This window comes from Francisella sp. LA112445 (assembly GCF_012224145.1).
In the GTDB taxonomy this organism is placed as follows: domain Bacteria; phylum Pseudomonadota; class Gammaproteobacteria; order Francisellales; family Francisellaceae; genus Francisella.
The window spans coordinates 1671789-1787131 of sequence record NZ_CP041030.1 but is presented as its reverse complement, the minus strand read 5'-3'; the positions used below and the strand labels follow the sequence as shown (position 1 = coordinate 1787131).

Below are 115343 nucleotides of genomic sequence, written 5' to 3'. Positions count from 1 at the left end.
TAGTTTGATAATAAAGGTTTTTATTTACGGTAAGTATGGCTTATCAAGTTCCTTTATATTCTTATCTGCGCAGATATTTGTGGCTATCTTTGCAGGAGTTATCTGGCTTAGAGAGCCTATATATGCTCCAGCAACAAAACAAAAAAAATTAGCAGCTATAGCAGTATCGTTAGTTGTTTTACTTATATGGGTAGGGATTATGTACAAGTATGTAAATCCATTTATACTTAACTACGATATATTGTTTGGGTTTGATTATTTATGCTATATGCTATTTGTCATAGGTTCTATTTTAATAGCTCTTAGGATGTCTATAGGCTTATTATTTATTGCTGTAGTATTTATAAGTTATGCGGTAAGTTATGGTAACTCGGCAGTTATTATGAAATCAGCGCCTACAAATTTCCAAGAGTTTATTCCTTATTATTGGGTTTCAGCTATTAGTCTATTTATTGCGGGTATCTTACTTGTAGCTTCTTATACAGATGTAAAGAGAAATAAGAGTCTATAAACTATAGATATCAAATCGATTTGTTTTTCCTTTAAGCTGAGAGGAAGGCTTTCTATTATAGAGAAAATCTGCATTTATAGGTCTTTTGACAATAACTTTCTTTGTTTTTTTTGTTTCGAGAATATTTTTTAGTAGTTGAGTATTATGACTCTCATCATTAAATGCAACCTCATGTAATACTTGCATACCCTGCTTAACTTTTGCACTTTTTCTACGTGGAGGAAACATTGGATCAACATATATACAATCATAGACTTTCTCTGTAGTTAGAATATATTGATTACTATCTAGATTCAGCAAGGTAATATTTTGGGCAATATGTGAGATTGATTGAGTTTTACAAGCTCTATGTAAGGCATCACAAAGAAGTAGATATATATAGATATCTTTTTCTATAGATGTAACTAGGTGTCCTCGCGCTGCTAAAGTAAAAGTATCTCTACCTAGTCCGGCTGTTGTATCTAGAACTTTTAGCTTTTCTTTAGAGCGTCCTTCTACAGCTTGAACAACACTGCATTTTTTTGATTTTGGATCAATTCTATTAGCAATTTCATTACTATTAAAATCAATAAAAAGCTCTTGGGTTTTATTTGAGAGTTTTAGTACGCCATTTTCATAATAAAGATATTTATCCTCTTTGGATTGGGAATATTCAAAGCTGTTTTCTATAAGTTCATTAATATGGTTTATTGTTGCTTGATCAAGAGTATTTATTATCATTACTTTTTCTTTGCTCGAGGGTGTGTACTATCAAAAACATCTGCTAATTGTTGAAAGTTTAGGTGTGTGTAGATCTGTGTACTAGATATATCTGAATGACCTAATAAATCTTTTACAGCAAGTAAGTCCTTAGATGAATCTAAGACATGGCTGGCAAAAGAGTGTCTAAGCATATGTGGATGTATGTGTTTAGTAGCATATTTTTGAGCGAAGATCTCTAATCTTTTTTGGATGGATCTATTTGTAAGGTGACTTCCATTTTGAGAGATGAAAAGATAATCAGATTGAGGGTTAAAACAATCTCTAATATCAAGCCACCTTTTTAGGTTTATCAGTGTTTTAGCACCAAAGTATACAACTCTCTCTTTGTTACCTTTTCCAGTAACTCGAATACTTTTGTTTGCTATATTGATATCTTTAATTTGTATTGAAGATAATTCGTTAAGCCGTATACCACAGCTATATAGAAGGTCAAAGCTAGCAATATCTCTAGCTTCGATGTCATTACATGGTGTTATATCAAGTAAATATGCTAGCTCATCTATATTTATTGCTTTAGGAAGTTTTTTCTCTCCTTTTGGAGCTTTTATACCTAGAGTAGGGTTTTTTGTTACTATCTCATTATTTAACAAGAAGCTATAAAAACTTCTGACAGAGCTAAGTTTACGTTGTATAGTCTTACTTGAGTTTCCTTGAGCATGGAGCTTTTTTATCCATATTGAAATATCATTGTAGCCTAGGTCTGTTAAACTTTTTTCTCCTAGAGATTTGTTTAGTTGGATTAGATCTCTTTTATAGTTGTTAATAGTTTCTTTGGAGTAGTTCTTAAGATATAACAGGTTATCGAGAAAGCTGTTGATATGTTCTAAATTCGACATTTTAAATTACAACGCATAATATAACTATTACACCAGATACAAAAGAAATTAGCCACAAGCTTTTATACCTAGATACTTTATAGTTAAAGTTTTCACCAAGATTATTGATTTTAAGAGCCATGAGTGACGGCATAATCATTAAAAGTACTGCGATTGATAAACCAACACATGTCATAGCATATATAAATATATCAGGATCAAGCTGGTTTATAATTAGTGGTACAGCAAATGTTAGAAGAGTAGCTATCGAATAGCCAATAACTTTTTTTGTTTTATATAGTTTATAAGTATCAAGGTTAAAGTGAAATAATGATAAGTTAACACTTAAAAAGGATGTCATAATCGCAACATATGTGAATATATGTAAAACAGCTGATGTCACTGGTGTTTTGACCTTATCTCCTAAAGCCATGAGGATATCACCAATGTTAGCTTTATCTACTGGGATATGATTAAATATTGAGCCCATAAAGCTTACAGAACCGTGTAATGGTAACACCCCTAGGATTGTTGAAACCCATATTATGTAGAGTATAAGTGGGATTATGCTGCCAATAATAATTACTTTTTTGATATCTTTAGTATTTTTACTAAGGTAGTCAGATAAGGCAGGTACAATAATATGAGATGTGAATGAGGTCGTAAAAACAGGTATCGCAATAACAAGAGATATTCCAAGATCAACTGGAGCAACAAATAAATTCTTTGCTTCAATATACTTATTAAAAACGACACATAATATAACTAAGACAAGTATCTTTAAGATTATGAAAAATCGATTAGCATAGTCAACAAATCTTGTCCCAAGGACAACGATACTTCCAAAAATGATTACAAATAGTAAAGATGATAGATTTTCATTTATATTTGGAAATGTTGTTGATAGTGATGATGCAGCAGCAGAGATATAAGCAGTACTTATAAAATACATCAATACAAGAAAAGCTATACTAGCAACAACGCCACCGGCTTTACCTAAATATTTCTCTGCTATTGTTTTAAAACTACTGCCATAAGGCATAGAGCAAGAAATATCTGCTATAACAACAGCTGTGTAAGTCATTATACTCCATACTAAAATTATTAGTATAGAACCAATTACAAATCCAAGTTTTGCTGTGATTATAGGCAAGGCTAAAATGCCACCACCAATCATGGTGCCAACAATAATCATTATAGATCCTAGAATCTTAATGAAACTGTTTTGTGAATTATTCATTTCGAAAGTATCTTAGTAATTATTACTCTAGTGAGTAGGTTGTTGTGTTTGTTGTGCTTTTTTCTGCATATAAATAGCATCAAAATTAATAGGTGCTAAGTTAAGAGGCAAGAAACCACCTTTCATAATTGAAGAGTCAAGAACTCTCTTAGCGTAAGGGAATAGTGTGTTGGCACAATAAGTGTTAAGCACTGACTCAATTTGGTCTTCTGGCATATTCGTTATTGTGAATATTCCTGCTTGAGTAACTTCAACAATATATACATTGGCATTATTGTTTTTTGTAGTTACTGTAATTGTTAAATCAAGCTCAAAGTTTTCTTCATCAAGCTTTTTAGTATTTATATCAATATTGAAGTCAGAGTTGGGGTTCCATTGATCTTTGAAACATTCTGGTGAATTAAGAGTTTCAAGAGATGTATCTTTTGTGTAAACTTTTTGAATTAAGAATGAAGGTTGATTTTCATTGTTTTGCATAGTTTTTCCTAGAAAATTTATAAGTTATAACTTGAGAATTATAACAAATTAGAAAAACTTATGTAATAAGTTAAGATTTTTTTAGTTCGAAAAGTATATTCAATGCTTCAACGGGAGTTATGTTATTGATATCGATATTATCAAGCTTTTCTCTTAATACATCTGGTTGATTTGGACTTTCAAGATTAAAAGATGTTTGAGGCTGGTCAGAGTCTATTATTATAGATTGTTTGTTTTCAAGTTTGTGTAGGTTTTGCTTAGCAGATTTTAGAACATCTGAAGGGATACCAGCTAATTTAGCAACCTGTATACCATAAGATTTTTTTGCAGCACCTTCTACAGCCTTGTGCATAAAGTAAATATTGTCTTTATATTCTTTAGCTTCAAAATGGATATTTTTTATATTCGAGTACTTGTTTACAAGTTCAGTAAGCTCAAAGTAATGAGTAGCAAAGAGTGTAAAAGCTCCTATTTTAGCGAATTTTTCAGCACAGGCTTCTGCTAATGATAAACCATCAAAGGTACTAGTTCCTCGACCTATCTCATCCATTATTACTAAGGAATTACTTGAGGCATTATTAAGGATATAAGCAGTCTCAGTCATTTCAACCATAAAAGTAGATCGACCACTTGAGATATCATCAGATGCTCCTATTCTTGTATATATCGTATCAATATCACAAATATCTGCATGGCCTGCAGGTACAAATGAACCAAGGTGTGCTAAAAATATTAGCTGAGCAACTTGGCGCATATATGTCGATTTACCACCCATATTAGGGCCTGTGATTATTTCTAAAGTATGAGTATCTTTTGTTAGGGATGTATTGTTTGGAATAAATGGCTCATCAATATTTTGTTCTATAGCAAGGTGACGGACTTCTTTAAGTTCTAATTTACCATGGTTGTTAAAACTTGGTTGCTTAAGGTTTAGTTTGATAGCTCTTTCAGCAAAGTTAGCTAGAACGTCTATTTGGGCAATATTCTCGGCAGTTTGTTGAATTTGGCTGTAGTACTCTAACACTTTTTTTAGTAGAGAGTCATAGATTAGTTTTTCTCTAGTTAGGGCTTTTTCTTTTGATGAAAGGATCTTATCTTCAAAGTCCTTTAGTTCTTCTGTTATGTAACGCTCACTAGCTTTTAATGTTTGCCTTCTAGTGTATTCAGCAGGGACTTGATCGGCATATTGTTTAGATAGTTCTATATAGTAGCCATGCACACGGTTATAGCCAACCTTAAGTGTACTTATACCTGTTTTTTGTCTTTGTTGTTGCTCAAATTTTAATAAGAAATCATAAGAGTTATCTTTTATGCTTTTAAGTTCATCAAGTTCTTTATCAAAACCTTCTTTAATAACTCCTCCATCGCGAATAGTTACCGGAGGATTATCTATAATTGCTTTATCTAAAAGATCAACTAACTCATCAAGTTGATATACACCATTATTTAGGCTTTGTATTTCATTAGCTTTTCTCTCGGATAAAAGTTCCTTAAGTTTTGGCAACTGTTTAAGGGAGTTTTGAAGAGATATTAAGTCTTTAGGTTTTACAGTCCCTAAGGCAACACGAGAGATTATTCTTTCGATATCGCTAATGTAACTAAGCACTTCTTGAAGCTTTAAGAAGTGGTGATTTTCTTTAAAATTATCAATAATGTTATGGCGTAGATGTATTTTATCTAAATCCTTTGTGGGATTTTTAAAATATCTTCGTAATAATCTACTGCCTAGACTTGTTTTACATTTATCAATAATGCTTAGTAAGCTGCTTTTTGAGTTGTTATCAAGTTCAAGATTTATTCTACTGTTAATATCTATATTTAGTATCTGTTCATCTTCATTAAAGCTAATGTCTGTAATATGTCTAGGTGTATCTTTTAGAGTGCTAGCAAGATATCCAAGTATTGAACCTACAGATATTATTTGCTCAGACTTATATTGTTTTAAAATATTGGTTGCTAAGCTTATATCAAGAGAGTCAGATATATGTTTTTTTGCTTCAAAGCCACTAAAGAACCATTCTTCTAGAACTTTAAGAGGCTTTTGGAATATATCTTGTTCCTTAAGTTCATGAGAGTTAGTGATAATCTCTTGAGGGGAGAGTTTTAAAACCTCGTTCTTTAACTCGATTAAATTGTTTATCTTATTTAACAAGTATATTTTGCCTTGAGTATAGCTGGTATAAGCTAGGTAATATTTATCATTTTTTGTATAAATACTTAGTAAGATACTATCTGTATTTGTATCTAAGAAAGCTTCTTCGGAAACTGTTGCTGGGGTTATTATCCTTACAACATCTCTCTCGACAGGGCCTTTGGAAGTATTAGGATCACCTATTTGTTCACATATTGCTATAGACAGTCCCTTTTTAACAATCTTTGCAATATAGCTCTCAGCTGCGTGATAGGGTACACCGGCCATCGGTATAGGATCACCGTTAGATTTACCGCGAGCTGTAAGAGTTATATCTAAAAGGTCAGCCGCTTTCTTAGCATCATCAAAGAATAACTCATAAAAATCTCCCATACGATAAAATAGCAGGATATCTTTATATTGTGCTTTGATTTTTAGATACTGTTGAATCATTGGTGTGTGCTGAGAAATATCTTGCATAAAATCAATTTAGAATATTTTGTATGTGAGTGATTATATTATATATGATTGGTATAACAAACTTTGAAAATCATTCATTGCTATCTTTTTTATTTTATCAAAATACTTTAGAATATCTGTAGCTATTTTTATGAATTGATTTGCATTTGAAAGGAGAAAATAGAAAATGAATTATTTAGACTTTGAGTCAAAAATTAAAGAAGTTGAAGATAAGATTACATCGTTGTCTCATGTCTTTGAAGATGAAAAAACAGAGAATGAACTTAAAAAATTAAATAAGAAAAGACTTGAGTTAATGGAGTCAACTTATTCTAAGCTTACAGATTGGCAAGTAGTTCAGTTATCTCGTCATCCGGATAGACCTTATTTTAAAGATCTTTTACCATTAGTTTTTACTGATTTTCAAGAGCTTCACGGTGATAGAGCATTTGGTGATGACTTGGCTGTTATCGGTGGTCTTGCAAAATTAAATAATGTTCCTGTAATGGTTATAGGACAAGAAAAAGGTCGTGATACTAAGAGTAAAATTAAGCACAACTTTGGTATGATGCATCCAGAAGGATACCGTAAGGCACTACGTTTAATGAAGTTGGCAGAGAAGTTTAATATGCCTGTTATAACTTTTATTGACACTCCGGGTGCTTATCCTGGTATTAAAGCAGAGGAGCGTGGTCAAAGTGAAGCTATCGCTAGGAACTTGTTTGAAATGAGTGCGTTAAAAGTTCCTGTAATTTGTACAGTTATTGGTGAAGGGTGTTCTGGCGGTGCGTTAGGTATAGGTGTTGGTGATAAATTACTTATGCTTCAATATAGCTATTTTGCAACAATTTCTCCAGAAGGATGTGCTTCAATCTTGCATAAAACAGCAGAAAAAGCTTCTGAAGTGACACAAATGATGAATATAACTTCCGATCGTTTAAAAGAGCTTGAGATCGTTGATGGTATTATACCAGAGCCTTTAGGTGGAGCTCACAGAGATTATGATTCTACAGCTGCTAATATCAGAAAAGCTTTAGCTGTTGAGTTAAAAGAATTATCAGCAATGTCCGTTGAGCAAAGAAACTCAAAAAGATATGATAAATTGATGTCTTTTGGCCGATTTAAGGAGGCTTAATTTATAAGCTAAAATGATTTATGAACTTACGAGTGGCAAAATCACAAGCAGGATTTGGTATAGTAGAATCTATGCTTGCTGCAATGATTTTGTTATTTGTACTTTCTTCTGGTTTTCTTCTTCTAAATAGTGTCTTAATTAATATAACTCTTGAGAATAAAAAAGATGAGATCGCATCAATTCTTGATGAAAGAGTAAATATCTATCGTCTTACTGGAGTCTTTGATGATTCTAAAACTAAAGATGGTATAGAATTCAAAAAAACAGTAGTCCTAAAAGTAGAAAAACAAGCAAAGCCTGTAGAAGAGAAAAAGTCTGTGGATAGATTTAATTCATACAGTATTGCAGATATCAAAAAAATGGCTGAAAAAGCTGATAAAAAACAGCAGAAACTGGCTTCTAAAAATGTCAAGGTGATTTATAAATTAGTCAATATAGCTGCTTTTGACGATACTATGGGTGTCGCTGATAGAGTCAAAATTATACAGCGAGAGGTAAAGCAAAGTGATAGTCAGAAAAAGCAATAAAGCATCTGGTTTTACCTTGCCAGAGCTAATGGTATCAATGGTTATAGCTGCTATAGTTATGTCGATGGCCTTGGGTATTTATATCAATATGAAGCAACAATATACAAAGCTTAATGAAAAACATAGGATAAATACCGATCAACTAATGGTTAAGCAAATCTTTTATAATGCTATAGGTCATGCTGGCTATATCACAAAATATGGAGATTTGCATCAACACCTTGTGGATAACTCAGGGGATAACCTTGGAGATATCTTCGGTAAAATGGGGATTATTACTATAGGTAAGGCTCCTATTGAGGAAGTTTCAGGTTTGCCAGAAGGTTTAACTTTACCTTTTGAATCTTGTCAGCAACGTAAGGCTGATCAGGGTGATTTAAAAAGTATGAACCTTAATAAAGAGATACATTGTGTTGAGCCAGATACTGATTATCTTGTAATCCAGAGAAGTAGTTTGGACTCTAGTTTAAAAACAAATTCTTCAAATAATATTTTTAAGGTAAATGATTTTCAAAAGAATATATCACCAGAAAGAAATATTTCTATCGATGATTATTTAGTTTTATGTAATGCTTTTGAGTGTGATCTAGTTAAGGCAGGGGCTATAACAGGAGATTTTGTTTCAACAACTAATCGTATTGAGAACAAATTTAAAGTAGGGGACTATGTTGGTAAGTATGTTCTAGAGATTTTCTTTGTTGCAGATACTGGTAAAAAAGATAAAGATGGAAAAGAGTTATATTCACTATATGAATATATAAAACAAAATTCAAATGACTCATCAATGTATGAGTTGATAAGTAATGTTAGTGACTTAAAAATTCAATATGTTTTAAACTCTGATATACATAGAGGTAGTGCAGAGCTAAATTGGCAAGAGATAGAAAAAGCTCCTATTAATGTAAGAAGCGATACGATTGCAGCATTGAGAGTCTCTTTTAAAGTTTCTGGTCAGCCAACTAGTAAAATATTTTTGGTAGGAGATGCATAGATGCAAAGGCTACATAAAAATCTTAATTCTAAAAGGTCAGGTTCAGCATTGTTAATGGCATTAATATTTTCATTTGTAGTTATGGTGTTATTAACCGGTCTTCTATATACCTTTAAGATGGGGTTGCTTACTACTAAAAGTATTATTAAAAACAGTAATGAAAAAGTGCTTGGTGAAACTTATATATTAAATGCTAAAGATGATATAGATTTCACAAAATCAAATGAGTTTGTAATAGGTGATAGCAAATTTGAGATAGTTGTTAATGATGATGATATTTCATCTTTTTTTCCTAAAGGGAATAATGCCGAGCTTTTCCAGTCACAACAATACAATAGTTATAATGCAATATATGAAGCATCTAATTTAGGCTCAGCTGTAGATCTAAAAGAGAGAATTATCTATAACGCATTAAGTGCTAATCTATACCAAAATTTTGGTGGAGAATTTATAGCAATAAATGTTCCAATGATAAATACAGCTGCTATTACTGACTATAGAGCAAGAACATATCGTTTGTCTAATGATGGAGGAATGAAAGATAAAGCTAAAGGCTTTATTGGTTTTATTCAAAAACAAAATAGACAGATAGATATATTTACTGAGAAAGCTAAAATTGGTGTTCCTATTCCAGATTCTATGGGTATTAACTATAAAGTAAAAGTCGGCTGGAATTTAGAAAAGGGACAGTGGAATTTATATTTACTTTTATATGATACTGATAAATTATTTACTACGCATTTTTTATTAGATGATATCTTGAATGAAGATGTTAAAGGATTAGCTGCAGCTAATGAAGAGTTAGGTAATGACATTGGCCAATGGCGAGCTGTTATCCAACGAGGTGGCAAAGGATCATCTGGAGGACAGTTTCTCAAAGATAATATCTTTGATGTTGTGTGGTATTTTGATGAAAATGATGAACCTCCACAACTTATGCTAGTAAGAAAAGCCGATAAAAAGAAAGGAAATAGAGAAGTCTTAGAGGTTTATTATTCACAGTATTCAAGAGTAAATGAGAACTATAGCCTTAAGTTGGCAGATACATTAGAGTTCAAAGCAAAATTAAGTGATAAGAATATTAAACTTTTAGTACCAGATACAGCAAATAATCTTAATGCAAATATGGTACTTATCTTTCATCCTAATAGCCAAAGTAAAACTCTTATGGGTGTAAGTGATTTTAACTATAATGGTGATCATAGAGTTGGAAAGAGCTTAGATACTTATATTGATGGTGAGACATTTGGAAATCCGGTCATAATTTCAAAAGATGAAGATTCTATGTATATTTTTACATTTGAGCCAAATAAGATTCATAGGTATGAGTATGTTAAAGGTTATGGAGGTTTTGAACCTTTTGATTATGGTTCAAATGGATTAGAGAAGGAGTTTGATTTTGGTGGTGTTGCAGGTGATATGGTGACAGGCTCAAGTGATCCACAAAATAAACAACAGTCAGGTGATATCATTCAGTTAATTGTGCCAAAATTTGGTTATTTATTTGTTTTTACAAACACTAAGGTGATTCAGTTAAACTCTAATTTAGAGGAGCTTCAAGAAGTCGCTCTTAGTAGTTATGAGGCACCACAGATTTTAGCTGATTTTGATTCTATAAAAAATACTGTAAATAAGGTTTATATTCAGCCGAATGCATTAATTTCAAAAGTACAAGAAATTAGAGATAATCTTGGAGATGAAGATAAGCCTAAAGATGAGAGTGAAATAAATGATCAATTTCAGACTCAGATGGATAATTCGAAAAATAATGAAAACAATGAGGATGAAGATATTGCAGGTGAACCTGTATATCTAGATAGTAAATATCTTTATCCATTAGGAATAGTTAAAAAGGTAATAATATGAGTATATTGGATAATGTAAATACTGAAAAAAGGAATCAAAGAAGCTTGAATCTTGATTCAATGTCTATTTCAGAGTCTATTAGTTTAATGATAGATGAGGAGTATAATGTTATAGAAGCTCTAAAAGAGCAACATGGCAATATCGTAAAAGTAATTACACAGACTTCACAAGCTCTCAAAAATGGCGGCAGAATAATATATGTTGGTGCTGGAACAAGTGGTCGACTAGGTATATTAGATGCTGTAGAGTGCCCACCGACTTTTAGTGTTGATTATAATACTGTTGTTGGCCTTATCGCAGGTGGTGAGAAGGCTTTTATTGAGGCTCAAGAAGGTGCTGAAGATGATCCTGAATTTGGCAAAGAAGATCTAAGACAGATAGGTTTAACAGACAAAGATATTGTTATTGGGATAGCAGCTAGTGGCAGAACTCCATATGTAATAGGAGCTTTAGAATATGCTAATGCTATTGGAGCTCAGACAGTAGCTATAAGTTGTACAAAGCAAGCAAAGATATCACAGTATGCTAAACTTCACATAGAAGCTGTACCTGGTCCAGAAGTTTTGACTGGTTCAACAAGATTAAAATCTGGAACTACGCAAAAACTTATCTTAAATATGATATCAACATTATCCATGGTATCTGTAGGAAAAGTTTATCAAAACTTAATGGTTGATGTTAAACCAACAAATGAAAAGCTTGTCGAGCGATCAAAAAGGATTATATGTGAAGCTACAGGTGTTGACTACAATACAGCTGAAGATTTTTATAAAAAAGCTAATAAATCAGTTAAATTAGCTATAGTTATGATACTAAATGATTGTGATTATAACCAAGCTTTGGCAATATTAAAGAATAACAATAACTTTATAAAAAGCTAAAATGAGAGTATTGATATTATTTATAGGTGTTTTGATTAGCTTAAATGCATATTGTGCTATTTATCAAACAGAGGAAAATGGTATTCCAGATTTTTCTAATGTTAAGTCAAAAGATTCTAAAAAGCTTAATATGCAAAATGATCCTGTATCTGTTGTAAATATGAATAGTGTCTCAAAAAATTTATATCAAGCACGCAGATATAGTCCGCAAGGTCCAGATTATTATATACCAAGAGGACAAGATACTCTTCAGTCATCTTTCCCAGAGCAGTATACAGATAACTATTATGATTTTTATGGTCGTAATCATCACTATGAGAGTTTGATGTCATCAACAGAGAGTTTCCAGAACTATGCTTGGGATGGCGCAAATAATTCAAGATTGCGAACTAATTATTAATCAAAATACTCTATCATATATAAGACTTTATGTCTTGTTAGTTTTTTTATAAAGGTTTTAGCATGTTGTTTAGAATCTTCTAAAAGAGGTTATATGAAAAAAACATTTCTATATATTATGATATCTTTATTTCTAGTGCTGCTGTTAGTTTTTATACTAATGTATTTTGAGATAGGAAATAGTCGTTATGAAAAGAAACAGTGTGAAGTTATAGCTAAAAATATGAATACTGTTTCAAAATATGAAGATGGTATTTGCTTTTTAAAAATGAATAATACTTATATCCCTAAAGGCATGATAAAAGAGATGTATTTATAGTAACATGCAGGTAATTCTTATATCAATTAGCTCAATGATTTAAAATATCTATTTTGTATTGCTCTAGTAGTTATTTTTTATACTGTCAAATCAGCTATATTAATAGATGCATTATGATCTTTACTAAGATATTCTAAATGTAAGTTTTATAAAAATTGGGTTTCTTAGGTAAGCCTTTTTCACATAAGGAAGTATGATTATGAAAAAAATATTTTTATACGCAGCCGGTTTTGCTTTAGCTGTTTCTAGTTTTGCAGATGAGTGTCATCCATCAATAAACTCTAATGAACAAAACTTTGTAGTTGGTTATGGTAGTTTGATGAATGATTCATCAAGAATGAGAACAAATCCAAAAGCAGAAAATGTTTATCCAGTAGAGGTTAAAAATTTTGAGAGAGTTTGGGGCTTAAGAGCAGGAGGATCATATAGAACAACAGCTCTTTTAGTTGTGCCAAAGCAAGGTGCGCATTTAAATGCAGTTTATTATCCTGTTAATTCAGATGGGATGAAATCAGCAGATAGTAGGGAAGTGCATTATTGTCGATATAAAATTCCAACAACAGATATACAATCATTAGGTCTAAAAAACCTGCAAAAAGGAACTTACTGGATATATGCTCAGCAACCAAACGCAATTAAAAAGCCTAATAAAGAGTATCCAATTATTCAGTCATATGTTGATTTATTTATAACAGGGTGTATGCAAATTCAAGATCGCTACTTAATAAAAGGTTTTGTTAAAGAATGTATACAGACAACAAAGGGATGGAATAATAATGCTTGGATTAATGATAGAGTTAATCCACGTAGGCCAACTGATTCAACACCTGGGGCAATTGAGGTTGATAACTATTTAGTGAAGTATCTTGGCAAAGCTTATTATAACCATAAGTATGAGTAGAGTAGCAAATTAAAATTCTTGATTTGTGGCTGTATTTGCTGGTTTCTTAGCAAGATTATGAGGGTAAATAGTATTTACAACTACTTTTAACGTTGATCCTTGAGCTAATATTGAAAGGATCACAACAGTATAGGTAATACTTACTATAACGTGACCTTCATCTGGTAAAGAAAGTGCTAAAGCAAGAGATATTCCTCCTCTTACACCAGACCATGCAACTAATAGATTATCTTTTGCTGAACCTTTAGTTAGTTTTTTATCAATAGCAGTTATTGGTATAGAGATGCTAATTAATCTTGCGAAAGTTACAATAAATATACCAGCAACACCGACCCAAAAAGCTCCCATGTTAAATGGAATACTAGTTAACTCTAGACCGATAAGTATAAATAAGAATGAGTTAAGCATATTATCAATAACCATCCAAAAGTTATCTACCTTATCAACTTGCTCAGGATAGTTCTTTTTACACTCAGATAAGTTGTTACCTATAAATAAACCTGCAACAACCATGGCAATAGGTCCTGACACATGTAAGCTATGTGCAATTACATATCCCATACTAGCTACAGCAAGTGTAACAAAAATAGATGTTTCGGAATCTCTATTTGTTTTTAGGAAAATAAGAGCTACTTGAGCAAAGATATAACCTAAAACAATACCACCACCAGCTTCAGTAGCAATTTGTTTAGTAATTAACCAAATATATGTATTAATGCTACTATGACTACTTAAAGCCTGACCAAATTCTCCACCACTACCAAAAAAGAAAATATTTGAAAGTACAACAAAAAGGACAATTCCTGTAGCGTCATTAAATAATGACTCTCCAACTACACGAGTTTTTATATGTTTAGGAATTGATTTATTACCAGCTAGTGTACTAATTACGGCTATTGGATCAGTTGGAGATATTAATGCTCCAAAAACTAAACAATAGCCAAAGCTAATATCAAAGTTTACTAGTAAACATAATCCATATATTAAGACTGCTGTAGTAACAGCTGATAATAGTAATCCTATACTTGCTAAGCCAAAAACTGCTTTTAGTTCTTTCTTTAGATCAATCATATTAAAGTGCAGAGCATTAGCAAATAATAAAAATGATAACATTCCATCTAAAACGGTAGTTTTAAAGTCAAAACTTGATAAGGCAACTACAAGAAAATTTGTATCACTTAGTAGCGATGCACACAATGCAGAGAAAGTTATTGAGAGAATTGTAAGACCAATAGCTTTAGGCAGTTTTAAAAACTTAGTATTAATATAGCTCATTAATGCTGCCACTACAGTTAATAAACTAAATAAAAAATATTCACTCATAAATATGTTCCTCTATAAGCCGCAGCTGTACTCCCAGCTACAGGCTTTTGATAGCTCTTCTAAAATACTATTTTGTATAAAAAAATCATCCTTTAGATCATTAAACTTATGCTTATTAAACATGAAACTATTTGTTTTAGTTTCTAGCTCAGTTACTTTATTTATATCTTGCTTAGATATATTTTTAAACTCGCTTTGGGTCATATGGATACAAGGTTGGCATTCTAAACTATGGTATGCAGGCTTAAATGGTAAGCTTTGAGTGAACTTCAAAATATCGTCATATTTCTTATCCAAAAGTGGATATCTTAAAGCTCTATAGTCATATCTTTCTTCTTCATCAAGGCTTTTTAACAATTGTGATACTTTTGATAGGTCTTTACGATGACTTAGTAATATATTAGCCTCACCATTAGGATCAAGTTCATCGATCTTATTAAGTAATGTTATACCTTTTAGAAAGCCTGCACACCAACTAAACTGCTGTGAAGGAAACTGTTTACGTGCCAAGACTAGCTCTTGAAAAGTATTTTCTGATTGTAGATGAAAATATCTAATATCCTCTTGATCAAGCCAGCTAAAAACTTCATTTAAATAATCATTCCAATTATCTGCTGCGAAACCAGTATCTACAGATAAAACACAGAAATTATTCCCTAAATTTTGTTTTGCCCAGCATATTAGTCCTAGAGAATGTATGCTGTAGTTAGCAATAATTATATTATCTAACTTCTGCATGCAACCTACATCCCTATAATATCTTTAATTTCTTTAAGTTTGTTAATAGCTGACGGGCGAACTTTGGCAGCTCCTTGAGAAAGTATCTCATCAACAACTTTAGGGTTGTTGATATAGTATTCGTACTTTTCACGTGCATCAGCTAAATATTCGTTTACTTTCTCAAATAATATTTGCTTTGCATCTCCCCAACCAAGACCGCCAGCTAAGTATTTATCTTTTAGAGAAGCAATTTCTGTTTCAGAGGCGATACTTTTATATATTGAAAATACTGTGCAATTATTAGGATCTTTTTTCTCTTCAGGTAACTGAGAATTAGTAATAATTTTCATTATTTGTTTTCTTAGTTTTTTCTCTGTTGAGAATATTTGTATAGTATTATCATAGCTCTTTGACATCTTACGACCATCTAGACCTAATATGGTCTGGCTATCTTCATTTGTAAAAGCTTGGGGTGCCTTAAGAGCTTGCTTTTTGTAGATATGGTTAAAGCGATTTGCTATATCTCTTGCAATCTCAATATGTTGGATTTGATCTTTACCTACAGGAACTAGATCAGCATCAAACATTAAGATATCTGCAGCCATAAGAACAGGATAGTTAAATAATCCCATAGTTATGCCTTTATCAGGATCGACATTTTCTTCTTGCATATTTTGATCTACTAGAGCTTTATATGCATGAGCACGGTTCAGTAGGCCTTTTGATGTGGTCGTGCTAATTATCCATGTTAATTCCATGATTTCAGGGATGTCAGATTGGCGATAGAAAGCAGCTTTTGCTGGATCTAGTCCAAGAGCAAGCCATGAAGATGCGATCTCGTATATATACTGTTGGCGTAATTTTTTATCCCATAACTTAATTAAGGAATGTTGATCAGCAATGAAGTATAAGCATCTATAATCTTCATTTTGTACCATTTCTATTGCAGGCTTAATCGCACCTATATAGTTCCCTAGATGAGGAGTTCCCGAAGGAGTAACTCCAGTTAAAATAATTTTTTGTGACATTTTAAGATTCCGTATTATAAAAAAGAAATATTAATAAAGCTTTTATTCAAAAGGAATTTTAGCATATTAAGATTTTTTTAATAAGGAATTTATGAAAAAAAGTGGAGCGGGAAACGAGGCTCGAACTCGCGACCCCAACCTTGGCAAGGTTGTGCTCTACCACTGAGCTATTCCCGCTTGAAACTATGGCACACCCAAAGGGATTCGAACCCCTAACCGCTCGGTTCGTAGCCGAGTACTCTATCCAGTTGAGCTATGGGTGCAAAAGTGAGATGTATTATAAATGCTTGTTTTTAATTAGTCAAGTTAGTTATGTCATTAATTGTTTCAATTAATTTATTTTCTAACTCTTGGTCGCTTAGATTTGTGTTATCGATTGTATAATCTGCGATTTTCTCTCTTTCATTATCTGAAATTTGAAGGTTTATAAAGGCAACAGCTTGTTGTCTATCTTTACCGTCACGCTCCATAAGTCTTCTGATTCTAGTTTCTAGATCTGCTTTGATAACGATTACTTTTTTTAGATAATCATAATGACGAATATTGTATGGTCCTAAAAGAGGAATATCTACAATTGTCATAGCAGTTTCAGATTCTCTAACTTGCTTTTTTATCTCTCTATTGATAACTGGGTGTAGATAATCTTCCAACCATTTTTTAGCCTCTTTTGATTCAGTAATAATAGCACGTAGCATAGCTCTATTTATTTGCTTATTTACTACTATGTCACTACCAAATTTCTCAGAAATGTTTTTAATCACAGATGCTTTTTTCGTGATTTCTCTACTTATAGTATCGGCACAAACTACGTTAAGATCCATTTTTTCTTTTAGAATCTTAGTAGCTGTTGATTTGCCGCTAGCTATACCACCTGTTATACCAATTGGAAAAGTTCTTATTATACTCATTATATTAATAACTTAAGTAAACAAATTATTTGAGGTCAAATTTTAATATTTTTTTTGTAAAAAGTCACATTTTTTTGATTAAAAAAGGTTTTAACTTTAAAATACAGCTAATTTCTTAGTTTATTTATAGAATGTTTTGACATTACAGAAGGTTATTTCAGACAAAATTAGTGCAGCTGGGCAGATCTCTTTTAGGGAGTTTATGCAGTTGGCTCTTTATTACCCAGAGATAGGGTATTACTCAGGGTCAAAGGATAAAATCTCGCCTCAGGGAGATTTTATAACAGCGACAACTCAAAGTTCACTTTTTGCCAGAACTTTTGCAAGACAATTTGCACTAGTGTTGTCCGAGCTCGGTAGAGATACTTATGTTATAGAGTTTGGGGCAGGTAATGGTAAATTTGCTACAGATTGTATGGATGAGTTGTTTAAGCTAGGACAATTGCCAGATAAATATATAATAATTGAACTGAGCAATGATCTTAAATTAAGGCAACAAGAATATATAAGAAAAAATATACCTGATTTATACGATAAGTTTCTTTGGTTAAATGAATTGCCTAAACAAAAATTAAAAGCTGTGGTTTTTGCTAATGAGGTTTTAGATGCAATGCCAGTTGATATCTTTACATCTAGAGAGGGGGCGATCTTTCAGCAAGGAGTTACATTTAAATGTGATGCTAGTTTTGAATTTGCTGATATGTCAGAGAATGATAATCGATTTACTTCAGAGATTAATAGGATATTGGGTGATGATATAACTTTTGCAGATGGTTATACAAGTGAAGTCAATACATGGATAAGGCCATGGATTAAGGCATTGAAAGATAGCTTATCTGAGGGGATTGTTTTTCTATGTGATTATGGTTATCACAGAGCAGAATATTATTCTAAGGAAAGAAATATGGGGACTTTGGCTTGTTACCATCATCATAAAGTTAATTTTGACCCATTTATTAATATTGGAGAGCAAGATATTACAGCACATGTTGATTTTACAACTGTTGCTGAAGCAGCAACTGAAGTTGGTTTTGAACTTGATGGCTATATGACTCAGGCAAACTTTTTAAAAAGATCAGGGATATCGGAAGTATTTACAGAACATTCTAAAAGCTTAAGTCAAAAAGATCAGCTAAGATATAATAATGATATAAAAGATCTTTTATTAAATGATAAGCTTGCAGAGGTGTTTAAGGTTATAGGTTTCTCTTTAAATTTCGATTTTATATTAGAGTCATTTGATAATGATGATAATATTGATTATTTATTATAGTTAATAGTAGTAGATTTTTTAGTCCTAAATTAGGTATTTTTAATTAATGAATTTTGTTAGTCTTACAATAAGACTTAGAAACTTGCTCTTAACTAGTTGATTGCAAGTGTTTATATCTTGTATTCTAGATATATAAACCCAAAAACACTCGAATATTGTACGCTAGAAGTTCTTTGTAGCTCAGTTCAGTCAAGAAAAACAAACGTAGGACTAATTAATAGGTTTCTAAAAACAAGAATCTTCGTTATAAGTAGGTTTAGTGTTTTTATTTGGCTCTAAATAAGCTTGTTTTGTTATTGTTGATATGAGTAGTGTTTGTATGTATGACTATAGAAATGCGTTATATAGTTGATGTTGCTTATCTATTGACTTATAATCAAACAAATAAGTTTTTTAATTTCGTTAATATTCGATTAATTCGGAGGACAAAGGATGTCGGATTTCACTAAAGATATTGATGCTTTGGAGACTCAAGAATGGCTTGAGGCTTTTGAAGATGTCGTTAAAAGAGAAGGCGTTGATAGAGCTAAGTTTTTATTTGAACAGCTTTTAACTAAAGGTTCAGAGTTAGGCATACAAAGTGCTTATTCTACAGCTAAGGTTAAGAGTTACATTAACTCTATCGATGTTAGTGAGCAACCTAGCTATCCAGGAGATATGGAGCTAGAAGAGCGAATTGAGGCCGTAAATAGATGGAACTCTGCTGTTATGGTTGCAGCAGCTAATAAAAAAGATGGCTCAATAGGTGGTCATATTGGTACTGGTGCTGGTGCTATGACTCTTTATGAGGTTGGTTTTAACCATTTCTGGAAAGCTCCAAATGATAATCATGCAGGTGATTTGATATTCTATCAAGGACATCTTTCTCCAATCGTGTATGCGCGTTCATTCTTAGAAGGTAGAATAACAGAGAAACAGTTAGAAAACTTTAGAAGACAAGCTTTTGATGGTGAGAATGCAGTATCTTCGTATCCGCATCCACATCTACAACCTACATATTGGCAGTTCCCAACAGTTTCTATGGGTCTAGGCCCTCTTCAAGCTATTTATCAAGCTAGATTTATGAAGTATTTAGAAGCTAGAGGATTAGCTGAAACTGCAGATCGTAAAGTTTGGGCTTTCTGTGGTGATGGTGAGATGGATGAACCAGAATCAATGGGTGCTATCACTAGAGCTGGTAGAGAAGGTTTAGATAATCTTATTTTCGTTATTAACTGTAACCTACAAAGATTAGATGGTCTTGTAAATGGTAATGGTAACATTGTTGAAGAGCTTGCTAATTCATTTATGGGTGCAGGATGGGATGTTATTAAAGTCCTCTGGAGTAGTGATTGGGATAAATTATTACAAGACCCAAAAGGCGGTAAGAAATTAGCACAAAGATTAAGTGAGCTTAATGATGGACAATTCCATACAATTAAAGCTCATGGTGGTGCTGAATGTCGTAGAGTTGTATTTAGTGGAGATGAAGATCTAGAAGCTTTAGCGAAAGATATGTCTGATGCTGATATTGCTTCTCTTCGTCGCGGAGGTCATGATCCATTAAAGATCTATGCTGCGTATAAGAAAGCTACTGAAACTAAAAATGGTCGTCCAATACTTATATTGCCAATGACTGTTAAAGGTTATGGTCTAGGTGAGTGGGGCGAGTCAAAAAATATTGCTCATAATGTTAAGAAGCTAGATACAGATGCACTTGAGCATATTAAAAATAGATTTAATGTTCCAGCAACAAAAGATGATGTTGAGAGCTATAGACTTATCAAGTTACCTGAAGATTCTCCAGAGATGAAATATCTTCATTCTAAGAGAAAAGATTTAGGTGGTTATATTCCTAAGAGATTAGAAAATAATCAAGCTTTAGAAGTTCCTAGTTACAAAGAATTTGCTAAAAGCCTATTAGATGATAGTGGTGATAGAGAGTTTTCTACAACAACTGCTTTCGTTAGAATATTGTCTCATTTAGCAAAAGACAAAAAGATTGGAAAACATATTGTACCAATAACAGTTGATGAGTCACGTACTTTTGGTATGGAAGGCTTATTTAGACAATTAGGTATATATAATCCACAAGGTCAACAGTATGTACCAGAAGATAAAAAGCAAGTTATGTTCTATAAAGAAAGTAAAGATGGACAAATTTTGCAAGAAGGTATTAACGAGCAGGGTGGATTAAGCTCTTGGTTAGCCGCAGCTACTTCTTATAGTGTGCACAAGGTACCTATGATTCCATTTATGATCTATTACTCAATGTTTGGTTTCCAAAGATTTGGAGATCTTGCTTGGGCTGCTGGAGACTCTATGGCAAAAGGTTTCTTGCTTGGAGGAACATCTGGTCGTACGACAATTAATGGTGAAGGCTTACAGCACGAAGATGGACATAGCCATATTCAAGCTGGACTTATTCCTAGCTGTATATCATATGACCCTACATATGCTTATGAATTAGCGGTGATCATGGGTGAAGGTCTTAAGAGAATGTATGTGGATGGTGAGCATGTTTTCTACTATATTACAGTAATGAATGAAAACTATTCTCATAGAGCAATGCCTGAAGGTGTTGAAGAAGGTATTCTTAAAGGTTTATATAAACTAGAAGATAACAAACCTGCTGATAAGCACGTTCAATTAATGGGTTCTGGTACTATCTTAAGAGAGGTTGAAGCAGCTTCTAAAATGCTGAAAGAAGAATATGGTATAACTTCTAATGTTTGGAGTATGACTTCTGCAAATGAGCTATATAGAGATGCTAAAAATGTAGCTAGAACAAACATGCTTCACCCAACAGATAAGAAAAAAGAAAGTTATATTGAGCAATGCTTTAAAAATGAGCAAGGCCCAGTTGTTGCATCTACTGATTATATTAAATTATATACTGATCAGCTTAGAGAGTTTATCCCAAGTACATTTGTAAGCTTAGGTACTGATGGATATGGTAGATCTGATAGTAGAGCAGCTTTACGTAGCTTCTTTGAAGTAGATAGATATCATGTGGTTGTTGCATCATTATATGCTTTACATTTAGATGGTAAAGTTGAGGCTAGTGAAGTTAAAGCGGCAATTGAAAAGTACAATATAGACCCAGAGCGTGTAGCTCCATTTTATAGCTAATCGGTAAGGAGATATAAATGTCTATAGAGATAGTTAAGGTTCCTGATATTGGGGATTATGATAGTGTTGATGTGATTGAAGTAAATGTTGCTGAAGGTGATGTTATCGCTGAAGAAGATTCTTTAATTACATTAGAAACTGATAAGGCTAGTATGGAGGTTCCATCTCCAGTAGCTGGTAAAGTTGTTAAACTAACTGTGAAAGTTGGTGATAAAGTTTCAGAAGGTTCAGCAATTATGGAAGTTGAAGTTGCTGGTGCTGAAACTGCAGAAGAGCCTAAACAAGAAGCTAGTCCAGCACCTGCTAGTCAGCAAGCTACACAAGTAGTAGATGTTGAAGTTCCTGATATTGGAGATTATGATAGTGTTGATGTTATTGAAGTATCTGTAGCTGTTGGCGATGAGGTTGCTGAAGAAGATTCTTTAATTACATTAGAAACTGATAAGGCTAGTATGGAGGTTCCATCTCCAGTAGCAGGTAAGGTTGTAGAACTTATTGCGAAAGTTGGTGATAAAGTTTCTCAAGGTAGTTTGATTCTTAAAGTTGAGACTGGGGCGACTGGATCTGCCTCAGTTGAACAGTCAACTACACAAGAAGCATCAGCGCCTACTCAAGCTTCTGAAGAAGTTGTTGATGTACAAGTTCCAGATATCGGTGATTATGATAGCGTTGATGTTATCGAGGTGTCTGTGGCTGTTGGTGATAAAATTGAAGAAGAAGATTCTTTAGTTACATTAGAGACTGATAAGGCTAGTATGGAAGTTCCATCTCCAGTAGCAGGAGAGGTGGTTGAAGTTATTACAAAAGTTGGTGATAAAGTTTCTCAAGGTAGCTTAATCTTAAAAGTTAAGACTCAAGGATCTGCTCCAGCAGTAGCACCTAGTCAGCCTGCCAAACAAGAAGCTCCTAAGCAAGACTCTAAGTCTACTCCTGCACCTGCACCAGCTCAAAGTAGTGTTAATGAGTATGCAGTAGATAACTCAAACGCTCATGCTTCTCCAGCTGTTAGAAAGCTAGCTAGAATTTTAAATGTTGATTTAAGCAAAGTAAAAGCTACAGGTCGTAAAGGTCGTGTAACAAAAGAAGATTGCTATAACTATATCAAACATGCTGTAACACAAGTTCAAACTGGTAAAGTTGCTGCAAGTGGTAGTGGTTTAGATCTTTTAGATGATCCTGTTGTTGATTTCTCTAAATTTGGTGAGATTGAAACACAGCCTTTAACTCGTATTAATAAAATTAGTGCGAAAAACCTACATAGAAACTGGGTGAAAATTCCTCATGTAACTTTCTATGATGATGCTGATGTTACGGATCTTGAAGAGTTTAGGAAAGCTAAAAAAGGATTTGCTGAGAAAATGGGTGTGAAAATCACTCCATTATCATTCTTAGTAAAAGCTGCAGCGGTAGCGCTACAAGAATTCCCAAGAATGAACAGTTCTCTTTCAAACGATGGAGAGAACTTAATTCTTAAGAAATATTATAATATTGGTTTTGCGGCGGATACTCCAGCAGGACTAATGGTTCCAGTTATCAAAGATGCTGACAAAAAAGGTATCATTGAAATATCAAAAGATATTATGGAATTGGCTGGTAAGGCTCGTGATGGTAAGCTAGGCTCTAAAGATATGTCTGGAGCTACATTTACTATCTCAAGTATTGGTGTGCTTGGAACTACAGCGTTTACACCTATTATTAATATGCCGGAAGTGGCTATTATGGGTGTATCTAAAACTGCAGTTAAGCCAGTTTGGAATGGTAAAGAATTTGAACCTAGAACTATGTTACCTTTATCTATGTCAGCTGATCATAGAGTTATTGATGGTGCATTAGCTGCTAAGTTCTTAACAAGATATAGTCAGATTCTTTCTGATTTGCGTGAAATCATAATGTAAATGTAAACACGGAGTTTTATAAAATGAGTGATATTAAAACACAAGTTGTAGTTTTAGGTAGTGGTCCTGGTGGATATAGTGCAGCATTTAGAGCGGCTGACTTAGGACTAGAAGTTGTTTTAGTAGAAAGATATGAAAATATCGGTGGTGTATGTCTAAATGTTGGTTGTATTCCATCAAAAGCACTTCTTCATATTGCTAAAGTTATTAATGAAGCTAGACATTTAGCAGCTGATGGTATCATCGAAATGGGTGATATGAAAATCAATAAAGACAAAGTTCTTAAGTATAAGAATGATGTTGTAAGCAAGCTTACTGGTGGTTTAAAGGGTATGGCTCAGATGAGAAAAGTAAAAATCGTACAAGGTTACGGTAAATTTACATCTGACAAAGAGCTTGCTGTAGAAGCTGCTGATGGTAAGGTTACAAAAATTACTTTTGATAATTGTATTATTGCTGCTGGTTCTAGTGTAATTAATTTACCATTTGTCCCTGAAGATGACAGAATCATTGATTCAACAGGTGCTCTTGAAATGAAAGAAATTCCTGAGACTATGCTTGTAGTTGGTGGTGGTATTATTGGTCTTGAGATGGCGCAGGTTTATTCTGAGCTTGGTACTAAGATTACAGTTGTTGAGTTTGCTGATCAGCTTATGAACGGTGTTGATAAAGACATGGTCAAAGCTTATGAGAAAATGAACAAAAAATATGAAGTTCGCCTAAAAACTGGTGTTACAGCTATGGAAGCTAAGAAAGATGGTATCTATGTAACAATGGAAGGTGAACATCCTGCTAAAGAAGAGCGTTATGATAGAGTTCTTATGGCTATTGGTCGTAAACCAAATGGTAAGCTTATCGATGCAGAAAAAGCGGGTGTTAAAGTTGATGAAAGAGGCTTTATCCCTGTGGATAAGCAACTTCGTACAAATGTGCCGCACATTTTTGCAATTGGTGATATTGTTGGTCAACCTATGCTTGCTCATAAAGCTGTACCGGAAGGAAGAACAGCTGCTGAAGTTATTTCTGGTTTAAATCATAGTTTTGATCCTTTAGTAATTCCTTCAGTTGCTTATACTGATCCAGAAGTTGCTTGGGTTGGTGAAACTGAAACTTCTGCAAAAGCTAAAGGTATTAAGTATGAGAAGGGTGTATTCCCGTGGGCTGCTAGTGGTAGATCACTAAGTATTGGTAGATCAGAAGGGATGACTAAGGTTCTATTTGATGAAAATCATAGAATCATTGGTACTTCTATTGTTGGTACGAATGCTGGTGAACTTATTTCTGAAGCAGCACTTGCTATTGAAATGGGTTGTGATGCTGAAGATATCGCTCTTACAGTTCATCCACACCCAACTCTTTCTGAGAGTTTGATGATGGCTACAGAAGTGTTTGAAGGTACTGCAACAGATCTGCCTCCTCAGAAAAAGAAAAAATAAACTCTAATTTTCTTCTCAAATTATTTAATTCTAGAAAATCTACCTTAAAATATATCAAAAAATAAATTTTACTATGTCTACAAATAGCTGGAAAAAAGCTCTGAAGGAGTCATTTTATTCTCCTTTGGAGCTATTGAATTTTTTAGAAATAAATAATGATATTGCAAAAGTTTCGTTTAAGGCAGTAAATCATTTTAAAATGATTGTTCCAAAATCTTTCGCTAATAGAATGGAGAAAGGCAATATTAATGATCCATTATTAAAACAAGTCTTGCCAACTGTAGATGAAGAAGTTATAGATAGTAATTATAGTAGTGATCCGCTAGATGAAAAAAAGTATAATAAAATCCCAGGATTGTTGCACAAGTATCATGGAAGAGTTTTATTAATTGCTCACACAAGCTGTGCTGTGCACTGTAGATATTGCTTTCGTAAAGAGTTTGACTATAAGGACAATATTCCTGGTAGAAAAGATTGGCTTAAAACTTTTGATTATATAAGAAATGATCCAAGTATTGAGGAAGTTATTTTAAGTGGAGGAGATCCTTTACTAAATAATGACGATGTTCTGGAGTTCTTTTTAAATGAGATACGAGGAATATCACATATTAAGAGAATAAGGATTCACTCAAGAATACCTATTGTCTTGCCAGAAAGAATAACTGAAACTTTGCTAGATATTTTTTCTAGGTGTGAGTTAGATATAGTTCTTGTAGCACATGCAAATCACCCTAATGAGATAGATACTAATATTAGTAAAGTATTAAGGAAAATACATAAGTCAGGAGTTATCGTTTTAAATCAAAGCACAATGCTTAGAGGTGTAAATGATGATCCAGATGTATTATATGCACTAAGTACAAAATTAATTAGGGCAAGAGTTATTCCTTATTATATACATTTGTTAGATCCGGTTTCTGGAACTAAGCACTTTAATATTGATAATGCTAAAGATATTATGAAAAAGCTTTCTGAGATTTCATCAGGCTATATGGTGCCTATATTAACTAAAGAAGATCCTGGATATCCATCTAAGAAATGGATCTCATTCCATAAATAATAGTATCTCATTAATTAGCATTAATTATTCATCAAAAAAAGATATTTAATCTTAGTTCTTCTATATTATTAAGTTAGATTATACTCTTACTTATATAGTGTAGTGATTAAGAGTAGATATTTTCGTTTATGAGAGTTTATAAATTTTTATATATAGCTGTTATGTTTTTCATGTTTAGTATAGTTTCTGCTAATAGTGAAAATAATCCTTCATCTGGCAAGACAGCAAAACAAATGCAACAATATATTAATACAAGTAAAGATTGTATGATTGTGCAAAATAAAAAACAGATAGTATTAAAGTGCGGTGATAATATGATATTTGTAACACCGCAAGGTGTAGGGATTAAAACTCCTAATGTTTCGAAATTTTGGAGTTAGAAAATATTTCTACAAATATATTAATATCTTAAATTAAATCATTTTTTATTAAATAGTATATAAATAATTTCATTTAATAGTTTTTTTGTACTTATTATTATTTTATAAATAATTTCATTTAATAGTTTTTTTGTACTTATTATTATTTTGCGTATTTGCTGCAAAAAGGAGGTATTTTTGGTGATTAAGTACTTGACAGAGGTGTTTTTAGGGTGTTTTTTTTGAGTAATTTGAGTGTAATAAATAAAAAGTGCAAAAACTTCAAAATTTTTCAAAAAAGTACTTGCGTTTTTGTTAGAGGATGCGTATTATATGTCTTCACCGGCTGACGAGTGATGTCAACGGTAGGAAGCTAAGGCTTTTGAGATATTTAATAGATATATTATATACAAACACTTTGTTAAAGAATTTGAGTATCAGTAGTTAGAGTCAGAATTTGAGAATTAAACTGAAGAGTTTGATCCTGGCTCAGATTGAACGCTGGTGGCATGCTTAACACATGCAAGTCGAACGGTAACAGGAGAAGCTTGCTTCTTGCTGACGAGTGGCGGACGGGTGAGTAACGCGTAGGAATCTGCCCATCTGTGGGGGATACCAGTTGGAAACGACTGTTAATACCGCATAATATCTGCGGATTAAAGGTGGCCTTTGTGCTGCCGCAGATGGATGAGCCTGCGTTAGATTAGCTTGTTGGTGGGGTAAGGGCCTACCAAGGCTACGATCTATAGCTGATTTGAGAGGATGATCAGCCACATTGGGACTGAGACACGGCCCAAACTCCTACGGGAGGCAGCAGTGGGGAATATTGGACAATGGGGGAAACCCTGATCCAGCAATGCCATGTGTGTGAAGAAGGCTCTAGGGTTGTAAAGCACTTTAGTTGGGGAGGAAAGCTTATAGGTTAATAGCTTATGAGAAGGACGTTACCCAAAGAATAAGGACCGGCTAACTCCGTGCCAGCAGCCGCGGTAATACGGGGGGTCCGAGCGTTAATCGGAATTACTGGGCGTAAAGGGTCTGTAGGTGGTTTGTTAAGTCAGATGTGAAAGCCCAGGGCTCAACCTTGGAACTGCATTTGATACTGGCAAACTAGAGTATGGTAGAGGAATGGGGAATTTCTGGTGTAGCGGTGAAATGCGTAGAGATCAGAAGGAACACCAATGGCGAAGGCAACATTCTGGACCAATACTGACACTGAGGGACGAAAGCGTGGGGATCAAACAGGATTAGATACCCTGGTAGTCCACGCTGTAAACGATGAGTACTAGCTGTTGGATTCGGTGTAAAGGATCTAGTGGCGCAGCTAACGCGTTAAGTACTCCGCCTGGGGACTACGGCCGCAAGGCTAAAACTCAAAGGAATTGACGGGGACCCGCACAAGCGGTGGAGCATGTGGTTTAATTCGATGCAACGCGAAGAACCTTACCTGGTCTTGACATCCTGCGAACTTTCTAGAGATAGATTGGTGCCTTCGGGAACGCAGTGACAGGTGCTGCACGGCTGTCGTCAGCTCGTGTTGTGAAATGTTGGGTTAAGTCCCGCAACGAGCGCAACCCCTATTGATAGTTACCATCATTAAGTTGGGTACTCTATTGAGACTGCCGCTGACAAGGCGGAGGAAGGTGGGGACGACGTCAAGTCATCATGGCCCTTACGACCAGGGCTACACACGTGCTACAATGGGTATTACAGAGGGCTGCGAAGGTGCGAGCTGGAGCGAAACTCAGAAAGGTACTCTTAGTCCGGATTGCAGTCTGCAACTCGACTGCATGAAGTCGGAATCGCTAGTAATCGCAGGTCAGAATACTGCGGTGAATACGTTCCCGGGTCTTGTACACACCGCCCGTCACACCATGGGAGTGGGTTGCTCCAGAAGTAGATAGCTTAACGAATGGGCGTTTACCACGGAGTGATTCATGACTGGGGTGAAGTCGTAACAAGGTAGCCGTAGGGGAACCTGCGGCTGGATCACCTCCTTAACGGAAATACGAAAAAATAGAAATAAGCTTTAACTCTGATTTGAATGATTTAGCTTAGTGTTTGTAGATAATATATTTTAGTGTAAATAGAATACGGGTCTGTAGCTCAGTTGGTTAGAGCGCACCCCTGATAAGGGTGAGGTCGGTAGTTCGAGTCTACTCAGACCCACCAGTTTTTTTGGGGCCATAGCTCAGCTGGGAGAGCACCTGCTTTGCACGCAGGGGGTCAGCGGTTCGATCCCGCTTGGCTCCACCATTATTTTATTTGCATGAAGATAGAGATATTTAACAATTTAGTATAGAAATAGACTTAAGAGAATAAGTGCAAGCGGTGGATGCCTTGGCATTCAGAGGCGATGAAGGACGTGATAATCTGCGATAAGCTTCGGGGAGATGGTAAATAATCTTTGATCCGGAGATTTCCGAATGGGGGAACCCACCTAGCACAAGCTAGGTACTCACTCGACATAGAGTGTAGAGCGAACGAGGGGAACTGAAACATCTAAGTACCCTTAGGAAGAGAAATCAATTGAGATTCCCATAGTAGCGGCGAGCGAAGTGGGAAGAGCCTGGTATGATTTAGCTGTAATTATAGTAGAACAAGTTGGGAAGCTTGACGATAGAGGGTGATAGTCCCGTATACGAAATAATCACAGTGGAACTAAGCATACGAACAAGTAGGACGGGGCACGTGGAACCTTGTCTGAATATGGGGGGACCATCCTCCAAGGCTAAATACTCCTGAATGACCGATAGTGAACTAGTACCGTGAGGGAAAGGTGAAAAGAACCCTTATAAAGGGAGTGAAATAGAATCTGAAACCGCTTGCATACAAGCAGTAGGAGCATTATTTAGTAATGTGACTGCGTACCTTTTGTATAATGGGTCAGCGAGTTACTTTTAGTGGCGAGGATAACTGAATAAGGGATCCGTAGCGAAAGCGAGTCTTAATAGGGCGAATAGTCGCTAGGAGTAGACCCGAAACCGGCGCGATCTATCCATGGCCAGGTTGAAGGTTGGGTAATACCAACTGGAGGACCGAACCCAATAATGTTGCAAAATTATGGGATGAGCTGTGGATCGGAGTGAAAGGCTAATCAAGCACGGAGATAGCTGGTTCTCCCCGAAAACTATTTAGGTAGTGCCTCGTGTATAACTCATTGGGGTAAAGCACTGTTTCGACGATGGGGGTTTTACGACCTTACTGACTCGATGCAAACTCAGAATACGATGAAGTTCAATCACGGGAGACACACTGCGGGTGCTAAGGTCCGTAGTGGAAAGGGAAACAGCCCAGACCGCCAACTAAGGTCCCCAAGTCATAGCTAAGTGGGAAACGAAGTGGGAAGGCCCAGACAGCCAGGAGGTTGGCTTAGAAGCAGCCACCCTTTAAAGAAAGCGTAATAGCTCACTGGTCGAGTCGGCCTGCACGTAAGATTTAACGGGGCTAAGCTATGCACCGAAGTTGCGGAATATATAGTATATATTGGTAGGGGAGCGTTCTGTAAGCCGATGAAGGTGAATTGAGAAGTTTGCTGGAGGTATCAGAAGTGCGAATGCTGACATGAGTAACGTAAAATAAGTGAGATTCTTATTGGCCGAAAACCCAAGGATTCCTACGCAATGTTAATCAACGTAGGGTAAGCCGGCCCCTAAGGCGTAGCTGAAGAGTGAAGTCGATGGGAAACAGGTTAATATTCCTGTGCCGCTTATATGAACGAAGGAGGGACGGAGAAGGTTAGGTAGGCCTGGCGAATGGTTGTCCAGGTGAAAGTATGTAGGTAGAGATGTTAGGCAAATCCGGCATCTTGTTGATCTGAGGTACGAGACGAAGTCAAACTTGTTTGACGAAGCTATTGATACCAAGCTTCCAGGAAAAGCTTCTAAGTATATTGTATAAGCGACCGTACTCTAAACCGACACTGGTGGGTAGGTAGAGAATACTAAGGCTATGAGATAACTCTGGTGAAGGAACTAGGCAAAATGACACCGTAACTTTGGAAGAAGGTGTGCCCTTGATGGTGATAAGACTTGCTCTTTGAGCTGTTGGGGGTTGCAGATACCAGGTGGCTGCGACTGTTTATCAAAAACACAGCACTCTGCTAAATCGTAAGATGAAGTATAGGGTGTGACGCCTGCCCGGTGCTGGAAGGTTAATTGAAGGGGTTAGCGCAAGCGAAGCTCTGGATCGAAGCCCCAGTAAACGGCGGCCGTAACTATAACGGTCCTAAGGTAGCGAAATTCCTTGTCGGGTAAGTTCCGACCTGCACGAATGGCGTAACGACGGCCACACTGTCTCCACCAGAGACTCAGTGAAATTGAAATCGCTGTGAAGATGCAGTGTACCCGCGGTTAGACGGAAAGACCCCGTGAACCTTTACTACAGCTTTGCACTGGACTTTGAATATTTATGTGTAGGATAGGTGGGAGACTTTGAAGCAGTCACGCTAGTGATTGTGGAGTCGTCCTTGAAATACCACCCTTGAATATTTAGAGTTCTAACTCAGGAGAGATTCGAGGACAGTGTATGGTGGGTAGTTTGACTGGGGCGGTCTCCTCCCAAAGAGTAACGGAGGAGTACGAAGGTGCACTCGGCATGGTCGGAAATCATGCCAAGAGTATAAAGGCAAAAGTGCGCTTGACTGCGAGAGTGACGGCTCGAGCAGGTACGAAAGTAGGTCTTAGTGATCCGGTGGTCCCGTATGGAAGGGCCATCGCTCAACGGATAAAAGGTACTCCGGGGATAACAGGCTGATTCCTCCCAAGAGTTCATATCGACGGAGGAGTTTGGCACCTCGATGTCGGCTCATCACATCCTGGGGCTGAAGCAGGTCCCAAGGGTATGGCTGTTCGCCATTTAAAGTGGTACGCGAGCTGGGTTCAGAACGTCGTGAGACAGTTCGGTCCCTATCTGCCGTGGGCGTTAGAGATTTGAGAAGAGTTGCTCCTAGTACGAGAGGACCGGAGTGAACGAACCACTGGTGTTCCGGTTGTTTCGCCAGAAGCATTGCCGGGTAGCTACGTTCGGAAGGGATAACCGCTGAAAGCATCTAAGCGGGAAGCCTCCTTCAAGATTAGATCTCTCTAGTTTTAAACTAGTAAGGAACGTTGGAGACTACGACGTTGATAGGCTGGGTGTGGAAGTACAGCAATGTATGAAGCTTACCAGTACTAATGATCCGAGAGACTTAAGTCTATTTCTATGCTGAATTGTTAAATATCTTTATAAGATATATAACCCAAAACACAGTTTTGGCGATGATAGCTTGTAGGAACCACCTGATCCCATTCCGAACTCAGAAGTGAAACTACAATACGCCGATGATAGTCTGGCATTGCCCAGGTGAAAGTAGGTAGTCGCCATCTTATTCCATATCAAAGACTTATCGTGATAAGCAATTAAAAGCCTCGCCTTAAAAAGCGGGGCTTTTTCGTTTCTGGACTCTAATTTTGTGATATTATTTAAATAGTTGGTTAATTAATATCTATTTATATAATAATGAAAAATTTCAATGATGTGTCGCTGTATTATGAACAGTTAAATTCTCAAAAAGATCTTAAAAAAAAGCATCATCAAATCCAAACTTATTATCTTAAAGCTTGGTGTAATTCAAATGACAAGTTGTTCTATATTACAGAAACAGGGAAGATTGCACAAAATAATGCTAAAAGTTTAGGAATGGTAATAGATGGATACAAAGCTAATCCTATAAATCAAGAGGATTATAAATATATTTCGTCAATTATTAATAATATTCAACCTAATGATAATATGAGGAAGTTATGTGTTATTTTTGAGTTTGTTTATCATAGTAGGAATAATGAAAAGCTTAATTCAAATGCTATTGAGAATGAGTATTGTCAAATAGAGGAAGCTATGAATCCTTTAATAAAAATAGCAAAAGCTAACTTTATAGATTATGAAATAATTTTGAAATTTAAAGAATCAATTGTAAGATATGTCGTGCATCAGTTTTATAGAACCGATCATGCTAAGAAAGTTTTTTTAGATAAATGGTGTAAAAATGATATAGAAAAAGAGATATATCAAAGGCATTACTGGTTTCTTGGAATTTTATTAGGTGAAAATTATCTTACTAACATAAAGTCGTCTCATATAGTTATTATGAATAATAATACTGATGAAAATTTTATTACTTCTACAAATCCAGTTATGATAAGAAATGGCTATAATAGATTCTTTATGCCGTTATCTCCAAAACAAGCTATTACTATTATTTTTGATGATAGTTCTTATAATTCTCAAAAAGTTGATGAATTAAGCAAGGAAATAGTAGACTATTGTAATAAAGAAATTTATGAAAATTCTAAAAGCTATGGTGGATGTCTTGTTTCTAAGGAAGAGAACGATTTAAAGTTATTCCAAAATTTAGTCTAAAAATTAGCTTTCCAAGAATTTTTATTGATGAGTCTGTATTTTAATTTATATATTGGTTTTCATTAGAGTTATGGTGAACAACAACATTATTGTACATTACAAAGGATGGTTGCTGTTTTTTATTATCTTGTTTACTAATTTTATCAGCTTCTATCTGAAGATTACTGACTTGTTCCTGAAGAGATTTAATAATTGAATCTACTGATTTTTGGGAGTTAATATTTTGATTATTAGCTGCATATACGGAGCTACACAAGATTAAAGTTGTTAAGATGATTTTCAAAGCTTTGCTTAATCTAGTCATATCTATAATAGCATTTTTAATGTATTATGTAATATTACTCCTTTGAGATCTTAACGCAAGTATACAAGGTAAAGAAAGATTATTAGGCCAATATAGGTCAGTGGAAATGCAGCTCTTGAAAAGATATCTACATTTCTTGCTAGAGACTGTTTATTTGTTTTAACAAGCCAATATACTATCAGACTCTCTAATACTGTAGAAAATAGTATTGAGAATGATAGTAATAAGAACCCATCAGTAAATGTTAGATAATCAATATCAGGCATTTCTCCTTCAACTAAAAACTGATAGGCAATGACCGAGAGTATTCCAATAAATGAAATATTTAACCTATCTGATAGAGCCTTTGTATCCATCCAAAAGACGGCCCACATAGCTAGTACTAATAGAGATAAAGGAACTAAAACTTTTAGTAAAATATTTACAGGTTTTCTTTCTAGAGATATATTAAATGTAAGCATAGATATTTTACTTGGCTTACCATAGTATTGCTTAACAGGTGTACTACTTTCGAGATTAAAATTTCTAAGCTGCCATTCTGCGATATTAACATTAGGGTGATCTTTAATATAGTCTTTAACTGTGACTTTATAATCAGGATCTACTTTTAATTGTACTTCATTGGCATTGTAGCCGAATGGTATAATATAGGCACTTAACTTTTGTTTATCAAATGGGAATTTTCTTAGTTGCATAGGAGTTTCTAGTGCTAAAGTTCTTTGCTCTGTGTATACCACATCACCATTTGGATAGATTCTCAACTGTCTTGATTTTATTTGAGGACTTCCAATTTCATTTATTATCGATATCTGAGGTCGCCATCCTTCAAAAATTTCATCATATTGAAAATTTCCTTGATAGTTCTTATATTCTTGTCCATCTTTTTTAGGATCAAATGCTAGTCTTGAATCATGCCATTTAAACTTAAATATAGCATCAATCTGAATCTGTTCATTTACCTCATCTAGGTTTTGAATATCTGTAATAAATGCTGTCACATAAACAATAGTTGGTTTTTTAGGCGGTGTGCTACCATAACAGTAAGCATTAATAGAGGTTATTAGTAAAAAAAATAATATTAGAAACTTAGTTCGCTTTAGCATGTGGTTTTTTATCCTAAGTCTATGCATGATTTTATTATACTTAATTTATTCTTTTAGTTCTAATGTATAGGATTATTAGATCTAAGATATACAAGATGTATGTTATTTGAAGTAAAAGATGAAAACTAAATTTTAACTTATATTTTAGAAAACTATAAATTGGACAATATGCGTAATTGCTATGATAAATGGTTTCATAATATAGAATAATAAGTTTGAACCATTAAATGGAATAATTATTAAAGCAAGTAGAATAAAGAAACCATATCTTTGTATACTGTTGTATTTAAATGCTAATGATGGTGATAAAAAAGCTATTATAATCTTACTTCCATCTAATGGAGGGATAGGTATTAGATTTAAAATCATTAGTACTATGTTTATCATGATGCCATAAAAAGCCATACCCTGTACATAAGGATGTAAAGTTATATACTTTGCCACTACAGCCCATAATATTGCCATTATATAGTTCGCTAGAGGTCCTGCTAAAGCAACTAACGCCATATCTAGTCTAGGTTTCTTTAAGTTGCTATAGTTTACAGGTACAGGCTTTGCCCATCCAAATATAAACGGAAATCCCGCAGCTATAGATGATAATAGCATTATCCCTGGTAATAATAGAGTACCAATCGGATCTATATGTGAAACTGGGTTTAAAGTAACTCTACCAAGGTTATATGCGGTATTATCGCCACGTAATTTTGCTATAAGCCCATGAGCAGCCTCATGCATTGTTATAGCAAATATCAATGGAATACCTGCCATTAATATAGTTATTAAAATATGATTTATATCCATGCTCTTAAGATTAATTAAATATGCTGTACATGATTATATTAGTTATAGAAGCTAATATGAAGAACTAATCAATATTTATATTTAAGCAAGCTTTCTAAATTATACTTATATTAGTATTAAATTAATTAAAATTTGATAAAAATTATTAATAAATTAAATTAATATTGATTATAAGTGAAAAATATGGAAAAATAATTATAATTCCTTATTTTAAAATTAATTTTTAATTATAAGAGAATGAAGTGTTATTTCAATTAAATAATATAATTAGATAATGTGACTGATAATACATAGTATTCGATAATGAATAACTAGTTTTTTAAAAAAATATTAATTTTTAATTTAATATTTTGCTGTATAAAGCTTGTTGTTATGGATAATAAAGAATACATTTTTTGTTGGGGGGAGTCATATACTTTTTAATTATAAATTAAAGGAGGCTCAATTTTATGGCAAATCAATATTCAGGAAACTTTGAACAGATAGTTGAAGATAAATTTAAGTGTTCAGCACGAGAAATGCTATTAAAGTGTCAAAGAGAAGGACTAAGTTATCAAGATGCTGAAAAAGTTTTAGGCTTTAAGCATGTGACAATTAGAAAATGGGCAAAAAGATTTGATATTAAATTGCCACCTAGATTTAGATTAAATGAAGATAGTGCTGATCTTAATAGAGAAGTAGCTTATGTTAATGAGTGTAAGTCTGATAATCTTACAAAAACAAATATATTTAGTCGTTGTTGGATAAATGTGAATCTTTATTCTACTATAAAAGCTAAATCTTGATTAACACTTATATTTGAATTATTTTCTTCAAAGTTAAAAGACACTTTATCCCCAGGTGTAAGGATAATAACTGTAGATCCATAGTTGAACCAACCAATCGTGTCGCCTTTCTTAAATTTAATATTATAATCATTACTATTATAATCCCAAGTTTGGATATTCCTATAGTAACTAGGGGCAACTTTACCGTGCCATACAGTTTCAATACCAGCAACCAAAAGAGCACCGACAAAAATTACAGCTACTTCACCAATTTGTGTATCAAAATAGCAAACTAATCGTTCATTTTTAGCAAATAAGTTATCTATTTTACTTGTAGTTAATTTATTAACAGAGTACAGCTTACCTGGGATATAAACCATTTTTGTTAATTTACCATCTATAGGCATATGAACCCTATGATAATCTTTAGGTGATAAGTAAACTGTTGCAAACTTTGTAAATTCTGTCTTAGAGCTATTTGCTATTAATGATTCTAAGGTGAAAGACTTTCCTTTTGCTTGGATAAGAGTGCCATTTTCTATACTTCCAAACTCACTTAAAACACCATCTGCAGGAGATGTAAAAACAGTTGAGTCTGTATTTAGAGGCCTTACGCCATCTTTTAATTCTCTTGTAAAGAAGTCATTAAATGATGAGTAATTATCAAGATTAGTTTCTTTTGCTTCATCAATATTTATTTTAAACTTCTTTATAGCTAAATTAATTAAGTAGTTTTTCACAGCTTTATTTTTTGATTCTGCAAGCCTACTTACTAATCGCGATGTTAAACCATGTGGTAATAAATATTGTAAAAATATAAATAAATTATCTTTCATTAGGTACACTCGTGTTTATTACTAAAAGCTTTTTATATATTAGTATATCACTGTGTTATAATATTTAGCTAACTTAATCATTCAAATCATATGAATTTAAAATAATGAAAAATATATCAAAAATACTTGTAATATTAGGCTTTGCTTTTCTATTGCAAGACTGTTCAACAAATAGTGTTGATAATGATTTTTCATATGAAAATCTATCAGAAACTGTAAGTGGTGCACCATTTAGAAATAGAAAGTATGATTATGCAAGAGTCCAAGTTAAAGAAGAGCAGCCTTTAAAAATACCATCAGGTTTAAATGGTAATGCAATAAAACCAGCACTTAAGCTTCCAGAAGGAAATAATAATTATGCTAAATCACAGGTAAGTGAAGCGCAGAAGGAAATGTTGCCTGCAAATTATTCTGATAAGTTTGATATGGCTAAAATTATTGATGATCAGATTGCACAAGTTTCAATAAGCGTCCTTTATGATAATACAGGAGCATTAAAGCTAGTATTTAGAGAGCCTATAGCAATAACTCTAAACTTACTTGAAGAATATTTCAAAAAAAGGCCAAAAGATTATAAGCTGCTATCAGTAAAAGATGAGATATTAGCAGGTAATTTAATAAGAGTTAAAGATATTAAAAAGAATTTAATATTTGTGATTAAAGCTCGTAAAGTTGATGATCTGTCTAGTTTAGTGAAAGTCGATGCTGTGTTTACAGGCGATGGTAAAACGCTAGCTCCAGATCATATAAACCAGAGTGTTAGGTTATTAAGTGAGATACGTAAAGCCTTGAATAAGACTAAGCTTGAAAGTGATGCTAATATCAAAATAGTTAAGCAGACAGAAGCAGAGTTAGGTTCATTAAAAGCAGACACAAAAACTAGTGGACATGGTTTAGGTGGTATTTCAGAGTCGTTCAAAAAAGGAACTTTCTTTAGTTCATATGACAGAACTATGGATAAAGCAAACTCACAGCAGAAAAAACCTCAATCAGGTCAGGACTATACTCAATTAACAGCACCTTCAGGTAGTACTGTTTATGATAGTAATACACAACCTCAAGTATTAAATACATAGGTAATAAAATGTATGATATTTCAGTATTTATAGGGAGGTTTCAACCTTTCCATAAAGGACATTTGCATAATATTTTAGTTGCTCTTTCAAAGAGTAAAAAAATAGTTATAAATGTTGGTAGCTCTTTTAATGCTCCTAATATTAAAAATCCTTTCTCATTCGATCAAAGAAAATTTATGATTGAAGCGGATTTAGAAGTCTCAGGAATTGATTTGTCTAGAGTTATGATTGAACCTTTAGCAGATTTCTTTTATGCAGAACAAAAATGGGAAGAAGCTCTACGTAGAAATGTTTCTAAACATACCAAGAGTGGTCAAACAGTTGCTATTGTTGGACATATGAAAGATGACTCTAGCTATTACCTTGAAAGTTTTCCTGAATGGGGATTTATTGCCGTTGATAATTATAAAAACTATAATGCGACAGATTTTAGGCTAGAATTCTATAAAGGTCTTATTCAGTCTGATTACATGTGTAGCGAAAATCCTAATGTAGCTACATACAAGTTTCTTAATGATTTTATGAAAACACAAAAATATTATGATTTAGTACTAGAAAATAATTATGTCATAGAATATAAGAAATCATGGAGGTCCGCACCATATAAACCAATTCTAGTAACTGTAGATGCTTTAGTAATAGTAAATGATCATATACTATTAGTACAGCGAAATGGTTTTCCAGGTAAAAATCTCTGGGCATTACCAGGAGGTTTCTTAGAGTATACAGAAACGGTATCACAAGCAATTGTTAGAGAGTTGTTTGAAGAAACAAATATTGACCTAACAGTTGAGCAATTAGCAATAGCAAAAAGATGCGAGAAGGTTTTTGATTACCCATCTCGATCAGTTCGGGGTAGAACAATTAGCCATGTAGGATTATTTGTACTTGAGGAATGGTCCGAATTACCTGATATTAAAGCAGCAGATGATGCAAAAAATGCTAAATGGATTCCTATAAGGTCAATTCTTAATGAGATGTGTGATAGAATGCTAGAAGATCACTATCAAATTATCACGGTTTTACTAGAAAACTATTATAAAAATAAATAGTAGGGAGATTTTTATATTATGAGTTTATCAGTTGTAATTTTAGCGGCAGGTAAAGGTTCTAGAATGAACTCAAACAAACCGAAAGTTTTACAAACACTTGCAGGTAAGCCACTTATAACACATGTGGTTGAATCTGTTGAAAAATTAAATCCAGATAATATTGTTGTTGTAACAGGGCATTTAAAAGAACAGGTTGAGAGTGTCTTAGATGGCAGAAATATAACATTTGTATATCAAGAAGAGCAATTAGGAACTGGCCATGCCGTACTACAAACACTGCCACATTTGAAAAGTCAGAAAGTCTTGATTTTATATGGAGATGTTCCTTTAATATCAGCAGAGGTTCTAGATAATCTTGTTTCAACAACTCATGATTATGATTTAGGTGTTTTAACTGCTTTTGTTGAAAATCCTAAAGGTCTAGGAAGAATTGTAAGAGATAGGTTTGGTGCTGTATCTGAGATTGTAGAAGAGAAAGATGCAAATGATGTACAGCGTCAAATAAAAGAGATAAATACAGGTATTTATTGTGCGCATAAAAATCTCCTAGAAAAATGGTTACCTAATTTGCAAGCAAATAATGCTCAAAAAGAATATTATTTAACAGATATTGTTACATTCGCTAAGAATGATCGTTTATCTATAAATGTAACTCATCCTATTCATGAATTTGAAATATTAGGTGTTAATGATAGGCAACAACTTGCAGATCTTGAAAGAACTTGGCAAAGAACTATAGCTGATAGAATTATGGCTAAGGGTGTTAGTATTGCGGATCCGAATAGATTTGATGTAAGAGGTCATTTAGATGTTGGTAAAGACTGTTGGCTTGATGTTAATGTTATTATTAAAGGTAATGTAAAACTTGGCGATAATGTTATTATCGGCGCAAATTGTATCTTAAAGAATTGTACTATTGAAGATAATGTGAAAATTAAAGCAAATAGCATGGTTGATGGTTCTATTATAAGAAAAGGAGCTATTGTTGGTCCATTTGCGAGAGTTAGACCAGAATGTGATATAAAAGAAGGTGCTGTTATCGGTAACTTTGTTGAGACAAAGAAAACGGTTCTTGGTAAAGGCTCAAAAGCATCACATTTAACTTATCTTGGTGATAGTGAAATAGGCTCAAATTGTAATATAGGCGCTGGAGTTATTACTTGTAATTACGATGGAGTAAATAAACATAAAACTATTATTGAAGACTATGCATTTATTGGTTCGGACTCTCAATTAGTGGCTCCCGTGAGTATAGGTCAAGGTGCTACTGTTGGAGCAGGATCAACAATCGCAAAAGATGTACCTGCGGATAATTTAGCAATATCACGAGCTAGACAACGTCATATTGATAGCTGGGAAAGACCTGTAAAGAAAACTGATAAATAATATAGTTAATAGGATTTTATTATGTGTGGAATAGTTGGCGCAAATTCGACAAGAAATGTTACAAACATTTTAATAGAAGGCTTAAAAAAGCTTGAGTATAGAGGCTATGATTCAGCGGGCTTAGCTGTAATTGATAGTCAAAAAAATATAGATATATGTAAAGAAGTTGGTAAGGTTGTAGAGCTTGAGAAATCAGTACACTCTTTAGCAGATTTCAAAGGAAACATAGGTATAGCACATACAAGATGGGCAACTCATGGTAAACCGTCAAAAGAGAACTCTCACCCTCATGCATCAGAGAACTTTTGTATAGTACATAATGGTGTTATAGAAAACTTTTCTGAACTTAAAAAATCATTAATAGCAGATGGCTATGGGTTTAAGTCAGATACTGATACAGAGGTTGTTGCTCACTTATTAGATAGAGAGTGGAGTGCCCAAGAATCTATAATAGGAAATATTAAGCGTATTATAGCTTTACTAAAAGGCGCTTATGCTTTAGCAATCATATCACAAAACTTTCCTGATAAGATTATAGCAGTACGTTCTGGATCACCTTTAGTAATAGGTGTTGGAATTGATGAGAATTTTGTATCATCAGATGCTTTATCTTTATTACCTGTAACAAATAAATTCTCTTATCTTGATGAAGGTGATATAGCGATAGTTTCTAAGGATGATGTCGATGTCTTTGATGCTCAAGGGGCTCCGAAAAATCTTGAAGTTGAAGAGTATAACTATTCATCATCGAGTGCATCAAAAGATGGTTATAAGCACTATATGCTTAAAGAGATATACGAGCAACCTGAGGCTATTTCAAATACGATTTTAGCATCATTAAAAGATGATAATGAAATCACATTAGAAAACTTTGATAATAGAGCAAAAGAGTTATTTGAGAAAACTAAGCATATTTGTATAGTTGCATGTGGTACAAGTTATAATGCTGGTATGACAGCTAAATACTGGATAGAAAAGTATGCAAAGATACCTTGTAGTGTTGAGATTGCAAGTGAGCTTAGATATCGAGATAACGTTGTTGTAGATGGTTCATTATTTGTCAGTATATCTCAGTCAGGTGAGACAGCGGATACTTTAGAATCACTTAGAAAAAGTAAAAAGCAAGGCTATGCTGGAAGCATGTGTATATGCAATGTACCAAATAGCTCACTAGTAAGAGAGTCTGATATTGCATTTATGACAAAAGCAGGTGTTGAGATAGGTGTCGCATCTACCAAAGCATTTACTACTCAGTTAATAGCATTAGCGATCTTTACATTAGCTATGGCTAAGCTTAGAAATAGTCTAACAGATATAGAGATTGCAAAATACACACAAGAGCTGAAAAATACTCGAGCTTTAGTGATGGGAGCTTTAAAACTTGACCCTGAAATAGATGAAATAAGCGAGTACTTCTCAGATAAAGAGCATACGATTTTCCTTGGAAGAGGCTTATATTTTCCTATAGCTGTAGAAGGGGCTTTAAAGCTTAAAGAGATCTCTTATATTCACGCAGAAGCCTATCCATCTGGGGAGCTAAAGCATGGCCCATTAGCTTTAGTTGATAAAAATATGCCAATAGTGGCAGTAGTACCTAATGATGATTTATTAGATAAAACTCTTTCAAATCTTCAAGAGGTTCATGCAAGAGGTGGTAAATTAATACTTTTTGTTGATAAAGCAATTAAGGATAGAGTTAATTTTGATAATAGTATTGTACTGGAGTTAGATGGTGGTCATGACTTTAGTGCGCCAATAGTATTTACAATACCTCTTCAGCTTCTTTCATATCATGTTGCAATAATTAAAGGTACAGATGTTGATCAACCTAGAAATTTAGCTAAATCTGTAACTGTTGAATAGCCTTTTACTATCTATTAAATATTTTAAAATTTAATTCTTTGAAAAATCCTTTGCTAAAGCTTACAAAAGTCTTTAGTAGTTTATTATTTAATAATAAAATATATAAAAAAGTATCTGATTATATGGACTTTAGTAAATTATTATCTTATGAAAATATTTGTCTTCGAGTAATGCAAAATGATGACTTTGATAAGTTATTTAAAGTAGCCAGTGATCCTAAAATTTGGTACCAGCATGATGATAGGTTAAGATATAAAAGGGAAGTATTTAAGAAGTTTTTTGATAGTGGAATAAATAATCCTCAAAATTGTTATTTGATCTACTATAAAGATGAGTTAGTCGGTTCTACAAGATATTATGAGTATGATTCTGTTACATTATCAATAAAGATAGGTTATACGTTTTATGCGAAAAAATATTGGGGAACTGAACTAAATAAGAATGTTAAAAAGTTAATGCTTAGCTATGCATTTAACTTTGTTGAAACTGTATTTTTTGATGTTTGGGTTGAGAATTTCCGTTCACAGAAAGCGGTTGAAAAATTAGGAGCTAGTCTTTATAAAAAAGATAGTTTACGTGAGAGATTGATTTTTAAGTTAACAAAAGAAGACTGTTTATTAGATTTTTGTCAAATCACCTAATTTATAGGATAAAAGATACAAAGTAACAGACATCTATTTTAAAAGATTATTTTTAATGTAAACTTTTAATAATGCTATTATTAAAATAATTACTTATGCAACGTGATTTACAAAGTTGGCTATATGAATACTCATTGAGTCACAAAAATCCTATAAATCAAAAGATTCATACTATTTGCGTTCCAGCAATTACTTTTTCAATTATTGGGATATTATATTCGATCAGTTTTTGGTTAGCTTTGATTTTGATAGTCTTAGCATTATGTTTTTATTTCTCATTATCTTTTAGATATGCTTGGATTATGTTAGTGGCAAGCTTAATTATGCTTGGCGTAGCAACTATTATTCCAGATATTTTATTGATTTCGCTACTTATATTTATAATTGGTTGGGCTTTACAATTCTATGGTCATCATTTAGAAGGTAAAAAACCGTCTTTCTTAAAAGATATCCAATTTTTACTAATAGGTCCTCTATGGGTTATACAGAAGTTTGATAAGTAAGGCCTGTATAAAACACTAAAAAAGCATTCAGCCTAATATGAATTATTTAATATTTTGAAATATAAATGAATGTTTAAGTAAAGAATTGAGTAAAAGATAAATTAAGCGAAAGCTCTTCTTTGAGCAATTCTAGCTCTTTTTACAGCTGCTCTCTTAGCAATTTTTCTTTTTTCAGTTGGCTTAACATAATGCTGTCTATCTCTAAGCTCTTGCTTGATTCCAGCTTTTTCGCAAGCACGTTTGAAGTTTCTTAAACTAATATCAAAAGGTTTACGTTCGTCTACTCTAATACTTGGCATTATAGTACCTCGATATTTATAGCTTCAGGGCCTTTTCTACCTTCTTGAGTTTCAAAAGTAACTTGTTGGCCTTCTAGGATTGTTTCGCCATTTAGTTTTGATATATGTACAAATACATCTTTACCACCATTTTCAGGAGTTATAAAACCAAATCCTTTTTGGTCATTGAAAAATTTTACTGTACCTTGTGATTTATTATCCATTTCTATTCTCTTTAATTTTTATTTGGTTATTTCTATATAGCCACTTAAGGCTATTAATTTATGTATGGACTATATGAAATGACAATTTATGAGATTAAGCAAAAACTGAAATTAATATAATGAAAATTAAACTTTTGAAAATTTTCTATCCTTACACTCCTAGTGTAGTACAAAAATATTATAAAAGATATAGCTAGATATAAAATAATAATACTTAAACTACAACAGTTATACTTAATCTAGCTTTTCCCTTTTAGATTTAAGCAGTTTACTAGCGCTTTGCCATTGCTTAACTCGTGGTTTTAGGTTTTGTATTTTCTTTTCAAACTCTAACTCAAGATCGATATTGTATAGATTTGCAATTTCAAAGACACAAACTAGTACATCAGTTAGTTCTAATTTGATCTTTTCATTATTAGAAGTTTCTTCATAGATTTCTTTTTGCATAATTTCATTAGCTAGTTCACCAACCTCCTCAGTCAGAGCAATAAAACTAGCTAATCTTGGATGAGAAATATTTTTAAAAAGCTTATCTATAGTGTGTTGAGCTTCTTTAATTTGCATGAGATTTTAAGAATTGATTTTTATACTAATGTTTATTCTACAACACTTATGTCCACAGAAGGGCGTAAAGTTGAACAAACTGCTAAAGCTTCATGAACTGGATGGTTAGCAAATTTCCCAAAAGGAGCGTCTGCACCTGCTTTAGTATTAATACATGGGATAGTTTGCTGCATTAAGTTGTAGTCAAATCTAGGCGCCCATTTACGTGAACCAAGTCTAGCAGTAGTTGAACAGTTATCAACCATATGAGCAACACCTTTGAAGTGCATGTATGGGTTTAGTGAATCTACAGCTTCAATAATAGACTCATTAACAATTTCAGAGTAAGCATGACCTTTTTGAACTAAAACATCAGTTTGAGCCATCATACAAGCGATATATACGCCAGCTGTAATCGGATCAATAGGAGTTTTATGCTGATCACGTTCAGCTCTTACCTTCTCACCAACTTTCCAAAGCTCGGTTTTATCGATTTTACCCATTGGTAGGCGATCATGACGTGCACCAGCCAATACAACTGAACGGATTTCATTACCACTTTCAACATCCTCGTAACACTCAATTAAGATGTCAAATAAAGGAGTATAAGCAGCATTATAAGCATTTTCGAATTTTTGCTTATCTTCAGCGGTTTCTAAGCTTTCATATACTTTTCTCAAACCTTGAGTTGAGATGATCTTAGATATTGGTCCTGTGATTGCTTCAGCAGTGCGACGGAAAGCCTCTTCTTTGTCCATACCATTGTCAGTGAAGTAACGATAAAGTACTTCGATGATACCGTGCACACCACCAAGTAAGACACCTCTTTCACCAAAAATATCTGAACGATACTCCATTTCCATAGTTGTTGGGAATACAAATGGAGCACCACAAGCGATAGCCCAAGCTAGAGCCTGCTCAGTCGCTTTACCATTAACATCTTGATAAACACCAATACTACTATTAATACCAGCGCCATTTACTGTTTTGCCTTGCTCATATAAGCGACGAACAGAAGGTCCCATACCTTTAGGACACATTGCGATGATATTTATGTCATCTCTGATTTTATAATTGATACCTTCAGCAAAGCCAATCAAGAAACCATGCGAGAAGCCTAAAGTTGCTCCAGGTTTTACAGCTTCAAAAATTTTATCATAAAGTTTAGCTTGAGCAGCATCAGATATTAATATAATAGCCATATCTGATTCTTTAATAACATCAAACATCTCACCTAAAGTACCATTTTCTTTAGTAAAACCAACCGCTTCTGCTTCTTTTTCTGAGCTTGAACCTGCACGTAAACCAACTTTAACTTTAATATCAGTTCCTTCTAAAGAGTCGCGTAAGTTTTGTGCTTGCGCTGGACCTTGAGATCCCCAGCCAATTACACCAATTTGTTTGATTCCTTCAAATGCCTGAGGTAATTTTTCAAATAAATGACGACCACCTGCAACAATAGTCTCATTGTGACCGCCTAAGTTGTATTCCTTAACTTCAAAAATGTTACTTTGAATTTTCATAATATTCTCCAGTATTTAGCTCTTTTATCGTAAATCTAATTATAAATCTACAGAAAGTATGTCTTGAAATAAAGTGAAAAATTTGCAATTATTTGTTGCATAAAGTGCAATAAAAAGTACATATGATTGATAAAAAAGAACTAAATGCCTTTAGAGTATTGGCTGAAACCTTACATTTTGGTAGAGCAAGTGAAAAATGCTTTCTGACACCATCAGCTTTAACTCGTCTTATTCAACGTATTGAACAAGAGATGGAGGTAATACTTTTTGAACGAGATAATAGGAATATTCGCCTAACTGATGCAGGTAGAATTTACTATCAGTTTGCTAAAGAAATGCTACAAAAATATGAGGACTTGAATTGTATCTTACACCCTAAAGAAGGACAGATAGTCGGTGATATCAGAATATCTTGTACAGTAACAGCATCATATGTAGTATTACCTGAGATTATTAAGAAACTACATATAAGCTATCCAGGTATCAAAATACAGCTAACTACTGGATCAATAAAAAATTGTACTAGTCAGCTTGAAGAAGATACTACAGATGTAATTATAGCAATTCTTTCAAAAGATATTCCTGATAACTTTCGCGTTAATGAAGTTTTAACCACTAGGATGGTTATGATCGCTCCAGCTATAAAAAATATCAAAAATTTGAGACAAGCTATTAAAAAGATACCATTTATAAGACCTGCTCACTATATCGGAGGTAGTAATTTAGATGAATGGTTTGATAAGCAAAATTTAAAACCAGAAATATATGGTGATGTTGATGGTAATGAGGCTATTCTATCATTAGTCGCTTCAGGGATAGGTACTTCAATTTTACCAGAGGTAATACTTAAGCATAGTCACTTGTCTAAATCTGTAAATATAATAGAAACAAGTGGTTTACCAGAAATATCTGTAGGAGTAGTAATGCGAAAAGAAGCATTAATCTCGCCTGTTAAAAAAATATTTTGGGAACTTGTTGAAAAAATGAATATTATCCAAGCTTAAAATCTAAGACTCTTGACAGGTTAAATAATTTTCAAACATACTTTTTTAGCATCTATATATTCATAATACGATAGTTTATAATAACGAATTAGGTTTTTGACAAGTTTAGTACTGAAATATGAGTGAAATAATTATAAAAACACCTGAAGAGATTGAGAAAATGCGTGTTGCTGGCAAGCTAGCAGCAGAAGTTTTAGAGATGATTACTCCATATGTGAAAGAAGGTATCACAACTGGAGAGCTAGATAAAATATGTCATGACTACATTGTCAATGAGCAAGATGCATATCCAGCACCTCTTAACTATCATGGTTTCCCTAAATCGATATGCACATCAATAAATCATGTTGTTTGTCATGGAATTCCTGCTGATAAAAAGCTAAAAAAAGGTGATATTCTAAACATTGATGTAACTGTTAAAAAAGATGGTTATCACGGTGATACAAGTAAGATGTTTATGATCGGTGAGCCGTCAGTAATGGCTAAAAAGCTAGTTGAAGTTACACATGAGTGCTTATGGAAAGGTATAGAGGTAGTAAAACCAGGTAACCATTTTGGTGATATTGGTGCAGTTATCGAGAAGCATGCCAAGAAATTTGGCTATTCAATAGTTGATGCTTTTTGTGGGCATGGTATAGGAGCAAGTTTTCATGAGCCTCCTCATGTTATGCATCATGGTCAAGCTGGTACTGGTGAGATGATCAAAGAAGGTATGATTTTTACTATTGAGCCGATGATAAATATTGGTAAAAGAGCAGTTTCAGTTTTAAAAGATGGTTGGACAGCAGTGACTAAAGATAGATCTCTTTCTGCTCAGTGGGAGCATACTATTTTAGTGACGAAAGATGGTTGTGAAGTTTTAACTTTAAGAGAAGAAGAAAAAGTATAAGATGTCGCAAAAGGTAACTCAAAAGCTTGTAAATCAAAAGTGTGAATTATTAAAGTCACAGAATGAAGATATTACTGTTAATAAGGTAAGAAAACTTATCGGTGGTAATATCTCAATTATTGATTTGGTAGAGAAAGTTACTTTATATAAACAAGACAAGAAAAAGGCTCTTATCGAAGCTCAAATAGAAGAAGAGCCTATACAAAATAAACCTTGTGATGAGTTATTAGTAATAATACAAAAGACATTAAAAGAGCACTCCGTTGAAGAAAATCAGATAGCTACTAGCTTACGTAATAATTTGAAAAAATATATTGATCAGCAAATAGCTGAAAAAACTAAAAAGCTCAAGCAAAAGCAAGTTGAAATATCTAACAAGAATGATAGTTTAGAAATATCAAATCTAACTTTAAATAGACGCTATAATGAACTTCTTGAAAAATATAATGAGTTAAAAGAAGAGTCATATAGTTTAAAACAAAACTATAACTCAAAATCTATGCGTTTTATTGAGAAAGAAGCTGTTGAAAAGACTCTTCTAGCATGGGAGGATTTTAAGGATATAAAAGAGCAGATTTCAAGTTTAGGAGCTTATGCAAAGGTAGCTGTATATGACAAAAGAGGATTTATCGCCATAAAATTCCCAGCGACAGATTTTTTAACTCAAGAGTGTCGTTCGGGCGTTAGTAGGTATCTAAAGGCTAAAACAACTTTTGATTATACCATTCAAGCTTGGATTCTTTCTGGGTTTACAGATATTATAAAAACATTAGATTTTCTCAAGAGAAATAAATTTGTTTTTTCAAAAGAGCTAGAAACGATAGCATATCACCGTAAGAAATCTTTAGATTAAGTTAGTTATAGCAAACTAGTATAGAAGCTATAGTTGATATATAATTTAGGGATAGATTATTAATATTTTTCATAGTAAATGGATTTATTCTCAAGTTTAGAAAACCAGCAGTCTGTAGGAGAGTTTTCAGAACAGGCATATCTAAACTATTCAATGTATGTAATATTAGATAGAGCATTACCTCATATATCTGATGGATTAAAGCCTGTACAAAGGCGTATTATTTACGCAATGAGTGAAATTGGTTTAAGCCATCTTTCGAAATATAAAAAATCTGCACGTACAGTAGGTGATGTATTAGGTAAATATCATCCTCATGGTGATAGTGCTTGTTATGAAGCAATGGTTTTGATGGCACAAGACTTCTCTTATCGTTATCCTTTTATCGATGGTCAGGGTAACTGGGGATCTATTGATGACCCAAAATCATTCGCAGCAATGCGTTATACTGAGTCACGCTTATCTAAATATGCAGTTTTGCTATTAGATGAACTCAAAAAAGGTACTGTTGATTGGGTTAAAAACTTTGATGGTACTATGGATGAGCCTAAACTTTTACCTGCTCAGGTGCCAAATATTTTACTAAATGGTGCTATGGGTATTGCAGTAGGGATGTCGACATATATTCCTCCACATAATATTACAGAGATTATTAATGCTTGCTTGCACTTGCTATCAAATCCTAAGTCTTCAATAGAGGATGTCTTAGAGATTGTTGAAGCTCCTGACTATCCAGGTGGCGCAAATATAATTAGTACTAGAGAAGAAATAGCAGAGGTATATAAATCTGGTACAGGGTCAATCAGACAGCAAGCAGTATATGACTATGATAATCATAGTAATGTTGTGATTACAAAGTTACCTCACCAAGTTTCAAGTGCTTCTGTTATGGAGCAAATAGCAAATCAGCTTAAGCAACAAAAAATTACTTGGATTAAAAATATTCAAGATGAATCTGATGATAAAGAACCAGTTAAGATAGTTTTATACTCAGGAACTACAAAGAAAAATATCAAGAAAATAATGGGTCATTTACTGGCGACGACTGATCTTGAGAAAAGTTTCCGTGTCAATATGAATATGATCGGTTTAGACTATAAACCTAAGGTTAAAAATTTATTAGATATCCTAAATGAATGGCTTGAATATCGCAGACAAACTTTACGTAGGAGGTTACAAACTAGTCTAGATAAAGTATTAGCAAGGTTACATATTTTGGAAGGCTTACTCATAGCATTTTTAAATATAGATGAAGTTATCGATATTATTAGAAACTATGATGATCCAAGTATTGAACTACAAAATAGATTTTCTCTTTCAGAAATTCAAGCGGAAGCCATTTTAAATATTAGGTTGCGTAAGTTAGCAAAAATTGAAGAAATTGAAATTAGGAAAGAGCAGAAAGAGCTAGCTAAAGAAAAAGAACTTTTAGAGGGGTATTTAAATAGCGAAGTTAAGTTTAGAAACTTAATGAAGAAAGAGTTTAAACAAATATTAGAAGACTTTGGTGATCAAAGACGCTCTAAACTTATACACGCAGAAAAAGCTCAAGCATTAGAGGAAAAAGATCTAATACCTAGTGAAAAGGTTACGGTGATTTTATCAAAAGCTGGTTGGGTCAGATGTGCTAAAGGCGATAATATTGACCCTAAAGGTTTAAATTATAAGCCTGAGGATAAGCCTTTTCTTGCTGTTTCAGGTAATAGTAATATAAAAGTAGTATTTTTCACAAAGCTCGGTAAAGCTTATTCAATGTATATTGATAAGTTTCCTTCAGCTAGAGGCTATGGTGAACATATAACTACATATATTCCATTAGATAAGAAAGATGAAATTATTAATATGGAATTTGTCAATACAGCTTCGCATTTCTTGGTCGCTAGTGTTAGTGGTAAAGGCTTTGTCATTGCTGCAGAGGATCTTATCGCAAATAAAGTTACTGGTAAAAATATCTTTGATGGCGATGATGTATTTAAATTTATACCGTTTGCTGAAGATTTAAAAATGCTAGGTGTAAGCTCTAATGGTAGAACAGTAATACGAGACTTCGCTAATTTTGCTATACTTAAGAAAGGTAAAGGTAAATCGATTATTAGACTTGATAAAAAAGATAAGCTTAAGTTTGTGGAGTTATTAAATTCGGAGCAAGAAGTTATTTTAAATGCAGGCAAAAGATTTATTCGTATAGATAGTAAAAATATAGAAACATATCTAACTGATAAGCCTTCTGGTGGAGGTGTACTTTTACCACAAGGGTTTAGAAAAGTAACAAAAATAGAGATAGAAGGTTAAAAGAATGAAGAAAATAGCAATTTTAGGTGCTATGGAGATAGAGATCCAACCAATATTAGAGAAGCTAGGTAGTTATGAAACAGTAGAATATGCAAATAATAAATACTATTTGGCGACATATAAAGATAAAGAGCTTATTATTGCTTATAGTAAGATTGGTAAAGTATTCTCAACTTTGACAGCAACGATAATGATAGAACATTTTGGCGCAGAGGCTTTATTGTTTACAGGTGTTGCAGGTGGTCTACAACAGTTAAAAGTAGGTGATATGATTGCTGCAACAGCAACTGTACAGCATGATGTGGATCTTACACCATTTGGTTATCCGCATGGTAAGATTCCTATGTCAGAAGTACAAATCAAAACTTCGGATATTATTCTTAGACATGCAAAAGATGTTGCGAAAGAACTAGATCTTGATCTACACACTGGAGTTATAGCAACAGGAGATCAGTTTATTAGCTCAGCAGAGAAGAAAGATTTTGTTGTTAATGAGTTTGATGCAAAAGCTATAGAAATGGAAGGTGGTAGTGTTAACCTTGTATGTAATGAGATGAAAGTCCCAAGCTTAATTTTAAGAAGTATCTCGGATACAGCAGATGGTGATGCTCCAGAAAATTTTGAAGAGTTTGCTAAAGCTGCTGCAAAAAAATCAGCAAACTTTGTTATAAATATAGTTGAGAGGATATAGAAAGGGGATTAGTTTGTGGTTTAGATGTCTTGTTATATGTAGTATTAGTTTTTTATCGGTTTTGTCATATGGTTTGACAGATAAGCAAATTAATAATCTAAAGCAGCAACTAAAGCAAATTCAACAAAAACAAAACTCCAATAACTCTCAGATTAGATCTAACCTAAAAAATATCAGTTTAGATAGTTACTTTAAATATAAAAGTATTTCTCAAAATCCAGAAGCATTTACACAAGAGCAGATCTCAAATTATATTAACACTCATCAAAGTGAGTATTGGGCATCTGCTTTGTGTGATGATTTAGCTATACATTATGCCAAAAATAAAAATTGGCAGATGTTTAAAAAGTTTTATGATGGCAATTTAGAAACTGATGGTAAGTGTTGGATAGCTCAAGATAGTAAAAATGAAAAATTTAGACAAAATGCTATTTTAGATTTTACTAGATTCCACCAAGATGAGACTCCGTCGGCTTTAGAATGTACAGATATTCAAACATATTGGAAGGGATATGCAAATAAAGGTAAAGATTGTGTTATAGATAAAGCTTATGTCTTGGCGTTTAATGATAGCTTTGATAGTGCGCTAACCTTACTTAATAAGCATGTCAAACAGCAATCATATACTAAGTATATAAATGCATGGAAAGAAGTTACAAATAACCCACAAGATTTGGATGAGTTTATTGCTAAATATCATGATTATCCTAAGTTTGCTGAAGTATTGGTAGAAGTATCAAATGATTTAACAAAAAGTAATCCTCAGAAGTATGCAAGAATATGGCAAGGATTAAAAAATACAAAATACTTAGATACTAAGCTGTATAGCCAGGCTACCTTGCCTATAGCTGTTAGCTTAGCTAAAAATCATGATAAAAGTTCAGAGCAATGGTTTTCAAAGGTTGATATTCATTACTATAGTGATAATGCTTGGCAATGGTTATTAAGAGCAGATCTATATAATTTAGATTTTAAAAATTATATTAAAACATATAAAAAGCTGCCAAAGCACTTACAAAAAGAGAATGTATGGAGATATTGGTTAGCTTATAGTTATGCTAGAGTTGGTGATAAATCAAGAGCTAATACCATTTTCCAAAAGCTTGCTGATAAGAAAGGTTTTGATTACTATGTGCTACTAGCTACAGATGCATTAGGACAACCATATAATCTTGGCTCTAAAAAAACAACGACAATATCTAAGTCGAAACATTCTGAGCTATTAAAAGATCATAATATTTATCAAGCAATAGCTTTATATAATTCTAAGCAATACCAAGACTCTACTAGGCTATGGCGCTGGATTATAAGACAGAAGTTCAATAGTGAAGATAAATTTCAAGTTTATGATTTAGCAGAGTTAGCGGCATATAATAAAATGCACTATCAAGCTATTTTTGCAATGGGAATGTTAGGCCTAAATAATCACTTAGAACTTCTATACCCTAGTCCTTTTATAGATCTTGTGAGTGAGCAGTCAGAAAAATATAATTTAGAAGAGTCACTAATATTTGCTATTATGCGTAGAGAGTCTTTGTTCTATCGTAAAGCTAAGTCATCAGTAGGAGCAAAGGGGTTGATGCAGATTACAAACTCGACTGGTGATTTTATTTCTAAAAGATATAAGCTAACTCAGTTTGATAAGCAACAAATATATAATTCTGCTATTAATATAAGAGTAGGAACCGCTAATTTAAATTTTCTGGCAGGCCTATTTAAGCATAATTTAGTTCTAATGATTGCAGCTTATAATGCAGGTCCAGGAAATGTCGCAAAATGGTTAACAAATAAAGAAATTCCGGCAACAATCTGGATAGAGAATATACCATTTGCTGAGACTAGAAACTATGTTAGGCATGTTTTGGTTAATATAGTAGTTTATAATGACCTAGAATTGAAAAATAATCATAAAAGATTAAGTGATTTTTTGCAGTCAAAACTTTCTAATAAGTCTAGTTTCAAGAAGTAGTTTAGTAATATTCTACTTTATAATTATCTTTTTTTCTTCTATCTAAGCCATATATAATCAGTGATCTTATTATCTCTATGATACAAACTATCAGTAGTATGGGATCGAGTAAATAGTTCCAGATATTATTTTGTAATATATGAGTGAGAAACATCGCAGATGATATAATAATTATTATATTAAATAATATAAATTTTTTAGATATAGATAATAATACTAATCCATATAGAAAGATAAAAGGACTAACTATATATGGATTAAAGCCAAGGTCATAAAGCTTATATGAAGATATAAAAAATAAGCTAGAAAAAATAATTAAGATTACTGAAAATGCTAGGCTAGTGTATGGAAAAGCAATAGTTTTATTACTAATAAATATAGAGGTAATAAGAACTATCAGAAATAGTGATGTTGAAAAGCTAAAATAGTTTGTAAATCCGACAGCGAAGTAATAAATTGTTTCATTATGAGTTATGCTTACAAAATTTAGAGATAGTAGAATAACAACTATTATTAAGAGAATTTTCTTTTGTAAAAAGCTAAATAGTCTAAGAAAAAAGTATATCATAAAAAGATTTGCTACTAGAAGGTTATAGTAATTAAGCATTAGTTTTCTCTCCTTTAATCTCTACAACTCTTATAGTTTCTTTTAACTTATCTGAAAATGATAAAATTATACTATTTTTGTAGTTTGTGAATGAAGGATAGGTAAGTTCATTCGCGGCTGTATCTGGGAAATTATATATTACGATGTTGCCATAGAACTCAAAAGCAGGGCAGAAAAAATCTTTATTCAATTTATTTTTAAAAGTATAGATATTTTGCCATAATTGAGAGTTATCCGGCCTATAGGCTAAACTAAGACTTGATTTGTCATCGTCAGAGTTATTATAAGCCAGAAGTATACCGTTTTTAGTTTTTATTGCTGCAATTCCAGAATTTGGGTTACTTAGGTCTGTTGGTTTTGCAGTAGTCCAATTTTGGCCACTATTATATGTTTGGTTTGTATAGATTTTCTTCATGGGACTATACATTTGTCTATAGAAGGCTAAGGCACGTGTCTTTGATAGAGGTACTACAGTTGGTTGTAAGTTTACGCCATTATTCGTCATTTCAGATATATTTACAAGCTCCCCTTTATTATTGAAAACAAACCATCTTCCATTAAGATCGTTAAACTCTTTGTATGCGGGAATTGCAAAATAGCCATTATCTAGTTTAATTGCCGAGCCTCTAGTAAGTGTACTAAAGTTTGCAATAGGGGATGATATTATTGTTTTAGGTTTACTCCATGTTTTACCTAGATCTGTGGAATATATAATATTTAAAGAAGATGTCGACCAGCCTCCAGTAGATGAGGTAAATATTAACCATATTCTCTTCCCATGAGCGTATATGATAGGGTTTCCTAAGTGATGAATGTGTTTTTTAAGTAGATGCTCAAATTTCTGTGGACTCATAATAGATCGTGTTTTAGAAAATTTCCAATGACCATCTGTTTTTGTAGCTGTTGCGAGCATTATATTTGTGTTAGGTGCAGTTTCCTTATCACCACTATACCAAGTCACAAATAGAGTATTTCCTGATGTTGTTACTGATGATGCGTGGTTATATTCAAAATAGCTTAGATTCGCAATAGTTTTTACATTTATGTTTTTTGATATTTTATAATTTGTTGGGGCAGAGATATAAAAGTAATAATTATTTTGATTTTTGAAATTATAAAAGGTAATAGATAAGATTAAATATAAAGTAGCGAATGGAATAATTAGTAGTAGTTTATTCTTCATATTTATCGATTAATTAAATACCTATTTTATTACTTTAGTTATTGAGAATGTCCAAAACCAAAATATAAGAGCATATACTCCCCACCACTCAACTATATTATGATTAACAGTAGTTTGGTTCATAAATATTGACCATATTGTAAATGCAGCTGTAACTAAAATAGCTATTCGACGTAATATTAATGGAACTCTATTGAGCTTATCCGAGTATTTGTATTCAATTATACTATACCAAACCTGACAGACACTCATTAGAACAAAGAAAACAGCTACACCTTTCAAATGAACTTGCATAGATGTGTTTTGCCCATCAATTACTGATGTACCAATAATTAAGCCTAAACATCCAACAGATGCTAAAAAAAGCATTATTTTACCTTGTTTGATAACCGAGTTACTATGATTACTTATTGTCACAAGTAGATTCTGGATAAAGAAAAATATCACAGCCATTAATGTAGCTGTAGGTATTAAAATAGCTTTTAGCATATATTTTTCATAAGATGTAAAGCCTGCATGAGTTATATCAGAACACCCCGATATAAAAGGGTTGCATAGTGTATTGTGGTTATCTAGTACTGATACGATATATGTAGCAAAAAATAAAATAGCTACGGAGATGGTAGTAAAAGCTATAAGTTTCCTTGGATCAAATTCTGCTTTCATTGTTTGTATTCATAATATTTCTATATTTAATATATCAATAATAACATTAGTTTACATAATTAGTACAATTTTAAATTTTTAATCATTAGTTTTTTTGACTTAATAATGTTAGTATTTTTAGCAAAATAAATTTCTAATAATTAAGTTATTGTGATTAATAAAAAGGTTATAACAGGTTGTTTATTATTTGTATCTGTAGGCGTTGGATATAGTCTTACAACAGAACAAGTTCAAGTTTCAAAACAAGCATTAAAAGACTTAGAAACTAAGGATTATAAGTCTTACTACTATCTTAAATCTAAGCTTGAAAATACGAGTATATATCCATACTTTCAATATAAAGAGATTAGTAGTGATCCAGGTATTTTTAAACAAGATACAATTGATGAGTATTTTAAGCAAAATGATAATAAATATTGGAAAGATAGGCTTTCTGATGATTTGGCAGAGTATTACGCACAAAAACAAGATTGGCAGCTTTTTAAAAAGTATTATAAAGGAGATCTTGGTATATCAGGTAAATGCTGGAGTATGCAGGCAGAATATGCTTCTGGAGATAAAACTCAAGCATTAAAAGAGTTTGGGGATTTATGGCAAAATCGCGTATATATGCCTTCTGCTTGTTCAGATATGCAAAAGTACTGGGATAAGTCAGACTATAAACCAAAAGCATACGTAACGAATAAGGCATATACTCTTGCATTTGCTAATAAGTTTGATGATAGTTTATGGTTGCTAAATACTTATGTGAAAAATAATAAAGACTATGTTAATTATATTACAGCATGGAAAGAGGCTACAAAAAATCCTGCTAAGTTAGATCAGTTTATAAATAGATTCCATAACTATAAGCATTTTGATGAAGTATTTTTTGATATATCAAAAGATCTTATTAGTAAAAACCCAACCCAATATGCAAAAATCTGGGATAATTTAAAAAACAAAAGGTATTTAAGTAAAAAAACTAAGCAAGAATGTATTTCGGTCATTGCTGTTAGTTTTGCAAGGTCACAGTCACCAGAAGCAAAACAGTGGTTAGCAAAAGTTGATAAGAGATATTTAGATACGATAGCGTGGGAATGGTTATTAAGGGTAGAGTTATACAATAATAATTTTGCAGGTTTTATAAAAACATATTATCAGTTACCGAAAAAATCTCAGCAGGATGAGGCTTGGAGATATTGGTTAGCCTATAGCTATGATAAAGAGGGGCAGACTACAAAAGCTAAAGAAATATATCAAGATCTAATCAAAGAGCCATTAAATTATTACTCATTCTTAGCTTCTGATAAATTAGGTAAGCCATATAACTTTGGTAATAATACTGCTGATAAACTAAGTAATGGTGAAACTAAGAAGTTACTATCTCAAGATGCTACTGAGCAAGCTATTGATTTATATCAGATGGGTCAATATAAAGACTCTACAAGTATATGGCGTTGGAGTATAAGAAATAAATTAAAAGTAAATCAGATCTCTGAGATTAAAGAGCTTGCACGTTTAGCAGAAGATAATCATATGTATTATGCAGCTATATTTAATATGGCAGTGATTGGCAAATATAATAATATTGATATGCTTTTCCCTAAGGCGTTTATAGATATTGTGGGTGAAAATACTAAGAAATTTGGTATTGATAGAGATTTAGTGCTTTCTATAATGCGTAAAGAATCTTTGTTTGATATACAGGCAGGATCTTGGGCTGGTGCGAAAGGTTTGATGCAAGTTACTGAGCCTACAGCTAAGTTTATTGCTAAAAAATATAAGCTTTCGTTAGTTGGAAGTAAGTCTGAAGATATGAATACTAAAATATTTGTTCCACAGAATAACATTAAGTTAGGTACAGCAAATTTATATTTCTTAGAGAAGTTATTTGATAAGAATACAGTCCTTGGAATAGCTGCATATAATGCAGGACCTGGTAATGTAGCTAAATGGCTAAATGAAAAAGAAGTTCCAGCACCAATTTGGATAGAGAATGTCCCATTTGGAGAGACCAGGCATTATATAAGAAAAGTACTAATGTATATGATAGTTTATAACAACTTTGTCTTTAAAGATAAGAAGAATCATATTAGTACATACTTAGATTATAAAATATCTGAAAAACAGAGTTTTAGAAAATAGTCTTAAAAAGAATACTGTAAACCTGAAGTTACAAAATTTTGTGAGTCTCCTGAAAAAGAAATTGTATATGTGTATGTGACCTTAAGACTTAGGTTATCAACATATTTGATAGGAAACATTAGACCTACTGGAAATACAGCAAAACCTCCCCAAGTGTTATTTGTTGCTAAATAATCTTTTGGAGCATTTTGTTGATTTTCTATTCCATTAATACTTGTATGACCAAGACCGAGCCCAGCAGCAGCGTAGGCTGTTATATAATTGTTTATCTTGTAATAATATTTAGCAGCACCAGCAAAGTAATTATTATTCTGAGTTGTATTATACTCACTAACTAAGAAGTTCTGGTAAACGAATTCTAGGGCAAAAGACTCTGTAAATCTATAGCCTAAGCTAGCTACTATAGTTGCTCCACCTTTAGCCATATTTGTTTGCTGTCCCCAACCACCATTAACACTAATATATGCCATAGGTTTAAATGTCTTTTTTGTAACATCATCAAGATCATTAATGTTGTAGTAGTTTTTAGGTAGCTTATAAAGACCTTTTGCATCTTTTTCAACATGTTTTGTATCACTATCTAATTTTTTGGCATGAGTGTCTATATGTGAGTCTATAGTTGCTACAGATTCATCAGCATTTGCAATTAGAGGTAATACTAAAAAAGATAATATTACTAGTGAAAGTTTTTTTGTACTCATTGTTTTAAAAGCTTGTAATCTTAGATAGAAAATTTGCATGCCAATTATTTAAAATACATTATGATAGCATAAGTTAGAAATTAATTAATAATGAATGATGAATTAGAGGGTATTCTTTATTTATTTTTATGAGTATCTTTGTCTAATTGAACTCTCTGTGAAGGAGCCAGTTTAATTCCCATTTTTTCAGCTATATCTAGCACATCTATTATGAATTGTTCACGTTGTTTTAGCTCCTCTCCCCAGTCTTGAGAGACAAAAAATACATATATTAATATTTCGATAGAAGCCGGTTTTAGATCATTTACTCTTATATAGTATCCATCTTTTCGCATATATGGAGTGTTTTGTACTAATTCATCTAAGGTATTTACATATGACTTAAGCTTATTTGTTGGGGTGGATTCATCAACTTCAAGCATAGTTGTGTATCTGCGATATTTTCTTTCTCCCATATTATTAATTTGTGATGTAACAAATGCAAAGTTTGGTATTATCAGAGCAGAATCTTCAAAAGTTCTGATAATAGTGCTTCTTAAACCTATCTTTTCTACTATTCCTTGCTGATCTTTAATTATTACCCAATCCCCAATTTTGATAGGTCTCTCTGCAGCTAGAATAATTGATCCAAAAAGGTTTTCAATTGTATCTTTGCCGGCTAACGCTATGGCAAGTCCACCAATACCAAGAGCAGCTAAAAAGTGGAACATATCAATACCAAGCTTCTCTATTATATATCCAGTGATAATAAGTATTATGATAAGGTTGATGATTTTGTTAGCAATAATTATAGCAAAGGAAAACCTTGCGGATTTGTCTGGGTCTTGAGATTTTTTATATGATGAAATAATAAATGAACATAGAACATTTACGATCTCAGAACATAAAAACATTATTATGATGCCATATGAAATTCTAAATATTAAATCAAAATAGTAACAAGCATTTTCAAAAACTATCATAGAGTTAAAGAAGAAGAAATATGCAAGATATATCGATATTATTAACGATGTTGCAATAGTGAGTTTTTTAATAGTTTTATAATCTTTATTTTCAAAAATATTTCCTAGAATTCTAAAAATAGGATTTAAGATTTTAAAAAATAATTTGTAGATTAAATATAAAATAGTTGCCGAGATTATAGATATGATTATTATATATACAGTTTGACCATATTTATTGAGAAGGCTTGGGATATTCTCCCAAAGTGAATGTTTTATATTGTTACCAATAGGTGTTCGTATATTATTGCTTAGGTCGTTTAAGAAAATTTCAACACCATTAATTTGAGAGTCTTTTGTAAAGACCCAATTATCAAAAACCTTATTTTTCTTAGTATTTTGTATATTTTCTAAATATATACTTTTTCCAGATAATGGAGAGGTGTATATCATTACTAGGTTGCTACCAGGTAAGACTTCACCAGGTATATTTCTAATTGTAACCTTTGCGCTTTCAAACACCTTATCCATACTAAAAGCGATAAAGGATGCATAATTCTTGCGTATATTTTGAGGAATCCATTCAAGGTTCATAATATCAAGAGCATCTTGGGTGTCGAATTTATATGTTTGATTGACCCCAAAAACAAACCTCATATATGATAGTATAGGCATAGAGATATTTCTTATGTTATCTTCTGTAGAGTTTTTCTCTTTTTTGTAAACAACAAATTTCTTAAGAGTTTCAGGGTTTGTGAAGTTTTCTTGAGTGAAGTACCAGTCGCCATTGACTTTTTTTGCTAAGTAAAAAGTTTGCTTATCGCTACCTTTTCCAAGAGTTAGGCTTAACTTATTTGCGTTTGTATTATTTGGAACATCTTTAAGCCTAAAGTCAGTTTTAAGTAGAGCTACTAGCATTTTATCAATATTGATATCTTGTTCACTAATTGTGTAATCATTTATTTTTACGGTTTGAGGTGAAATACAGTTGATTACATCATAGTAGTATTTATGAGATCCCATCCATAAGCTCAAAGATTTATAGTAGAAGTTAGCAAATAAGTCTCTAGGAGTCTTATTATGAAACCCTGAAACTTGATTTTTATTTAGGAATCCTAATGATTGATATTCAAAAGTTTTAAACTGCTTACTAGATAAATAGTTGGCTGTTGTAAAAGGTTTAATGTAAGCAAATAAACATATTATGAAAAGGACTAAAAATATTATCCTCGATACTCTTAAACTAAGAGTATATCTTTTGTTTGTCGACATGGTTTATATCTTAACTGTTATGTTTAGTGAGTTTAAAATAATTAATTGAGCTATTCAATTCTTTTTAAATTATCAAAATTGAATATGGAAATTAAATATAAAAAGGTTTAGCTCTGTTGTAATAAATATTATTACTATAAAGTTATGTAACTTCTTGGACTATTTTATAGTAAAATTTGTAGTTAGATTATTCCTAACGATAATCATTTATAAGTTCTGCAAACTTAATATTAAAATAGTGGTTTATATGTGTTCTTTTTAAATAAGAAAATAGAAATATGTTTAGAAATACTAAAAGAGAAAATTTACTAGCATATTTTCTGACGTACGTTGGTTATATGACGTTGACTATATCAATGCCATTAATATCGACATTATCAGCTAGCTTAAAAATATCCGATGATGAAGCTCAACTTGCGATGAGCCTATCATTTTTTATGTTTAGTCTTTCGGCAATATTATTTGCAACTCTTTCAGATATATTTACAGCTAAAAAAGTACTATTTTTATCACAAAGTTTATCGATATCTGGTTTAGTAATTTTAGGTATAGCAAATAATATTGATGTTACATACATAGGTTTTATTTGTTTGGGGCTTGGCACAGGTTGTTATTCATCTATTGCTAGAGCATTAATATCGCGTAATGCTGATGATGCTACTCAGATGAAAAAGGCCTATGCTATATTATCTATAATGATAATAGTTGCTCCAATTGTGAGTACTTATTTGGTTTTATGTGTGATACCTGTTTCATGGAGACTTGCTTATTTCATTATGGCCATAATAGAAATAGCATTGTTTATTTTCTCTATAAATATATTAAGAATAGATGCTCAAAATCAGGTTTTAATTCCAGCATCAGAGATTCTATCAGGCTTTGTTCATGCTTTATCAAAACCTAGATATTTGTTGAATGTCATGATTGCTGCAATACTTTTCTCTTTTTATCTTGGGGTTTTGATGAGCTCTTATAGAGGGTTGTTAGTAGATGAGTTAAGTGTATCTATTAATGTTTTCACAGTCATATTTTTATTAGCGTCTGTTTTCTATATTTTAGGGATAATTAGTTTCCGGATGAAAGCTAGCTCTGCACATAAGAAGCGCTATAGACTTGGGGTTTTAGCGTTTGCATTTGTTTTCATTATTTTATATAGCTTTTTAAAAGTATCATTATATAGTACTGTAATATCACTACAGTTGATATGTTACTTTTTAGGTTTCTTTGTACCTTTGGCAACAGGTGCAGCGATGAGTGATATTACCAAAAATCATGGTACAGCAGCAGCTATGGTAACATTCTCTGTCGGGTTTTGTATGTTTATATGGGGATTTGTAAAAGCTCATGTGAATATGTCAAATTATCATCTAATTCTTTTAGCATTATGGGTGTGTTTCAGTTTGGCTCTTTTATTAAAGGTTATTGTAGTGTTTATTGTTGATAGAAAAAGATAGTAGTTCTTTAAAATATTTACAATCATAAAATAATCAATATTGTAAAGTGATATGATTTTCTAAGTTATTTATAGTAATATTTGTAGCTAAGTTCATAAAATAAAATAGAATCAATAATGATTTCTCATCTTAGAGTCCATACGGGATTTTCTGTTGTTGATAGTACAGTACGTTTAGGAGATCTTTTCTCTCGTGCAAAAGATAAAAATATTGCTGCAATAGCGCTTACAGATGTTTGTAATTTATTTGCTGCAGTGAAGTTTTATAAACAAGCTTTAGGAAGTGGTGTTAAACCTATATTTGGTGTTGAGCTAAAAATTGATACTGAACTAGGTATTTCTGATCTCATCCTTTTAGCTGAAAATAATCAAGGCTATCAAAATATAGTTGATTTAGTATCAAAAGCTTACCAAGAAGCAGATAGAGTAGGCTCAATACCACTTATACCAAAAAATTGGCTTAAAGAGTCTAACTTAGAGAATGTAATATGTCTAAATGGTGGTCAACATGGTGAGCTTGGCAAGGCAATCTTAGCAAAAAATAATGTTAAAGCTGAAGAGATTATTGCTGAAAATATAGCCATATTTGGTCAAGATAATTATATTATTGAAATTCATAAGATAGAGTATGAAAACGAAGGTTTGTATAATGAAAAAGCTCTTGAGTTAGCAACTAAGCATAATCTAATTGCAGTTGCGACAAACCTTACAGTATTTATGGAGTCAGATGATTATGATATTCATGAGATTAGAGCTTGTATCAATGAGAAAACTACAATTCTTGATGAGTCACGTAAATCAAGATTCACGCGACAACAGTATCTAAAATCAGCTGATGAGATGTATGATACGTTTAGCTCTTTATCAGTTTTAGTTGATAATACATTAGCGATTGCAAAACGTTGTAATGTGACATTTGAACTAGGTAAGCCTTGTCTACCAACTGTAGATATTCCAGATGGTTTAACTGAGAAAGAATATTTCTCAAAGCTATGCTATCAAGGCTTAGAAAATCGTTTAGAAAAAGTGTTAGCAAATAAGCCGCAAGATAAGCATGATCATATTACAAAAGTTTATAAAGATAGATTACAAAGAGAGATTGATATTATCTGTGATATGGGATTCCCAGGCTACTTCTTGATAGTAGAGGATTTCATCAGATGGTCAAAAGAAAATGATATCCCAGTAGGTCCAGGGCGTGGATCTGGTGCTGGTTCATTAGTGGCATATTCATTACTTATTACAGATATTGATCCTTTACCGTATGGCCTACTTTTTGAGAGATTCCTTAATCCAGAAAGGGTATCAATGCCAGATTTTGATATTGATTTTTGTATCCAGGGTCGAGACAGGGTTATCAAGTATGTAGAGCAGAAATATGGTAAACAAAGTGTTGGTCAGATTATAACTTACGGTACTATGGCAGCTAAAGGTGTAGTGCGAGATGTAGTGCGTGTAATGGGTCAAAGTTTCGGTTTCGGTGATAGGATTGCCAAGCTTATCCCTGAAACTCCTGGAACTACATTTAAAAAAATTCTCCATGAAGGCGAACCTCTATATGATGAGATGCAAGCTGATGAAGATGTCGCTGAAATTGTTGAGAAGGCTCAAAAACTAGAAGGTCTACCACGAAGTTTAGGTAAGCATGCTGCCGGTATCGTGATATCACCAACTGTAATATCGGATTTTGCTCCGATATATTGTGAGGATAAGGGCGGTGACATTGTAACTCAGTTTGATAAAGGTGATGTTGAAGATGTTGGTCTTGTTAAGTTTGACTTCTTGGGACTAAAAAACTTAACGATTATCAAAAATGCTATTACAAGTATTAACGCTAAGCGACCTAATGATCAAGCTCTTTTAAATATTTCAGATATTCCTTTAGATGATGAAAAGACGTTTAAGCTCTTACAAGCTGGTAATACTACAGGTATATTCCAATTAGAATCACAAGGGATGCGTCAGATTGTCAAGGATCTTGGTACCTCTAACTTTGAGGAGATTATTGCCCTAGTAGCACTATATCGTCCTGGTCCTATGGAGAATATACCAACATTTATTGATCGTAAGCACGGTCGCAAAAGAACTACATATTTACACCCATTATTAGAAGAAGTCTTAAGAGAGACTTATGGTATTCCAGTTTACCAAGAGCAGGTAATGCAGATGGCGCAAAAGCTTGCTGGCTATACTCTTGGGGCAGCAGATTTATTACGTCGAGCAATGGGTAAGAAAAAGCCAGAAGAAATGGAGCAACAGCGTAAAATCTTTAAAGAGGGAGCTGCAAAATATCATAATATAGAGGCTGGACTTGCTGATGAGATATTTGACCAAATGGAAGCCTTTGCAGGTTATGGATTTAACAAATCCCATGCTGCGGCATATGCTTTAATTGCTTATCAAACTGCTTGGTTAAAGGCACATTACCCTGATGAGTATATGGCTGCTCTAATGTCAGGGGATATGGGTAACACTGATCAGTTAGTTAAGTTTATCCTAGATTGTAAAAATATGGGTATCATAGTTTTATCACCAAATGTGAATAAGAGTGTTTATGACTGTATAGCTGTTTCAAAAGGTACAATTTTACTTGGTTTGGGAGCTATTAAAGGACTTGGTGGCGAGGCTATTAAAAGTATCCTTACAGAGCGAGATACTGAAGGAGAGTTTAGTTCTATATTTGATCTGACGCGTAGAGTAGATTTACGGAAGGTTAATAAAAAAGCTCTTGAAGCACTTTGCTTTGCAGGAGCTATTAAGGATATATCTAGAAATAGAGCTACAGCATTTAACTCTATAGAAAAAGCTATTAAAAATGCTGGCTATGTAAATGAAATGGCAGCAGCTGGGCAAAATGATCTATTTGGTTTTACAGAGCAAGAGAGCGATACTGATGCTGAGTTAGAAAGAGAATGTATTTCAGAAGAATGGAGCCTTAAAGAGTTATTAATCAATGAGAAGAAAGCCTTAGGAATGTATTTCTCTGGGCATATTATTGATGAAGAAAGTCATTGGCGTAATCATGTTAGCTTTAGTGATCTGCAAAAGATCCAGCAGCCAAATATGGATGGTAATTCTGTGAGAATTATTGCTAGTATGATAACTCCAGCTATCCGCAGAAAAACCAAGACTGGTAGAATTCTTTATATTATTAATATTGATGATGAGTTTGATAGAGCAGATTGCTTAGTTGGTGAAGATGTATTTGCTCTAGTAAAAGATAATATTAAAGTTGATGATATTGTTGTGGTTGAGGGTAAAGTTAGTCGTGATGTTCAACGAGAGTGTAATAAATTAAGTGTTGATAAGGTTCAACCGATATCACAATATATTGATGAGAACTTTAGTAAAGTTGAGCTAAATCTTAGAAGTAAAAATGTAAATCCTACAAATCTTAAAAAGGTTTTAGATAATCTAAAAACAAATATAGCATCTTCAGATAGCCATAAAGAGAATATTCTAGAAATAACTGTTTCTCTAGATGATGTGGATGGAAAGTTTGATTATTTACAAAAGCCTTTTTCTATTTATAAGTTTGTTAATGATATTAGTAGATTAATAGCTGAGGGAAGTACGGTTAGTTTGAGTGGGGTTTGATACATATAAAACAAAAAGGTGAAAAGTCTATGATTGGTATACTTGCAGGTATGGGACCAATGTCAACAGCACCATTTATAGATGCTCTAATGGTTGCATGGCGGAAAAGGTTTAATGCAATTCACGATATAGATTATCTCCATGTTGTTATATATTCATTACCAACCCCTTTTTACTTAGATCGTGAAATAGACCATAAAGAATTAGAAAGTTCAATAACACAAGGTTTAGTCAAGTTAGAAAGCTGGGGAGCTAAACTAATTGCAATGCCATGTAATACTGCTCATAGGTATTTCGAGCAACTTCAAGCAGCAATTGATGTACCATTGCTAAATATGATAGATGCAACCTTAGCTAAACTATCTGATAACCTAGGAAATGTAACTTTATTTGCAACTCAAAGTACTTTCGAATCAAATGTTTATCAAAATGGATTTGAAAAAGTTGGAGTTCCTTTTATTTTTGAAACTGCTTGGCAAGATGATGTGAATAAGTTAATCTCTGCGGTGAAAGTGGGAGATGATCGTTTAGTTAATGTTAAAGCAAACGACCTTATCAAGAAAGTTAAAGAAAAGGGTGTTAAATCTATAATTATAGGTTGTACAGATATAACTACGATAGTTAATAGTATTTCTAGTAGAAATGGTATGATAGTGATAGATTCAGCCACTTGCTTAATTGATTCTATAATATCAAAATATTAGAAGTTGATTATAACTCAAGAAGTTAGATGTGAATTTTTAGATATTAGGAGTATTTTTTTAAAAAAATCTAAACTTATAACCTTTAGTTTTCAGCTCTTTCTCTTTAGAGACTTTATAATAATTCCTAACTCCTAAAATCGGTACAAATACCTCAACATAGAATGTTAATATTCCAGCCAATGACATTGCAATTAGAAACATGTTTTGTGATAGACACATTAAAACAAGTGGCGGTAAATAAGTACAAATTAGAACTTTAAGATAAGCATTTTGCCCTAAAGCATCTTTTAGCGCATCAATTACACCTAATGAGATACAGCAAAAAGAGCCTATCATAGATATTAATTGAAAAGCACTTAACATATTACTAATAGTATATGATTGAGTGAAAAAGCTGATGCTATTATTAAAAGCTATAAGTTGATTTTTACTGTTATAAATACTTAACATTCCATGATTACCTTCTGTAGGTATTGTAAAGAATATTGCTAAGATCCATGCTAGATAAATAAAAGCTATTAATGTTGTACTAAAAATAAGTAAAAATACAAATGATTTAAATGAAATACACTGATTATAAAATTTTACTAAGCTTGGAATAATAAAGTGATAACCAAAGGCATTAAATAATACAAATAAAAATGAAAATGCTCCTATAGATTCAATAGGGTAACTATCAACGTTTATAGAGACTTTCTGTGTCGTATAGAAGATCAAAAATATAGCAATTATAATAAGAGATAATTTGGTTATTACAAATATGACATTGCTTTTAATTACAATTCTAGAGTTATATGTTGTAATCCCTCCTAATATAAATATTAGAATCACTCCAGATAGTAAATAACTTAAATTGCTATTTTGAGAGAAGTATAAACTTATAGATGAACTAATACCGGATATGTAAGTAGTTAGTGTTAAATATAAGATTAATAAATAGCTACCAAAAACGCTAACCTTAGCGCCTTTGAAATTTAAGAACTTTGTAGATAAAGAATAGTAAGTGTTATGTTTAACAGTCATATTATATGAGATTTTTAATATACATAATCCTGTAAATGTCATTATTAACCATACTAAACATATTGCTAATAAGCTTCCTACAAATCCTAAGTTAACAGCAGTTATAGGTAATCCAATAATACCACCACCTATAGTTGAACCAATAATTAAAAAGATACCTATAAACTGTTTCATATTTCATTATTTTGAATAATTATTCTATTATGGTAATTTAAAAATCATAAATTTAAAATATTTTTATGGTTAAATTTTAATGTTAAATATAATTTTGAATCGATTTATTATGATTTGGAGTTTTTTTGAGAGTTGAATAAAAATTCAAAATAGTAGGGTGCGTGTATATTGAGGTTGCCTAATAAGGCTTTTTTAAAACTAGTTATTGAGTAAACATATGATTTAGCTGGGGCTATTTAGTTTGGTTCAAAAAATCAAGCACAGTTTTATTAAATTTTTTTGGATTTTCAACAAATAGGAAGTGACTACCTCCCTCATCGATTTCAAATATTTTAACTTGTGATCCTGGAACTTGTTGATGCATCCATTGTTGTGACTGCCAAGGTAGTGAGCTAGCTTTACCACCAATAAAGAGTGTTGGTATATTTATTCTAGCTATAACATCGCGGAAGTCTTCACAGATTGTATTAAAATAGGAGAGATTAAGTGCAAAACCAGGAGTGTCAAAACATTCTACTAAAAAAGATTTTTGAGAGTCAGTTGCAGTAGTTGTCGTCATACTATTAATAATAGTATATTTTAGCTCATCGATATCATCTGCTAAAAAAGCATTTAATTGTTGGTATAAGTCTCCTGCATGATAGATTGCACCATACTCTAATTGTTGTTGCTGTGACCATCTTGGATTAATTAATAAGGCTGGTGCTTGATCTACTGTGATAAGTTTACGAATACGGGAGCTACCAAATAGATCAAAATAGTTATACATGACAGCAGCTCCTTGTGAATGTCCAAGTACATTAACATTATCTAATGATAGGTGAGTTAATAAGTCATCTATATCCTTAGCAAACCTAGAAACTCTATATCCATAGTCAACTTCTTTAGATTTTCCACTACCTCGCTTATCTAATATGATAACTTGATAATATTTACAAAACTCCTCGATCTGAAACTTAAATACTTTAGAAGAAAAACCTCCACCTGGAATCATTAGTAGTGGCTCACCTTGCCCAATTTGTAAATAATGCAACTTAGCACCGTCACATGCAGTAAAATAATGAGATTTAGTATTGTTCATAACATCCAACCATACTTCGTTAAATAATAAGCTCCACTTTATATAGAATAGTGATTTAAATTACAAATCGCTATCTTTAAAGAATTATAATCTTGTTTTATAAAAAATTATTAGTAGTTTTAATCATTATTTAATTATACATAGTAAAAGTAAGTGATAGTATTGTATGTAGGTATTTGATATTGAAGCTATCTAATTTTAAAGTTATTTAGAATGTTTTATTATTAAATTTAGAAGCTTTAGGTGAATTTATTATGGATTTTGATGTCGTAATTATAGGGTTTGGATTAATTGGTAGTAGTATTGCTTATCACCTAAATAAATCATCTTTACAAAAGGTAGCTGTAATAGAGCAAGCATCAGATTATGTTCCAACTAAGTCAAGTATTGGAGGATCAAGAATAGGTGGACGCTCAATAGGATCTGAATGTTGCGAGTATTATAATATGTTACCGTTTTCAAATAGTGAGTATAGAGAGTTAGCTAAGTACAACCCTAAGATTCATAAGCCGAATAACTGCATTGTTGTTGGTCAGGATAGTCAATTATTAAGAGAGATTATATCTTCTTCTATAGAAAATAATGTTGAGGTTGATATTATTCAGGGTAAACAGCAACAAATCATTGATACATATTTTAGACAGCTCCTGCCGTTAGAAAAAGCTATTATTGAGAAAAATAATTCTCAAAATATGTTAGGCGTATTAAATCCTAGTGAAATAGTGAAAACTTATTATACTTTGCTTAAAAATGATTTAGAGTTTTTTTGGAATCATAGATTTGTAAAACATATCAAGAATAAAGAATTTATAGAGATTGAAATAAAAAGCCGAGATGCAATAAAGACTATTAGAACAAAGAAACTAGTTTATGCGACTAATGCTAATTCAGATATTTTACAACAATATAATTTAACTCTATCTAGACAGAGAATACCAGTTTTCTATTATGAGGTGAAAAATTCAAATCTAAATAATACATATATAGAAGCATTAAATAATCATTTTGAAATGTATGCAATGCCAGAGTGTATTGGCAATAAATGCTATATCAAAGCAGGATTACATAATTGTCATTTATATGATGATGTTTGCTTAACAGATCAGGAGTTTTCGGATAAAATTAGCAAAATTTTAACTGAAAAGATTAAAAAGAATTTTCCAGATTTAAATAGTGATTTTAATCCTGAATTATCAATGTGTGAATATGGATTAACCAAAGATGGCTTGCCTTTAGTTGGCAGGGTTGATGAAAATATATGGGTCGCAGTTGGATTTAATGGTCATGGATGTAAGCATGCTCCTGCTTTTGGGAGGATGGTTTCAGATTATGTATTAAATGTTGAAAACAAAAAGTGTTATAAAGTTTTTGATCCATTAAGATTCGTAAATGCTTAGGTGCTTATTGACCTATAAAACTTATTCAAATAAAGATAATATGTATAACTAGTTACTTAGTATAATTTAGGTTACAGAGATGATTTCAATAAGAAAAAATATAAAAGTATTATTTTTGTTTGTTCCGATATTGAGCTTTGCTAGTCAACCTTCTAACACTACAAATAAAACATTAGTAGTAAAGAAAATGATTTCTGCTCCTATTACAAAATTTCATAAAGCACGTATTGGTACAGATATTTTTGTAGGAAAAAATAATACATCAGAGAAAAAAGCATTTGTTGAAATAGATACTGGATCATCACGACTAGTTATTGAAAAGCAATATTTGACTAATTATCAAGCAACCGATAAAAAAATAACTATAAATTATGGTTATGGCAATCTAAAGTCAAAAATTATAGGAGAGCTTGTCTATTCAGATGTTACATTTAATACACAGCCAAAAGTTACAGCTAAACATGTACCTATTATTATGGTTCCAAATGGTACTTTTAAAGGTTATGCAGGAATTTTAGGTTTAAAACTAGCTACACAAAACTCTCCTTGGAACTATTTACCAAGTCCATATAATCAGCTAATGATAATAGATGGACCAAAACAAACTATATCTTTTGGAGCATCATCTAAAGAAACTCTAAATAAATATACAACTTATAAGATAAAAAACACTGTGAGATGTCATAATACTGTTATTCCAAGGTATCCAATCAATCAAACTAAGTGTTGGGATCCAAATGTTCCTATTAGATACACTCTTGTAAATAAAGATGGTGAAATTATTTTTGATAAAACTATTAATACATTATTAGATTCAGGAGGATATTATACTCATATACTATTACATAAGATACCTGAAGAGTTAAAGCAGTACGTAAAAAATGGGCGACTAGTTAATAGTAAGATTAAATCAGCATTGTTTACATCAAATGATTTTAATATCCCAATAACAACTTATGTTAGAGCATCTAAGCATAGAGAGGATAAAGTAAATTCTGGACATGCGTTATTCTATGATAAAAGTGTTTTATTTGATTCTGCTAATGGTATTATTGGAGTCAAATGATAACTTAATATAAAGTTATCTAAACATATCCAAATGAGGTATAAAATGAACTCACAATTTATACAATATAATGATCCTGATAACGAAGTTTTATATCAAAAGTGTAAGCCTGTAACAGATATCAAAAGTGCTGAAATACAAGATATTATATCTGAAATGCATCAAAAGATGAGTGGTAATGGAATTGGGCTAGCAGCTAACCAGATTGGTTATCCATATCAGATATTTATGATTGAGTTTGATGGTTCTAACTCGAGATATCCTGTCGATTTTGCAAAAGTTTCATATCAAGTATTTATTAACCCTAAAATAACAAAAGCTTCTAAAAAAAGAGTAAGTTTTTGGCATGGTTGTTTAAGTGCTCTAGGTGAAAAGAGAGGTAAACTTGCAACATATAAAGAAATTGAGTATGAGGCATATAATCAAAACGGTGAGAAAATCACTGGTAAGTTAGATTCAATTGCTGCAGTAATATTTCAACACGAATTTAATCATTTACTTGGTTCTGTATATGTTGATTTTGATACTGAATATATGGATGCTGAAGAGTTGCAAGCTAAGTTTATAAGCGGTGAGCTTAAACCATACGAAGAGTGTGGTGAAGAAGTTCCTTTATTATTAGAAAAATATCAAATAGGTGATACTGTTTAGATGATGTTAGTTTTTATTAAAGAAATTTTAGTTGTTGACATATAAATTAAGAAGAGTATTATAGTACGAACTGACGATGATAGCAGTCTGGAACCACCTGATCCCATTCCGAACTCAGAAGTGAAACGGGCTTACGCCGATGATAGTCTGGCATTGCCCAGGTGAAAGTAGGTAGTCGTCAGACCTTTTTCAAAATATATTCAATAATAATTCATTTATATAATATGGTTTCCTGAGAAGCTTTGTTTATAGTGTATGGTTGCCTTCAAACCTCTCAAAGAATCCTAAAAATTCACCTTTATCATTTCTAACTGCAGTCATGTATAGACGCATATTTAATCCTTTATGCACATATAGGAACTGTTCAGCGGCATGATTCTTTAATGCTTCGGCATGCTTTTTTATAACCTCTTCTGATCTAGCCTCATTATGTCCCTCGAATAATACCTTACCGATCATATTAGGGTATCCGCGTTCCTGATTGTACCAAAATTTTGCTTTTTTATTCATGTATCTAATAATATAGTCCTTATCGACAAAGACGATAGGGTGTGGGTGAGCGTCAAGTAGTAGTGAATGTATTTCTGCTTCAGTCATATCTATTCTCCGGTTGTATGTTTAATTGTATTGTTGAATACTTATATTTAGTCAGGTTTATAAAAGTAATGTTGACTTTTATGCTATAAGTATTTATTTTTAAATAGAATTTTTTTTGGAATATATATTCTATTTTATACAAAATATTATAAAATGAATGTTTAGAAAGAAATCTTTTTTATAGCAATATTTATCTTAACTATTAGTGATCTTTAGTGAAAAGCGATTTGAAATTTAAATAGGTTCAAAGATAGTTTGGATATTTATTTCTTTAAATAAAAGTTCATTAGTTTTTGTTTATTTGACTATTTCCAGTTTTATAGCTCATTATGTGCGTAATGTTATATTATGCATTTTTGCACAGCAGTGTTCATTTTATAGTATTCCAGAGAAACGTCACGCCTCATATAATACTCTCTATCAGCTAACAAGTTGAAATATGAAAAATAAAAAAGGAGAAATAAAATGAAAACGATTAAGAACTTAAAGAAGCTAACTTCACAAACATTAGCAGCATGTAGTGTTCCACCATGTGGCGGTTAAGCAGAGCTAATAAAAGAATAAAGATTTAGAGAGAAATTAAAAAAGGAGAAATAAAATGAAAACGATTAAGAACTTAAAGAAGCTAACTTCACAAACATTAGCAGCATGTAGTGTTCCACCATGTGGAGGCTAAACAGAGCTAATAAAAGAATAAAGATTTAGAGAGAAATTAAAAAAGGAGAAATAAAATGAAAACGATTAAGAACTTAAAGAAGCTAACTTCACAAACATTAGCAGCATGTAGTGTTCCACCATGTGGCGGTTAAGCAGAGCTAATAAAAGAATAAAGATTTAGAGAGAAATTAAAAAAGGAGAAATAAAATGAAAACGATTAAGAACTTAAAGAAACTAACATCACAAACATTAGCAGCATGTAGCGTTCCACCATGTGGAGGCTAAACAGAGCTGATAAAGAATAGAATTCAGATAAAAATTAAAAAAAGGAAAAATAAAATGAAAACTATAAAGAACTTAAAGAAATTAACTACGCAGATAGCATCTTGTAACGTTGTTTCGTGTGGAGTTTAATAGTTTTTTAAAATAAAAGGGAGAAAAAAATGAGAACAATTAAAAATCTAAAAAAAATAACATCAAAGACATCACTATCTTGCAAAACCTGCGGAATAATGTGTGCGGCTTAATAACTATAGAAGTAAAAGGTTAGTAAAAAATAAGGTGACAGTAGTATGCAAAAAATAAAACTTCCATCAAAGACTGATATTTTAAACTGGAATAATGAGTCAGTAACTCTGAGAGTTATGAAAGAGCTAAAAATGAATAGAGCACAGGCAAAACAGTGGTTTACAGATTTTATGTGTTGGTTGTATTCTGCACAAAGATGGCGCTTAGAGAAACAAAAATCATTTATGATGGATTCAATGAATTACTTAGATGAAGTTTGGCATGCATACATTTTACATACACGAGATTACTTGACGATGTCAAAGGAGTTATTTGGTATTGAGTGTGTTCACCATAATCCAGAGAATCCATTTAAAGGCGAACCTATGGATCCAGAAGTTTTTGAACAGCAGTTATTATTTTTAATAGATGATTGGGGTGAAGAATATATTGATCGAGTCTGGGCATATGGTAATGATGTTGCCGAGGCAATTTAGATAAAAACTAATCCTAGGAGAGTAAAATGAGTCTAAACTATACTATACTTTATCATGATACTAAGAGAACTAGTTATACAGACAAATTAGTTAAAAGTATTTTAGCTTATACACAGAGCCCATTTACTATAGAGAAGTTTTATCAAAGAATATTTGAGTTAAAATGTGATCATATTGTTTTTACAGATGAAAAAGATACTCCTGCAGGTTATGTTTTAGTTAGAAATATAGATAGTAGAAACTCTCAATGTGAATTACATCTTCATGCATTTCAACCAAAATATAGAATGCCAATGATGATGTTTATTTATAAATATAAGTTTACTCAGACAGTATTTTATAAACTATATAAGAATATTAATACTTTTCATTTATTCCCTTCAAAAAAGTTAGTTAGCAATGTGAAGAGCAATTTTTTAATACGTTTATTTAAATCATGTAAAGATATGGAACTAACAAAACATCAATTACCAGAGTCAATAGTAAGCAAAAGACCAGATATTGGAGCATATTTTATTTTATCTAGAGGTATTAGAGATGCGTAGTTGGGTTATAGCTTTATTTATTGCATCAATGTGTTTTTTAACAGGAACCTTTATAGTCTTAGAAGCACTTTTTATATATCGTTTACTAAAGTTTTATCGAGCAGCTTTTATAATCTATTTTTATAGATTTAAGCTAACTATAACCAATATTATAAATTTATCTAGGAAATTTATAATATGTTTCTGAAGTCATTTTTTATAGTAAATTTTTTGGAATAACAACCAAAAAATGGAATAAGTTGATATTATTACTCTATATGATTTTCTTATAATATATAGAGATGAAGAAAGTTTACGATAATTTATTTTTCTTTAAAACATTAATAAATAGTGGTTCTTTTTCCCAAGCAAGCGCAGTGCTTGGAATAGCGCATACTACTATCTCAAGACAAATCTCGCAACTTGAAGATCAACTTGGTAAGAAATTAATCACACGATCAAACAAAGGTATTGAATTAACTTCCGCGGGTAGGATTTTATATAATTCAACATTAAATCATCTTGAGAGTATTGAAAAAGTATTAGATGATGTGGAGGGTAATATTAGCAACCTTGATGATGAGAATATTCCTATCAAAATATTTTTGTCTATTGGTTTTTCGTATTTTTTTATTTACAACATTTACCCTAAGTTAAAAGAAAAATTCCCAAATATTAAAATTGAGTTATCAACATATACATTTAATATGATGGAGCGTGAAATTCTTAAACTTAAAAACTTTATTCAACATTTTGATATTTGTATAACAGAAGATCTATTCTTTCATGCAATAAATCCTGATCACTGGAATATTGTTACACGACGCTCAGATATTATGAAGATTTTTGCTTCTAAAGATTATTTAAAACAGTATGGTGAACCAAAAAAATTAGAAGACCTTAAAGATCATAATTGCTTATATACAAATCTTTGGTCAAAAACACGCTGGAATTTGCTTGATGATGATAATAAAGAGCATTCAGTTGTAATTAATGGTAACTTTGCTACAGATGTGTTGGTTCAATTGAGAGATCTTGTGCGTTTAGGTTATGGAATAGGACTGCTTCCTGAAAAGTATTTTGATGAGCCAAGTGAGGAAAACTATGAAATAGTTAATTTACTTCCTGAGTATAAAACTCGACCGTTTGATACTATTGTACTAACAAACATACATGCTCAAGATCTAGAGAAAACACAGCAAACAGGTAAGGCTATTAAAGATATCTGTATGGAAATTTTCCAGCGTTGGTAAGAGTTGTTTAAATACAGTTAATATATTTTGATTTTTAAGGGATTTATATCTAAGTGCTGCTTAGAGTTATAGCGTGTGGGTGCAGCACTTGACTTTGTGTAGCCAAAATATATCAACTGTATTTAGAACATCGTTTCTAAGATTAAGAACGTTATACTTGTATAGGTTATAACTAACCCTCCTAAATAGATGCAAATATAATTAATTCGAGATTTAAATAAATCTTTCATTTTGCCTCCTATTTTCAACAGTAGATGATCTTGCTTAATTATAAGATAAAAAAGAGGTATGACAATTATGTAAATTTAACAAGGACAATTAAATTTTAATAAAGGTAGCAGGATTTTTTGATGAACAAATCTTGGTAAATATTTTTGAAATGTTTTTCATATCCTAATATGTTATCCTATAATACAATTTTTCTTATTAAAAAATTAAATGTTTAGAAGTTTACCGTTATTTATTGGCTTAAGATATATTCGCGCGAAGAAGCGTAATAGGTTTATATCTATTATTTCAGCGATATCATTTCTTGGTATATCATTAGGCGTTGCAGTTTTAATAACAGTAATGTCTGTTATGAATGGTTTTGATCAACAGATTAAAAATAGAATCTTAATGATGGTGCCTCCATTAAAAGTATATGAAATGGGTGGTAAGCTTGATGATTGGCAATCACTTTCAAAGAAGATATTAGCAAATAACCCTAAGGTTACTTCAGCTGCTCCTATAGTGGAGTCTCAAGGATTACTTAGTGCAAATACAGGAGGTAGTACAACTGCATTTGTGCAGATTCAAGGGATAGAGCCAAAATATCAAACTAAGGTCCTGCCTATTAAGAAGCATATTGTTGATGGGAGCTTGTCATCTTTAGATGATGGTAAGGGCTATAATATAGTTTTAGGTAGTGTTTTAGCGGGTAACTTGGGTGTATCTGTGGGTGATAAAGTTACTCTTATAGTGCCAAAAGTTAGTTTAACTCCAGCGGGTATGATTCCTCGTATCAAACAATTCACAGTGACAGGTATTTTCTCTGTAAGTTATCAGTATGATGCTTATTATGCGATGATTAATCTCAAAGATGCTCAAAAAGTTTTTGAAACTGGAAATGCTATTACGTCATTACAGCTTGGTACAAAAAATGTCTATGATGCTCCTGTTATTAAAAATAAGCTAAATGATGGAGGGCTGTCATCTTATTACTTTACTCGTGATTGGACGGATGAGAATAAATCATTTTTTGATGCACTTAAGATGGAAAAAACAATGATGTTTTTTATATTGCTATTGATAATAACAGTAGCAATATTTAACTTACTATCATCTTTAGTGATGGTGGTTACAGATAAACGTAGTGATATTGCTATCTTAAGAACTATGGGAATGTCATCACGTCAGATTATTACAGTATTTATATATCAAGGCTTTATAATCGGACTGATAGGTACAATTATTGGGGTATTATTAGGCGTTATCTTATCAACTTATGCTACAGAAATTGTTAATTTTATTCAGCATGTTACAGGTAGACAGTTCTTAAATGCAAGTGTTTATTTGATTGATTATATTCCATCAGAATTAATGTTCTCAGATGTTGTTAAGGTGACTTTAGTTTCGATGTTTTTAAGCTTCTTAGCAACATTATATCCAGCTTGGAGTGCTTCAAGAGTTCAACCAGTAGAGGCGCTAAGATATGAGTGATATTGTTTTAAACTGTAAAAATGTCTCAAAAAAATATACTGAATTTAAAAATGATATAGCTATTCTTAAAGATATTAATCTTGAGATTAAAAAAGGTGAAAAAGTTGCTATATTAGGTTTATCAGGCTCTGGTAAAACTACTTTATTAAATGTACTAGGTGGATTAGATAAATGTAATTCTGGTGAAGTGTATTTAATGGGTGAAAGGTTTGATAATCAGTCAGTAAACAAAAGAGCAATAATGCGTAATAAACACTTAGGTTTTATATATCAATTACATCATCTTTTACCGGAGTTTACAGCTATTGAAAATGTTATGATTCCTTTAGCAATTACAAAGAAATATAATAAAAAAGACTCTATAAAGCGTGCAAAAGAAATACTAGAGAAAGTTGGTCTAGATCACCGTGCAAATCATAAACCGGCAGAGCTTTCAGGTGGAGAGCGTCAAAGAGTTGCGATTGCTAGAGCATTAGTAACTAATCCAAATTGTATTTTAGCAGATGAACCAACGGGAAATCTTGATAGCCAAAGATCAGAAAGTATTTTCCAACTAATGCAGCAGTTAAGTGATGATTTTGGCACTAGTTTTGTGATTGTGACTCACGATGAAAAACTAGCTCAAAGAATGAATAAGATCTATAGACTAGTAGATGGTGAAATCCAATTAGTTCAACATTCATAATAACCTTTATTTTTTATCTTTGTTTAATAAAAGTATTATTAATTAATCAACTTTTAGTATACTGAATTGTTAGATAGTTATATTTTTATAGGTTACTTAAACTATGAAAACTGTGGTGTTTGTCTACAATGATTCTCTAAAATCATATAAAGAAGAATTCTTATTAAAAATTGAAAGGGATCTTAAAGGTTATCATTATAATACTTTAGTTCTTGATGAGATGTCAGAGGTTGTTGAGATTCTTGAGGAGAACTCTAGGATATGCTGTATTGTATTAGATGGAGCAAGCTTTAACGTGGAGGCTTTTCATAATATTGCTCATTTAAATACGAAATTACCAATATTTGTAGCCTCTGATTATAATCAAAGTATCAAACTTAATCTTAGAGATTTTAATCTAAATATTAACTTTATACAGTATGATGCCTTAGCTGGCGAGGATTCGGATTTTATTCATAAAACTATCACAAATTATTTTAATGATATATTGCCACCACTAACATATGAGTTATTTAAATACTCAAGAGATTTTAACTCGGCATTTTGTACGCCTGGGCATCAGGGTGGTTACGGTTTTCAAAGATCTCCAGTAGGTGCTTTGTTTTATGACTTTTATGGTGAGAATATTTTTAAAACTGATTTATCTATCTCAATGAAAGAACTAGGTAGTTTACTAGATCATTCAGAGGCACATAAGGATGCTGAAGAATATATTTCAAAAGTTTTTAAATCAGAAAGGTCTCTTATTGTAACTAATGGTACATCAACGGCTAATAAGATAGTAGGTATGTATAGTGTTGCTGATGGTGATACTATTTTAGTTGATAGAAATTGTCATAAGTCTATAACTCATCTTATGATGATGGTTGATGTTAATCCTATATATCTTAAGCCAACTAGAAATGCTTATGGCATAATTGGAGGGATTTCTAAAGGTGAGTTTCAGAGAGAAACAATCCAAGAGAAAATACAAAATAGTAATATTGCAGATAAATGGCCGGAGTATGCGGTTATAACAAATTCTACCTATGATGGAATTTTGTATAATACTAGTACAATTCATAATGAATTAGAAGTCAAAAAATTACATTTTGATAGTGCATGGATTCCTTATGCTATATTTCATCCAATCTATGAAAATCGTACTGCAATGCAGATTGAGCCTAAATCTAAACATATAGTTTTTGAGACACAGTCAACACATAAACTTTTAGCAGCATTTAGTCAGTCATCGATGCTTCATATCAAAGGTGATTATAATGAAGAGGTTTTAAATGAGGCTTATATGATGCATACCTCAACATCGCCATTCTACCCAATAGTATCAAGTACAGAAATGGCAGCGGCAATGATGGAGGGCGAACAAGGTTATAATCTTATAGATAAAACTATTAATCTAGCTATAGACTTCAGAAGAGAGCTTGTCAAACTAAGGTCGGAGGCTAATGGGTGGTTTTTTGATGTTTGGCAGCCTGATGATATATCAAGCAAAAAAGCTTGGCCACTTAGAAATGCTGATAACTGGCATGGTTTTAAAAATGTGGATGATGACTTTTTATCATTAGACCCTATTAAGATAACTATTTTAACTCCTGGTATAAAAGATAATGATGTCCAAGAGTGGGGTGTTCCAGCAGATGTTGTGGCTAAATTTCTAGATGAGCATGATATTGTTGTTGAAAAATCTGGACCTTATTCTTTATTGTTTATATTTAGTCTAGGAACTACAAAAGCAAAATCTGTAAGACTTATATCTGTATTAAATAAGTTTAAACAAATGTACGATGAAAATACTTTAGTAGAAAAAATGTTACCGACTTTATATGCTGAAGATCCAAAGTTTTATGATGATAAGAGGATACAAGAGATTAGTGAGCAGCTACATCAATATATGCGTGATGCAAATTTGCCAAACCTAATGTATCATGCATTTAACGTTTTACCAGAGCAGAAGCTAAATCCGCATAGAGCTTTTCAAAAGTTATTAAAGGGTAAAGTTAAAAAAGTTCCTCTAGCAGAGATCTACGAGCATATTTGTGCTGTTATGATACTTCCTTATCCACCAGGAATTCCAGTTATATTCCCAGGAGAGAGAATAACAGCAGAATCAAAGGTAATCTTAGACTTTCTACTAATGTTAGAAAAAATAGGCTCAATGCTACCAGGATTTGATACAGATATTCATGGCCCAGAGAGAGCTAAAGATGGTAAGTTGTATATAAAAGTTCTTGATGAATAAAAATAGTAAATTTTTTTGAGAAAAAATGCTTATAAAAGGCTATAAAAAGATGTATAGTGTCTTTTGTTAGAGTTTAAATTCAGTAGGTAATCTTATGTTAAAAACACCTCTTTTCGAAGCGCATATTGCTGCAAATGCTAAAATGGTTGATTTCTCAGGTTGGTCAATGCCAATTAACTATGGCTCACAAATTCAAGAGCATAATAATGTTAGAGAAAACTGTGGTGTGTTTGATGTTTCGCATATGCTTGCTGTAGATATCAAAGGTAAGGATGCTGAAAAATTCTTACGTCATATCCTAGCAAATGATGTGGCTAAACTAGTAAGTAATAAAGCACAATATGGCTGTATGCTAAATCATGAAGCAGGAATTGTAGATGATTTAATTACATATAAAATTGATGCTGATAATTTTAGAATTGTTGTGAATGCAGGTAATAGGGAGTCTGATGAAGCATGGTTTAGAGAAAATGCTAAAGGTTTTGAAGTTGAGATAACTCCTCAAGAAGATTTGGCTATAGTAGCTGTCCAAGGTCCTAATGCTGCTAAAGTAGTTGAGCATGTAGTGACATCAGATATTGCTAAGCAGTTAGATCACCTTAAGCCATTCTCATTTAAGTTTTTTAGTAGATGGATGTTTGCACGTACTGGTTATACTGGAGAGGATGGCTTTGAGATTATGCTTCCAGCAGATCAAGCTATAGATTTTTGGAATAACTTATTAAAACATGGTGCGATACCTGCTGGCCTTGGTGCTAGAGATACGCTTAGGTTAGAAGCTGGGATGCATTTATATGGCTCTGATATGGATAGTTCAACAACACCTTTAGAAAGAGGTCTTGGTTGGAGCGTTGACTTATCTGATGAAGGTAGGGATTTTATTGGTAAAAAAGCGCTATTAGCTAAAAAAGCAAAAGGCGTTGATACTAGGTGGGCTGGTATAGTTCTTAGATCAAAAGGTGTCTTAAGAGCTGGGCAAGAGATAGTTTTAGACAATGGTGAGAAGGGCTATATTACAAGTGGTAGTTTTTCACCAACTTTAAAAATAGCTATAGCTTTAGCATATGTACCAAAACAAGGCGCTAATCCTAAGGTAAATATACGTGGCAAAGAGCTAGATGTTGAGATTGTAAAACCTAGATTTGTTAAAAATGGTAAATCTTTGATATAGCTAATAATAAAGTATTGATATCATTCTAAATTTGATTCAAGATCTCTTAGATTACTCTACGAGGATTTAGGTTGAGTTTTGAATGATAGTAAATTTAAAATTGTAATATTACGAGTTTGTAAATAAAAAATTAAATTAGTTAATTACTTGGAGGTATAAAAATGTCAAATATTCCTAACGAATTAAAATATACAGAGTCGCATGAGTGGATAAAAGTAGAGGGTGATGAAGTTACTGTAGGTATTACAGAGCACGCTCAGTCATTACTTGGAGACTTAGTGTATGTTGAGCTTCCTGAGGTTGGGGAAGAGTTTTCTAAAGGTGATGATACTTGTGTTGTAGAATCTGTTAAAGCAGCATCAGATGTATACTCTCCACTTGACGGTGAAATTATTGAAGTAAATGAATCTTTAGTAGATGATCCATCTCAAGTAAACCATGCGCCATACAAAGATGGTTGGTTATTTAAACTAAAAATTTCTGATGAGTCTCAGTTAGCTGATCTACTAACTGCTGATGCTTATGCAAAAGTCATGGAAGACTAAACAGTTCTTAGTATTTTAAAATAAAGATCCAAGGTTAAAACCTTAGTAATTCAGAAATTGATTAATATTTAGTATGACTAATTTTATTATGAATTAATTATTTTCATTCAAAGGCATGGAGGAAATATGTCTTTTATTCCGCATAAACCAGAACAGATTAAAAAAATGCTTGATACTATAGGAGCATCTTCTGTAGATCAGCTATTTGATGAAATACCTTCAGAATTAAGAGCAAAAACTTTAAAGATTCCTGATGGCATCAATGAGATACAACTAGCGAATCTAGCTAGAAAAAGAGCTAACAAAAATCATCATAATACAAACTATATAGGGGCTGGCGCATATAGTCATTATATTCCATCTGCTATATGGGATATTGTAGCTCGTGGGGAGTTTTATACAGCATATACACCATATCAGGCTGAAGCCTCTCAAGGTGGCTTGCAAGTTATCTATGAGTTTCAAACTATGATGGCTGGCTTAACAGGTATGGATGTTTCAAATGCATCGATGTATGATGGAGCTACTGCATTAGCAGAGTCTGTACTTATGGCTATCCGCTCTAATAAAAAAGCAAAATCACAGAAAGTCCTAATTGCTGAGGCGTTACACCCAACATATTTAAATGTACTAGATACTATTACAAAACATCAAGGTATTGAGGTAGATATCGTAAGTCTAGACTCTAAAAATGGTAAGACAGATATAGCAAAGCTGGCTGATTTTGCTAATATTCAATATGCTGCAGTAGTTATCCAAAGCCCTAACTTCTTAGGTCAACTTGCCGATGTTGATAGCCTTACAAACTGGGCACATGAGCATGGCGCTTTAGCAATAGCTGTAACAAACCCAATGTCATTAGCAATCTTAAAATCACCAGCAGAATGGGGTGAGAAAGGTGCTGATATAGTCTGTGGTGAGGGTCAGCCTATGGGTGTACCTTTAGCTTCAGGTGGTCCATATTTTGGCTTTATGACTTGTAAAATGCCTCATGTTCGTCAAATGCCAGGTCGTATAGTTGGTAGAACTGTTGATCTAGATGGAAATGAAGGTTTTTGCTTAACTTTACAAGCTAGAGAGCAGCATATCCGTCGTGCAAAAGCTACTTCAAATATCTGTACTAACCAAGGTCTTATGGTAACAGCGGCTACTATTTATATGAGTCTGCTTGGTGCTGAAGGTTTAGAAAGAGTTGCTAGCGTATCTCATGAGAATACGACAAACCTAGCAAATGAATTATCTAAACTAGATGGTGTAAGTATTAGATTTGAAAATGCATTTTTTAATGAAGTTGTTATTGATTTACCTGTTAATGCTGAAACATTTGTAACAGAGATGGAAAAAGAAGGTATAGATGCAGGTTATTTCTTAGGAGAATATAGTAGTGATTTAGAAAAATCTATTATGATTTGTTCTACAGAAATTCATACAGCAGATGACCATGCTGAGTATATTGCTGCAGCTAAAAAAGTTTTAGCTATGTTAGGAGGTTAGGAAAATGGTTATTTTTGAAAAAACTAGAGGTGTAAATTCACCAGCTGTAATGCCTAGTAAGAAAGGCGATGTTTCAAATATTCCAACGGATATGCTACGCTCTAAAAAACCTATTTTACCAGAGCAAGCAGAGTTAGATGTAGTCAGACATTATACACAGTTATCACGTAAGAACTTTTGTATAGATACGAACTTTTATCCATTAGGTTCTTGTACTATGAAGTATAATCCTCGTGCGGCACATAAGTATGCATCACTAGCCGGCTTCTTAGAAAGACATCCTTATGCAAGTGCTCAAAGTGCTCAAGGGACTTTAGAATGTTTATATGATCTGCAAGACTTGATCAAAGAACTAACAGGTATGACAGGTGTATCACTTGCTCCTATGGCTGGTGCTCAAGGTGAGTTTGCTGGTGTGGCTATGATCAAAGCGTATCATCATAAGCGTGGTGATTTTGAGCGTAATGAAATTATTGTTCCAGATGCAGCTCATGGTACAAACCCAGCTACTGCAAAAGTTTGTGGTCTAAAAGTTATTGAGATTCCAACTAAGAGATGTGGTGATATTGATCTTGAAGCTCTAGATAAGGTACTTGGTCCAAAAACTGCTGGTATCATGCTTACAAACCCATCAACTGTAGGTGTGTTTGAGAGAAATATCGCTGTGATTGCAAAGAAAGTTCATGAAGCTGGTGGCTTGCTATATTATGATGGTGCAAATCTAAATGCGATTATGGGTAAAGCACGTCCTGGTGATATGGGCTTTGATGTCCTTCATATGAACTTGCATAAAACTTTTGCAACTCCTCATGGCGGTGGTGGCCCAGGTGCTGGTCCTGTTGCTGTTAATGACAAACTAAAAGAGTTCTTACCTGTACCAATGGTTGGTAAAAAAGATGATAAGTTTGTATGGTTAGAAGAAAAAGATGTACCAAACACTATTGGTAGATTATCCGCATTTAATGGTAATATTGGAGTGTTGCTTAGAGCATATATCTATGGTGCAATGTTAGGTGGTAATGGCTTAACGGAGGCTTCTGAAATTGCAACTTTAAACGCTAACTATATGATGGCTCGTCTAAAAGAAGAAGGCTTTACAATAGCATATCCTGATAGAAGAGCTTCTCATGAATTCATCGTGACATTAAAACCAGAATTTCAGAATTATGGTGTGACAGCTACAGATTTTGCTAAATGTTTGATAGATAGAGGCGTGCATGCTCCTACTATGTATTTCCCTCTATTAGTACCAGAATGTTTGTTGATAGAACCTACTGAAACTGAAAATGTTGATAGTATGGAGAAGTTTATCCAAGCGATGGTAGAAATCAGAGATATCGCCAAGGAAAATCCTCAGTATCTAAAAGGGGCTCCGTATAATCTACCATCTCGCCGCTTAGATGATGTCAAAGCCGCGAAAGAGTTAGATATTGTTTGGCAACCACAATAGAATAACCTCATGGCTATTAAAATAAATGTCGAGAGACTTCTCGATAATTTACCAGCAGGGGTTATTGTGCATGGTATAGATACATCTGTATCATATGTAAACAAAGAAGCTCTGCGTATTCTAAACCTAACTAAAGATCAAATACTTGGTAAAGATATTTTTGGTTCTCAATGGGCATTTATAGATCCTTCAGGTAAAGTTCTTGATCCGAGTGAATATCCAGTAAGTATAGCTATTCGCACTAAAAAATCTTTAAATGGCATGCTAATAGGAGTTTTAGATCTAGAGACTCGTCATCCGATATGGATTTTGATGAATCTACATTTTGACAAAGAGCAAGTAGTTGTGTCTTTTACAGATGTTTCAAAAGAGTATGAACTACCATTTAAAGAGATTGTTGATAATGCTTATGATGGTGTTTTAATAACAAGTGCGCATAATCTTGAGAGACCTTATGGACCAAAAATTGTTTATGCTAATGAATATATGCAAGATATTTCAGGATATAGCATAGATGAGCTTATTGGTAATACTCCTAGGATTCTACAGGGCAAAGATACTGATAAAAAAGCTTTATATCGGATACATAACGCTCTAAAGGCTAAAAAGGTAATAAGAGAAACTATCCTTAATTATTCAAAAGATAATAAACCTTATTGGATTGATATATCAATATTTCCTTTGCATTTGAGTAAGGATAATAAAGTTACGCATTTTGCAGCTATAGAAAGAGATGTAACAGATATCAAAAAAAATGAGCTTGCTTTAGTCGATGTCTCACGTACAGACCCTCTAACACAGTTACTTAATCGTAGAGGTTTTGATGCTCATGCTTCTGTATATACTAAGAAAGATTCTTATGCAATTGTGATATTAGACATTGATCATTTTAAGAAAATAAATGATGACTTTTCTCATTTACATGGTGATAAAGTTCTTGTGTCTTTAGCTAAGATAATTAAGCAACATTCACGTGGTGATGATTTAGCTGTAAGATTTGGTGGAGAAGAGTTCATAATTTTTCTACCAGGTACAGATAAGCATAATGCTAAAAATGTTGCTGAAAGAATACGTCTTGAGGCACAGAAAAAAAAGCTTATAATGAATGGTCATGATATTAGATATACTATAAGTTGTGGTATAGCAGCTAATGAGGGTGGTTTATCTATAAAGCAAACTTTAGAAGCTGCGGATAAGGCTTTGTATCAGGCTAAATCTCAAGGTAGAAATAGATCAGTTGTGTTTGAATAAAATTTTAGTCATAAAAAATCGTATAGTTATTAAGGAATATCTTTTTGCACATAATTTATTCTTATATTCATATGGATTTATTTTTTAAAAAGTTTTGTATTGGTATCTAGCTTTTTAATTTACAATATATAGATTAATCTGCCTATATTTAAAAGATGACAAGAAATATTTTTATAAAATTGGCTATATTAGTTTTTTGTACTGTTTTGGCAAAACAATCATTTGGATATGCGCATACTCATTTAATGCTAGAAAATAATTGTAGTACAAATGCTATTTTTACTATCACAGATAAAGATAGTGGTTATAGTTTTAAGAAGGTCATTAAACCTTATCAGTATTACGTAACTAAAGTATTATCTAATGATAATTTCCTAGTTTCGACAACTTCAAATTATAATATAGATTTCAAATCAAAAAACTCGTATGGTTCAGTTAAATATGAACTATCAAATGCTTTTTTCTATTTTGGTGAGAAGGGTGCAAATAAAGCGCTATTTAAAGATGCAATTGGCAATATAGAGGTAAACCATAGACTACATAATGATGGTTATGAGTACTATTGGACTAATTATTCTATCAATATAAAAACACTCATCAATGGCAGCTTAATTACGCCAAGCTTTACAATTTCAGCTTGCCATAAAGAGATAGATACTTTTAATAGTTTACTATTTGGTATTAAAAAAGTTCTAATATTTGGTGATAGCTTAAGTGATAAAGGTAATCTTTATAAATACTCTTTGCAGCTATTACCGAAATCTACACCGTACTATAGAGGAATGTTTTCTAATGGTGAAGTATGGTCAGAGCAATTTGCAAATAGGCTATATCTAAATAATATTTCTGTTAATAACTATGCTGTGGGAGGTAGTTCAGTTATAGTATTTCCAGAGTGGGCTGATAATGATACACCGTATGTGCTAGATGATCAGATTGGTTTATATCTTAACTTAGATTCAGATGATAATATCAAAGAAAAACTAGCTATATTTTTTGTAGGTGGGAATGACTATCTAACATCTAATCCAAAAATGGGAGATATTGATAGTGCGGTAAAGCAAGTTACAGATGGCATTATATCTGCTATTGAGAAAGTTGGAGTAAAAAAGGTAGTTATTATAGGTTTGCCAGATCTTAGTATAACTGGTGAGTCGAAGTCTCTAAAAAATCAAGATGTCTTGAAAAAAATATATATAAAGCACAATCAAATTTTAAAAACATATGCTGACAAGCATAATATGAAATTTATAGATATTGCACCAGTATTTAATGAGATGGTTAATGATACGAAGAACTTTAATAAGAAATATCATGCTGATATAAGTCTAAAGCATATTAAAGATTCATGCTGGTTGGGAGGATATTTTTTATCTGAGAAAGCAGAAATAAACAAAGCATATAATGATTTAGAAGATAAAGATAATTCTAGAGCTAATATGACCGAACTATTAGATCAGCCTTCGATGCAAAGTATTATAGATGCTGGTTATACAGGAAGTATGTGTAATAATCCGCAAAACTATGCATTTTGGGATCATGTTCATCCTACTTACCAAGTTCATCGAGCTTTGTATGATCATATTGTTAAAGAGCTTGGAGCAAAATCTTACACAAAAGAAATTATGTAAAAGTTTCTGAAAACTATCTCATAAAATAATTATTTTCATCATATTTCTCATATGTTACCAACTATATAATGCCCACCAAACAGTGGTTTTAAGGTGACAAGGACTCTTATATTTGTAATACTGTAAGTACAATTCGTTAAAGGGGATTTGATTGATGAACGAATTTAAATATGGAATGCAAGACCTCAAAGAAAAGGTCTTTACTCAAAAGTATAGTAAATACGCTCCGCAAAAAGGAGTACATTTATATCACTTTCCTGGTTCACTTTATTCACAGATTGCTAGACAAGCATTAGCTGAAAAAAATGCTAAGTATGAGAGTCATTTTGTATTAATAAATAATGCCTACCAGCAGTATGATCCTAAGTTTGTAAGAATCTCACCATTTTGTGTTGTACCTATTCTTGTTATAGATGGCAAAGTGACAAATGATGCTTATAACATTACTAAATTCGCGGATAAGTATTTTTCAATACATGCCACACTATTTCCTGTAGATAAAGAGCTTCAAAAAGAGTTTGAATATTTACAAACATTAGTAGATAAAATTGATGCGGAAGCCTTAACTTATGGCGATGTTTCGGCTGCTAAAAGACCTTTTATGTTTCGATTTCTTTCTAAAAATGGCCATCAAAATAAGATTGAAATTTTAGAAAAAAAGATAAAGAAGCACTCAAATGATCCTTTTTTAAGGAGAGCTTTTGAAAATAAGCTAAAAGCTGTCTCAAAAATAAATAATATTGTTCATAATCCAAAGTTAATGGAGCAAACTTTACAAGATACAAAACAAGCTATAACTAAACTAAGCGAATATTTGCAAAACCATAATAATGAGTTTGCTTTAGGTAAAGACTTCTCTGCTATAGATATTTATTTAGGTGTATTTTTATGGCGATTAGATTTCTTAAATCTTGGAAAATATTTATGGGGAGATAATCAATTTATAAAAAGGTATACAGAAACTCTTTGGCAAAGAGATTCGTTTAAGGAAGCTATTATTAAACCGTGGAAACAAATGAAAAAAGATATTCTTATTCCAATGCTTATTTCAAAATTAAAATCTAAATTAGGCTTTAAATCATAGATAAACAAGTGATCACTTATGAAAAGCATTTCTTAAAAATTTTTTTAAAGAGGCATATAACTGTTTGACAATGCTAAATCTTATGATTATGCTAAAAGTATGAAATTTAGTTTCATATAGAATTATAAGCTAAGGCTTATAGACGTGTTGATTTGATAACTCAGCTTGCGGACACGAAAAACAATCTGCTAAAAGGGTGCTGGATGTTCATCCTCCATCTCTCAGATTTTTCCCAAGCTAAAGAGTCTTATAAGTAGGAGAAAACTATTATGAGTAAATATTCTTTAGAAACTTTAGCCGTACACCGTTCAATTCCAGAAAAGAGTGGTTCAGTACAAACACCTATACATCAAACATCTAGCTTTGTATTTGAAAGTACAGAGCATGCTGCGAAGCTTTTTGCACTAGAAGAATTTGGTAGTATATATTCACGCTTAACTAATCCAACTGTAGATGAGTATGCTTCAAGATTAGCTAATTTACATGGTGCAGCAGGTGGTTTTGCTTGTTCATCAGGACATGCGGCACAATTTTTAATATTACTAAATCTACTTCAAAGCGGTGATCATATCGTAGCTTCTAAATATCTATATGGTGGAACTACGACGCAACTAACACACACTTTCCCTAGACAGTTTGGTTGGCAGTCGACTTTAGTTGATATAAATAGACTTGATGAAGTTAGAGATGCTATCCAAGAAAATACAAAGGCACTTTATATCGAGTCGCAATCAAATCCATCAGGAGTTATTGCTGATATAAAAGCTCTTGCAGAAATTGCTCATGAGGCTGGTATTCCGCTAATTGTGGATAATACAGTTGCTACACCATATCTACTAAACCCATTAGAGCATGGCGCTGATATTGTTTCTTATTCACTAACCAAGTATCTAAGTGGTAATGGATCTATAGTTGGTGGTGCTGTGATTGATGGAGGTACTTTTGATTGGGCAGCTAGTGACAAATTTCCACTATTATCAAAGCCTGATGCTTCATATAATAATATTACTTTTGCTAAATCTTTTGGTAATCTTGCGTTTACTGTTAGAGGTATAGCTGTGGGCTTACGTGATATTGGTGCTACACTTAGTCCATACACAGCGTTTTTGGCAATTCAAGGTTTAGAAACTTTAGGTGCTAGGCTAGATAGACATGTTAAAAATGCTGAGATAGTTGCTAGGTTTTTAAATGCTCATCCAAAAGTTAAAAAAGTAAACTATGCAGGCTTAGTAAATTCTCCATATAATCTCTTAGCTAATAAATACTTTACTAAAGGCGTAGTAGGACTACTGACAATTGAGCTAGAAGGTGGTTTTGAAGCAGGTAAGAATCTTGTGGAACAAACAAAATTATTTACTCATTGTGCAAATATTGGTGATGCTAGAAGTTTGATAATCCATCCAGCATCGACAACTCATTCTCAATTAAGTGAAGAAGAGAAAATACAATCAGGTATTTATAATGGTTTAGTTAGATTATCTATAGGTCTAGAAGATCCTAATGATTTGATTGAGGATTTAAAACAAGCTTTAGAGTGTGCGGAGGTGAGTGATGAGGGAAAGAGTGAAAAAGTCATCTGAGTATTTTAAAGACTTGAAGATAAATTTTTCAAGTAAAATTAGCTTTAAGAAAAGTAGTATTAAGCATCTTCGTATAGCTGTTGTAAATCTAATGCCTACTGTAAAAGAGACAGAAGAGCAATGGAGAGAGGTGCTTTCACAGAATAACTCTATAGTTGTCGATTTGGTGTTTTTTCATTCTTTGATAAGGCCAAGCACGCGAGTAGATAAGAGTTATTTGAGTGAAAATTATGCTAATTGGCAAGATTATAATTTTGACGATCTAGATGGTATTATTATCACTGGCGCTCCTGTAGAGTTACTAGAGTTTAAAGATGTCGATTTCTATAAAGAAGTTTGTGAAATTATAGCAAAAAGTCTTGAGCATAATATATCACTAATGCTAGTTTGCTGGGCTGCCCAAGCAGGACTAAACTATTTATATGATATCCAAAAAGAATGTTTAGATCATAAGTTATTTGGGGTGTATGAGCATAAGCCTATTAAGCACGATCATCCATTGCTAAAAGGTGTAGAGGGTCAACTTAAGGCTTGTATATCAAGACAAACAACAATAAAAGATAACAATGTTTTAAAGTATACGGATGTTATTTTAGCATCGCCTATAGATGGGTTAGATTGCTTAGTTGATAAAACCCACAATATAACATACATGTTTAATCATTTAGAATACACACAAGGTACTTTAGAAGCTGAGTATCTAAGAGATAAAGCTATAACTGATGATATAGCAAAACCATATAATTATTATAATGATAATGGGAATATAGATTACTCTTGGAGAAATGATAGAGTAACTTTTTATTCTAATTGGTTGGATATTTTAAAGGAAAACAAAGAGTAAACATTATTATAGTTATTTTTTGAAAGTAGCAACAAAATAGATAGTTATTATTGCAGATTCTAGAATTGTCCTTATATATTCTCCACTTTCTGACCAAATAAGTTCATCTACATTTACATGGTTATGGGCAAAATAGTTTCTAAAGTGATAGTAAATCATTAAATGTTTTTCTATAGGACTATTTTCTATTAAACTTATAATATCTTTCTTTATTTCACTTTTATTTTCAGGCTTAAGTTTGTTGATATAGAAATTTATTTTCTGCTTTAGGATATTATCTTTTTTATCTAATTTTACTGATTCGTTTAAGTTATTAACTTTTTCTTGAATTTGACTAATATCATTATATTCTTCAATAATTCTTATTAATTTGTTTTTATAATCCTTATTATCATTTTTAATATTATTTATTTTTTGAGATAGTTCTGACCAGCTTGTATTAGTAGTAATAGCAACTTGCCCCCGATATTCTGAAAACCTACAGCTTCCTTTTTTAAATTGTTTTATGTTGTCAAATAACCCATCTTGATTTTTAGGAACCTTATCAATAATTAGTGACTCAATTTCTAAAACAAAATTTTTAATAAGTGATTTCATTACAAACTCATTAAATTTGTTGCTGTCATAAAATCTATCTATTTCAAGACGTGAAAATACTAAATTTTGGATTTTATCATTAGCTGTAAAAACTTCTATAAGCTCATCAGCTGAAATACTTTTCTCTAAACAAATATTTATTTTATCTAATATAGTTGGGCCATTATTAGGGTTGTTGTCAAAGTGGAAATGATTTTCTTTGATATACAAAGGCAAATTTATTTGGATTTCATGAAGTGGGGATTTATTGCTTCGACATTTCACTAATTTTTTGTGGTGTGTATAGATGTGTTGAAAATCGATTTTCTTGTCTGTTAGTAGATTCATACATTCTATTATATATGTTTCAAGGTTCCACATTAATTTATACTTTTCTAAATTCTTTAGCTCGCTATGGAATTTCCATAAGAAAACTAAGAAATTGAAAAGCTCTTCTTTATTAAGCTTTTTTACTAAGGGTCTTATGAACTTGTCAAAACTAACATTTAAAGTTTCAAGAAGTTCATCATAGTTATTAAATGTATTAATGAAATTTTTGGGATTATTTTTTATATAATTCTTATGTCTAATCTCTGCGATTTTTTCAAAAAATGATATATATTTTTCAAATTCACCTTTGATATAACAAGAGCTATACTTTTGAGCTGCTATGTAAAATAATAACCATTCAGGGTATAGTGTTTTTTCTTCTTTTAAATTATTAAGGTGATATTTTGTTTCTATATAACTACATAGCTCTTCTTTGCTATATCTATGAACTGGTAGAGGATTAATTAGCTTATTTTCTAAATTATAGCTAGAGAGCTCATCTTTTGAAATTTTCAGAGAGTTGTTCTTGCAAAGCTCTAGGAAATTTTTTTCATGGAAATAAATTCTTTGTCCTTTTGTGTTTGAGATTTTAAAATCTTTATTTAATTCTAGGCTAAATATAGTCATTACAATCCCCAAGCTTTAATAATATCTTTTTCAGAGATTTCCCTTTGATTGAGATTTTCAAAATAAATCATATATTGCTTTATAAGTTGGGCAATATACATATCTTCACCTGAGATATAGAAAATATTATTTTTATTACAGTATTCTAGTAGATGATTTTTCTTATTATCCTTTTCAGGCATAGCATGACAAAATACTATTTTTGCATTTTTAACTAAATCTATAAATTGAGTATTTTGCTCTAGATTAGCAGATGATGAAATAGGGGTTGCATCAACTACTAGATCGTAAGGCCCTTCAAAGTGGGGGATGTTATCTATACCAAGTTCTTTTCTCTTTTGAGCTACTTTCTCAGCATTTCTACCAATAATAGTTACTTTGATACCTAAATCTTGTAGCACTTTAAAAGCAACACCAGAGACGCCACCATTGCCATAAATCACAGCAGTTTTGATATCTTGTTTAGATTCTTTTATACCTTTAGCTAAAGCTGTTTGTAAGCCATAGCAATCAGTATTATAACCATAAAGTTTACCATCTTTATTAATAATAGTATTTACAGCTAAAGTCTGTTCGGCAAGAGGCTCAACATAATCTAAGAAAGGGATTACTTTTGATTTTAGACCATTATGAGCTGTAACAGTACCACCATTTATAAAAGGTGCTCTAATTGCATCAGTATAAGTCTTTGCTGAGATTTCTCCCTCAAATGTGAAATAACACAGATTTAGACCTAATTTTTGTATAGCGGTGTTATGCCTTGTTATCGAAGAATTACTACCTGATGTTGATAGTAAGAATTTAGTTTTAGTATTTATAGGAGTTTTAAAGATATCTAACATATATTTACCTATGATTTAACTATGGATAATCATTAATGAGTGAGACCTTAGGCTTGGAAGCTCGCCAACGCTAACCTTTTGTATGGTTTCTGTGCCAGCTTGTCTATAGTTAGCAACAATATGCCACTCTTTACTATCAGGTTTTGGTAAAAGATCATTTATATCATAATTATCAATAGCCGTTGCATTATAAATTATAACAATATCTTTCCAACTATCACCGTTAGCATAGTTTTTAAAATGAGAGATAATAACTCCTGATTTACTATCATGATGAGCGGTTGTTATGTTTAGGTTTTTATCAACAATTTCTCTATCATTTATACTAAATGCAGGATGCTCCTTACGTAGTTTTATAAGTCCTTTAACATAGTCAAAAAAGTCTTTGTAGTGAAGTTTATCAGACCAATGGAAAGCATTTATCTCATCGCCACTTTTATAGCTGTTATGATCGCCTTGTTTAGTTCTTAAAAACTCTACACCACCATGAAGAAATGGTATCCCTTGGGCAGTTAAGATTATTCCTAAGGCTAGGGCGTTTTGACGCACAAGAGTACTTTGGAAAATATCACTAGGTATATTCTTCCTATAGCAGTTTGTTGCGATATTATGATTTTGACTCTTTTCTATTTGATCCCATAGTGTATAGTTATCATGAGCATCAGCATAGTTGATAGATTCATTTGGTTTAGCAGTTAAGTTATGGATAGAGCCTCTTAAACCTTCAATAACGTTACCCATATTTTCAGGATTATGAGGGTTACCATTTATAAATCCATTGCCAGGATTATTATTACCACGAATAGCATCTCTAAATGAATCGTTAAAGATAGAGAAGTCTTGGTTTCGTTGAGTACCTCTATAAGTACCATTAGTCAAAGGTGAGTGATCAGCTTTCCATGGCTCACCGTAGATTATCACATTTGGATCGACTTGTTTTACTTTGGTTACTATATTTTTGATGGTATCTAAGTCAATCAACTCCATTAGATCAAAACGAACACCATTTATCTTATAGTTTTTAACCCAGTGAACAACAGAATCTTGGATAAATTTACTTATCATAGGACGCTCAGTTGCTAACTCGTTACCACAGCCTGAGCCGTTGGTGAAATTACCAAACTCATCAGTTCTAAAGTAGTATTTAGGTACAATCTTATCTAGATTTGATGTGTCAGTCATATGGTTATAAACCATATCCATGACGACACCTATACCTTTTTGATGGAATTTTAGAATCATTGTTCGAACACCCTTGATTCTTTGAGTTGGATCATAGGGGTCCAGAGAATAACTACCATCTGGGGCATTATAGTTTTTAGGGTCATATCCCCAGTTTCTATTGTCTTCTTCATTAATTCTCTTCTCATCAACAGAAGAAAAATCAAATATAGGCAATAGATGTACATGCGTAATACCAAGTTCAACTAAGCTATCTATTCCCGTTGAGACTTGTTTATTGCCATCATTATAAACTGAATTTTCCTCTACAGCTCCAAGGAATTTACCTCGAAGATTTTCATCTATGCCACTTTCAGGACTTATTGTGAAATCACGTAGATGTACTTCATAAAGAATAGCATCATCTTTACTAGCGATATTTTGTGATTGATCCTCAAGCCAGTTTTCTGGCATTAGATCAGGATTACCAAGATCTACCAAGAAACCGCTATCGCCATTTATACCCAAACCGCATGTGTAAGGGTCTACTGCATAAGTTATTTTTGTATAGATGTTTCCTCGAGGATCTAAGTCATCAAAATACAGTCTATACAAATAGTATTTATTTTCATAACTGTTACGATTGATTTCTATATGATGTGTTCCATATTCAGGTTCTGGTATTAATTCATATGAGAAATCAGCTTGTTCTTTGTTGTTAGCTAAATCTTTGTTATATAAAAGGACTTCAACTTTTTTAGCTGTGGGTGCCCATAGTCTTAGAGATATTGTATTTTGACTAAAAGTCACTCCCATATCATTTTTAGGGTAGTAAAATTTATCTAAGTAATTTCTCATTAATACTTTCGTTGGTAAAAAGGTATTATTTGCACGAATTTCAACTAAATCTGAGCCTTTTATGTCTTCAGGAAGGTTTGTGAATATTACCTGTTGTGACTTCTCTTTTACAATAATATCAACATCCTTAGCTTTATTAGAGTTTATCCATAACTCAAATATTGTCCCAACTAGAGGTCTATCTGAGAGGTGAACCTTGATTTTATCACTCTCATCCATCACAGCATATTCGATTCTAGGATTTGTTCTGTTTATAACATCAACTAACGATGTATAAATACAGGTATCACCATGGATAATGTAGTAGTTGTTATATTGTTCAGATATATCAAAAGAGTTTGTTTGTTCACTCCATTCATTATGCCAATTTATGCCCCATGTTTTTTTTCTTGCGATAACATTATCTTTATCACATAAAGCATAAAAACCAAAATCACTTTGACTAGATAGAAATACTATTTCAGTGGTTTGATCTTCACTATATGTCCATAAATCCCAGCTGAAATTTTCACCATGATATTGACGATCTTTTTTTATGAAATGTACTAGAGCGCCTTGGCGTTTTTCTCTGACAATCTCAAAACTCTTTTCAGCGGTGATCGATGGATCTTGTTTGCTAAAGCATTTGATATTTATTTGAGAGATTTCTTCACTAATATTCGGATCAACAAAAAGCTTATTATCCGTAATGTGTATTTGGGGATTTTTAGGGTAAACCTGCCAATCTACATCAACAATTTTGTAACGTTGGCTAACTGATTTTGTAACTGCAACTAAGTCAACTTTATAACCTAAAGCTATAAAATTTTCTGATGATTTGATTTCAAGCTTATTTGAACTAACGAGCCAGTTGAAACTTAGAGGAATAAAATCATTATCATTGATTGAGACCTTAAACTCATTACCATCTCGATCAACTAATATAAAAGAATACTGGTTTGTACCTGGTACAAGGTTATTTATAGAAAATATATCTTTATTTAGCCATAAGCTACCGTCATCATTATCTATAGTCCATGTTAGTTTTAGGTCTTCTTGCTTTTTCCAGTCGTTAAATTTCCCAACAACATAACCATGTAAGAACCCATTTGCTTGTATTCTAAATCTAATACTATTTGTTTCAAAATCTAGACTAATATCATGAGCAACATTTAGCAAACTAAAGTTTCCATGCTTGTCCTGAATCCATATGTTTTGATCTATTGTTTGCATATAATATAATTCTCTTTAAATTAAGATATACGTGTGATTATTTTTTTGAGGCTACCGGTTTTAGAACTAATGTAGCCATTGGAGGTATCTTGATGCTGACTCTTTGATCAAAGCCATGAGAAGCCTCTGGTTCTGTAAATATTTTATCTTCAATAACTTGCCCAGAGCCACCGAATTTAAGTTCATCTGAGTTAAATACTTCTTTATATGAACCTGCTTTTGGTACGCCAATGTGATAATCATAATACACTTCGGGAGTGAAGTTACATATAAAGACTAGATGATTACCAGCTTTGTCACTTCTGATAAAAGATAGGATACTTTGTTCAGAGTTGTTAGCATCTATCCATCTAAAGCCATGATGATCATAGTCACATTCCCATAGAGCTGTCTCGCTACGATAAAAATCATTTAATTCTTTAAAAAATTCTAACGTTTGCTTATGAGAGTCATACTCATCAACAACTTGCCACTGTAATTGTTCATATTCACGCCACTCAACAAATTGTCCAAATTCGCTACCCATAAATATAAGTTTCTTGCCAGGATGACCTATCATATATGTCATATATAAACGTAATCCAGCATATTTGTTCCATAAGTCTCCCCACATTTTATTGATCAGAGATTTCTTACCATGGACAACCTCATCATGAGATATTGATAAGATAAACTTCTCTGAGTAGTGGTAAACCATAGAGAAGGTAATTAAATTATGATGGTATTTACGATAAATAGGATCTAGAGCAATATAGCGTAGCGTATCATTCATCCACCCCATATTCCATTTAAAATCAAAGCCAAGACCACCGTCTGCTACAGGTGTTGAAATATCTGGCCAAGATGATGATTCTTCAGCGATCGTTAAAATACCTTTGCAAGTATGCTTAAGTACACTGTTTAGCTCTTTTAAGAAAGCTATTCCTTCTAAATTTTCATGGCCACCATAGATGTTTGGTTCCCATTGACCATCTTCACGATCATAATTTAAGTAAAGAATATTTGATACCGCATCAACTCGAATTCCATCTATATGAAACTCATTTAGCCAATACATCGCATTTGATATTAAAAAGCATTTGACTTCATTTCGACCTAGATCAAAGTTTTTTGTCCCCCAGCCTTTATTTTCTGCTTTGTTATAGTTTTGGTATTCATAACAAGGACTACCATCAAAATTGATCAAACCATGTATATCTTTACAGAAATGACCTGGAACCCAATCTAAAATTACACCGATGTCTTCACAATGAAGTTTATCTACAAGGCGTTTTAGACCCATAGGATCACCATGGCGACTATTCACAGAGTAAAAACCTGTTGGTTGATATCCCCAAGATGCATCTAAAGGATGTTCATGAAGAGGCATAAACTCAACGTGCGTATATCCCATTTCCTTAACATATTTAGGAAGAGTTTCTGCTATTTCATCATAGCTCATAAACTCACCATCTTTAGTTTTCCAAGATGCTAGGTGTAGTTCATAGGTATTTATTGGAGTTTCATAATGATTGGTCTTAGCTCGCTTTTCTAGCCATTTCTCATCGTGCCATTTATATTCTGTTTTTGTATTAATGATAGAGGCTGTATTAGGTCTTAATTCAGACAAAACAGCATATGGATCACTTTTGTGAACTTCTTGATTAGTATGTTTGCTTGTAACAACGAATTTGTACTTATCACCATTTTTTGCCTCTGGTATAAACACACTCCATAAGCCAGCTTCGCTTATTGGCTTCATGTAGTAATTATCATTGATACCCCAGTAACTAAAATCACCAATTACACAGATACTTTTTGCATTAGGAGCCCATGTTGTAAACCTAATTCCTGTTATACCATTTTCTTTAGCTTCATGCGCACCCATAAAACTATATGCATAGATGTGTTTGCCTTCGTGAAAATAATATTTATCTAGATCGCCTATGTTAGTTTCAGTATTGCATTGTTGTTTTAAATCTTTCATAAAAGCTCCCAAATCTAAATATAAAATTAATACATCCTTTATAAAAATAGGATTTACTAAAAAGTTTATAAACATCCTTGTTTTATACTAACAAATTATTGATAGCTATAGTATTAATAACTTTATTTCAGCTAAATAAATTATCCAAAAATTACAATAAAAAAATCTATAAATAATAAATTTATTAGTTATTCTAAATTATGAAAGATAGTGATAAGATGAATAATATACTAGTTTTATTTATGGAATGTTGGTTATGTATTAATCAATAAAAACATCAAGGATAAAATAAAGAAAATGGCAATTCAAACTGTATCAACAAAACCGTTTGCTAATCAAAAACCAGGAACATCTGGACTACGTAATAAAGTCAAAGCTTTTAAGCAACCTGGTTATCTAGAAAACTTCGTTCAATCAACTTTTAACTCTTTAGATAACATAGCTGGAAAAACCTTAGTGGTAGGTGGAGATGGTAGGTATTACAATAAAGTTGCAATACAAACTATTATCCGTATAGCTGCAGCTAATAAGTTTTCAAAAATAATAGTTGGTCATAACGGGATATTATCAACTCCTGCTGCTAGCTGTGTGATTAGAAAGTATAAAGCTTTTGGAGGCGTAATTTTATCTGCAAGTCATAATCCAGGAGGTCCAAATGGTGACTTCGGTATAAAGTATAATATTTCAAATGGCGGTCCAGCACCGGAAAAAATCACAGAAAAGATTTATCAAGAAACTCAAAGTATTGATAAGTACTATATAAGTGATGCTAGCCAAGATGCTATTGATTTAAGTAAAGTTGGTACATATGCAATAGAAAGTACAACTGTAGAAGTCATTGACTCAGTAGCAGATTATGCTGAATTAATGCAACAAATATTTGATTTTGACAAGATTCGTGAACTTTTTAAAAAAGGCTTTAAAGTTCGTTTTGATTCTATGAGTGCGGTTTCTGGCCCTTATGCAAAATATATTTTTGAAACAGTATTAAATGCTCCTGCAGGAACTGTCGTTAATGCAGAACCTTTAGAGGATTTTGGTGGTTTACATCCTGATCCTAATCCAGTAAATGCCGCAGATCTAGTAAAACACATGCGCGGTGGTGAATATGATTTTGGCGCAGCCTCTGATGGTGATGCAGATAGGAATATGATTGTTGGTAAAAAGATTGATGTAGCACCATCAGATAGCTTAGCTATTATGGCTGCTAATGCAAATTTTATTCCTGCATACTCGAAAGGTCTTAAAGGTGTTGCAAGATCTATGCCAACATCAGCAGCTGTCGATAGGGTGGCAGAGTCTTTAAATATTTCTTGTTATGAGACTCCTACAGGTTGGAAGTTTTTTGGTAATCTTCTCGATGCTAATGAAATTACCCTTTGTGGTGAAGAAAGCTATGGAACAGGTTCTGACCATATTCGTGAAAAAGATGGTGTTTGGGCTGTTTTATATTGGTTAAACTTAGTAGCAGCAACAAATAAGAGTATAGATGATTTAGTGGCTGAACATTGGCAAAAATTTGGCCGTAACTTTTATTCTAGACATGACTATGAAGCTATTGATAGTGAAATTGCTAATGAAATTATGACTTCATTAAGACAAAAAGTATCACAATTACAAGGGAGTAAACTTTGTGGTCAGATCGTAGAAAAGGCCGATGATTTTAGTTACAAAGATCCAATCGATGGTTCAGTTTCAAATCACCAAGGTATAAGAGTTATTTTAGAAGATGGCTCGCGTATTGTATTTAGACTATCTGGTACAGGAACGCAAGGAGCTACTTTAAGGGTATATTTAGAGAAATATGAAGCAGATGTTAATAATTTTGACATCCCAACACAACAGGCCCTAGCAGAGCTAGTAGATGCTGCAGAGAGTCTAACAAATATTAAATCTTTAACGGGAATGAAAGAACCAACTGTTATAACATAATTCTTAAGAAAAATATTAAACAAAGGAGTTAATAATATTATGAAAAATCCTGATACTTCACCAAATCATCAGTTGTATAAAAAAGCTATGGCGCTAGTTTTAGCAGGAGGCCGTGGCTCACGTTTATATAATCTTACGGATACTCGTGCAAAGCCTGCAGTTTATTTTGGTGGTAAGTTTAGAATTATAGATTTTGCTTTATCAAACTGTTTGAACTCTGGGATACGTAAGATAGGTGTTGTAACTCAATACAAGTCACACTCGTTGTTACGTCACTTACAGCGCGGATGGGGCTTTTTAAGAGGGGAGTTAAATGAGTTTATAGATTTGCTTCCAGCTCAGCAAAGAGTTAATGAAGAGCATTGGTATAGAGGTACCGCTGATGCAGTTTATCAGAATATTGATATTTTACGTTCATATTCTCCAGAGTACGTAGTTGTGCTAGCAGGTGATCATATTTATAAAATGGATTATTCAGTAATGCTACGTGATCATGTTAAAAGCGGCTATAAATGTACAGTAGGCTGTGTTGAAATCCCTAAAGAAGAAGCATTTGCATTTGGGATAATGGGTATTAATGAAGAGCGTGAAATTACAGGCTTTATTGAGAAGCCCCAAGAAAATGCACCAACGATTCCAGGTGATTCTGATAGATGTTTAGCGAGTATGGGGATCTATATATTTAATTCAGATTATTTATATGATCTACTTGAAGAAGATATTGCAAATGGTGCATCAAGTCATGATTTTGGTAAGGATATTATTCCAAGAGTAGTAAAAGAACAACAAGCTTTAGCCCATCCTTTTAGTATGTCATGTGTACCAAGAGGTGATGGTGTTGAACCATACTGGAGAGATGTTGGAACTATAGATGCTTTTTGGGAAGCAAACCTTGACTTAGCTGCAAATATTCCTGAGCTGAATCTTTATGATAAAGACTGGCCTGTTTGGACTGCTCAAGAGCAGTTACCTCCTGCAAAATTTGTTCCAGATCAAAAAGGCAATCATGGTATAATTACAAATACTTTGACTTCTGGTGGCTGTATTGTACTAGGCTCAGAGCTTTCGAAAACATTAATGTTTTCAAATGTTAGAGTATTATCATACTGTAAAATTGATCAGTCAGTAATTATGCCTGATGTAGTTATTGGCGAGAATTGTCGCTTGAAAAAGGTTATAATTGATAAGGGATGTAATATTCCTGCTGGTATGGTAATAGGTGAGAATCCTGAAGAAGATGCTAAAAACTTCTTTAGAACTGAAAAGGGTGTAGTATTGGTTACTAAACCTATGATTGATAAATTAAACAAAAAAAGCTAATTGAACTTATAAGAGAAAATCATGCGAGTTTTACATGTTTGTAGTGAATTATATCCATTACTAAAAACAGGGGGGCTTGCAGATGTAACAGCTGCATTGCCTCCAGCATTGTCAGAGTTAGGAGTTGATAGTCGGGTATTAGTTCCTGGCTTTCCTGCTTTTATGGACAGTGTTGAAGAAAAAGAGTTGTTAATAGAATTATCAACAAATTTTGATGATCAAGTATCTATATTTTTAGCAAGAATTCCTAACACAAAAATCAAAATATATGTAATTGATGTACCTGCTTTATACAATCGTCCAGGAAATCCTTATGCAGATAAGGATAATAAAGAGTATGCAGATAACTATAAAAGGTTTGCTTTATTAGGATGGGTTGCTGCCGAGTTAGTAAAAGGTCTTGATTGTCAATGGATTCCTAATATCGTACATGGACATGATTGGCATTCAGGACTAGTTCCTGCTTATATAAAAGCAGCTGAAATTACAACAGGCATAAAAAGCGTTAAGTCTGTATTCACTATACATAATTTAGCATATCAAGGGCTTTTTCCTATGGATATTTTTCCAGAGTTAGGGTTGCCTAAAGATTTCTTAGATATGGATGGCATGGAGTTTTATGGTCAAATATCTTTCTTGAAGGCAGGTTTGAGTTTTGCTGATAAGATAACTACTGTTAGCCCTACATATGCAAAAGAAATTCAATCACATGAGCAAGGCTGTGGTTTAGATGGATTACTTTCTAAGAGGAAAAATGATTTATATGGTATCTTAAATGGGGTTGATCCAAATGTGTGGAATCCTCGAATAGACCCTGTTATAAAAAATAAATACTCGAAAGAGTCTGTTGCTATAAGTAAAGCTAAAAATAAATCATTCTTACAGAGAGATAAAGGACTTAAAGTACAAAATACAGCACCTTTATTTGGTTTAGTGAGTCGTTTAACTGAACAAAAAGGGTTACATCTTGTTATTGCTGGTTTAGAAGAGATCATATCTAAAGGTGGTCAACTTGTTTTATTAGGAAGTGGCGATCGAATTTTAGAAGATGAGTTTAAGGCAATAGCAGAGAAATATCCTGATTCTGTATCTGTATATATAGGTTATGATGAAAAATATGCTCATGAAATTGTTGCAGCTTGTGATGTTATCTTGGTACCATCTCGTTTTGAACCGTGTGGTTTGACACAGCTTTATGGATTAGTTTATGGAACTTTGCCTCTTGTTCATAAGGTCGGAGGCTTGGCAGATACTGTGACAGATACATCATTAGAGAACTTAGCAGATAATACAGCAACAGGATTTGTATTTGAGAAGTTTACTATAGATGATTACAAGAGAGCTATTCGTAGAGCTTTTGCATTATACGATCGTAAAGTTGATTGGAGAAAGGTCAGAAAAACAGCTATGCAACAGGATGTAAGTTGGAGTGCTTCGGCAAATAAATTGCATAGTATTTATCAACAGCTAATTCAAGAAATAGATTAAAAAAATCTCATATATCTTGTATAGAAAATGTTTTAATGACATTATATTGCCTAATTACATCAATATTTTTTAAATGAAGTAAATTTCTTATTAAAGGTTTTATTAAAATGAATGAAAAAAATCCCATTGAATTATATCTTGAAAAAACATTAGATTGCAAGGTAAGTCTAGCAAATGATCAAGACTTATACTACGCGCTATTAACTTATGCAAAAGAACAAACACAAAAGCTTCCTGAGCAAGATTATAAAAAGAAGATTTACTATATCTCTAGTGAATTTTTGATTGGTAAAATGCTAATTAGTAATCTAATTAATCTAGGTGTTTATGATGATATTTGTCAGATACTCAAAGATAATGGTAAAGATATCGTACAAATAGAGGAATTTGAGCCAGAACCATCATTAGGTAATGGAGGTTTAGGAAGATTAGCAGCTTGTTTCTTAGATTCTATAGCATCTTTAGGTATTCCTGGGACAGGTATTAGCTTGAATTATCACTATGGTTTATTTAAACAGAAATTTAAAAACAACAGCCAAAATGAAAAACCAAATCCATGGATAGAAAAGTTAGGATGGTTAAATAAAACGGATGTTAGCTATAAAGTAGACTTTAATGATTTTAGTGTTAAGTCTCAGTTATGTGAGATTGATGTTGTTGGTTATAAAAATAACTTTGTAAATAAGTTATGCTTATTTGATATAACTAGTGTTGATCCTGATGTGATAGAAGATGATATCACATTTGATAAAACTGCTATTGAAAAGAATCTGACATTATTCTTATATCCAGATGATAGTGATGAGGATGGACATCTTTTAAGAATTTTCCAACAATACTTTATGGTTAGTAATGCTGTGAGTTTAATCTTCTCAGATATTATTAAAAATGGCCACTCATTAGAAAGTTTACCTGAGCATGCTGTTGTACAGATTAATGATACTCATCCAACTTTAGTTATCCCTGAACTAATTCGTCAGTTAGTTGCAAATGGTATTGATATAGATAGAGCTATAGAGCTTGTTAGTAAGACTACTGCTTATACAAACCATACTATTTTAGCTGAAGCTTTAGAAAAATGGCCTTTAAGATATTTAGAAAAAGTGTTATCTAAAGAGATGGTTGGAATTATTAAATATTTAGATAGAAAAGTTAAGGAGCAATATAAAGATCATGAGCTTGCAATAATTGATGAAAACAATCGTGTCCATATGGCTCATATTTGTATTCATTATAGCTTTAGTGTAAATGGTGTTGCGGCACTTCATACTGATATTTTAAAGAATTCAGAATTAAAACATTTTAATGATATATATCCAAATAAATTTAATAATAAGACTAATGGTATTACATTTAGACGTTGGTTATTACAAGCAAATCCAGAGTTAGCATCTTATCTAAAGAGTTTAGTAGGTGATAGTTTCATTCAAGATTCTAAGCAGTTAGAGAAGTTATTGGCATATCATAATGATAAAAATGTATTAGCTAAACTTGATGAGATCAAAAAAACTAAAAAAGAACAGTTTATAGAGTTTGCAAGTTATTACTCAGGTGTTGATCTTTTAAAAGATGGTATTTTTGATGTCCAAATCAAACGTATTCATGAGTATAAGCGTCAGCAGATGAATGCTTTGTATATTATTCACAAATACCTTGAGATCAAGTCAGGTCTATATCCAAAACCTAAGCGTCCAATTAACTTTATTTTTGGTGGTAAGGCTGCTCCTGCTTATACGGTTGCTAAGCACATTATTCATTTGATTCTATGTTTACAAGAGTTAATTAATAATGATGAGGAAGTTAATCAACATATTCGTGTACTTTTTGTTGAGAACTATAATGTAAGCGTTGCTGAGAAATTAATTCCGGCTACAGATGTGTCTGAGCAAATATCTTTGGCTTCTAAAGAGGCTAGTGGTACAGGGAATATGAAATTTATGCTAAATGGAGCTATTACTCTTGGCACTATGGATGGTGCTAATGTTGAGATAGCTGAGTTAGTAGGAAGTGCTAATATTTATACATTTGGTAAAGATAGTGATACGATTATTGATTTGTATAAAACTAGTGGTTATAAATCGATTGATTATTATCATAATCCAGTTATTAAAAATGTTGTTGATTTTATAATTTCTCCAACACTACTATCAATTGGTGATAAAGATAAGCTAATTCCTTTATTTAACGAATTGATAAGTAAAGACTGGTTTATGACTTTGATAGATTTGGTTGAGTATATCAAAGTTAAAGATCAAGTATTTAGAGATTATGAAGATCGTGAGCATTGGTTAAGAATGAGCTTAGTAAATACAGCTAAATCTGGCTTCTTTAGTTCTGATAGAACTATTAGCCAATATAATAAGCATATTTGGAAGATATAGTAATTATATTTTGATAAATGACTGTCATACTACGGCTTGACCGTAGTATCCATCCTTATTGACTGAATTATCAATGGATTCTATGGTCGATGCCATAGAATGACAATTTATACTGGAGCTTTTGTGGAAAAAACTGGAGTTTTATTAGCGATATCAAGTCTTCCTAGTCAGTTCGGAATAGGTGATTTAGGTAAAAATGCTTATAGATTTATCGATATCTTAAAACAAGCAAATATAAAGATATGGCAGGTGTTACCACTTACACCGTTAGGCTATGGAAATTCACCGTATCAGTCTAGCTCATCTTTTGCAGGAGATGAAATATATATAGCTATTGATAACTTAGTTGAGATAGGTTTACTAGATGAATCTGATATTAAATATTATAATGCTGATTCAGATAAAGTTGACTATGAAGTTGTTCGACTACATAAAAATAAACTACTACAAAAAGCTTTTGAGAACTTCAAAGTATCTAGTGATAAAAGTATTAAATTAGAATATCAAAAGTTTATTGATGAAAATAGTTGGGCATTAAACTATGCTATTTTTAAAGCTTTCAGAAAAGCTAATAATAATCAAGCTTGGAATCTTTGGCCACAAGAGTATAAAAATTGGATCAAGGATAAGTCTATAAAGCTTGAAGAATATCAGTCAGATATTGATTATGAACTATTTTTACAATATGTATTTTATAAGCAATGGTTTAAGCTAAAAGAATACGCCAATCAAAATTCTATACAAGTCATGGGAGATTTACCTATTTATTTAGGTTTTGACTCTGCAGATGTATGGGAACATCAAAATGTATTTTTATTAGATAAAGACCAAAATCCAACATTTGTAGCAGGAGTTCCACCAGATTTCTTTTCAGAGACAGGGCAATTATGGGGAAATCCATTATATGACTGGGATAGATTAGAAGAGACTGGCTTTGAATTTTGGATAGAGCGCTTAAAAGGTAATTTTAAGCTATTTGATATTGTTAGGATTGATCATTTTAGAGCCTTTGATACATATTGGAAGATTCCAGCAGGTGCTGAGACAGCTATCAATGGTGAATGGATAGAAGCTCCAGGATATAAGTTTTTTGATACTGTTTTTGAGAAATTACCTAATGCAAATATTATTGCTGAAGATCTTGGAGATTTACGTCCTGAAGTATTAGAGCTACGCGATCATTATAATTTAAAAGGGATGAAGGTTTTTCCTTTTCACTTTGATCTGAAGACTGGTAGTTTTATTGAAGATGCAAATATTGTTGCTTACTCAGGAACTCATGATAATAATACGCTAAAAGGTTGGTATTTTGATGAGCTAAATAGATACCAAAGAAAACTTTTAAAACGTTACTTTAGAGCTAATGATAGAAATATTTTTAGAAAAATTATTAAGTATCTACTTAACTGTGATGCTGAATATGTCATTCTATCAGTACAAGATATTTTAGAATTAGGTAGTGAGGCTAGACTAAATACTCCTGGTACTGTGGGTGAACCTAATTGGGAGTGGAAGCTGGTTGATTTTGATGAGGTGAATCAATTTATATAGGAGTTTGGGTTAGAGTTTTAATCCCGTAGTATATGTGTTTATAATAGATATATTAAGAGTTGTTAAGTGCTTACTGAAAGTATGGTAGAAGAAAAAAAGATTAATGATGTAGTTTTCAATTTCATTGAAAATATGGATGCTCTTAATGAAAGTGCTCCTTTAGTCTTATCTGTCGTTGCCACAATGGCAGCTAAGCTTACTAATGCTCACGGTGATTACTTAGAGAAATATGGTGAAATTACCAAGCAAGATGAAGAAAAAAAGGTCTACTCTGTACCCGTTGAACGACAAGGAAGAGTTAGGTGGCTTAGAGAAAAGTCGAGTAGTTTAAGAACATCAATTGATTTAATTCCTCGTAATTTTTTAGTTTCTTATGTTAGCGAGTTTGATTGCTTCTTAGGTTCTTTGTTAAGAGTTTTATATACGAATAAACCAGAGTTGCTTAATGATAGTTCTAGGCAAATTACCTACGTAGATTTGTTAGCTTTCGAATCGCTAGAAGATGTAAAAGAGCATGTATTAGAAAAAGAGATCGAATCAGTTTTAAGGAAGAGCCATTCAGAACATTTTGCAATCCTTGAAAATAAGTTTAATTTAAAGTTACGAAAAGACTTGGATATTTGGAGTGACTTCATTGAGATTACAGAAAGACGTAACCTTTTTGTTCATGCAAACGGTATTGTTTCAAGTCAATACATAAAGGTTTGTAGTCAGCATGGTTGTGATCTTAATGATATTTCTGTTGGTGATCGATTAACAGTAACTAGTGAATATCTATCACATGCTTATAAAGTAATTTATGAGATCTCAGTAAAGCTTGCACACGTTCTTTGGAGGAAGCTGTTCCCTGATGAGAGAGAAGAGGCTGACAATAGTTTAAATAATGTTGGCTTTAATCTAATCTTGAAAAGTAAACATGAACTTGCAGCTGATTTGTTAGAGTTTTCTATATCGTTACCAAAGCATCATAATGAAACTATTAAAAGAATGATGGTTATTAATTTAGCTCAAGCATACTTGAGGTTAGATAAAAAGGATAAATGCCAAGGTGTCTTGAAACGGTTGGATTGGAGTGCTACTGGTTACGTATTCAAATTAGCTGTAGCTGTATTGAATGAAGAAAATGAATCTGCAGCTAAACTTTTGAAAACAGTTGTAGCTGCAGAGGATTTAACAGAAGAAGAAATTGTTGAGTGGCCTTTATTTGAAGAGTTCAGAAAAACAGAACCATTTCTAAATGTATTTAAAGAGCTATTTAATAAAGATTATGCTGAGCAAGAAGAGTTAGTTAAAGAAGAGTTTAAAAACCATATGGATAGCGTATTTTCTATTAAACAAGAAAATGTGGAAGAAACAAATGATGATGACAGGGTAGAGATAGAAACAATAGAATCTACTGCTAAAGAGGTAGAGCAGACTCTTGAAGATAGAAGTACGTAGGCGGAAATCTCTAAAATATCCCAAAGATCCCCGTGTCAAGCACGAGGATGACGGTGATTTTACTTATAAGATTGGAGTATAATTTAAATCAAAAATCTTTTATAGATAATTAAATAGACTTATATTAAAGATCTTCAGTTTCTGTGTAGTAATAAATAGGCAGATCAATATTATACCTTAATACTTCAGCACCAAAAATTTGGTTAAATATAGGTACAGACTGAAGGTTGCCACTCATAGAAACTATATATCTAGTAAATATTTCTTCAGGCATAAAGAATGATAGGTTTGTTAGGCTATTATCTTGTTTATCATCAACAATATCTTTTAGTTTATTTTGCCATTCTGCAAAAGCTGTCTTATAGTCACCTTTTGCTTTATACAACTCTCCTGCAAGTATATATGCTTCACATAGTGCAAATATAGAGCCTTGTCCTGCTAATAATGAAGGGGCACTTGAGGCATCTCCTGTTAATGCAACTCTGCCCTTATGCCAGCTATCCATTTTTACTTGGCCAACATTACCAAGAAATATTTCATCAACATTTTCAAGATTCTCTAATATTTTATGAACTTTACCACCAAATCCTTTAAAAATAGATTTTAATAAGTCTTTTTTATCTTGTAATGTCTTAGGATGGTTATCAACCAAGTCTTTATCAAATACAAACGTACACACACTAGTTTCTTTATCATTAAAAGAGATTAAAGAAGCTTGCTTATCTCTATCTAAAAAAAGTTCGTAAGAGTCTTCATCAGTGTGTACACTGGCATCATGATTATAAAATGAAGCAATATAAGTATTTATGTCAATTTCTTGATATTCTTCTTTTTTAAATGCTAATGAGCGAATATGAGAGTGAAAACCGTCAGCTCCTATGATTAGATCAAAGCATTCCTTTTTACCATCAGAGCGTTCTATGATAATACCATTATTATCTTCTTCAAAACTAGATATATAAGTGTCAAAAACTACATTAGTTTTTTCAAGATTTTTGTAGAGTATAGATAAAAGATCAAATCTTTTTATGCTAATAAACTTACCGTAGTTTTTTCTTATTATTGATGAGACTTCGACTGTATTAGAGTTTTTGCCTGTATGATTATAACACTTTAAATGCTTTAAGTTGATGACTTTATTTTTGATGTCATCTAGTAGTTCCATCCTTTTTAATACCTCGTATCCTGAACCCCAGCAGTTAATGAGATATCCTTCAGGAGGTAGCTTTTGTTTTTTCTCAAATACAACTACTTCAAAACCATATTTTCTAAGCCACCAAGCTAAAGATAAACCAGCAACCCCCGCACCATTAATTGCTATTCTCATTAACTATATATTTATATATTTTAAATTTAGCAACTGATTTTATATGAGTACTAAAGAAAGTCAAATAATATCTACTTATACTTAATCTATGATTAATAAGTTTTTAAAAGTTATTGTTTTTTATATGTAAGAATTATATTAATAGGGTTTAGGTAATAAATTTTCATAATAATCAAAGCTAGATATTTTTATATAATATTTATTAACATCCAAATATGGTAAAATCTTTTACAAAATTATAGTTATGTGAAATTTTTAATTAGTATGCTTACATTTCAAGAAATTATTTTAAAGTTACATCATTACTGGGCATCTAAAGGATGTGCTATTATTCAGCCATTAGATATGGAAGTAGGTGCTGGTACATTTCATCCAGCGACAACTCTAAGAGCAATAGGTCCAGAGCCATGGACAGCAGCTTATGTTCAGCCATCTAGACGTCCTACAGATGGTCGCTATGGTGAGAATCCAAACCGTACGCAACACTATTATCAGTATCAGGTTGTAATGAAGCCATCTCCAGATAATATTCAAGAACTATATTTAGGTTCTTTAAAAGAACTTGGTATAGATGCTTTAGAAAATGATATTCGTTTTGTTGAGGATAACTGGGAGTCGCCAACACTAGGTGCTTGGGGACTTGGTTGGGAAGTATGGTCTAACGGTATGGAAATTACACAGTTTACATATTTCCAACAAGTTGGTGGACTGGAGTGTAAACCTGTGATGGGTGAGATTACATACGGTCTTGAACGTCTTGCAATGTATATCCAAAATGTTGATAGTATGTATGATTTACTTTGGGCAAATACTCAAAATGGGCCTTTATATTATCGTGATGTATTTCTACAAAATGAAGTTGAGATGTCTACCTATAACTTTGAAGAGGCAAATGTTGAAGAGTTATTTAAACAGTTTGATTTGCTAGAGAAAGAAGGTTACAGACTAGTTGAAAAAAATCTTCCAATTCCTGCTTATGAGTTTGTTTTGAAAGCTTCTCATACTTTTAACTTGTTAGATGCTCGTCATGCAATATCAGTAACAGAGAGACAGGGATATATTTTACGAGTTAGAAAGTTAGCTTTAGAAGTTGCTAAGGAATATTATAGTGCTAGAGAAAAACTAGGCTTTCCAGCTTTTAAAAAGTAGTTTTCTAATCTGTCATACTACGGCTTGACCGTAGTATCCATATGTATATACTAAAATTTGAATAGATTCTATGGTCAAGCCATAGAATGACACATTGGGTTGGTTCGCTATGAGATCTATCAGTCAAATATTAAAATTTTTGGGTGTTCAAAACTTATCTGAAGATGATTTTGAAATACAGTCTTTATATTTAGATAGTCGTAAATGTGATAGTGGGTCAGCCTTTATAGCTTTAAAAGGGCAAACCACTGATGGGAATAAGTATATTAATACTGTTATTTCTCAAGGAGTAAGTTTAGTTTTTACTGATAGTGCTGAATTTGAGGATGGGAATAAAGTTTTTTACGTCAAGGATTTAAAGGATAAGTTAGCAAACTTAGCTATATGGTTTTATGCTTATAAAAAGCCCTCAAATATAATAGGTATAACTGGCACAAATGGTAAGACCTCAATTTCTAACTATATTGCACAATTTCTAGATTTGAATGCTCAAAAAACATTACTACTAGGTACAAATGGTAATGGTATTTATCCTAATCTAAAAGAAAGTTCTCATACTACGCTAGATGTTTTATCTCTATATCAAACTACATCAAGTTATAGTGATTATCAAAATTTGGTTATGGAAGTATCTTCCCACTCATTAGATCAGAAACGTACCGAAGGCTTAGATTTTGATATTGCAGTATTTAGTAACCTTAGCCATGATCATCTTGATTATCATAAAACTATGCAGAGCTACTTTGAAGCGAAAGCTAAACTATTTAAGTTTGATAGTTTAAGGAAAGCTGTTATAAACATAGATGATGATTATGGACAAAAGCTTTGTGATCTTTGTAGTTGTGAAGTTATAACTGTAAGCTTAAAATCAAATCAGGCTGATGTGTATATAGATGTTAAAGCTATTGAAAATATGCAAACAAGTTTTGAACTATATGCTTTTCAGGAATACCTTGGAATTTATCAAACAGCTTTGGTTGGTGAGTTTAATCTAATGAATTTGGCTTTAAGTTTTGCTGCTTTAGATGGGTATCTTCTTAGGGAGGAACTTTTAGAGAATATAATTAATATCCGACCCGTAAAGGGGCGTATGGAAATTATTCAGTTATATAATGGAGCTAAGGTCATAATCGATTATGCACATACTCCTGATGCTCTAGAAAAAGCCTTACAAACATTACAAGATTATTCTCAAAATACCTTATGGAGTATCTTTGGTTGTGGTGGAGATAGAGATGCTACAAAGAGACCTGAGATGGCTAAAATTGCTGAAAAATATGCTGATAAAATAATTGTTACAGAAGATAATAACCGATTTGAAAATATAGATAATATTTTTAATGATATTAAAAAAGGATTTAATAATGTAGATCAGCATAAGTTTATTCCATCGCGTAAGAATGCTATCGAATATGCAATTGAGAAATCTAAAATTGGAGATATTATTCTTTTAGCTGGAAAAGGTCATGAATGCTATCTCGACAAGAATGGTGTTAAAGAGTATTTTGATGAGCGAGAGGTTGTTAGAAAATATAAGTAATGCTTTTTGTTTTTAGTTTAAGATTTCTTTATAATGATTTTTATATATAGTTTTTCTCTAATAGATAATGCTTAAAACATTAACTTTGTTATTTTTTAGCTTATTGATTTTATCTAGTTGTAGCTCGGTTCGTTTTGATTCAAATCCGAGTAGCCCTATAGTTTTTTCTTCCGAGAAAATTAGTTTTTAAATGGTATTTATTAGTAGCGTATTTTAAACTTAAGGATTATGTGTTTCTATAAGATATAATGTTAATGGAATATAGATATTTTGAAATTTGGGATAAGTTTATCCTGGCACGAGATAAGTTATTTTCGGATATTAAATTTAAAAATCAGAAAGAAAAATTTATATTAGTGTTAGAGGCACGAATTAATTCTTTAACTGAAGAACTACTTTTCCTAGCTAGAAACTCAAGATATACTTCAAGTCAAATTCTAATGAGAAGCACAATTGAGACATATATAGATTTAAAATGCTTAGTTCAAGACGATTCTTTTATTGATGTTTTAATACAATCTGAAAGAGAATCTGAAAAAAAATATTTAGAAAATTTTAGTCCAAATAATAAGTATTATGGATTACAGTTTGAAAATGATGTTCAAAATAGATTAAAAAAGCTTTATAAAGATAACGACAAGTCAAAGCATATTAGAATATATCAAAAATTTGAGAAAGTGGGCGAGTTGGATTTTTATAGAACAGTTTATAATTATTTATGTCGACATACTCATGGCAATATTACGGCGCTTGCGTCTAAACACTTTGAGGATGATAAAATTAAATTAAATAGATCTTTAATAAGTAACTCTGAATTTACATTTATATTATCTTCATCAATAAATACAGCTATAGCATCGACACTCGAAGTTTTAGAAGAGTTTAATTTTAAAACAGAAAATACTATATTATTTAGGGAATTTATTGATGATGTTAATAAACTTGTAAATATAGATAGTAATAGTAACAAATAATACTATTTTTGATAAAATTACAAATTAATGATTTTACAACTATTTACTCATTATAGGATATTAAATGATCAAATCACTAAAACAGCTAGCGATACAAGCAGGCTTAGAATACATCGGTGAAGATATTTCAATTCAAACAGTAGCTATTAACTCAAATGAAATAAAACAAGATGCTTTATTTGTGGCAATTGTAGCTAATCGTGATGGACATGAGTTTATTCCTAGTGCTATTACTAACGGAGCAAAGGCTCTTTTAGTTTCAAAGAAGCAAGATTTAGATATTCCACAAGTAGTTTGTGCTAACACTATCAAAGGTTTAAGAGCTTTAGCAAAAGAATATCGTAAATCATTAAAGATGCCGATAATTTCTCTAACAGGAAGCTGTGGGAAAACAACAGTAAAGGAGATGATTGTAACTCTTTTATCTGGTAAAAAAGTGCATTTCACACAAGGTAATTTTAATAACTATCTTGGTGTGCCAATGACAATATTAGAAACACCTCAAGATTTTGATTTTGCAGTAGTTGAGGCTGGTACAAATGTTGGTGGTGAGATAAAAGCAGCAGCTGATATTATTCAACCAGATATTGCTATGATTACAAATGTTGGAGCAAGCCATTTAGAAAATCTAAAAACTTTAGATGGTGTGATGATAGAAAAGGGTGAGCTTTTGAAAGCATTACCTAGCGATGGTTATTGTATAGTGAATCTTGATGATGAAAGGATTCCTAATTATGTAGATAAGTTGAATTGTCATAAGATAACTTGTTCAATGAGTAACAAGTCTGCTGA

Annotated in this window: 90 protein-coding genes, 4 tRNA genes, 4 rRNA genes and 1 riboswitch (2 of these 99 cut by a window edge); of the genes, 67 read left to right on the top strand and 31 right to left on the bottom strand. The window is 32.4% G+C overall.

The window, feature by feature from the left end:
* Nucleotides 1-511, top strand: the 3' portion of a protein-coding gene (locus tag FIP56_RS08650) for a hypothetical protein (protein WP_192578516.1). The gene continues 110 nt to the left of window position 1, outside the view; 511 of the gene's 621 nt are visible here — the last part of the coding sequence; its start codon lies off the left edge, out of view; its stop codon occupies nt 509-511.
* Here the strand turns inward: FIP56_RS08650 and FIP56_RS08645 are convergent.
* From FIP56_RS08645 to mutS, 5 genes are all read right to left on the bottom strand, one after another.
* Nucleotides 506-1231 carry a class I SAM-dependent methyltransferase gene (locus FIP56_RS08645; protein WP_192578515.1) on the bottom strand — a complete coding sequence of 242 codons (726 nt, stop codon included), beginning with the start codon at nt 1229-1231 and terminating at the stop codon, nt 506-508. The two genes, FIP56_RS08650 and FIP56_RS08645, sit on opposite strands and share 6 nt — an antisense overlap.
* Nucleotides 1231-2109 (bottom strand): site-specific tyrosine recombinase/integron integrase, encoded by an 879-nt coding sequence (xerA, locus tag FIP56_RS08640; RefSeq protein WP_192578514.1) that lies wholly within the window; start codon nt 2107-2109, stop codon nt 1231-1233. Before xerA ends, FIP56_RS08645 begins: the two co-directional genes overlap by 1 nt.
* A 1-nt stretch (nt 2110) precedes the next feature.
* Nucleotides 2111-3328, bottom strand: a complete 1218-nt coding sequence (locus tag FIP56_RS08635; RefSeq protein WP_192578513.1) for an aromatic amino acid transport family protein — start codon at nt 3326-3328, stop codon at nt 2111-2113.
* Nucleotides 3329-3355: 27 nt separating this feature from the next.
* Nucleotides 3356-3805, bottom strand: a complete 450-nt coding sequence (gene secB, locus FIP56_RS08630) for a protein-export chaperone SecB (protein ID WP_192578512.1) — start codon at nt 3803-3805, stop codon at nt 3356-3358.
* Between the two features lie 70 nt (nt 3806-3875).
* Entirely contained in the window at nt 3876-6416 is a 2541-nt protein-coding gene (mutS, locus tag FIP56_RS08625; protein ID WP_192578511.1) for a DNA mismatch repair protein MutS, read from the bottom strand.
* A 166-nt stretch (nt 6417-6582) separates the two neighbouring features.
* On the opposite strand from mutS, the gene FIP56_RS08620 reads away from it, so the two are divergent.
* From FIP56_RS08620 to FIP56_RS08585, 8 genes are all read left to right on the top strand, one after another.
* Nucleotides 6583-7530: an acetyl-CoA carboxylase carboxyltransferase subunit alpha gene (locus tag FIP56_RS08620; protein WP_192578510.1), complete on the top strand. Its 948-nt coding sequence runs from the start codon at nt 6583-6585 to the stop codon at nt 7528-7530.
* Between the two features lie 20 nt (nt 7531-7550).
* Nucleotides 7551-8057: a pilus assembly protein gene (locus FIP56_RS08615; protein WP_192578509.1), complete on the top strand. Its 507-nt coding sequence runs from the start codon at nt 7551-7553 to the stop codon at nt 8055-8057.
* Nucleotides 8035-9048, top strand: coding sequence for a prepilin-type N-terminal cleavage/methylation domain-containing protein (locus tag FIP56_RS08610; RefSeq protein ID WP_192578508.1), 1014 nt, complete (start codon nt 8035-8037; stop codon nt 9046-9048). The genes FIP56_RS08615 and FIP56_RS08610 overlap by 23 nt, the downstream gene beginning before the upstream one ends.
* Nucleotides 9049-10914 carry a hypothetical protein gene (locus FIP56_RS08605; RefSeq protein WP_192578507.1) on the top strand — a complete coding sequence of 622 codons (1866 nt, stop codon included), beginning with the start codon at nt 9049-9051 and terminating at the stop codon, nt 10912-10914.
* Nucleotides 10911-11795, top strand: a complete 885-nt coding sequence (murQ, locus tag FIP56_RS08600) for an N-acetylmuramic acid 6-phosphate etherase (RefSeq protein ID WP_192578506.1) — start codon at nt 10911-10913, stop codon at nt 11793-11795. The genes FIP56_RS08605 and murQ overlap by 4 nt, the downstream gene beginning before the upstream one ends.
* A gap of 1 nt (nt 11796) precedes the next feature.
* Nucleotides 11797-12195 carry a hypothetical protein gene (locus FIP56_RS08595; RefSeq protein WP_192578505.1) on the top strand — a complete coding sequence of 133 codons (399 nt, stop codon included), beginning with the start codon at nt 11797-11799 and terminating at the stop codon, nt 12193-12195.
* A 93-nt stretch (nt 12196-12288) separates the two neighbouring features.
* Entirely contained in the window at nt 12289-12513 is a 225-nt protein-coding gene (locus FIP56_RS08590; RefSeq protein ID WP_192578504.1) for a hypothetical protein, read from the top strand.
* Nucleotides 12514-12712: 199 nt separating this feature from the next.
* On the top strand, nt 12713-13414 hold the full coding sequence (locus FIP56_RS08585) for a gamma-glutamylcyclotransferase family protein (RefSeq protein WP_192576961.1): 702 nt from the start codon (nt 12713-12715) through the stop codon (nt 13412-13414).
* 9 nt (nt 13415-13423) lie between these two features.
* On the opposite strand, the gene FIP56_RS08580 is transcribed toward FIP56_RS08585, so the two are convergent.
* The 6 genes from FIP56_RS08580 to coaE form a co-directional block, all read right to left on the bottom strand.
* Entirely contained in the window at nt 13424-14737 is a 1314-nt protein-coding gene (locus FIP56_RS08580) for a sodium:proton antiporter (protein WP_192578503.1), read from the bottom strand.
* Nucleotides 14738-14749: 12 nt separating this feature from the next.
* Nucleotides 14750-15475 carry a hypothetical protein gene (locus FIP56_RS08575; protein WP_192578502.1) on the bottom strand — a complete coding sequence of 242 codons (726 nt, stop codon included), beginning with the start codon at nt 15473-15475 and terminating at the stop codon, nt 14750-14752.
* 5 nt (nt 15476-15480) lie between these two features.
* On the bottom strand, nt 15481-16485 hold the full coding sequence (trpS, locus tag FIP56_RS08570) for a tryptophan--tRNA ligase (RefSeq protein ID WP_192578501.1): 1005 nt from the start codon (nt 16483-16485) through the stop codon (nt 15481-15483).
* A 102-nt stretch (nt 16486-16587) separates the two neighbouring features.
* Nucleotides 16588-16662: transfer RNA gene (locus FIP56_RS08565), tRNA-Gly, on the bottom strand.
* A 9-nt stretch (nt 16663-16671) separates the two neighbouring features.
* Nucleotides 16672-16748 (bottom strand) — tRNA-Arg (locus FIP56_RS08560).
* Between the two features lie 30 nt (nt 16749-16778).
* Nucleotides 16779-17393: a dephospho-CoA kinase gene (gene coaE / locus FIP56_RS08555; protein ID WP_192578500.1), complete on the bottom strand. Its 615-nt coding sequence runs from the start codon at nt 17391-17393 to the stop codon at nt 16779-16781.
* Nucleotides 17394-17529: 136 nt separating this feature from the next.
* Between coaE and FIP56_RS08550 the strand changes: the two genes are divergently transcribed.
* From FIP56_RS08550 to FIP56_RS08495, 12 genes are all read left to right on the top strand, one after another.
* On the top strand, nt 17530-18666 hold the full coding sequence (locus tag FIP56_RS08550) for an SAM-dependent methyltransferase (RefSeq protein ID WP_192578499.1): 1137 nt from the start codon (nt 17530-17532) through the stop codon (nt 18664-18666).
* A 432-nt stretch (nt 18667-19098) separates the two neighbouring features.
* Entirely contained in the window at nt 19099-21777 is a 2679-nt protein-coding gene (gene aceE / locus FIP56_RS08545; protein WP_192578498.1) for a pyruvate dehydrogenase (acetyl-transferring), homodimeric type, read from the top strand.
* Nucleotides 21778-21794: 17 nt separating this feature from the next.
* On the top strand, nt 21795-23672 hold the full coding sequence (gene aceF / locus FIP56_RS08540; RefSeq protein WP_192578497.1) for a pyruvate dehydrogenase complex dihydrolipoyllysine-residue acetyltransferase: 1878 nt from the start codon (nt 21795-21797) through the stop codon (nt 23670-23672).
* Nucleotides 23673-23695: 23 nt separating this feature from the next.
* A complete protein-coding gene (gene lpdA, locus FIP56_RS08535) occupies nt 23696-25108 on the top strand; it encodes a dihydrolipoyl dehydrogenase (RefSeq protein WP_192578496.1) in 1413 nt (470 codons plus the stop codon).
* A gap of 73 nt (nt 25109-25181) precedes the next feature.
* Entirely contained in the window at nt 25182-26168 is a 987-nt protein-coding gene (epmB, locus tag FIP56_RS08530) for an EF-P beta-lysylation protein EpmB (RefSeq protein WP_192578495.1), read from the top strand.
* Nucleotides 26169-26296: 128 nt separating this feature from the next.
* Complete coding sequence (locus FIP56_RS08525) at nt 26297-26548, top strand: hypothetical protein (RefSeq protein WP_192578494.1); 252 nt, start codon at nt 26297-26299, stop codon at nt 26546-26548.
* A gap of 445 nt (nt 26549-26993) precedes the next feature.
* Nucleotides 26994-28527: ribosomal RNA gene (locus tag FIP56_RS08520) — 16S ribosomal RNA — on the top strand.
* A 95-nt stretch (nt 28528-28622) separates the two neighbouring features.
* Nucleotides 28623-28699: transfer RNA gene (locus tag FIP56_RS08515), tRNA-Ile, on the top strand.
* An 8-nt stretch (nt 28700-28707) separates the two neighbouring features.
* Nucleotides 28708-28783: transfer RNA gene (locus tag FIP56_RS08510), tRNA-Ala, on the top strand.
* A gap of 52 nt (nt 28784-28835) precedes the next feature.
* Nucleotides 28836-31723: ribosomal RNA gene (locus tag FIP56_RS08505) — 23S ribosomal RNA — on the top strand.
* Between the two features lie 55 nt (nt 31724-31778).
* Nucleotides 31779-31893 (top strand): 5S ribosomal RNA (gene rrf, locus FIP56_RS08500).
* Together the 16S, 23S and 5S rRNA genes with 2 tRNA genes alongside form the textbook arrangement of a ribosomal RNA operon.
* Nucleotides 31894-32026: 133 nt before the next feature.
* Nucleotides 32027-32926: a DUF4238 domain-containing protein gene (locus tag FIP56_RS08495; RefSeq protein WP_192578493.1), complete on the top strand. Its 900-nt coding sequence runs from the start codon at nt 32027-32029 to the stop codon at nt 32924-32926.
* Between the two features lie 40 nt (nt 32927-32966).
* On the opposite strand, the gene FIP56_RS08490 is transcribed toward FIP56_RS08495, so the two are convergent.
* The 3 genes from FIP56_RS08490 to FIP56_RS08480 all read right to left on the bottom strand — a co-directional run bounded on the left by FIP56_RS08490 (nt 32967) and on the right by FIP56_RS08480 (nt 35134).
* A complete protein-coding gene (locus FIP56_RS08490; protein WP_192578492.1) occupies nt 32967-33230 on the bottom strand; it encodes a hypothetical protein in 264 nt (87 codons plus the stop codon).
* A gap of 50 nt (nt 33231-33280) precedes the next feature.
* Nucleotides 33281-34333, bottom strand: coding sequence for a ligand-gated ion channel (locus FIP56_RS08485; RefSeq protein WP_192578491.1), 1053 nt, complete (start codon nt 34331-34333; stop codon nt 33281-33283).
* 144 nt (nt 34334-34477) lie between these two features.
* Nucleotides 34478-35134, bottom strand: a complete 657-nt coding sequence (locus FIP56_RS08480; RefSeq protein WP_192578490.1) for a site-2 protease family protein — start codon at nt 35132-35134, stop codon at nt 34478-34480.
* 449 nt (nt 35135-35583) lie between these two features.
* Here FIP56_RS08480 and FIP56_RS08475 point away from each other — a divergent pair, with 449 nt between their 5' ends.
* Nucleotides 35584-35919, top strand: coding sequence for a hypothetical protein (locus tag FIP56_RS08475; protein WP_192578489.1), 336 nt, complete (start codon nt 35584-35586; stop codon nt 35917-35919).
* On the opposite strand, the gene asd is transcribed toward FIP56_RS08475, so the two are convergent.
* Nucleotides 35892-36737 (bottom strand): archaetidylserine decarboxylase, encoded by an 846-nt coding sequence (gene asd, locus FIP56_RS08470; protein ID WP_192578488.1) that lies wholly within the window; start codon nt 36735-36737, stop codon nt 35892-35894. The two genes, FIP56_RS08475 and asd, sit on opposite strands and share 28 nt — an antisense overlap.
* A gap of 104 nt (nt 36738-36841) precedes the next feature.
* Here asd and FIP56_RS08465 point away from each other — a divergent pair, with 104 nt between their 5' ends.
* The 6 genes from FIP56_RS08465 (at nt 36842) to FIP56_RS08440 (ending at nt 43258) form a co-directional block, all read left to right on the top strand.
* Entirely contained in the window at nt 36842-37813 is a 972-nt protein-coding gene (locus FIP56_RS08465) for a hypothetical protein (protein ID WP_192578487.1), read from the top strand.
* Nucleotides 37814-37821: 8 nt separating this feature from the next.
* Nucleotides 37822-38865, top strand: a complete 1044-nt coding sequence (locus FIP56_RS08460; RefSeq protein WP_192578486.1) for a bifunctional nicotinamide-nucleotide adenylyltransferase/Nudix hydroxylase — start codon at nt 37822-37824, stop codon at nt 38863-38865.
* An 18-nt stretch (nt 38866-38883) separates the two neighbouring features.
* The gene (glmU, locus tag FIP56_RS08455; protein ID WP_192578485.1) at nt 38884-40251 is read left to right on the top strand and encodes a bifunctional UDP-N-acetylglucosamine diphosphorylase/glucosamine-1-phosphate N-acetyltransferase GlmU; all 1368 of its coding nucleotides are present in this window, start codon (nt 38884-38886) and stop codon (nt 40249-40251) included.
* A 21-nt stretch (nt 40252-40272) separates the two neighbouring features.
* Nucleotides 40273-42114, top strand: coding sequence for a glutamine--fructose-6-phosphate transaminase (isomerizing) (gene glmS / locus FIP56_RS08450; RefSeq protein ID WP_192578484.1), 1842 nt, complete (start codon nt 40273-40275; stop codon nt 42112-42114).
* A gap of 122 nt (nt 42115-42236) precedes the next feature.
* Entirely contained in the window at nt 42237-42755 is a 519-nt protein-coding gene (locus tag FIP56_RS08445; RefSeq protein WP_192578483.1) for a GNAT family N-acetyltransferase, read from the top strand.
* 95 nt (nt 42756-42850) lie between these two features.
* Nucleotides 42851-43258, top strand: coding sequence for an Mpo1-like protein (locus FIP56_RS08440; RefSeq protein WP_192578482.1), 408 nt, complete (start codon nt 42851-42853; stop codon nt 43256-43258).
* A 101-nt stretch (nt 43259-43359) separates the two neighbouring features.
* Here FIP56_RS08440 and rpsU read toward each other — a convergent pair whose 3' ends face one another.
* The 4 genes from rpsU to FIP56_RS08420 all read right to left on the bottom strand — a co-directional run bounded on the left by rpsU (nt 43360) and on the right by FIP56_RS08420 (nt 45826).
* Nucleotides 43360-43557: a 30S ribosomal protein S21 gene (rpsU, locus tag FIP56_RS08435; protein WP_192578481.1), complete on the bottom strand. Its 198-nt coding sequence runs from the start codon at nt 43555-43557 to the stop codon at nt 43360-43362.
* Nucleotides 43557-43760 (bottom strand): cold-shock protein, encoded by a 204-nt coding sequence (locus FIP56_RS08430; RefSeq protein ID WP_072713134.1) that lies wholly within the window; start codon nt 43758-43760, stop codon nt 43557-43559. Before FIP56_RS08430 ends, rpsU begins: the two co-directional genes overlap by 1 nt.
* A 234-nt stretch (nt 43761-43994) precedes the next feature.
* Nucleotides 43995-44324, bottom strand: a complete 330-nt coding sequence (locus FIP56_RS08425) for a MazG-like family protein (RefSeq protein ID WP_192578480.1) — start codon at nt 44322-44324, stop codon at nt 43995-43997.
* A 32-nt stretch (nt 44325-44356) separates the two neighbouring features.
* Nucleotides 44357-45826 carry a ketol-acid reductoisomerase gene (locus FIP56_RS08420; RefSeq protein ID WP_209451837.1) on the bottom strand — a complete coding sequence of 490 codons (1470 nt, stop codon included), beginning with the start codon at nt 45824-45826 and terminating at the stop codon, nt 44357-44359.
* Nucleotides 45827-45948: 122 nt separating this feature from the next.
* Between FIP56_RS08420 and ilvY the strand changes: the two genes are divergently transcribed.
* The 6 genes from ilvY (at nt 45949) to FIP56_RS08390 (ending at nt 53524) form a co-directional block, all read left to right on the top strand.
* Nucleotides 45949-46830 (top strand): HTH-type transcriptional activator IlvY, encoded by an 882-nt coding sequence (gene ilvY / locus FIP56_RS08415; RefSeq protein ID WP_192578479.1) that lies wholly within the window; start codon nt 45949-45951, stop codon nt 46828-46830.
* 118 nt (nt 46831-46948) lie between these two features.
* Entirely contained in the window at nt 46949-47719 is a 771-nt protein-coding gene (gene map, locus FIP56_RS08410; RefSeq protein WP_192578478.1) for a type I methionyl aminopeptidase, read from the top strand.
* A 1-nt stretch (nt 47720) separates the two neighbouring features.
* A complete protein-coding gene (locus tag FIP56_RS08405) occupies nt 47721-48572 on the top strand; it encodes a hypothetical protein (protein WP_192578477.1) in 852 nt (283 codons plus the stop codon).
* Nucleotides 48573-48650: 78 nt separating this feature from the next.
* Complete coding sequence (gene parC, locus FIP56_RS08400) at nt 48651-50864, top strand: DNA topoisomerase IV subunit A (protein ID WP_192578476.1); 2214 nt, start codon at nt 48651-48653, stop codon at nt 50862-50864.
* Nucleotides 50865-50868: 4 nt separating this feature from the next.
* Entirely contained in the window at nt 50869-51555 is a 687-nt protein-coding gene (locus tag FIP56_RS08395) for a 5'-methylthioadenosine/adenosylhomocysteine nucleosidase (RefSeq protein ID WP_192578475.1), read from the top strand.
* Between the two features lie 13 nt (nt 51556-51568).
* A complete protein-coding gene (locus FIP56_RS08390) occupies nt 51569-53524 on the top strand; it encodes a lytic transglycosylase domain-containing protein (protein ID WP_192578474.1) in 1956 nt (651 codons plus the stop codon).
* Nucleotides 53525-54123: 599 nt separating this feature from the next.
* Here the strand turns inward: FIP56_RS08390 and FIP56_RS08385 are convergent.
* Together FIP56_RS08385 and FIP56_RS08380 are read right to left on the bottom strand one after the other, a co-directional pair.
* The gene (locus FIP56_RS08385) at nt 54124-55314 is read right to left on the bottom strand and encodes an exo-alpha-sialidase (protein WP_192578473.1); all 1191 of its coding nucleotides are present in this window, start codon (nt 55312-55314) and stop codon (nt 54124-54126) included.
* A 21-nt stretch (nt 55315-55335) separates the two neighbouring features.
* Nucleotides 55336-55980 (bottom strand): hypothetical protein, encoded by a 645-nt coding sequence (locus tag FIP56_RS08380; RefSeq protein ID WP_192578472.1) that lies wholly within the window; start codon nt 55978-55980, stop codon nt 55336-55338.
* Between the two features lie 150 nt (nt 55981-56130).
* Between FIP56_RS08380 and FIP56_RS08375 the strand changes: the two genes are divergently transcribed.
* Nucleotides 56131-58107: a lytic transglycosylase domain-containing protein gene (locus FIP56_RS08375; protein ID WP_209451836.1), complete on the top strand. Its 1977-nt coding sequence runs from the start codon at nt 56131-56133 to the stop codon at nt 58105-58107.
* A 2-nt stretch (nt 58108-58109) separates the two neighbouring features.
* Here FIP56_RS08375 and FIP56_RS08370 read toward each other — a convergent pair whose 3' ends face one another.
* Together FIP56_RS08370 and FIP56_RS08365 are read right to left on the bottom strand one after the other, a co-directional pair.
* A complete protein-coding gene (locus FIP56_RS08370; protein ID WP_245323069.1) occupies nt 58110-58808 on the bottom strand; it encodes an outer membrane beta-barrel protein in 699 nt (232 codons plus the stop codon).
* Nucleotides 58809-58924: 116 nt separating this feature from the next.
* Nucleotides 58925-61021, bottom strand: coding sequence for a mechanosensitive ion channel family protein (locus FIP56_RS08365; protein WP_192578471.1), 2097 nt, complete (start codon nt 61019-61021; stop codon nt 58925-58927).
* A 278-nt stretch (nt 61022-61299) separates the two neighbouring features.
* Here FIP56_RS08365 and FIP56_RS08360 point away from each other — a divergent pair, with 278 nt between their 5' ends.
* The 3 genes from FIP56_RS08360 to FIP56_RS08350 all read left to right on the top strand — a co-directional run bounded on the left by FIP56_RS08360 (nt 61300) and on the right by FIP56_RS08350 (nt 66775).
* Nucleotides 61300-62475 carry an MFS transporter gene (locus tag FIP56_RS08360; RefSeq protein ID WP_192578470.1) on the top strand — a complete coding sequence of 392 codons (1176 nt, stop codon included), beginning with the start codon at nt 61300-61302 and terminating at the stop codon, nt 62473-62475.
* 116 nt (nt 62476-62591) lie between these two features.
* Nucleotides 62592-66071 carry a DNA polymerase III subunit alpha gene (gene dnaE / locus FIP56_RS08355; protein ID WP_192578469.1) on the top strand — a complete coding sequence of 1160 codons (3480 nt, stop codon included), beginning with the start codon at nt 62592-62594 and terminating at the stop codon, nt 66069-66071.
* A 29-nt stretch (nt 66072-66100) separates the two neighbouring features.
* Complete coding sequence (locus tag FIP56_RS08350; protein ID WP_192578468.1) at nt 66101-66775, top strand: amino acid racemase; 675 nt, start codon at nt 66101-66103, stop codon at nt 66773-66775.
* A gap of 57 nt (nt 66776-66832) precedes the next feature.
* Here the strand turns inward: FIP56_RS08350 and FIP56_RS08345 are convergent, their stop codons facing one another.
* Both FIP56_RS08345 and FIP56_RS08340 read right to left on the bottom strand, forming a co-directional pair.
* Complete coding sequence (locus FIP56_RS08345; protein ID WP_192578467.1) at nt 66833-67972, bottom strand: aromatic amino acid transport family protein; 1140 nt, start codon at nt 67970-67972, stop codon at nt 66833-66835.
* 232 nt (nt 67973-68204) lie between these two features.
* The gene (locus FIP56_RS08340; protein WP_192578466.1) at nt 68205-69053 is read right to left on the bottom strand and encodes an alpha/beta hydrolase; all 849 of its coding nucleotides are present in this window, start codon (nt 69051-69053) and stop codon (nt 68205-68207) included.
* A gap of 254 nt (nt 69054-69307) precedes the next feature.
* Here FIP56_RS08340 and FIP56_RS08335 point away from each other — a divergent pair, with 254 nt between their 5' ends.
* From FIP56_RS08335 to rrf (FIP56_RS08320), 4 genes are all read left to right on the top strand, one after another.
* Nucleotides 69308-70450 carry an FAD-dependent oxidoreductase gene (locus FIP56_RS08335; RefSeq protein ID WP_192578465.1) on the top strand — a complete coding sequence of 381 codons (1143 nt, stop codon included), beginning with the start codon at nt 69308-69310 and terminating at the stop codon, nt 70448-70450.
* Between the two features lie 79 nt (nt 70451-70529).
* Nucleotides 70530-71516 (top strand): hypothetical protein, encoded by a 987-nt coding sequence (locus tag FIP56_RS08330; protein ID WP_192578464.1) that lies wholly within the window; start codon nt 70530-70532, stop codon nt 71514-71516.
* A 45-nt stretch (nt 71517-71561) separates the two neighbouring features.
* The gene (locus tag FIP56_RS08325) at nt 71562-72167 is read left to right on the top strand and encodes a peptide deformylase (protein WP_192578463.1); all 606 of its coding nucleotides are present in this window, start codon (nt 71562-71564) and stop codon (nt 72165-72167) included.
* Between the two features lie 69 nt (nt 72168-72236).
* Nucleotides 72237-72351: ribosomal RNA gene (rrf, locus tag FIP56_RS08320) — 5S ribosomal RNA — on the top strand.
* A 62-nt stretch (nt 72352-72413) separates the two neighbouring features.
* Here the strand turns inward: rrf (FIP56_RS08320) and FIP56_RS08315 are convergent.
* Nucleotides 72414-72764, bottom strand: a complete 351-nt coding sequence (locus FIP56_RS08315; RefSeq protein WP_192578462.1) for a PAS domain-containing protein — start codon at nt 72762-72764, stop codon at nt 72414-72416.
* A gap of 1229 nt (nt 72765-73993) precedes the next feature.
* Between FIP56_RS08315 and FIP56_RS08310 the strand changes: the two genes are divergently transcribed.
* The 15 genes from FIP56_RS08310 to FIP56_RS08240 all read left to right on the top strand — a co-directional run bounded on the left by FIP56_RS08310 (nt 73994) and on the right by FIP56_RS08240 (nt 91877).
* Nucleotides 73994-74425 (top strand): hypothetical protein, encoded by a 432-nt coding sequence (locus FIP56_RS08310; RefSeq protein ID WP_192578461.1) that lies wholly within the window; start codon nt 73994-73996, stop codon nt 74423-74425.
* A 26-nt stretch (nt 74426-74451) separates the two neighbouring features.
* Nucleotides 74452-74970, top strand: coding sequence for a hypothetical protein (locus FIP56_RS08305; protein ID WP_192578460.1), 519 nt, complete (start codon nt 74452-74454; stop codon nt 74968-74970).
* A 281-nt stretch (nt 74971-75251) separates the two neighbouring features.
* Nucleotides 75252-76202, top strand: a complete 951-nt coding sequence (locus tag FIP56_RS08300; RefSeq protein ID WP_192578459.1) for a LysR family transcriptional regulator — start codon at nt 75252-75254, stop codon at nt 76200-76202.
* Between the two features lie 438 nt (nt 76203-76640).
* Nucleotides 76641-77903, top strand: coding sequence for a lipoprotein-releasing ABC transporter permease subunit (locus FIP56_RS08295; RefSeq protein WP_192578458.1), 1263 nt, complete (start codon nt 76641-76643; stop codon nt 77901-77903).
* On the top strand, nt 77896-78588 hold the full coding sequence (lolD, locus tag FIP56_RS08290; protein WP_192578457.1) for a lipoprotein-releasing ABC transporter ATP-binding protein LolD: 693 nt from the start codon (nt 77896-77898) through the stop codon (nt 78586-78588). The genes FIP56_RS08295 and lolD overlap by 8 nt, the downstream gene beginning before the upstream one ends.
* Nucleotides 78589-78691: 103 nt before the next feature.
* Complete coding sequence (gene ldcC, locus FIP56_RS08285) at nt 78692-80827, top strand: lysine decarboxylase LdcC (RefSeq protein WP_192578456.1); 2136 nt, start codon at nt 78692-78694, stop codon at nt 80825-80827.
* A gap of 94 nt (nt 80828-80921) precedes the next feature.
* Nucleotides 80922-81998, top strand: a complete 1077-nt coding sequence (gcvT, locus tag FIP56_RS08280) for a glycine cleavage system aminomethyltransferase GcvT (protein WP_192578455.1) — start codon at nt 80922-80924, stop codon at nt 81996-81998.
* A gap of 161 nt (nt 81999-82159) precedes the next feature.
* Nucleotides 82160-82543: a glycine cleavage system protein GcvH gene (gcvH, locus tag FIP56_RS08275; RefSeq protein ID WP_192578454.1), complete on the top strand. Its 384-nt coding sequence runs from the start codon at nt 82160-82162 to the stop codon at nt 82541-82543.
* Nucleotides 82544-82669: 126 nt separating this feature from the next.
* Nucleotides 82670-84037 carry an aminomethyl-transferring glycine dehydrogenase subunit GcvPA gene (gcvPA, locus tag FIP56_RS08270; RefSeq protein WP_192578453.1) on the top strand — a complete coding sequence of 456 codons (1368 nt, stop codon included), beginning with the start codon at nt 82670-82672 and terminating at the stop codon, nt 84035-84037.
* A gap of 4 nt (nt 84038-84041) precedes the next feature.
* Nucleotides 84042-85487, top strand: a complete 1446-nt coding sequence (gene gcvPB, locus FIP56_RS08265) for an aminomethyl-transferring glycine dehydrogenase subunit GcvPB (protein ID WP_192578452.1) — start codon at nt 84042-84044, stop codon at nt 85485-85487.
* A 9-nt stretch (nt 85488-85496) separates the two neighbouring features.
* Entirely contained in the window at nt 85497-86738 is a 1242-nt protein-coding gene (locus tag FIP56_RS08260; RefSeq protein WP_192578451.1) for a sensor domain-containing diguanylate cyclase, read from the top strand.
* A 206-nt stretch (nt 86739-86944) separates the two neighbouring features.
* Nucleotides 86945-88369 carry an SGNH/GDSL hydrolase family protein gene (locus FIP56_RS08255; RefSeq protein ID WP_245323068.1) on the top strand — a complete coding sequence of 475 codons (1425 nt, stop codon included), beginning with the start codon at nt 86945-86947 and terminating at the stop codon, nt 88367-88369.
* 154 nt (nt 88370-88523) lie between these two features.
* A complete protein-coding gene (locus FIP56_RS08250) occupies nt 88524-89453 on the top strand; it encodes a glutathione S-transferase family protein (protein WP_192578449.1) in 930 nt (309 codons plus the stop codon).
* 134 nt (nt 89454-89587) lie between these two features.
* A riboswitch (SAM riboswitch) is annotated at nt 89588-89666 on the top strand.
* Between the two features lie 56 nt (nt 89667-89722).
* A complete protein-coding gene (locus tag FIP56_RS08245) occupies nt 89723-91033 on the top strand; it encodes an O-acetylhomoserine aminocarboxypropyltransferase/cysteine synthase family protein (protein WP_192578448.1) in 1311 nt (436 codons plus the stop codon).
* Complete coding sequence (locus FIP56_RS08240; protein WP_245323067.1) at nt 91017-91877, top strand: homoserine O-succinyltransferase; 861 nt, start codon at nt 91017-91019, stop codon at nt 91875-91877. Before FIP56_RS08245 ends, FIP56_RS08240 begins: the two co-directional genes overlap by 17 nt.
* A gap of 12 nt (nt 91878-91889) precedes the next feature.
* Here the strand turns inward: FIP56_RS08240 and FIP56_RS08235 are convergent, their stop codons facing one another.
* The 4 genes from FIP56_RS08235 to glgB are packed head-to-tail and all read right to left on the bottom strand — an operon-like array spanning nt 91890 to nt 99449.
* Nucleotides 91890-93410 carry a hypothetical protein gene (locus FIP56_RS08235; RefSeq protein WP_192578446.1) on the bottom strand — a complete coding sequence of 507 codons (1521 nt, stop codon included), beginning with the start codon at nt 93408-93410 and terminating at the stop codon, nt 91890-91892.
* Nucleotides 93410-94252 carry a shikimate dehydrogenase gene (locus FIP56_RS08230; RefSeq protein WP_192578445.1) on the bottom strand — a complete coding sequence of 281 codons (843 nt, stop codon included), beginning with the start codon at nt 94250-94252 and terminating at the stop codon, nt 93410-93412. The genes FIP56_RS08235 and FIP56_RS08230 overlap by 1 nt, the downstream gene beginning before the upstream one ends.
* Nucleotides 94253-94267: 15 nt before the next feature.
* Nucleotides 94268-97483 (bottom strand): type I pullulanase, encoded by a 3216-nt coding sequence (pulA, locus tag FIP56_RS08225; protein ID WP_192578444.1) that lies wholly within the window; start codon nt 97481-97483, stop codon nt 94268-94270.
* 37 nt (nt 97484-97520) lie between these two features.
* A complete protein-coding gene (gene glgB / locus FIP56_RS08220) occupies nt 97521-99449 on the bottom strand; it encodes a 1,4-alpha-glucan branching protein GlgB (RefSeq protein ID WP_192578443.1) in 1929 nt (642 codons plus the stop codon).
* Nucleotides 99450-99746: 297 nt separating this feature from the next.
* Between glgB and FIP56_RS08215 the strand changes: the two genes are divergently transcribed.
* From FIP56_RS08215 to FIP56_RS08190, 6 genes are all read left to right on the top strand, one after another.
* On the top strand, nt 99747-101381 hold the full coding sequence (locus FIP56_RS08215) for an alpha-D-glucose phosphate-specific phosphoglucomutase (protein WP_192578442.1): 1635 nt from the start codon (nt 99747-99749) through the stop codon (nt 101379-101381).
* 39 nt (nt 101382-101420) lie between these two features.
* The gene (gene glgC, locus FIP56_RS08210) at nt 101421-102701 is read left to right on the top strand and encodes a glucose-1-phosphate adenylyltransferase (protein ID WP_192578441.1); all 1281 of its coding nucleotides are present in this window, start codon (nt 101421-101423) and stop codon (nt 102699-102701) included.
* A gap of 21 nt (nt 102702-102722) precedes the next feature.
* Nucleotides 102723-104189 (top strand): glycogen synthase GlgA, encoded by a 1467-nt coding sequence (gene glgA, locus FIP56_RS08205; protein ID WP_192578440.1) that lies wholly within the window; start codon nt 102723-102725, stop codon nt 104187-104189.
* Nucleotides 104190-104296: 107 nt separating this feature from the next.
* On the top strand, nt 104297-106570 hold the full coding sequence (gene glgP / locus FIP56_RS08200; RefSeq protein ID WP_192578439.1) for a glycogen/starch/alpha-glucan family phosphorylase: 2274 nt from the start codon (nt 104297-104299) through the stop codon (nt 106568-106570).
* A gap of 123 nt (nt 106571-106693) precedes the next feature.
* Nucleotides 106694-108121, top strand: a complete 1428-nt coding sequence (gene malQ, locus FIP56_RS08195; RefSeq protein ID WP_192578875.1) for a 4-alpha-glucanotransferase — start codon at nt 106694-106696, stop codon at nt 108119-108121.
* Between the two features lie 81 nt (nt 108122-108202).
* The gene (locus FIP56_RS08190) at nt 108203-109561 is read left to right on the top strand and encodes a hypothetical protein (protein ID WP_192578438.1); all 1359 of its coding nucleotides are present in this window, start codon (nt 108203-108205) and stop codon (nt 109559-109561) included.
* A 124-nt stretch (nt 109562-109685) separates the two neighbouring features.
* Here the strand turns inward: FIP56_RS08190 and FIP56_RS08185 are convergent, their stop codons facing one another.
* Complete coding sequence (locus FIP56_RS08185) at nt 109686-110888, bottom strand: FAD-dependent monooxygenase (protein ID WP_192578437.1); 1203 nt, start codon at nt 110886-110888, stop codon at nt 109686-109688.
* 264 nt (nt 110889-111152) lie between these two features.
* Here FIP56_RS08185 and glyQ point away from each other — a divergent pair, with 264 nt between their 5' ends.
* The 4 genes from glyQ to murF all read left to right on the top strand — a co-directional run.
* Nucleotides 111153-112037, top strand: a complete 885-nt coding sequence (gene glyQ / locus FIP56_RS08180) for a glycine--tRNA ligase subunit alpha (protein ID WP_192578436.1) — start codon at nt 111153-111155, stop codon at nt 112035-112037.
* A 109-nt stretch (nt 112038-112146) separates the two neighbouring features.
* Nucleotides 112147-113577, top strand: a complete 1431-nt coding sequence (locus tag FIP56_RS08175) for a UDP-N-acetylmuramoyl-L-alanyl-D-glutamate--2,6-diaminopimelate ligase (protein WP_192578435.1) — start codon at nt 112147-112149, stop codon at nt 113575-113577.
* A gap of 254 nt (nt 113578-113831) precedes the next feature.
* Nucleotides 113832-114551, top strand: coding sequence for a DUF5677 domain-containing protein (locus FIP56_RS08170; RefSeq protein ID WP_192578434.1), 720 nt, complete (start codon nt 113832-113834; stop codon nt 114549-114551).
* 64 nt (nt 114552-114615) lie between these two features.
* On the top strand, nt 114616-115343 hold the 5' portion of the coding sequence (gene murF, locus FIP56_RS08165) for a UDP-N-acetylmuramoyl-tripeptide--D-alanyl-D-alanine ligase (RefSeq protein ID WP_192578433.1). It continues 646 nt past the right edge of the window; the window shows 728 of its 1374 coding nt (coding positions 1-728); the start codon lies at nt 114616-114618; its stop codon lies off the right edge, out of view.

Excerpts from the sequence above, each read along its gene's own strand:
- FIP56_RS08645 (WP_192578515.1), bottom strand. The coding sequence starts at position 1,231 with ATGATAATAAATACTCTTGATCAAGCAACAATAAACCATATTAATGAA.
- xerA (WP_192578514.1), bottom strand. The coding sequence starts at position 2,109 with ATGTCGAATTTAGAACATATCAACAGCTTTCTCGATAACCTGTTATAT.
- FIP56_RS08635 (WP_192578513.1), bottom strand. The coding sequence starts at position 3,328 with ATGAATAATTCACAAAACAGTTTCATTAAGATTCTAGGATCTATAATG.
- secB (WP_192578512.1), bottom strand. The coding sequence starts at position 3,805 with ATGCAAAACAATGAAAATCAACCTTCATTCTTAATTCAAAAAGTTTAC.
- mutS (WP_192578511.1), bottom strand. The coding sequence starts at position 6,416 with ATGCAAGATATTTCTCAGCACACACCAATGATTCAACAGTATCTAAAA.
- FIP56_RS08620 (WP_192578510.1), top strand. The coding sequence starts at position 6,583 with ATGAATTATTTAGACTTTGAGTCAAAAATTAAAGAAGTTGAAGATAAG.
- FIP56_RS08615 (WP_192578509.1), top strand. The coding sequence starts at position 7,551 with ATGAACTTACGAGTGGCAAAATCACAAGCAGGATTTGGTATAGTAGAA.
- FIP56_RS08605 (WP_192578507.1), top strand. The coding sequence starts at position 9,049 with ATGCAAAGGCTACATAAAAATCTTAATTCTAAAAGGTCAGGTTCAGCA.
- murQ (WP_192578506.1), top strand. The coding sequence starts at position 10,911 with ATGAGTATATTGGATAATGTAAATACTGAAAAAAGGAATCAAAGAAGC.
- FIP56_RS08595 (WP_192578505.1), top strand. The coding sequence starts at position 11,797 with ATGAGAGTATTGATATTATTTATAGGTGTTTTGATTAGCTTAAATGCA.
- FIP56_RS08590 (WP_192578504.1), top strand. The coding sequence starts at position 12,289 with ATGAAAAAAACATTTCTATATATTATGATATCTTTATTTCTAGTGCTG.
- FIP56_RS08585 (WP_192576961.1), top strand. The coding sequence starts at position 12,713 with ATGAAAAAAATATTTTTATACGCAGCCGGTTTTGCTTTAGCTGTTTCT.
- FIP56_RS08580 (WP_192578503.1), bottom strand. The coding sequence starts at position 14,737 with ATGAGTGAATATTTTTTATTTAGTTTATTAACTGTAGTGGCAGCATTA.
- FIP56_RS08575 (WP_192578502.1), bottom strand. The coding sequence starts at position 15,475 with ATGCAGAAGTTAGATAATATAATTATTGCTAACTACAGCATACATTCT.
- trpS (WP_192578501.1), bottom strand. The coding sequence starts at position 16,485 with ATGTCACAAAAAATTATTTTAACTGGAGTTACTCCTTCGGGAACTCCT.
- coaE (WP_192578500.1), bottom strand. The coding sequence starts at position 17,393 with ATGAGTATAATAAGAACTTTTCCAATTGGTATAACAGGTGGTATAGCT.
- aceE (WP_192578498.1), top strand. The coding sequence starts at position 19,099 with ATGTCGGATTTCACTAAAGATATTGATGCTTTGGAGACTCAAGAATGG.
- aceF (WP_192578497.1), top strand. The coding sequence starts at position 21,795 with ATGTCTATAGAGATAGTTAAGGTTCCTGATATTGGGGATTATGATAGT.
- lpdA (WP_192578496.1), top strand. The coding sequence starts at position 23,696 with ATGAGTGATATTAAAACACAAGTTGTAGTTTTAGGTAGTGGTCCTGGT.
- epmB (WP_192578495.1), top strand. The coding sequence starts at position 25,182 with ATGTCTACAAATAGCTGGAAAAAAGCTCTGAAGGAGTCATTTTATTCT.
- FIP56_RS08525 (WP_192578494.1), top strand. The coding sequence starts at position 26,297 with ATGAGAGTTTATAAATTTTTATATATAGCTGTTATGTTTTTCATGTTT.
- FIP56_RS08495 (WP_192578493.1), top strand. The coding sequence starts at position 32,027 with ATGAAAAATTTCAATGATGTGTCGCTGTATTATGAACAGTTAAATTCT.
- FIP56_RS08490 (WP_192578492.1), bottom strand. The coding sequence starts at position 33,230 with ATGACTAGATTAAGCAAAGCTTTGAAAATCATCTTAACAACTTTAATC.
- FIP56_RS08485 (WP_192578491.1), bottom strand. The coding sequence starts at position 34,333 with ATGCTAAAGCGAACTAAGTTTCTAATATTATTTTTTTTACTAATAACC.
- FIP56_RS08480 (WP_192578490.1), bottom strand. The coding sequence starts at position 35,134 with ATGGATATAAATCATATTTTAATAACTATATTAATGGCAGGTATTCCA.
- FIP56_RS08475 (WP_192578489.1), top strand. The coding sequence starts at position 35,584 with ATGGCAAATCAATATTCAGGAAACTTTGAACAGATAGTTGAAGATAAA.
- asd (WP_192578488.1), bottom strand. The coding sequence starts at position 36,737 with ATGAAAGATAATTTATTTATATTTTTACAATATTTATTACCACATGGT.
- FIP56_RS08465 (WP_192578487.1), top strand. The coding sequence starts at position 36,842 with ATGAAAAATATATCAAAAATACTTGTAATATTAGGCTTTGCTTTTCTA.
- FIP56_RS08460 (WP_192578486.1), top strand. The coding sequence starts at position 37,822 with ATGTATGATATTTCAGTATTTATAGGGAGGTTTCAACCTTTCCATAAA.
- glmU (WP_192578485.1), top strand. The coding sequence starts at position 38,884 with ATGAGTTTATCAGTTGTAATTTTAGCGGCAGGTAAAGGTTCTAGAATG.
- glmS (WP_192578484.1), top strand. The coding sequence starts at position 40,273 with ATGTGTGGAATAGTTGGCGCAAATTCGACAAGAAATGTTACAAACATT.
- FIP56_RS08445 (WP_192578483.1), top strand. The coding sequence starts at position 42,237 with ATGGACTTTAGTAAATTATTATCTTATGAAAATATTTGTCTTCGAGTA.
- FIP56_RS08440 (WP_192578482.1), top strand. The coding sequence starts at position 42,851 with ATGCAACGTGATTTACAAAGTTGGCTATATGAATACTCATTGAGTCAC.
- rpsU (WP_192578481.1), bottom strand. The coding sequence starts at position 43,557 with ATGCCAAGTATTAGAGTAGACGAACGTAAACCTTTTGATATTAGTTTA.
- FIP56_RS08430 (WP_072713134.1), bottom strand. The coding sequence starts at position 43,760 with ATGGATAATAAATCACAAGGTACAGTAAAATTTTTCAATGACCAAAAA.
- FIP56_RS08425 (WP_192578480.1), bottom strand. The coding sequence starts at position 44,324 with ATGCAAATTAAAGAAGCTCAACACACTATAGATAAGCTTTTTAAAAAT.
- FIP56_RS08420 (WP_209451837.1), bottom strand. The coding sequence starts at position 45,826 with ATGAAAATTCAAAGTAACATTTTTGAAGTTAAGGAATACAACTTAGGC.
- ilvY (WP_192578479.1), top strand. The coding sequence starts at position 45,949 with ATGATTGATAAAAAAGAACTAAATGCCTTTAGAGTATTGGCTGAAACC.
- map (WP_192578478.1), top strand. The coding sequence starts at position 46,949 with ATGAGTGAAATAATTATAAAAACACCTGAAGAGATTGAGAAAATGCGT.
- FIP56_RS08405 (WP_192578477.1), top strand. The coding sequence starts at position 47,721 with ATGTCGCAAAAGGTAACTCAAAAGCTTGTAAATCAAAAGTGTGAATTA.
- parC (WP_192578476.1), top strand. The coding sequence starts at position 48,651 with ATGGATTTATTCTCAAGTTTAGAAAACCAGCAGTCTGTAGGAGAGTTT.
- FIP56_RS08395 (WP_192578475.1), top strand. The coding sequence starts at position 50,869 with ATGAAGAAAATAGCAATTTTAGGTGCTATGGAGATAGAGATCCAACCA.
- FIP56_RS08385 (WP_192578473.1), bottom strand. The coding sequence starts at position 55,314 with ATGAAGAATAAACTACTACTAATTATTCCATTCGCTACTTTATATTTA.
- FIP56_RS08380 (WP_192578472.1), bottom strand. The coding sequence starts at position 55,980 with ATGAAAGCAGAATTTGATCCAAGGAAACTTATAGCTTTTACTACCATC.
- FIP56_RS08370 (WP_245323069.1), bottom strand. The coding sequence starts at position 58,808 with ATGAGTACAAAAAAACTTTCACTAGTAATATTATCTTTTTTAGTATTA.
- FIP56_RS08365 (WP_192578471.1), bottom strand. The coding sequence starts at position 61,021 with ATGTCGACAAACAAAAGATATACTCTTAGTTTAAGAGTATCGAGGATA.
- FIP56_RS08360 (WP_192578470.1), top strand. The coding sequence starts at position 61,300 with ATGTTTAGAAATACTAAAAGAGAAAATTTACTAGCATATTTTCTGACG.
- dnaE (WP_192578469.1), top strand. The coding sequence starts at position 62,592 with ATGATTTCTCATCTTAGAGTCCATACGGGATTTTCTGTTGTTGATAGT.
- FIP56_RS08350 (WP_192578468.1), top strand. The coding sequence starts at position 66,101 with ATGATTGGTATACTTGCAGGTATGGGACCAATGTCAACAGCACCATTT.
- FIP56_RS08345 (WP_192578467.1), bottom strand. The coding sequence starts at position 67,972 with ATGAAACAGTTTATAGGTATCTTTTTAATTATTGGTTCAACTATAGGT.
- FIP56_RS08340 (WP_192578466.1), bottom strand. The coding sequence starts at position 69,053 with ATGAACAATACTAAATCTCATTATTTTACTGCATGTGACGGTGCTAAG.
- FIP56_RS08335 (WP_192578465.1), top strand. The coding sequence starts at position 69,308 with ATGGATTTTGATGTCGTAATTATAGGGTTTGGATTAATTGGTAGTAGT.
- FIP56_RS08330 (WP_192578464.1), top strand. The coding sequence starts at position 70,530 with ATGATTTCAATAAGAAAAAATATAAAAGTATTATTTTTGTTTGTTCCG.
- FIP56_RS08325 (WP_192578463.1), top strand. The coding sequence starts at position 71,562 with ATGAACTCACAATTTATACAATATAATGATCCTGATAACGAAGTTTTA.
- FIP56_RS08315 (WP_192578462.1), bottom strand. The coding sequence starts at position 72,764 with ATGACTGAAGCAGAAATACATTCACTACTACTTGACGCTCACCCACAC.
- FIP56_RS08310 (WP_192578461.1), top strand. The coding sequence starts at position 73,994 with ATGCAAAAAATAAAACTTCCATCAAAGACTGATATTTTAAACTGGAAT.
- FIP56_RS08305 (WP_192578460.1), top strand. The coding sequence starts at position 74,452 with ATGAGTCTAAACTATACTATACTTTATCATGATACTAAGAGAACTAGT.
- FIP56_RS08300 (WP_192578459.1), top strand. The coding sequence starts at position 75,252 with ATGAAGAAAGTTTACGATAATTTATTTTTCTTTAAAACATTAATAAAT.
- FIP56_RS08295 (WP_192578458.1), top strand. The coding sequence starts at position 76,641 with ATGTTTAGAAGTTTACCGTTATTTATTGGCTTAAGATATATTCGCGCG.
- lolD (WP_192578457.1), top strand. The coding sequence starts at position 77,896 with ATGAGTGATATTGTTTTAAACTGTAAAAATGTCTCAAAAAAATATACT.
- ldcC (WP_192578456.1), top strand. The coding sequence starts at position 78,692 with ATGAAAACTGTGGTGTTTGTCTACAATGATTCTCTAAAATCATATAAA.
- gcvT (WP_192578455.1), top strand. The coding sequence starts at position 80,922 with ATGTTAAAAACACCTCTTTTCGAAGCGCATATTGCTGCAAATGCTAAA.
- gcvH (WP_192578454.1), top strand. The coding sequence starts at position 82,160 with ATGTCAAATATTCCTAACGAATTAAAATATACAGAGTCGCATGAGTGG.
- gcvPA (WP_192578453.1), top strand. The coding sequence starts at position 82,670 with ATGTCTTTTATTCCGCATAAACCAGAACAGATTAAAAAAATGCTTGAT.
- gcvPB (WP_192578452.1), top strand. The coding sequence starts at position 84,042 with ATGGTTATTTTTGAAAAAACTAGAGGTGTAAATTCACCAGCTGTAATG.
- FIP56_RS08260 (WP_192578451.1), top strand. The coding sequence starts at position 85,497 with ATGGCTATTAAAATAAATGTCGAGAGACTTCTCGATAATTTACCAGCA.
- FIP56_RS08250 (WP_192578449.1), top strand. The coding sequence starts at position 88,524 with ATGAACGAATTTAAATATGGAATGCAAGACCTCAAAGAAAAGGTCTTT.
- FIP56_RS08245 (WP_192578448.1), top strand. The coding sequence starts at position 89,723 with ATGAGTAAATATTCTTTAGAAACTTTAGCCGTACACCGTTCAATTCCA.
- FIP56_RS08235 (WP_192578446.1), bottom strand. The coding sequence starts at position 93,410 with ATGACTATATTTAGCCTAGAATTAAATAAAGATTTTAAAATCTCAAAC.
- FIP56_RS08230 (WP_192578445.1), bottom strand. The coding sequence starts at position 94,252 with ATGTTAGATATCTTTAAAACTCCTATAAATACTAAAACTAAATTCTTA.
- pulA (WP_192578444.1), bottom strand. The coding sequence starts at position 97,483 with ATGCAAACAATAGATCAAAACATATGGATTCAGGACAAGCATGGAAAC.
- glgB (WP_192578443.1), bottom strand. The coding sequence starts at position 99,449 with ATGAAAGATTTAAAACAACAATGCAATACTGAAACTAACATAGGCGAT.
- FIP56_RS08215 (WP_192578442.1), top strand. The coding sequence starts at position 99,747 with ATGGCAATTCAAACTGTATCAACAAAACCGTTTGCTAATCAAAAACCA.
- glgC (WP_192578441.1), top strand. The coding sequence starts at position 101,421 with ATGAAAAATCCTGATACTTCACCAAATCATCAGTTGTATAAAAAAGCT.
- glgA (WP_192578440.1), top strand. The coding sequence starts at position 102,723 with ATGCGAGTTTTACATGTTTGTAGTGAATTATATCCATTACTAAAAACA.
- glgP (WP_192578439.1), top strand. The coding sequence starts at position 104,297 with ATGAATGAAAAAAATCCCATTGAATTATATCTTGAAAAAACATTAGAT.
- FIP56_RS08190 (WP_192578438.1), top strand. The coding sequence starts at position 108,203 with ATGGTAGAAGAAAAAAAGATTAATGATGTAGTTTTCAATTTCATTGAA.
- FIP56_RS08185 (WP_192578437.1), bottom strand. The coding sequence starts at position 110,888 with ATGAGAATAGCAATTAATGGTGCGGGGGTTGCTGGTTTATCTTTAGCT.
- glyQ (WP_192578436.1), top strand. The coding sequence starts at position 111,153 with ATGCTTACATTTCAAGAAATTATTTTAAAGTTACATCATTACTGGGCA.
- FIP56_RS08175 (WP_192578435.1), top strand. The coding sequence starts at position 112,147 with ATGAGATCTATCAGTCAAATATTAAAATTTTTGGGTGTTCAAAACTTA.
- FIP56_RS08170 (WP_192578434.1), top strand. The coding sequence starts at position 113,832 with ATGGAATATAGATATTTTGAAATTTGGGATAAGTTTATCCTGGCACGA.